At 69.7% G+C, this 114493-nt stretch carries 97 protein-coding genes and 1 riboswitch (1 of these 98 cut by a window edge); of the genes, 77 read left to right on the top strand and 20 right to left on the bottom strand.

Features of this window, described 5'->3' with window-relative positions:
- Positions 1 to 320: 320 nt before the first annotated feature.
- The 3 genes from BUB57_RS13940 to BUB57_RS13950 form a co-directional block, all read right to left on the bottom strand.
- Entirely contained in the window at positions 321 to 2267 is a 1947-nt protein-coding gene (locus tag BUB57_RS13940) for a MacB family efflux pump subunit (protein WP_073068087.1), read from the bottom strand.
- A 2-nt stretch (positions 2268 to 2269) separates the two neighbouring features.
- Positions 2270 to 3469 (bottom strand): efflux RND transporter periplasmic adaptor subunit, encoded by a 1200-nt coding sequence (locus BUB57_RS13945; protein ID WP_073068089.1) that lies wholly within the window; start codon positions 3467 to 3469, stop codon positions 2270 to 2272.
- Between the two features lie 82 nt (positions 3470 to 3551).
- Positions 3552 to 4745, bottom strand: coding sequence for an NnrS family protein (locus BUB57_RS13950; RefSeq protein ID WP_234952093.1), 1194 nt, complete (start codon positions 4743 to 4745; stop codon positions 3552 to 3554).
- 298 nt (positions 4746 to 5043) lie between these two features.
- On the opposite strand from BUB57_RS13950, the gene BUB57_RS13955 reads away from it, so the two are divergent.
- From BUB57_RS13955 to BUB57_RS14020, 14 genes are all read left to right on the top strand, one after another.
- Complete coding sequence (locus BUB57_RS13955; protein WP_073068090.1) at positions 5044 to 7212, top strand: TonB-dependent receptor family protein; 2169 nt, start codon at positions 5044 to 5046, stop codon at positions 7210 to 7212.
- A gap of 48 nt (positions 7213 to 7260) precedes the next feature.
- Complete coding sequence (locus BUB57_RS13960; protein WP_073068092.1) at positions 7261 to 7893, top strand: hypothetical protein; 633 nt, start codon at positions 7261 to 7263, stop codon at positions 7891 to 7893.
- Between the two features lie 95 nt (positions 7894 to 7988).
- On the top strand, positions 7989 to 8984 hold the full coding sequence (locus tag BUB57_RS13965) for an ABC transporter substrate-binding protein (protein ID WP_073068093.1): 996 nt from the start codon (positions 7989 to 7991) through the stop codon (positions 8982 to 8984).
- A gap of 5 nt (positions 8985 to 8989) precedes the next feature.
- On the top strand, positions 8990 to 9799 hold the full coding sequence (locus BUB57_RS13970) for an ABC transporter permease (protein WP_073068095.1): 810 nt from the start codon (positions 8990 to 8992) through the stop codon (positions 9797 to 9799).
- Positions 9796 to 10545, top strand: coding sequence for an ABC transporter ATP-binding protein (locus BUB57_RS13975; protein WP_073068097.1), 750 nt, complete (start codon positions 9796 to 9798; stop codon positions 10543 to 10545). The genes BUB57_RS13970 and BUB57_RS13975 overlap by 4 nt, the downstream gene beginning before the upstream one ends.
- Positions 10542 to 11729, top strand: coding sequence for an NnrS family protein (locus BUB57_RS13980; RefSeq protein ID WP_073068099.1), 1188 nt, complete (start codon positions 10542 to 10544; stop codon positions 11727 to 11729). The genes BUB57_RS13975 and BUB57_RS13980 overlap by 4 nt, the downstream gene beginning before the upstream one ends.
- Before the next feature lie 86 nt (positions 11730 to 11815).
- Positions 11816 to 12019: riboswitch (cobalamin riboswitch) on the top strand.
- Between the two features lie 132 nt (positions 12020 to 12151).
- The gene (locus tag BUB57_RS13985; protein WP_073068101.1) at positions 12152 to 14071 is read left to right on the top strand and encodes a TonB-dependent receptor; all 1920 of its coding nucleotides are present in this window, start codon (positions 12152 to 12154) and stop codon (positions 14069 to 14071) included.
- Positions 14065 to 14904: an ABC transporter substrate-binding protein gene (locus BUB57_RS13990; protein ID WP_073068103.1), complete on the top strand. Its 840-nt coding sequence runs from the start codon at positions 14065 to 14067 to the stop codon at positions 14902 to 14904. The genes BUB57_RS13985 and BUB57_RS13990 overlap by 7 nt, the downstream gene beginning before the upstream one ends.
- A complete protein-coding gene (locus BUB57_RS13995; RefSeq protein WP_073068105.1) occupies positions 14901 to 15890 on the top strand; it encodes a FecCD family ABC transporter permease in 990 nt (329 codons plus the stop codon). Before BUB57_RS13990 ends, BUB57_RS13995 begins: the two co-directional genes overlap by 4 nt.
- Positions 15887 to 16642 carry an ABC transporter ATP-binding protein gene (locus BUB57_RS14000; RefSeq protein ID WP_073068107.1) on the top strand — a complete coding sequence of 252 codons (756 nt, stop codon included), beginning with the start codon at positions 15887 to 15889 and terminating at the stop codon, positions 16640 to 16642. Before BUB57_RS13995 ends, BUB57_RS14000 begins: the two co-directional genes overlap by 4 nt.
- The gene (locus tag BUB57_RS14005; protein WP_073068109.1) at positions 16639 to 17643 is read left to right on the top strand and encodes a DUF6925 family protein; all 1005 of its coding nucleotides are present in this window, start codon (positions 16639 to 16641) and stop codon (positions 17641 to 17643) included. Before BUB57_RS14000 ends, BUB57_RS14005 begins: the two co-directional genes overlap by 4 nt.
- Before the next feature lie 236 nt (positions 17644 to 17879).
- Positions 17880 to 18644 (top strand): ImuA family protein, encoded by a 765-nt coding sequence (locus tag BUB57_RS14010; protein WP_073068111.1) that lies wholly within the window; start codon positions 17880 to 17882, stop codon positions 18642 to 18644.
- Positions 18559 to 20082 (top strand): Y-family DNA polymerase, encoded by a 1524-nt coding sequence (locus BUB57_RS14015; protein WP_073068113.1) that lies wholly within the window; start codon positions 18559 to 18561, stop codon positions 20080 to 20082. The genes BUB57_RS14010 and BUB57_RS14015 overlap by 86 nt, the downstream gene beginning before the upstream one ends.
- Positions 20083 to 20143: 61 nt before the next feature.
- On the top strand, positions 20144 to 23392 hold the full coding sequence (locus BUB57_RS14020; protein ID WP_073068114.1) for an error-prone DNA polymerase: 3249 nt from the start codon (positions 20144 to 20146) through the stop codon (positions 23390 to 23392).
- A gap of 54 nt (positions 23393 to 23446) precedes the next feature.
- Here the strand turns inward: BUB57_RS14020 and BUB57_RS14025 are convergent, their stop codons facing one another.
- Positions 23447 to 23929: an Lrp/AsnC family transcriptional regulator gene (locus BUB57_RS14025; protein WP_143159741.1), complete on the bottom strand. Its 483-nt coding sequence runs from the start codon at positions 23927 to 23929 to the stop codon at positions 23447 to 23449.
- A 161-nt stretch (positions 23930 to 24090) separates the two neighbouring features.
- On the opposite strand from BUB57_RS14025, the gene BUB57_RS14030 reads away from it, so the two are divergent.
- The gene (locus tag BUB57_RS14030) at positions 24091 to 26397 is read left to right on the top strand and encodes a hypothetical protein (protein ID WP_084732177.1); all 2307 of its coding nucleotides are present in this window, start codon (positions 24091 to 24093) and stop codon (positions 26395 to 26397) included.
- 63 nt (positions 26398 to 26460) lie between these two features.
- Here the strand turns inward: BUB57_RS14030 and BUB57_RS16805 are convergent, their stop codons facing one another.
- The gene (locus tag BUB57_RS16805; RefSeq protein ID WP_073068118.1) at positions 26461 to 26862 is read right to left on the bottom strand and encodes a nuclear transport factor 2 family protein; all 402 of its coding nucleotides are present in this window, start codon (positions 26860 to 26862) and stop codon (positions 26461 to 26463) included.
- Positions 26863 to 27028: 166 nt separating this feature from the next.
- Between BUB57_RS16805 and BUB57_RS14040 the strand changes: the two genes are divergently transcribed.
- From BUB57_RS14040 to BUB57_RS14105, 14 genes are all read left to right on the top strand, one after another.
- A complete protein-coding gene (locus BUB57_RS14040) occupies positions 27029 to 27706 on the top strand; it encodes an isochorismatase family protein (protein WP_073068120.1) in 678 nt (225 codons plus the stop codon).
- 1 nt (position 27707) lies between these two features.
- Positions 27708 to 28640: a polysaccharide deacetylase family protein gene (locus BUB57_RS14045; protein WP_200796460.1), complete on the top strand. Its 933-nt coding sequence runs from the start codon at positions 27708 to 27710 to the stop codon at positions 28638 to 28640.
- Positions 28640 to 29563, top strand: coding sequence for a polysaccharide deacetylase family protein (locus tag BUB57_RS14050; protein WP_073068122.1), 924 nt, complete (start codon positions 28640 to 28642; stop codon positions 29561 to 29563). The genes BUB57_RS14045 and BUB57_RS14050 overlap by 1 nt, the downstream gene beginning before the upstream one ends.
- A 76-nt stretch (positions 29564 to 29639) precedes the next feature.
- A complete protein-coding gene (gene leuC, locus BUB57_RS14055; RefSeq protein ID WP_073068124.1) occupies positions 29640 to 31067 on the top strand; it encodes a 3-isopropylmalate dehydratase large subunit in 1428 nt (475 codons plus the stop codon).
- The gene (gene leuD / locus BUB57_RS14060; protein ID WP_073068126.1) at positions 31064 to 31678 is read left to right on the top strand and encodes a 3-isopropylmalate dehydratase small subunit; all 615 of its coding nucleotides are present in this window, start codon (positions 31064 to 31066) and stop codon (positions 31676 to 31678) included. Before leuC ends, leuD begins: the two co-directional genes overlap by 4 nt.
- A 57-nt stretch (positions 31679 to 31735) precedes the next feature.
- A complete protein-coding gene (locus BUB57_RS14065) occupies positions 31736 to 32959 on the top strand; it encodes an ABC transporter substrate-binding protein (RefSeq protein ID WP_073068128.1) in 1224 nt (407 codons plus the stop codon).
- Positions 32960 to 33035: 76 nt separating this feature from the next.
- On the top strand, positions 33036 to 33905 hold the full coding sequence (locus BUB57_RS14070; protein ID WP_073068130.1) for a branched-chain amino acid ABC transporter permease: 870 nt from the start codon (positions 33036 to 33038) through the stop codon (positions 33903 to 33905).
- Positions 33902 to 34885 (top strand): branched-chain amino acid ABC transporter permease, encoded by a 984-nt coding sequence (locus BUB57_RS14075; RefSeq protein WP_073068132.1) that lies wholly within the window; start codon positions 33902 to 33904, stop codon positions 34883 to 34885. Before BUB57_RS14070 ends, BUB57_RS14075 begins: the two co-directional genes overlap by 4 nt.
- Complete coding sequence (locus BUB57_RS14080; protein WP_073068134.1) at positions 34878 to 35618, top strand: ABC transporter ATP-binding protein; 741 nt, start codon at positions 34878 to 34880, stop codon at positions 35616 to 35618. The genes BUB57_RS14075 and BUB57_RS14080 overlap by 8 nt, the downstream gene beginning before the upstream one ends.
- Positions 35611 to 36312 (top strand): ABC transporter ATP-binding protein, encoded by a 702-nt coding sequence (locus tag BUB57_RS14085; RefSeq protein WP_073068136.1) that lies wholly within the window; start codon positions 35611 to 35613, stop codon positions 36310 to 36312. Before BUB57_RS14080 ends, BUB57_RS14085 begins: the two co-directional genes overlap by 8 nt.
- A 48-nt stretch (positions 36313 to 36360) precedes the next feature.
- A complete protein-coding gene (locus tag BUB57_RS14090) occupies positions 36361 to 37254 on the top strand; it encodes an isocitrate lyase/PEP mutase family protein (protein ID WP_200796461.1) in 894 nt (297 codons plus the stop codon).
- Between the two features lie 21 nt (positions 37255 to 37275).
- Complete coding sequence (locus BUB57_RS14095) at positions 37276 to 38709, top strand: FAD-dependent oxidoreductase (protein WP_327082971.1); 1434 nt, start codon at positions 37276 to 37278, stop codon at positions 38707 to 38709.
- 30 nt (positions 38710 to 38739) lie between these two features.
- The gene (locus BUB57_RS14100; protein ID WP_073068142.1) at positions 38740 to 39513 is read left to right on the top strand and encodes an aspartate/glutamate racemase family protein; all 774 of its coding nucleotides are present in this window, start codon (positions 38740 to 38742) and stop codon (positions 39511 to 39513) included.
- Positions 39510 to 40286, top strand: coding sequence for an aspartate/glutamate racemase family protein (locus tag BUB57_RS14105; RefSeq protein WP_073068144.1), 777 nt, complete (start codon positions 39510 to 39512; stop codon positions 40284 to 40286). Before BUB57_RS14100 ends, BUB57_RS14105 begins: the two co-directional genes overlap by 4 nt.
- 19 nt (positions 40287 to 40305) lie before the next feature.
- On the opposite strand, the gene BUB57_RS14110 is transcribed toward BUB57_RS14105, so the two are convergent.
- The 3 genes from BUB57_RS14110 to BUB57_RS14120 all read right to left on the bottom strand — a co-directional run bounded on the left by BUB57_RS14110 (position 40306) and on the right by BUB57_RS14120 (position 43275).
- Positions 40306 to 41085 (bottom strand): GntR family transcriptional regulator, encoded by a 780-nt coding sequence (locus BUB57_RS14110; RefSeq protein WP_073068146.1) that lies wholly within the window; start codon positions 41083 to 41085, stop codon positions 40306 to 40308.
- A 266-nt stretch (positions 41086 to 41351) separates the two neighbouring features.
- Positions 41352 to 42170: a helix-turn-helix domain-containing protein gene (locus BUB57_RS14115; protein WP_073068148.1), complete on the bottom strand. Its 819-nt coding sequence runs from the start codon at positions 42168 to 42170 to the stop codon at positions 41352 to 41354.
- A gap of 121 nt (positions 42171 to 42291) precedes the next feature.
- Positions 42292 to 43275: an aminotransferase class IV gene (locus tag BUB57_RS14120; RefSeq protein WP_084732168.1), complete on the bottom strand. Its 984-nt coding sequence runs from the start codon at positions 43273 to 43275 to the stop codon at positions 42292 to 42294.
- A gap of 306 nt (positions 43276 to 43581) precedes the next feature.
- Between BUB57_RS14120 and hisD the strand changes: the two genes are divergently transcribed.
- From hisD to BUB57_RS14150, 6 genes are all read left to right on the top strand, one after another.
- Complete coding sequence (gene hisD / locus BUB57_RS14125) at positions 43582 to 44892, top strand: histidinol dehydrogenase (RefSeq protein ID WP_073068150.1); 1311 nt, start codon at positions 43582 to 43584, stop codon at positions 44890 to 44892.
- A gap of 271 nt (positions 44893 to 45163) precedes the next feature.
- Positions 45164 to 46648 (top strand): M81 family metallopeptidase, encoded by a 1485-nt coding sequence (locus BUB57_RS14130; RefSeq protein ID WP_073068152.1) that lies wholly within the window; start codon positions 45164 to 45166, stop codon positions 46646 to 46648.
- A 48-nt stretch (positions 46649 to 46696) separates the two neighbouring features.
- The gene (locus BUB57_RS14135; protein ID WP_073068154.1) at positions 46697 to 48277 is read left to right on the top strand and encodes an ABC transporter substrate-binding protein; all 1581 of its coding nucleotides are present in this window, start codon (positions 46697 to 46699) and stop codon (positions 48275 to 48277) included.
- A 73-nt stretch (positions 48278 to 48350) separates the two neighbouring features.
- The gene (locus BUB57_RS14140) at positions 48351 to 49292 is read left to right on the top strand and encodes an ABC transporter permease (RefSeq protein WP_073068156.1); all 942 of its coding nucleotides are present in this window, start codon (positions 48351 to 48353) and stop codon (positions 49290 to 49292) included.
- Between the two features lie 12 nt (positions 49293 to 49304).
- Positions 49305 to 50183, top strand: coding sequence for an ABC transporter permease (locus BUB57_RS14145; RefSeq protein WP_234952094.1), 879 nt, complete (start codon positions 49305 to 49307; stop codon positions 50181 to 50183).
- A 39-nt stretch (positions 50184 to 50222) separates the two neighbouring features.
- Positions 50223 to 52058 (top strand): ABC transporter ATP-binding protein, encoded by a 1836-nt coding sequence (locus BUB57_RS14150; protein ID WP_073068160.1) that lies wholly within the window; start codon positions 50223 to 50225, stop codon positions 52056 to 52058.
- Between the two features lie 16 nt (positions 52059 to 52074).
- Here BUB57_RS14150 and BUB57_RS14155 read toward each other — a convergent pair whose 3' ends face one another.
- Entirely contained in the window at positions 52075 to 52701 is a 627-nt protein-coding gene (locus BUB57_RS14155; protein ID WP_073068162.1) for an FMN-binding negative transcriptional regulator, read from the bottom strand.
- Positions 52702 to 52848: 147 nt separating this feature from the next.
- On the opposite strand from BUB57_RS14155, the gene BUB57_RS14160 reads away from it, so the two are divergent.
- Positions 52849 to 53292: a GNAT family N-acetyltransferase gene (locus BUB57_RS14160; RefSeq protein ID WP_073068164.1), complete on the top strand. Its 444-nt coding sequence runs from the start codon at positions 52849 to 52851 to the stop codon at positions 53290 to 53292.
- A 35-nt stretch (positions 53293 to 53327) separates the two neighbouring features.
- Here BUB57_RS14160 and BUB57_RS17325 read toward each other — a convergent pair whose 3' ends face one another.
- Positions 53328 to 53984, bottom strand: a complete 657-nt coding sequence (locus tag BUB57_RS17325) for a nuclear transport factor 2 family protein (RefSeq protein WP_073068166.1) — start codon at positions 53982 to 53984, stop codon at positions 53328 to 53330.
- Positions 53985 to 54156: 172 nt separating this feature from the next.
- Positions 54157 to 54852 carry a GntR family transcriptional regulator gene (locus BUB57_RS14170; RefSeq protein ID WP_073068168.1) on the bottom strand — a complete coding sequence of 232 codons (696 nt, stop codon included), beginning with the start codon at positions 54850 to 54852 and terminating at the stop codon, positions 54157 to 54159.
- A 137-nt stretch (positions 54853 to 54989) separates the two neighbouring features.
- Between BUB57_RS14170 and BUB57_RS14175 the strand changes: the two genes are divergently transcribed.
- The 3 genes from BUB57_RS14175 to ggt are packed head-to-tail and all read left to right on the top strand — an operon-like array spanning position 54990 to position 59028.
- On the top strand, positions 54990 to 56036 hold the full coding sequence (locus BUB57_RS14175; protein WP_073068169.1) for a phosphotransferase: 1047 nt from the start codon (positions 54990 to 54992) through the stop codon (positions 56034 to 56036).
- On the top strand, positions 56033 to 57346 hold the full coding sequence (locus BUB57_RS14180) for an aspartate aminotransferase family protein (RefSeq protein ID WP_073068171.1): 1314 nt from the start codon (positions 56033 to 56035) through the stop codon (positions 57344 to 57346). The genes BUB57_RS14175 and BUB57_RS14180 overlap by 4 nt, the downstream gene beginning before the upstream one ends.
- A complete protein-coding gene (ggt, locus tag BUB57_RS14185) occupies positions 57343 to 59028 on the top strand; it encodes a gamma-glutamyltransferase (protein WP_073068174.1) in 1686 nt (561 codons plus the stop codon). Before BUB57_RS14180 ends, ggt begins: the two co-directional genes overlap by 4 nt.
- Positions 59029 to 59040: 12 nt before the next feature.
- Here the strand turns inward: ggt and BUB57_RS14190 are convergent, their stop codons facing one another.
- Complete coding sequence (locus BUB57_RS14190; RefSeq protein WP_073068175.1) at positions 59041 to 59871, bottom strand: IclR family transcriptional regulator; 831 nt, start codon at positions 59869 to 59871, stop codon at positions 59041 to 59043.
- Between the two features lie 110 nt (positions 59872 to 59981).
- Here BUB57_RS14190 and BUB57_RS14195 point away from each other — a divergent pair, with 110 nt between their 5' ends.
- The 9 genes from BUB57_RS14195 to BUB57_RS14235 all read left to right on the top strand — a co-directional run bounded on the left by BUB57_RS14195 (position 59982) and on the right by BUB57_RS14235 (position 69484).
- Positions 59982 to 61259: an ArgE/DapE family deacylase gene (locus BUB57_RS14195; protein ID WP_327082972.1), complete on the top strand. Its 1278-nt coding sequence runs from the start codon at positions 59982 to 59984 to the stop codon at positions 61257 to 61259.
- Between the two features lie 60 nt (positions 61260 to 61319).
- A complete protein-coding gene (locus BUB57_RS14200) occupies positions 61320 to 62531 on the top strand; it encodes an ABC transporter substrate-binding protein (protein ID WP_073068179.1) in 1212 nt (403 codons plus the stop codon).
- A 104-nt stretch (positions 62532 to 62635) separates the two neighbouring features.
- Entirely contained in the window at positions 62636 to 63382 is a 747-nt protein-coding gene (locus tag BUB57_RS14205; RefSeq protein WP_073068181.1) for an ABC transporter ATP-binding protein, read from the top strand.
- Entirely contained in the window at positions 63372 to 64094 is a 723-nt protein-coding gene (locus BUB57_RS14210; protein ID WP_073068183.1) for an ABC transporter ATP-binding protein, read from the top strand. The genes BUB57_RS14205 and BUB57_RS14210 overlap by 11 nt, the downstream gene beginning before the upstream one ends.
- 15 nt (positions 64095 to 64109) lie before the next feature.
- Positions 64110 to 64979 (top strand): branched-chain amino acid ABC transporter permease, encoded by an 870-nt coding sequence (locus BUB57_RS14215; RefSeq protein ID WP_073068185.1) that lies wholly within the window; start codon positions 64110 to 64112, stop codon positions 64977 to 64979.
- 57 nt (positions 64980 to 65036) lie between these two features.
- Complete coding sequence (locus BUB57_RS14220) at positions 65037 to 66035, top strand: branched-chain amino acid ABC transporter permease (protein ID WP_084732171.1); 999 nt, start codon at positions 65037 to 65039, stop codon at positions 66033 to 66035.
- Positions 66025 to 67317: an ArgE/DapE family deacylase gene (locus BUB57_RS14225; protein ID WP_073068187.1), complete on the top strand. Its 1293-nt coding sequence runs from the start codon at positions 66025 to 66027 to the stop codon at positions 67315 to 67317. The genes BUB57_RS14220 and BUB57_RS14225 overlap by 11 nt, the downstream gene beginning before the upstream one ends.
- Positions 67317 to 68537, top strand: coding sequence for a Zn-dependent hydrolase (locus BUB57_RS14230; protein ID WP_073068189.1), 1221 nt, complete (start codon positions 67317 to 67319; stop codon positions 68535 to 68537). The genes BUB57_RS14225 and BUB57_RS14230 overlap by 1 nt, the downstream gene beginning before the upstream one ends.
- A 20-nt stretch (positions 68538 to 68557) precedes the next feature.
- The gene (locus BUB57_RS14235; RefSeq protein ID WP_073068191.1) at positions 68558 to 69484 is read left to right on the top strand and encodes a DMT family transporter; all 927 of its coding nucleotides are present in this window, start codon (positions 68558 to 68560) and stop codon (positions 69482 to 69484) included.
- Positions 69485 to 69572: 88 nt separating this feature from the next.
- Here BUB57_RS14235 and BUB57_RS14240 read toward each other — a convergent pair whose 3' ends face one another.
- The gene (locus BUB57_RS14240; protein ID WP_073068192.1) at positions 69573 to 70352 is read right to left on the bottom strand and encodes a helix-turn-helix transcriptional regulator; all 780 of its coding nucleotides are present in this window, start codon (positions 70350 to 70352) and stop codon (positions 69573 to 69575) included.
- A 33-nt stretch (positions 70353 to 70385) separates the two neighbouring features.
- Between BUB57_RS14240 and BUB57_RS14245 the strand changes: the two genes are divergently transcribed.
- From BUB57_RS14245 to BUB57_RS14285, 9 genes are all read left to right on the top strand, one after another.
- Entirely contained in the window at positions 70386 to 72593 is a 2208-nt protein-coding gene (locus BUB57_RS14245) for a 3-hydroxyacyl-CoA dehydrogenase NAD-binding domain-containing protein (protein WP_159435578.1), read from the top strand.
- A complete protein-coding gene (locus BUB57_RS14250; RefSeq protein WP_073068196.1) occupies positions 72590 to 73777 on the top strand; it encodes an acetyl-CoA C-acyltransferase in 1188 nt (395 codons plus the stop codon). The genes BUB57_RS14245 and BUB57_RS14250 overlap by 4 nt, the downstream gene beginning before the upstream one ends.
- A gap of 87 nt (positions 73778 to 73864) precedes the next feature.
- A complete protein-coding gene (locus tag BUB57_RS14255; RefSeq protein ID WP_073068198.1) occupies positions 73865 to 75484 on the top strand; it encodes a class I adenylate-forming enzyme family protein in 1620 nt (539 codons plus the stop codon).
- Positions 75481 to 76695 carry an ABC transporter substrate-binding protein gene (locus BUB57_RS14260; RefSeq protein ID WP_234952095.1) on the top strand — a complete coding sequence of 405 codons (1215 nt, stop codon included), beginning with the start codon at positions 75481 to 75483 and terminating at the stop codon, positions 76693 to 76695. Before BUB57_RS14255 ends, BUB57_RS14260 begins: the two co-directional genes overlap by 4 nt.
- 74 nt (positions 76696 to 76769) lie before the next feature.
- Positions 76770 to 78542 carry an acyl-CoA dehydrogenase family protein gene (locus BUB57_RS14265; RefSeq protein ID WP_073068200.1) on the top strand — a complete coding sequence of 591 codons (1773 nt, stop codon included), beginning with the start codon at positions 76770 to 76772 and terminating at the stop codon, positions 78540 to 78542.
- A gap of 473 nt (positions 78543 to 79015) precedes the next feature.
- Positions 79016 to 79792, top strand: a complete 777-nt coding sequence (locus BUB57_RS14270) for an ABC transporter ATP-binding protein (protein WP_073068202.1) — start codon at positions 79016 to 79018, stop codon at positions 79790 to 79792.
- Entirely contained in the window at positions 79789 to 80490 is a 702-nt protein-coding gene (locus BUB57_RS14275) for an ABC transporter ATP-binding protein (protein ID WP_073068204.1), read from the top strand. The genes BUB57_RS14270 and BUB57_RS14275 overlap by 4 nt, the downstream gene beginning before the upstream one ends.
- A 1-nt stretch (position 80491) precedes the next feature.
- The gene (locus BUB57_RS14280; RefSeq protein WP_073068206.1) at positions 80492 to 81379 is read left to right on the top strand and encodes a branched-chain amino acid ABC transporter permease; all 888 of its coding nucleotides are present in this window, start codon (positions 80492 to 80494) and stop codon (positions 81377 to 81379) included.
- A gap of 1 nt (position 81380) precedes the next feature.
- Positions 81381 to 82388, top strand: a complete 1008-nt coding sequence (locus BUB57_RS14285) for a branched-chain amino acid ABC transporter permease (RefSeq protein WP_084732174.1) — start codon at positions 81381 to 81383, stop codon at positions 82386 to 82388.
- A 142-nt stretch (positions 82389 to 82530) separates the two neighbouring features.
- Here the strand turns inward: BUB57_RS14285 and BUB57_RS14290 are convergent, their stop codons facing one another.
- Entirely contained in the window at positions 82531 to 83418 is an 888-nt protein-coding gene (locus BUB57_RS14290; RefSeq protein ID WP_073068208.1) for a LysR family transcriptional regulator, read from the bottom strand.
- 191 nt (positions 83419 to 83609) lie between these two features.
- Between BUB57_RS14290 and mmsB the strand changes: the two genes are divergently transcribed.
- From mmsB to BUB57_RS14330, 8 genes are all read left to right on the top strand, one after another.
- Positions 83610 to 84506 (top strand): 3-hydroxyisobutyrate dehydrogenase, encoded by an 897-nt coding sequence (gene mmsB / locus BUB57_RS14295; protein ID WP_073068210.1) that lies wholly within the window; start codon positions 83610 to 83612, stop codon positions 84504 to 84506.
- 22 nt (positions 84507 to 84528) lie between these two features.
- Positions 84529 to 86031, top strand: coding sequence for a CoA-acylating methylmalonate-semialdehyde dehydrogenase (locus tag BUB57_RS14300; protein WP_073068212.1), 1503 nt, complete (start codon positions 84529 to 84531; stop codon positions 86029 to 86031).
- 102 nt (positions 86032 to 86133) lie between these two features.
- The gene (locus tag BUB57_RS14305) at positions 86134 to 87336 is read left to right on the top strand and encodes an ABC transporter substrate-binding protein (protein WP_073068214.1); all 1203 of its coding nucleotides are present in this window, start codon (positions 86134 to 86136) and stop codon (positions 87334 to 87336) included.
- Between the two features lie 184 nt (positions 87337 to 87520).
- Complete coding sequence (locus BUB57_RS14310; RefSeq protein ID WP_234952096.1) at positions 87521 to 88510, top strand: 3-hydroxyacyl-CoA dehydrogenase NAD-binding domain-containing protein; 990 nt, start codon at positions 87521 to 87523, stop codon at positions 88508 to 88510.
- Positions 88511 to 88529: 19 nt separating this feature from the next.
- Positions 88530 to 88955, top strand: a complete 426-nt coding sequence (locus BUB57_RS14315) for a 3-keto-5-aminohexanoate cleavage protein (protein WP_268801866.1) — start codon at positions 88530 to 88532, stop codon at positions 88953 to 88955.
- A 35-nt stretch (positions 88956 to 88990) separates the two neighbouring features.
- The gene (locus BUB57_RS14320; protein WP_073068220.1) at positions 88991 to 90199 is read left to right on the top strand and encodes an ABC transporter substrate-binding protein; all 1209 of its coding nucleotides are present in this window, start codon (positions 88991 to 88993) and stop codon (positions 90197 to 90199) included.
- A gap of 64 nt (positions 90200 to 90263) precedes the next feature.
- Complete coding sequence (locus tag BUB57_RS14325; protein ID WP_073068278.1) at positions 90264 to 91040, top strand: SDR family oxidoreductase; 777 nt, start codon at positions 90264 to 90266, stop codon at positions 91038 to 91040.
- Between the two features lie 195 nt (positions 91041 to 91235).
- Entirely contained in the window at positions 91236 to 91529 is a 294-nt protein-coding gene (locus BUB57_RS14330; protein ID WP_073068222.1) for a PepSY domain-containing protein, read from the top strand.
- 572 nt (positions 91530 to 92101) lie between these two features.
- On the opposite strand, the gene BUB57_RS14335 is transcribed toward BUB57_RS14330, so the two are convergent.
- On the bottom strand, positions 92102 to 93547 hold the full coding sequence (locus tag BUB57_RS14335) for a sensor histidine kinase (protein ID WP_073068224.1): 1446 nt from the start codon (positions 93545 to 93547) through the stop codon (positions 92102 to 92104).
- Positions 93544 to 94206, bottom strand: a complete 663-nt coding sequence (locus BUB57_RS14340) for a response regulator transcription factor (RefSeq protein WP_073068226.1) — start codon at positions 94204 to 94206, stop codon at positions 93544 to 93546. Before BUB57_RS14340 ends, BUB57_RS14335 begins: the two co-directional genes overlap by 4 nt.
- A 152-nt stretch (positions 94207 to 94358) precedes the next feature.
- On the opposite strand from BUB57_RS14340, the gene BUB57_RS14345 reads away from it, so the two are divergent.
- The 6 genes from BUB57_RS14345 (at position 94359) to ku (BUB57_RS14370) (ending at position 100281) form a co-directional block, all read left to right on the top strand.
- Positions 94359 to 94814 (top strand): PepSY domain-containing protein, encoded by a 456-nt coding sequence (locus BUB57_RS14345; RefSeq protein WP_073068228.1) that lies wholly within the window; start codon positions 94359 to 94361, stop codon positions 94812 to 94814.
- Between the two features lie 414 nt (positions 94815 to 95228).
- On the top strand, positions 95229 to 95690 hold the full coding sequence (locus BUB57_RS14350) for a DUF2271 domain-containing protein (protein WP_073068230.1): 462 nt from the start codon (positions 95229 to 95231) through the stop codon (positions 95688 to 95690).
- Between the two features lie 14 nt (positions 95691 to 95704).
- Positions 95705 to 97912, top strand: coding sequence for a PepSY domain-containing protein (locus BUB57_RS14355; protein ID WP_073068232.1), 2208 nt, complete (start codon positions 95705 to 95707; stop codon positions 97910 to 97912).
- The gene (locus BUB57_RS14360) at positions 97893 to 98846 is read left to right on the top strand and encodes an FAD:protein FMN transferase (RefSeq protein WP_073068234.1); all 954 of its coding nucleotides are present in this window, start codon (positions 97893 to 97895) and stop codon (positions 98844 to 98846) included. The genes BUB57_RS14355 and BUB57_RS14360 overlap by 20 nt, the downstream gene beginning before the upstream one ends.
- Before the next feature lie 95 nt (positions 98847 to 98941).
- Positions 98942 to 99418, top strand: coding sequence for a competence protein ComJ (gene comJ / locus BUB57_RS14365; RefSeq protein ID WP_073068237.1), 477 nt, complete (start codon positions 98942 to 98944; stop codon positions 99416 to 99418).
- A gap of 68 nt (positions 99419 to 99486) precedes the next feature.
- Positions 99487 to 100281, top strand: a complete 795-nt coding sequence (gene ku, locus BUB57_RS14370; protein WP_073068240.1) for a non-homologous end joining protein Ku — start codon at positions 99487 to 99489, stop codon at positions 100279 to 100281.
- A gap of 522 nt (positions 100282 to 100803) precedes the next feature.
- Here ku (BUB57_RS14370) and ligD read toward each other — a convergent pair.
- The 3 genes from ligD to BUB57_RS14385 form a co-directional block, all read right to left on the bottom strand.
- Complete coding sequence (gene ligD, locus BUB57_RS14375; protein WP_073068242.1) at positions 100804 to 103317, bottom strand: DNA ligase D; 2514 nt, start codon at positions 103315 to 103317, stop codon at positions 100804 to 100806.
- Positions 103318 to 103320: 3 nt separating this feature from the next.
- Positions 103321 to 104148, bottom strand: coding sequence for a non-homologous end joining protein Ku (ku, locus tag BUB57_RS14380; RefSeq protein WP_073068244.1), 828 nt, complete (start codon positions 104146 to 104148; stop codon positions 103321 to 103323).
- A 202-nt stretch (positions 104149 to 104350) separates the two neighbouring features.
- A complete protein-coding gene (locus BUB57_RS14385; RefSeq protein ID WP_073068280.1) occupies positions 104351 to 105949 on the bottom strand; it encodes an ABC transporter substrate-binding protein in 1599 nt (532 codons plus the stop codon).
- An 800-nt stretch (positions 105950 to 106749) separates the two neighbouring features.
- Between BUB57_RS14385 and BUB57_RS16935 the strand changes: the two genes are divergently transcribed.
- Genes BUB57_RS16935 through BUB57_RS14405 form a run of 4 tightly spaced genes read left to right on the top strand, consistent with a single transcriptional unit; the run spans position 106750 to position 110550 of the window.
- Entirely contained in the window at positions 106750 to 107757 is a 1008-nt protein-coding gene (locus tag BUB57_RS16935; protein ID WP_073068246.1) for an ABC transporter permease, read from the top strand.
- Positions 107754 to 108614: an ABC transporter permease gene (locus BUB57_RS16940; protein WP_073068248.1), complete on the top strand. Its 861-nt coding sequence runs from the start codon at positions 107754 to 107756 to the stop codon at positions 108612 to 108614. The genes BUB57_RS16935 and BUB57_RS16940 overlap by 4 nt, the downstream gene beginning before the upstream one ends.
- Positions 108611 to 109579, top strand: a complete 969-nt coding sequence (locus BUB57_RS14400; RefSeq protein WP_073068250.1) for an ABC transporter ATP-binding protein — start codon at positions 108611 to 108613, stop codon at positions 109577 to 109579. The genes BUB57_RS16940 and BUB57_RS14400 overlap by 4 nt, the downstream gene beginning before the upstream one ends.
- The gene (locus BUB57_RS14405; protein WP_073068252.1) at positions 109576 to 110550 is read left to right on the top strand and encodes an oligopeptide/dipeptide ABC transporter ATP-binding protein; all 975 of its coding nucleotides are present in this window, start codon (positions 109576 to 109578) and stop codon (positions 110548 to 110550) included. The genes BUB57_RS14400 and BUB57_RS14405 overlap by 4 nt, the downstream gene beginning before the upstream one ends.
- Here the strand turns inward: BUB57_RS14405 and mprF are convergent.
- The gene (gene mprF / locus BUB57_RS14410; protein WP_073068254.1) at positions 110547 to 113162 is read right to left on the bottom strand and encodes a bifunctional lysylphosphatidylglycerol flippase/synthetase MprF; all 2616 of its coding nucleotides are present in this window, start codon (positions 113160 to 113162) and stop codon (positions 110547 to 110549) included. The two genes, BUB57_RS14405 and mprF, sit on opposite strands and share 4 nt — an antisense overlap.
- Before the next feature lie 326 nt (positions 113163 to 113488).
- On the opposite strand from mprF, the gene BUB57_RS14415 reads away from it, so the two are divergent.
- Both BUB57_RS14415 and BUB57_RS14420 read left to right on the top strand, forming a co-directional pair.
- Entirely contained in the window at positions 113489 to 114466 is a 978-nt protein-coding gene (locus BUB57_RS14415; protein WP_084732181.1) for a DMT family transporter, read from the top strand.
- On the top strand, positions 114466 to 114493 hold the beginning of the coding sequence (locus BUB57_RS14420; RefSeq protein WP_073068255.1) for a glycosyltransferase. 821 nt of this gene lie beyond the right edge of the window; the window shows 28 of its 849 coding nt (coding positions 1-28); its start codon is at positions 114466 to 114468; the stop codon falls past the right edge of the window. Before BUB57_RS14415 ends, BUB57_RS14420 begins: the two co-directional genes overlap by 1 nt.

The following is a 114493-nucleotide window of genomic DNA, read 5'->3' on the forward strand; positions in this document are numbered from 1 at the left end:
CGTCAGATCGAAACGCGCCATCCTGAACCCTCCATAGGTTCAGTGAATCACGCCTGCTATCACAACGGAATCCCGTTTATGAGTTCACAGCCTAGACCGTCCAGACCGGCACCGGGGCGGCGACGCCCCGGGTTCTGCCCCGTCGGTGCGCAGAACGGCTTCTCGGCCGAAAACCGGGAGGCGCGCGAGATCATCCCCAGCGGCTACGTGCCGCTAAAGGACCTCGCCGCGATCAACGAGGCGGTGAACGACGGCAAGACCATGGATGCGGCGGTCGCCGAATGGACCGAGGCCCATGCCGATCTGCTGAGCCGCCGGTCTCACTCCCGGCTCAGCGCCTCCACCGGGTCCAGCCGGGCGGCGGCGCGGGCGGGCAGGAAGCCGAAGACGATGCCGATCAGCGTCGAGGACAGGAACGCCAGCACGATGGTGGGCGCGGAATAGACCAGCCGCAGGTTGTCCTGCATCTGCCCCAGCACCGCGCCGCCCCCCAGCGCCAGCATCACCCCCAGCAGCCCGCCCAGCAGGCAGACCAGCACCGCCTCGGTCAGGAACTGCGCCACGATGTCGGACCGGCGGGCGCCGACCGCGATGCGCACCCCGATCTCGCGCGTGCGCTCGGTCACCGACACCAGCATGATGTTCATCACCCCGATGCCGCCGACGATCAGGCTGATCACCGCGATGGACGAGATCAGCACCGTCAGCGTCTGCGTGGTCGAGGTGATGGACGAGCGGATCGTGTCCGAATTGGTCAGGAAGAAATCCTTCTTGCCGTGGCGCTCGGTCAGCAGCGCCTCGATGGCGGCTTCGGCCTCGGCCATGTCGGCGTCGTCGCGGACGCGGACAGAGATGGAATCGACCTGCGACTGCCCGGTGATGCGCATGGCGATGGTGGTATAGGGCAGGAACATCCGCGGCGACTGCGGCCCCGGCGCGGGCGCGCTTTGCGCCGCCACGCCGATCACCTCGACCGGCACGCGGCCGACGGTCAGCACCTGCCCCAGCGCCGAGGCCGCGTCGGGAAAGAACGCCGCCGCCGCATCGGGGTCGAGCACCGCCACCTGTCGGCGCGCCGCCAGCGCCTCGGGGGTGAACAGCTGGCCTTGCTGCAGGGTAAAGCCGCCGACGTCGAAATATTCCGTCCCCACGCCCCGCACCGAGATGCTGGCCGAGGTGCCGCGCCAGGTGACATTGGCCGAGGTCTGGATCTCGGGCGAGGCCGAGGCGGCATAGGGTTCCGCCGACAGCGCCTCGGCGTCGGCCGCGACCAGCGTGTCGATGGCCCGCGCCCGCCGGTCGCCAAAGCCGGAGCCGGGGCGCACGGAAATGGTGTTGGTGCCCAGCGAGGCGATGTTTTCCAGCACCCGTTCCTTGCTGCCGGTCCCCAGCGCCACCACCGACACCACCGAGGCGATGCCGATGATGATCCCCAGCATGGTCAGGAAGCTGCGCAGCCGATGCGCGTTCAGCGCCCGCACCGCCATGCCGAAGGCCTCGGCCAGCCGGCTGCTGCGGGCGGCAAGGCTGTCGGCCTCGGGGCGCCGGCCCTGCGGCGGGGCCGCCGCGGGCGCGGGTGCCGGGGCATTGCACTGGTCGGAAATGATGCGGCCGTCGCGCATCTCGATTACCCGTCCCGCGCGCGAGGCGACCTCGCGGTCGTGGGTGACGATGACGATGGTGTGGCCCTCGGCGTTCAGCTCCTGCAGCAGGTCCAGCAGCTCCGCGCCGGAACGGCTGTCCAGCGCGCCGGTAGGTTCGTCCGCCAGGATCACCTCGCCCCCGTTCATCAGCGCCCGGGCGACCGAGACGCGCTGCTGCTGGCCCCCCGACAGGGCGCGGGGGCGGTGGCCGGTGCGGCTTTCCAGCCCCAGCCGGTCCAGCAGCATCCGCGCGCGGCTGCGGCGGGTGTCGCGCGGCTGGCCGGCATAGATCGCGGGCACCTCGACATTCCCCAGCGCGTCCAGGTCGGGCAGCAGCTGGTAGCGCTGGAAGATGAAGCCGAAATGGCGGCGGCGCAGGCGGGCGCGCGCCTCTTCGTCCATCGCGCCGACGTCCTGCCCGGCGTAGAGATAGCTGCCGCCGCTGGGCCGGTCGAGACAGCCGAGGATGTTCATCAGCGTCGATTTCCCCGACCCCGAGGTGCCGATGATCGCCACCATCTCGCCCGCCTCGATGGTCAGGTCGATGTCGTGCAGCACGGTCAGCATCCCGTCGCCGGCGGGAAATGCGCGAGAGATGCCGCGCAGCTCGATCAGCGCCGCCATGGTCAGAACAGCCCCGGCGGGCCGAAGCGGCCAGCGCCGGGCGTGCGGCCCTGCTGGCCCTGCGTGGTGGCGGCAGCGCGCGCGGCGCGGCCGGTCACCACCAGTTCCCCCTCGGCCAACCCCGAGCGGATCTCGGTCAGGCTGGCCGAAGCGACGCCGGTTTCCACCTCGCGCGTGCTGGTCTCGCCGCTGTGCGGGTCGTGGACCTGCACGGTGGCGCCCCCGTCGCGGCCGCTGCGGACGGCGCCGCTGGGGACGGCAAGCACGTCCTCGGCCTCGTCCAGGATCAGCGTGACCTCGGCGGTCATGCCGATGCGCAGCGTGCCGTCGGGATTTGGCACGTCCAGCGCGGCGCGGTAATAGATGGCGCTGCCGGTGTCGATCTCGTCGCTGTCGGCGATGGCGGCGGGCGCCGGTTCCAGCGCCCGCAGCGTGGCGCGATAGCTGCGGCCGGGCTCGCCCGCCAGCGAAAAGCTGGCCTTCTGCCCCGGGCGGATATGGATGATGTCGGCTTCCGAGATTTCCGCCTTGATCACCATGGTGTCGAGATCGGCGATCTTGACCAGCGTCGGGCTGGACTGGTTGGCGTTGATCGACTGCCCCTCGCGCACCACGATGGCGACGACGGTACCATCCACCGGCGCCAGGATGCGGGTGCGTTCCAGCGCCACCCGCGCCGATTCCACCGCGATCTGCGCCTGCGCGCGCGAGGCCTCGCTGGCCTTCACATTGGCTGCGGCCACCGCCAGCTGCGCCTCGGACGCCTCCAGCTCCTGCGGGGTCAGCAGCCCGCGCTGCGCCAGCTGCCGCTTGCGGTCCAGCGCCAGCTGCGCCTCGGCGTGCGAGGCCTGCTGCGCGGCGATCTGCGCCTCGATCTGGGCCAGCGCGGCCTCGGCCCGCAACAGGTCGTTCTGCTGGTCCTCTGGGTCGATCTGGGCGACCAGCTCGCCCGTGGCCAGCCGCTGGCCCAGTTCCACCGGCAGCGCCCGGATCTGGCCGCTGACCAGCGCGCCGACCGAAACCAGCCGCGACGCCTCGATCACGCCGGTGGCCAGCACCGTGCGCCGCACATCGGCGCGCGCCACCGCCGCGGTCGCCGGCGGCTCTCCCACTGCGGCGGTCGAGCGGGCGCTCCACCACGCCCATGCCCCTGCGACCACTCCAAGCACGACGATGATGCCGAGCCAGCGTCTGAGCGCCATGTTCCTGCCTTCCTGCCTAGTCCTGCGGCGGTTCTAGCGCGCCGAAACCCAACGAAGGATAAACGGAAGCCCCCTGCCGGCTTCAGCCGCGGGTGCCGCTGAACACCGGGCGGCGGACGGGGCCGCAGGCGGTGGGCAGGAATGCGACCAGGAACGCCGCCCAGCCCCCCAGCCACGCCAGCGCCGCCGCCCCGTTCAGCACTGCCGCCGCGCCGGGCCACGGCCCCGCCGCCAGCCGCAGCCACACCGCCAGCCACAGCAGCAGCGCCGCCGCGGCCAGCAGGCGGCCGGCGACCAGCGTGCCGCCTGCGCGACGGGCGGCGGCGCGGGCGGCGACCGCGAGGATCATGCCGCCCATCGCCCCCATGGTCAGGGCGTGCAGCATGTCGACCTCGGCCAGCCGCAGGGGCAGCAGCCGCGCCAGCCCGGTCAGCACCAGCCCGGCGGGCAGCCAGGCGAACCCCGCGTGCAGCATCAGCAGCAACGGGTTGGCGCGGATCTTCCAGCCGCGCCACCCGGCCAGCCGCCACCCCTGCACCAGCCCTGCCGCGACCAGCGCCGCCCCCGCCGCCACCCCCGCCTCGGCCAGCATCAGCCCGGCGGCGGCCGCGATCAGCGCGGGACCAAGCCGGTCGGCGATGGGCGTGGACCGGCAGCGGGCGGCGGCCCCGGTCTGGCGCAGCCAGTTGTCGGTAAAGGCGGGGATTATGCGGCCGCCGATCACCGCGATCAGCAGCGCGAACAGCATCACCCCGGCGCGGACCAGCAGCGCCGGGTCGGGCCGGGCCCAGCCCTCCAGCGCGGCAAGGATCAGCAGCGCGTCCCCGGCCCCCAGCAGCGCGATCACCGCCGCAAGGCCCAGCCGCTGCCACGCCCCCGCCCGCAGGATGCCGATGGCCAGCACCGCCGACAGCAGCCCGAAGAACCCGGCGCCGGGCAGAAGCGCAAGCGCGGGCGGCACGGAATCGGGCGCGGCCATCGCAAGCCGTTGCAGCAGCCAGCAGCCGACCAGCAGCTTCAGCACCCGCCCCGAGGGGGCCGGCCGCCCGGTCCAGCTGGCCAGAGCCGTCAGCAGATAGCCCGCCGCCGCCGCGCCGCCCATGCCGGCCAGCATCTCATGCGCGTGCCACATTGCGGCGGTGCCAAGGACGGGTGGCGCCAGCCCCAGCGCCGCGCCCCATTGCCACCACAGGATCGCCACCGCCGCCCATGCCGCCGCCGCCAGCAGGAACGGCCGGTGCGGCATCAGCCAGAGATCGGCGAACGGGCGGGGCAAGGGACGCTCCTGACCATGGCGGCGGCGCTTGCGCGCTTGCCACGCGGCGCACCGGAACGCCAGTTCCGCCGCCTTGCCGGCCCCGGCCGTATCTCCCGGATCGCGCGCCCTGCGACAATGATGCGCGCTGCGCGGACGACATCTTCCATTTCAAATGTCCGTGCGTCCTGTTAATTTTGCGGTGTGCGCAGGGTCCGCCCCCGCGCGCATCGCCGCAAGCCTTCGCCAGCCGGTTCTCCGACATTCCGCCGTCCGCCGTGGCGGCACTATCCGGAACGGATGCAAAGGATTGCAGCCCATGGCCCACAGCCGCACGACCAGGCGGATCTCCCTGCTCGGGACAGTCGCGTTCATGACGTTTCACGCGGCGGGTGCCCTGGCGCAATCCGCCGCCCCCGGCTCGGTGATCGTGCTTGATCCGGTGGTGATCCAGGGCGACGCCACCGCCGCGCGGTTCCGCGCCACCCCCGGCGGCGTGGCCCTGATCGACCGCAGCGAGACCCCGACGGCCGAGGAAGCCGCCCCCACCCTGTCCGACGCGCTTTCCGGGACCCCCGGCGTAGTGGTGCAGGAGTTCTTCGGCGGCAACGACCAGCCGCGCATCCAGATCCGCGGCTCGGGGCTGCAACAAAACCCGACCGAGCGTGGGCTGCTGGTGCTGCAGGACGGGATGCCGGTGAACCGGGCCGACGGGTCCTATGTGGTGGGGCTTGCGACCCCGGGCCCCGCCGAGGATATCGAGGTCTTCCGCGGCGCCGCCGCTAACCGGCTGGGCGCGAATGTGCTGGGGGGCGCGCTGAACTTCATCTCGGCTTCCGGGGCCACCACGCCGGGCACAAGGCTGTCCTTTGGCGCCGGCAGCTTCGGGCGGGTGGATGTTGCCGGAAGCTACGGGGTCGTGAACGACCAGGGCGACGCGCTGCTGCGGTTCGAGCATTCCGAAAAGGACGGGTATCGCGACTACAACAGCTCGCGCCGCTCGTCGGTCGGGGGCAACGCCACCCTGCAGATGGGCGAGGCGACCACGCGGCTGTTCTTCAGCCACACCGACCTGCGGTTCGACGTGGCGGGGCCGCTGACCTGGGACGCGATCCGCAACGATCCGACCAGCAACCATACCGGGCCGGTCATCGTCGGCGGAATCCCGGTGGGACCGGGGCCGAACGTGCTGCGCGACCTGCCCCGGCGGGCGACCACGCAGACGCTGGCCGGCGCGCGCACCACGCTGGAAGATGGCGACAACATCTACGACCTGGGGTTCAGCCTGTCCCGGACGGATGACAGTTTCCGCTTTCCGATCTCGGCCGGCTATCGCGACACCGACGGCACCGACGCCACCCTGACCGCACGCTATTCCCGCATGGGCGAGGGCGAGCTGCCCCTGTTCGAGACCGGGCTCTACTGGTCGGTGGGCGAGGCCGACCGCGACTATTACCACAACCTGTCCGGCACCCGCGGCCCGGCCTTCGGCCACAACCGCCTGCGCGCGGACACGCTGTCGCTGTTTGCGGGGGCGAACCTGCCGCTGGCCGGGTTCACCCTGTCGCCCTCGGTCGCGTTCAACCATGCCAACCGGGAAAACGACGACCGCTGGGGCGCGGCGACAAGGCCGACATTTGCCTATGGTCCCGGGGGTCCGACGGCGGGGACGGCGCCCGCGGTCTCGACCAGCTATGACCGCAGCTACCACGGCTTCACCCCGGCGCTGGCGCTGTCCTGGCAACCGGCCGAGGATCAGTTCGCCTGGATCTCGATCTCGCGCGGGTTCGAGCCGCCGACCCATGACGACCTGCTGGGCACGGTGGGCGGCAGCCCGAACAGCGGGCCGACCGGAACGATGTTCGCCACCCCCGACCTGAAGGCGCAGACCTCGACCACGCTGGAACTGGGCTGGCGCGGGCGCTGGCAGAATCTGGAATGGGACGCCACCGCCTATCACTCGCGCATCAGGAACGAGCTGCTGTCCCTGCGCGACGAATCCGGCGCCACGCTCGCCTCGGTCAACGCCGACCGGACGCGGCACACCGGGCTGGAGCTGGGGCTGTCGGGCGATCTGGGCGAGCGGCTGCGCGGGCGGCTGGCCTGGACCTGGCAGGATTTCCGGTTCGACGGCGATCCGGTGCGCGGCGACAACCGCATCGCCGGGGCGCCGCGCCATCTCATCACCGCGGCGCTGGACTGGCAGGCGTCCGAGCAGCTGACCGTCGGCGGCACGCTGCACTGGATTCCCGACGAAACCCCGGTCGACAACATGAACACGATGTTCAACGATGCCTATGCGGTGGTCGATCTGGGCGCGGATTACGCGCTGAACGACCGCGCGGTGCTGTTCGCCCGCGTCACCAACCTGTTCGACGAACGCTATGCGGCCTCGACGCTGGTGGTGGACGTGGCGACGGCCGGGCAGGCGGCGTTCATCCCGGGCGAGGGGCGGGCCATCCATGTCGGCACAAGGCTGCGGTTCTGACGGCGGTTCATCGCCCGCGCCCCGCCCGCGGATCAAGGTAAGGACAACATGAGCTTTCCCGCATTCTTCGACGACGCCCCGGAAATCCGGATGCGCGACCCGCTGGCCGCGTTTCTGGGCAGTGCCGAGGACGGGGTGATGACCTATCGCTATGCCGATGCGGTGCGGCTGGCCGGGCATTCCTGCCCGGTGGTTGCGGGGGCCTGGCTGATGGTGGCGGCCGGGCTGGCCCGGCTTTACGGCGACGACCTGCCCGAGCGCGGCGGGATCGAGGTCCACATGCGCGACGGCTCGACCCACGGCACCACCGGGGTCACCGCCTCGGTCGCGACGCTGGTCACCGGCGCGGCGGCGGAATCGGGCTTCGGCGGCATCGGCCCTGCGCGGCTGTTCGCGCGGCGGCGGCTGCTGCGCTTCGGCGCGCCTATCGACGCCGTCATGGCGCTGCGGCGGCGCGATACCGGCGCGGGGGTGGTGCTGGACATCGACGGCACCCGCATTCCCCACGACCCCGAGATCGGCGAGCTGATGCCGCAGGCGGTGGACGGCACCGCCGACGCCGCGGCGCTGGCCCGGTTTGCCGCGCTGTGGCAGCGCCGGATCGCGCGGATGCTGGCGGCGGCGGGCGACCCGGCGCTGGTCCATGTCGCGGACTGGCGCTGCGACAACGCCCCCCTTTGAAGCGCCGCCCTCCTGCCCATAGATCATCTGGATCAATGCCAGCCTTCGCCAGCACCATCCCCCCAAGACCCGATGCCTGTCCCAAGGAGGCCCGCATGTCCCCGACCGCTTTCCGCCCCTCACGCCGCTCGGTCCTTGCCGGGGCGGCCGCGGTGGCGACGGCTTTCGCCACCCCCTCGATCCTGCGCGCGGCGCCGCTGGCGCGGATGGCGCTTTACGGCCCGCCGGCCGCGCCCAGCATCGTGCTGGCCCATGCCATCGCCGCCGGAATGCTGGCCGAGCTTGCGCCCGAGGTGACGCTGTCCACCTGGCGCACCCCGGACGAGCTGCGCGCGGGGCTGACCTCGGGGACCATCGACCTGTCGGTGATGCCGGTGCAGGTCGCCGCCAATCTTTACAACCGCGGCATGGGCGTCGGGCTGGTCAACAGCATGACCGACGGGCTCTTGCATGTGGTGGCCAAGGACGGCTCGGTCACCGATCTGGCCGGGTTGCAGGGCAAGCGGCTGGCCGTGCCGTTTGTCAACGATACCCCGGATTTCGTGCTGCGGGCGCTGCTCGAGGCGCGGGGGCTGTCGGACGCCGTGCAGCAGGTTCCGGTCGGCAGCCCGATCGAGGCCGCGCAGATGCTGCTGGCCGGCCAGATCGACGCGGCGCTGCTGTCCGAGCCGGCCTCGACCGTCGCCATCATGCGCGGCATCCCCTCCGGGCGGCATCTGGCGCGGGTGATCGACCTGCAAGAGGAATGGGGCCGGCAGACCGGCGGCGCCCCGGTGCTGCCGCAGGCCGGGCTGGCCGCGACGCAGGCGTTCCTGGACCGCGGCCGCGAGCTGCTGCCGCAGTTGCAGGAAGTGCTTGAGCGCGCCACCGCCGCCGTGCTGGCCGATCCGGGGCGCGCCGCCTCGGACGCGACCGCGGCGCTTGAGATGCCGGCGCCGGTGCTGGCGCTGTCGATCCCGCATTCGCGGCTGGTCGCCCGCCCGGCCAGTCAGGCCCGCCCTGCCATTGAATCGATGCTGTCGCTGATGGCCAAGGGCGATCCCGCGATCATCGGCGGCCAGCTGCCCGACGACGGGTTCTATCTGCTGTGAGGCCGGTGTCCTCTGCCCTGGACCGCCTGTCGCGGTTCGGCCGCTTCCTGTGGTCGGGCTGGGCCGGGCTGGCCGGGCTCGCCCTGATCGCGGCGCTGTGGCAGGCGGGGCACGAGGCTTACGGCGATTTCATCCTGCCCGCGCCGCTGGACACGCTGATCGCGGGGTGGCGGTTGCTGCATGACGGCTCGGCCGTCGAACTGCTGGCCCTGACCACCCGCCGCGCGCTGGCCGGGTTCGCGCTATGCGCGGTGATCGGCACCGCGGCCGGGGTCGCGGCGGGCTATTCCCCGGCGACGCTGCGGCTGTCGCGGCCGGTGCTGACGGTGCTGATGGGGGTGCCGCCGATCGCCTGGATCGTGCTGGCGATGATCTGGTTCGGTGCCTCGGACCGGACGGTGGCAATGACGATCCTGGTCTCGACCACTCCCGTCGTCTTCATCGGCGCGGTCGAGGGGGTGACCACGCGCGACCGCGGGATCGAGGACATGGCTCGGGTCTTCGGCGCCGGGCCGATCCGCCGCTTTACCCATGTCGCGGCGCGGCAGATCTCGACCCAGCTGTTTCCGGCGCTGATCCTGGCGCTGGGATCGTCCTTCAAGGTCGCGATCATGGCGGAACTGCTGGCCAACGCCGGCGGCATCGGCGGCGCCTTGGCGCGGGCGCGGGCGATGCTGGACATCGCCGAGGCGATGGCCTGGGTTGGGCTGGCCGTCGCGGCGCTGATCGTGGTGGAATACGTGCTGATCCGGCCGCTGCGGTCGGAACTGGAACGCTGGCGCGACGCCGCCGCGCCCTGGGGCGTCAAGCGATGACCGTGCTGGAACTGCAGCGCATCGGCCATTCCTTCTTCGGCCGCAAGGTGCTGGACGCCATCTCGCTGAGCGTGGGCGCGGGCGAGATCGTGGCGCTGGTCGGGCCCTCGGGCTCGGGAAAATCCACCATCGCCCATATCGCCGCCGGCGTGGTCGATGCGCGCGAGGGCCGGGTGGTCCGGCGCTATCACCGGCACACGATGGTGTTCCAGGACCCGCGGCTGATGCCCTGGGCGACGGCGCGCGACAATATCGGCTTTCCGCTGCGCCTGGCTGGGGTCAGGCGGGGCGGCCGCGACGGGGCGATCCGCGCGGCGGCGCTGCGCGCCGGGCTGCTGCCCGAGGATCTGGACAAATACCCCTCGGAGCTGTCGGGGGGGATGCGCCAGCGCACCGCCATCGCCCGCGCGCTGGTGACGGACCCCGACTTCATCTATTTCGACGAGCCCTTCACCGCGCTGGACGTGGCGCTGAAGCGGCGGATGCAGGATCTAGTGATAAAGGCCGCCGCCAGCGCCCATTTCGCCGCCCTGTTCATCACCCACGACCTGTCCGAGGCGATCCGCATCAGCCACCGCATCCTGGTGCTGGACGCGAACGGGCGCGGCATCGCCGGCGCGCGCATCCTGCCCGGCGCCCCCGGCAGCCGCGACGATGCCGCCGTCTTTGCCCTGCGCCAGCGGTTCCTGACCGAGGACCCGCTGTTCGCCCGTATCCACGACATCGACGAGCGGCTGCGACCATGACCACACCGCTGCACCGCGTCCTTTCGGACGAGGGCTTCCGCATCTTCTTCCCGCTCGCCGCGCTTTATGCGGCGCTGTGGCCGCTGGCCTGGGTGGCGCTGTGGGGGTTCGACCTGCCCTTTGCGCGCGAGATCCCGCCCGGGGTCTGGCACGCGAACGAGATGGTGTTCGGCGCCTGGGGCGCGGCGCTGCTGGGTTTCCTGACCACGGCCGCGCCGGAATGGACCGACACCCCGCGGCTGCGGGGCGGGGCGCTGTGGGTGCTGGCGGCGCTGTGGGGGGCGGCGCGGGTCGCGGGGCTGGTCGGCGCCGACGCGCTGGTCCTGCCCGCGATGCTGGCCGACATGGGCTGGCTGGTGCTGCTGATCGCCTATCTTTTGCAGCTGACGATCCGCCAGCGCAGCACCCGCGTCGTGGTCTTTGCCGGCTGGCTGTTCACGCTGGCCGTGGGCTGCATGATGGCGCGGCTGGCGATGCTGGCGGGCGACGGCGTGGCCGCGGCCGGGTGGCTGCGGCTGGCCGGGCTGACCTTCCTTGGCCTGCTGAGCCTGGCGCTGTCGCGCATCACCGTCCCGATCACCAATATCGTGCTGGACCCGTCCGAGCGCAGCTCTCCGTTCCGGCCGCATCCGGGGCGGCGCAATCTTGCGGCCGGGCTGGTCGCGCTGGCGCTGGCCGCAGAGATCGCCGGCCTGTCACCCGCGGTCGCCGGCTTCCTGTGGATCGCCGCCGGCGCCGGCTTCATGGACCGCATGGCCGAGGGCTTCGTCGGCCCCGAGGCGCTGCGGGCCGAGATTCTGGTGCTGATGGGGGCGGCGGGCTTTGCCGGGCTGGGGCTTCTGGGACTGGGCGCCGCCGGGCTGGGCGCCCCTTGGGCCGCGGCCGGGCCGCTGCATCTGGCGCTGATGGGCGGGCTGGGGCTTGGGGTGCTGGCGGTGCTGGCAATCGCGGGGCGGTTCCATACCGGGCAGGGGCTGGGCCTCAACCTGGCCACGCGGGCAGGGTTCGCGCTGGCCGCCGCGGCGGTGCTGCTGCGGGCGCTGCCGGACATGGGGCTGGCCCCCTGGCCCCCCGGCCCGCTGCACCTGCTGGCCGCGATCCTGTGGGCGGCGGGTTTCCTGCTGTGGCTGGCCGACTACTGGCCCGCGATCCGGCGGCTGGAGCCGCCCGCCCCGCCGGGCTGAAACCCCGCGGAACGGCCGGGGCATGGGCGCGAGCAAGCCGCGCCCATCGGCCCGCGCAATCGTCTTGACTTTGCCGAACGGTTTGCCATGACAGGGGCAGCTTTGGTTCCGGCGGCTTGCCGCTGGATTAAAAGGGAACTGCGGTGCGCCTGAGGGCAAAGCCGCGGCTGCCCCCGCAACTGTAAGCGGCGAGCGACGGCCGACCATGTCACTGGGACCCAATGTCCCGGGAAGACCGGCCCGAGCCCTGACCCGCGAGCCAGGAGACCTGCCCAAGCGATCACCCATTTCCTGCGCGGGGCGCGCATGGAAAGCGGCCTCCCGCAGCGGTGACACCCAACCGGTCTGCGGGGAAGGTGCGCCTTTTTCCCGCCGGCCAATCTGTAATCCGCAGGCGCCGCCTGCGTTGGAAAGGCAATGTCATGATCCGCCCCCAGATCCCAGGGATCGCTTTTTGTGCGGCGCTTGCGCCGATGGCCGTCCTCGCGCAGGACGCGGGACTGCCCGATATGCTGACCCTCGACCCCATCGTGATTTCCGGCGGGCTGACGCCGCTCGCGGCGGAAAATTACGCCCGCTCCTACACCGTGCTGACCGCCGATGACATGGCCGCCGCCGGCGTGACCTCGGTGCAGGATGCCCTGCGGCGGGTGCCGGGGGTGGCGGTGACCTCGACCGGCGACAGCTATACCCAGGTCCGCATCCGGGGCAGCGAGTTTAGCCACGTGCTGGTGCTGATCGACGGGGTCGAGGCGAACTCGCCCAGCGGCGGCTCGTATCTGTTCACCGGCATGGACCTTGCGGAGATCGACCGGATCGAGGTGCTGCGCGGCCCGCAATCGACGATCTACGGCTCGAACGCTGCCGCGGGGGTGATCTCGATCACCACCACCCAGGCGGGCAAGCCGGGCCTGTCCTACGGCGGCGCGGCCGAGGTCGGGGGGCTGGGCACGCGCGCGGCCTCGACCTACATCCGCCAGCGCGGCGAGCGCGGGGCGCTGAGCCTTTCGCTGTCCGCCCGCAATATCGACGGCGACGACGATTCCCGCAGCGGCGGCGACAAGGATTTCAACGACATCACCACCGCGGCGCTGGGCGGGTCCTACGCGCTGACCGACGAGGTGACCGCCGGCTTCACCCTGCGCCGCAGCTGGCAGGAATACGGCTATGACACCACCACCTCGCCAGTGGATGATCCGCGCGACTATCAGCTGGACGCGCCGCTGACTGCGAAGCGGGACGAAACCTATGGCGCGCTCTGGCTCGAGGCCGCGGCGCTGGACGGCAGGCTGCACAGCCGGCTGGCGTTGTCCGGGATGAACCAGACGCTGGATCATTTCGATGCGGGCGTGGCCACATCCGACGACCGCTCGACCCGCCGCAGCCTGCGCTATACCGGCAGCTTGGCGCTGGATGGCCGCGACGCAGGCAGCGCCGACCAGAAGCTGATCGCTGCAGCCGAAACCGAGCGCGAGACCTATCGTTCCAGCTACAACCCCGGCGGCACCTATGAGCGCGACACCCATGCGCTGGCGCTGGAATATCAGGGCCGCTTTGCCGATGGCGTCTCGGTGCAGGCCGGGGTGCGGCGCGAGTTCAACGACGTGTTCCGCGATGCGACCAGCTGGAACCTATCCGCCGCGTGGCAGGTGCCGGGGCAGGATCTGCGGCTGCGGGCGGCGGTCGGCCGCGCCCATGTCAACCCGACCATGTTCCAGCAATACGGCTATGTCCCCGGCGCTTACGAGGGCAACCCCGATCTGAAGCCCGCGCGCAGCCTGAACTATGAACTCGGCGCCGATCTGGGGTTTGCGGGCGGGCGCGGGCTGGCCTCCTTTGCGGTCTTTCAAAGCAAGATCGACGACATGATCACCGGCACCGCCGACAGCGCGGTCAACGCGCCCGGCACCAGCACCCGCAAGGGGTTCGAGCTGGGCGTGAGCCTGCAGGCGACCGACAGCCTGTCGCTGGGGGCCGACTATACCTATGTCGACGCGGCCCAGGCCAGCGGCCTGCCGATCGTGCGGGCGCCGCGCCACCAGCTGGGCCTGCGCGCCAGCCAGGGTTTCGCCGCAGGGCGCGGGCTGGCGTCGGTGGATATCCGCCATGTCAGCGGCACCTATGACATGGAGTGGTTCGCCTGGGACTACACCACCCCCAGCCCGGCCAACAGCAAGCTGCCCGGCTTCACCACCGTCAACCTGGCCGCGCATTACGACCTGACCGACGAGATCCGGCTGCAGGGCCGCATCGTGAACCTGTTCGACAAGGAATATTCCGAGGCCTGGGGCTATTACGGCCAGGGCCGCACCGCCTATGTCGGGGTCGAGGCGAAATGGTAGGGCGGCTGTTCAGGGCCGGGTGCATCGCGCTTGGCCTGTGGCTCGGGGGTGCGGCCCATGCCGCGCCGCCGCAGCGGGTGGTGTCGATGAACCTGTGCACCGACCAGCTGGCGATGCTGCTGGCGGCGCCGGGGCAGCTGGTCTCGGTCAGCTATCTGGCGCAGGACCCGCAGGCCTCGACCATGGTGGAACAGGCGCGCGCCTACCCCGCCAATCACGGGCTGGCCGAGGAGATCTATCGCCTGCGGCCCGATCTGGTGCTGGCCGGGGCCTATACCACCCGCGCCACCGTGGCGATGCTGCAGCGGCTGGGGGTTCCGGTGGCGATCTTCCCGCCCGAGGCCGATTTCGACGGCATCCGCGGCAATCTGCGCCGGATGGGCGAATTGCTGGGGCGCGAGGCCGAGGCCGAGGCCCAGATCGCCGCTTTCGACCACGGGCTTGCGGCGCTGATGGATACGCCCGTCCAGCGCCCGACCGCGGCGCTTTACTATGCCAACAGCTACACCTCGGGCCGTGACAGCCTGGCCGGGCGCATCGTCGAGGCGGCGGGGCTGCACAATATCGCCGCCGATGCCGGGCTGTCGGGCGGCGGCGTGCTGGCGCTGGAACAGCTGGTGCTGGCCAACCCCGACCTGCTGATCCGGGGGCGGCGCTACGCCGGCCGCTCGCGCGCGGAAGAGGTGCTGGACCACCCCGCCGTCGCGGCGCTGGCGGAACGTGCCGGCCAGACCGGCATCGCCGATCAGGACTGGGTGTGCGGCACCCCCCGGGTGCTGGGCGCCATCGCAAGGCTGCGCGACGCCCGGCTGGGGCTGGAGCAGGGGTCATGAGCCAGCGCCTGCTGCTGGGCGCGCTGTCGGCGCTGGTGCTGGCGCTGTTTGCGGGATCGGTCCTGATCGGCCCCGCCGGGCTTGGCCCGCGCGACGAGGTTCCGGCCCTGTTCGGGCGCGGGGACGACCTGATCGCCATGGTCATGCAGGAAATCCGGCTGCCGCGGGCGATCCTGGGGGTGCTGCTGGGCGCCAGCCTGGGGCTGGCGGGGGCGGCGATCCAAGGGTTCCTGCGCAACCCGCTGGCCGAGCCGGGGCTTATCGGCACCTCGGCCTCGGCTGCGCTGGGGGCAGTGCTGGCGATCCAGACCGGGCTGGCCGCGGCGATGCCGCTGGGGCTGCCGCTGGCGGCGCTGGCGGGGGCGCTGGTGTCGGTGCTGCTGATCCTGCTGCTGGCCGGGTCGCGCGGCGGGGCGCTGCCGCTGATCCTGGCAGGCATCGCGATTTCCGCGCTGGCGGGGGCGGCGACCTCGCTGGTGCTGAACCTGTCGCCCAACCCGTTCGCGGCCAATGAGATCATCTTCTGGATGATGGGGTCGCTGGCCGACCGCTCGATGCTGCATGTCTGGATGACGCTGCCGTTCTTTGCGCTGGGCGCGGGGCTGCTGCTGGCCTGCGGCCGCGGGCTGGATGCGCTGACGCTGGGCGAGGATACCGCCGCCTCGATGGGCCTGCGCATGGGGCGGCTGCGGCTGGCGCTGGTGATCGGGGTGGCGGCGCTGGTCGGCTCGGCCACGGCGGTGGCGGGCGCGGTGGGGTTCGTCGGGCTGGTGGTGCCGCATCTGCTGCGCCGCGCGGTCGGGGCCAGCCCCTCGCGGCTGCTGCCGGCCTCGGCGCTGGGGGGCGCGGCGGTGGTGCTGGCGGCCGACATCGCGGTGCGGATGCTGGCGCCGGGGCGCGATCTCAAGCTGGGGGTGCTGACGGCGCTGGTCGGCGCGCCCTTCTTCCTGCACCTGATCTGGCGCACGCGGGGGGACGGGGCATGAGCCTGCTGACCCTGCAAAAGCTGACCGTCGCCCGCCACGGCCGCGCGGTGCTGAACGGCATCGACCTGACCGTGACGGGGGGCGAGTTCATCGGCCTGCTGGGCCCCAACGGCGCCGGCAAGACCACGCTGCTGCGCGCGGCGCTGGGGCTGCTTGCGCATGGCGGGCATTCCTCGCTGGCGGCATTGCCGGCCGGGGAACGCGCCCGCCGCGCCGCCTTCATGGCGCAGGGGCGCGACATCGCCTGGCCGCTGCCGGTCGAGCGTCTGGTGGCGCTGGGCCGCACGCCGCACGGCCGCAGCCCCGCCGATGCCCCCGCGGTTGAGCGCGCCATCGCCGCGCTTGGGCTGGAACCCCTGCGCCACCGTCCCGCGACCGAGCTGTCGGGGGGCGAGCAGGCCCGCGCCCTGATCGCCCGGATGCTGGCGCAGGAAACGCCGCTGCTGGTCGCGGACGAACCCGTCGCGGGGCTGGACCCGGCCGCGCAGATCAAGGTGATGCAGGTCTTTGCGGGCATCGCGGGGCAGGGCAGGGCGGTGCTGGCGTCCCTGCATGACCTCGGCATGGCCGCGCGCCATTGCACGCGGCTGATCCTGATGGACGGCGGCCGCATCGCCGCCGACGGCCCGCCCGAACAGGTGCTGCACGCGGGCAACCTTGCCCGCGTCTTCGGCATCACCGCCTGGTTCGCTGCCACCCCGCAGGGGCCGGTGTTCCAGCCGCTCGACATTCTGACCAAGGAACTGCCATGACCCTGCCTTCCGTCCCCGAGACCCTGTTCGCCGCGTTTTCCGACCCCGAGGCCGGCTGGTCGATGGGCTCTTTCGGCGCCAACGCCGAGTTCCACCACGTCGCCGGCGACCCCGCGCCGCATCTGCCGGGCAACGGCGTGGTGACTGCGCGCGGCGCCGTGCGGCTGGACCACCCCGACCGCATCCGCCCCGTCGCGTGGGAGGCGCTGAGCCCGCGCCCCGACCGTTGGCAGCAGGGCGTCGCCCTGTGCCTGCCGGCAGAGGACGCCGCGATGTCGCGGCGCGCCGTCCTGACCGAGATCGGCCCCGACAGCGGCGCCATCCGTCCCGAGGACCGCGCGGCGATCCTGTTCGACATGGGGCTGGACCAGCCGCAGGTGGATTTCTGCATCCGCACCGCCGACCCGGCGCTGCTGGCGGTCCTGCGCGCGGATCTGGGCCGTTCGGTGATGGACCCGGAGAACCCGGCGATGGCCGCGATCCTTGGGGCGCATCCGCATCGCGTGGCGCTGAGCCGGATCGGGCGGATCGAGGTCTATCAGCCGATCGGCGGCCCGGACACCGGCGGCGCCTCTCCCATCGGGCCGCATACCCATGTGCTGCCGAAGCTGCTGCGCGCCCGGCGCAGCCACTCGGCGAACATGCCGATCCCCGAGGGGCTGGTGCCGGTCGCGGGTTTCCACCCGGCCAGCGCGATCATGGACCCGCTGGGGCGGGACCGCGATTTTGACCGGGGCATCTTCGACGCGTTCCAGCGCCTGCTGGTGGCTTGGGGCGACGCCGAAAACGTCTCGGTCAAGCGGCAGGTCTGGCAGGCGCTGGCGCAGGGGCTGCGCCCGTCGCAGCTGCGCGAACCCGACGCCCGCGCCGCCCGCGTCGCCTTTCGCGTGGCCCTGCGGCAGGCCGGACGGCGGGACGGGGAAAGCGAGCAGCTGCTGGCTTGGCGCGCGGCCTTCGACCGCGAACTGGCGCCGGCGGACGACGACGCGCCGGGGCATTAACCGGGCCGGGCAGGCCCCGCGCTCACATTCCGGCGACTGCCGCGGGGATGGGACAAGGCCGGGACCGGCCCGGCAAGGGCCTGCGCCCTGATCTTCCAGCGGAAACCGGGCAACACCCCGTCCCCCGCGCTTCCCCGGTGGCGGGGCGGGGCAGATTGACTCCTGCCCCTTGCAGGAACAAACAAGGAACATGGCGGCAGAATCGCTCAGGGCAGGGCCGGGAGGCGCCATTTCGCATGTCCAGCCGTGCAGACAGCCCGGCCCTCGCGGGGCTTCGCGCGCGCATCGCGCAGCTCGAGGGCGGCGGTGCGGGGGCGCGCGGGGCGCTGCCCTTCGGCATCCCCCGGCTGGACCGCCGCCTGCCGGGGGGCGGGCTGGCGCTGGGCTGCCTGCACGAGATCGCGGGGGGCGGCGCGGGCGCCGACGACGGGGCGGCGGCCACCTGCTTCGCGGCCGGAATCGCGGCGCGGACCCGGGGCCGGGTGCTGTGGTGCGTGGCCCGGCCCGATCTGTTCGCGCCCGGGCTGGAACAGGCGGGCCTGCCGCCGGACCGGCTGATCCATGTCAAGGCCGGCGACCACCGCGCGGTGCTGGCCTGCATGGAAGAGGCGCTGCGCCACGGCGCCCTGGGCGCGGTGGTGGCCGAGACCCCGCGGCTGCCGATGGCGGTCTCGCGCCGGCTGCATCTGGCGGCGAAGGAGGGCGGCACGCTGGGCCTTGCCCTGCGCCGCTGGCGGCAGGGGGCGGAGGGGGCGCAGGATTTCGGGCAGCCCACGGCGGCGATGACGCGCTGGCGGGTGTCGGCGCTGCCCTCGGCGCCGCTGCCGGTGCCCGGGGTCGGGCGGGCGCGCTGGCGGGTCGAGCTGCTGCGCGTGCGCGCCGGCGAAGGCTTCGAGATGGAACTGGAGGCATGTGATGGCACGGGTCATCTCGGTCTTCCTGCCGATGTGGCCGACGGATCGGCTGCGGCGGAAGACTGGCGACGGGGCGCCGCCGGCTGAAACGCCGCTGGTGCTGGCGGGGCGCGACCGCAGCCGCCGCGTGGTGACGGCCGCGAATGCGGCGGCGCAGGCGCTGGGCCTGCATCCGGGGATCGAGATCGGCCGGGCGCAGGCGCTGGTCCCCGGGCTGCGGGTCGAACCCGCCGACCCCGGCGCGGATGCGGCCAGCCTGGAGCGGCTTGCGCTGTGGATGCTGCAGCGGATCGCGCCCATCGTGGCTGTCGATCCGCCGGACGGCATCGTCATCGACGCGACCGGGGCCGCGCATCTGCACGGGGGCGAGCCCGCGCTGGCCCAGGCGCTGGTCGCGCGGCTGCGCCTGTCGGGGGTGACCGCCCGCGTCGCCATCGCCGACAGCTGGGGCGCCGCCCATGCGCTGGCCCGCCACGTGGCCGACCCGGTGCTGGTCGCGGCGCCGGGGACGGCGGCGGCGCGGGTGGCGGGCCTGCCGCTCGAGGCGCTGCGGCTGCCGCCCGCGGTCCCGGCGGCGCTGCGCGACCTGGGCTTTGCCCGGATCGGTGATCTGGCCTCCCAGCCGCGTGCGCCGCTGACCCGCCGCTTTGGGCCCCAGCTCTGCCGCCGGCTGGACCAGGCGCTGGCCCGCGCGCCCGAGCCGATCGAGCCGCTGCGCCCGCCCGAGATGGTCGAGGCCCGGCGCAGCTTTGCCGAACCCATAGCCGCTGCGGAAACCATCGCCCGCCACATCACCCTGCTGGTCCAGTCGTTGTGCGCCACGCTGGGGGAACGGGGGCTGGGCGCGCGCCGGCTGGACCTGCTGTGCCACCGCATCGACAACCGCATCCTGTGCACTCGCGTCGGGCTGGCGCGGCCGCTGCGCGATCCCGCGCGGCTGGCGCGGCTGCTCTGCGACCGGATCGAGACCATCGACCCCGGACTGGGGATCGAGACCATGGCCCTGGCCGCCACGCTGGCCGAGCCGCTGGCGCCGCAACAGGCGGCCAGCGATCTGGCGGGGGTGGCCGAGCCGGACCTGTCGGGGTTGATCGACACGCTGGCGAACCGGGTCGGCGCGGGGGCGATCTACCGCTTGGCGCCGGTCGCCAGCGACGTGCCGGAACGCTCGGTCCGCCGCATCCCGGCGCTGGCCGCGGATACCGGCGCCGGCTGGCCCGGCCACTGGCCGCGCCCCGCCCGGCTGCTGCCCCGGCCCGAGCCGATCGAGACCATGGCGCTTTTGCCCGACCACCCGCCGCGCTGGATCTCGTGGCGCGGGGTGCGCCACAGCGTGCGCCGCGCCGACGGCCCCGAGCGGGTGTTCGGCGAATGGTGGAAGCGCGACGCCGAGCTGGCCGCGGTGCGCGACTATTTCCGCATCGAGGACGACAGCGGCGCGCGGTTCTGGATCTTCCGCGCCGGTGACGGCGAGGACGCGGCCACCGGCTCGCACCGCTGGTTCATGCACGGGGTGTTCGGATGAGCCGGGGCCCCGGACAGGTTCGCGGGGACGGTGGGTGTGAACACGCACCCGGAGGGCGCCCATGACCCCGCGCTATGCCGAATTGCAGGTGACCTCGCATTTCTCGTTCCTGCGCGGGGCCTCGTCGGCGGCCGAGCTGTTCGCCACCGCCGCCGCCATGGGGCTAAAGGCGCTGGCGGTGGTCGACCGCAACAGCCTGGCCGGGATCGTGCGCGCGCATGAGGCGGCGAAGGACACGGGCGTGCGGCTGGTGGTGGGCTGCCGGCTGGACCTGACCTGCGGCATGTCGGTGCTGGTCTATCCGACCGACCGACCGGCCTATTCGCGGCTGTGCCGGCTGCTGACGCTGGGCAAGTCGCGGGCGGGCAAGGGGGCCTGCCATCTGGAATGGCCGGATCTGGCCGCCAGTGCCGAGGGGCTGCTGGCGGTGCTGGTCCCCGATCTGGCCGACGACGCCTGCGCCCTGTGGCTGCGCCGCCTGCGCGAGGTGTTCGGCGACCGCGCCTATCTGGCGCTGACCCTGCGGCGGCGCCCCAACGACCAGCTGCGGCTGTGGCAGCTGTCGCAGCTGGCGCAGCGCGCCGGCGTGGCCACGGTCGCCACCAACGACGTGCTGTTCCACGAACCCGGGCGGCGGCGGTTGCAGGACGTGGTGACCGCGATCCGGCTGGGCACCACCATCGACGAGCTGGGGCTGCGCCGCGAACGCCACGCCGACCGCCATCTCAAGCCCCCGGCCGAGATGCATCGCCTGCTTTCCCGCTGGCCCGAGGCGCTGGCCCGCACGCTGGAAATCGCCGACCGTTGCCGGTTCAGCCTTGACGAGCTGCGCTATCAATACCCCGAGGAACGCGACGATCCGGCGCTGACCCCGCAGGAAATGCTGGAGCTTCTGGCCTGGAGGGGCGCGGCCGGGCGCTATCCCGCCGGCATCCCCGACAAGGTGGCGGTTACGCTGCGCCATGAGCTGGCGCTGATCGGCAAGCTGAAATACGCGCCGTATTTCCTGACGGTGAACAACATCGTCCGCCATGCCCGCGCGCAAGGCATCCTCTGCCAGGGCCGCGGCTCGGCGGCGAACAGCGCGGTCTGCTATGTGCTGGGCATCACCTCGATCGACCCGGACCACTCGGACCTGCTGTTCGAGCGCTTCGTCTCCGAGGAACGCCGCGAGCCCCCCGACATCGACGTGGATTTCGAGCATGAGCGGCGCGAAGAGGTGATCCAGTGGGTCTTTGAAAACTACGGCCGCGACCGGGCCGCGCTGACCGCGACGGTGATCCGCTACCGCTCGAAAGGGGCGCTGCGCGATGTCGGCAAGGCGATGGGCCTGCCCGAGGATCTGATCGGGCTGCTGTCTCGCCAGCTGGGGCGCTGGAACGACGGCATCGGCGCGCGCGAGCTGGCCGAGCTGAACCTGGACCCCGGCGACCGCCGGCTGCGGCTGGCGCTGGAGCTGGCCGCCCAGCTGCGCGGCGCGCCCCGGCATCTGTCGCAGCATCCCGGCGGGTTCGTGCTGACCCATGACCGGCTGGACGATCTGGTGCCGATCGAGCCCGCGGCGATGGCGGGCCGCCAGATCATCGAATGGGACAAGGACGACATCGCCGCCCTGCATTTCATGAAGGTGGACGTGCTGGCGCTGGGGATGCTCAGCTGCCTGAAACGGGGGCTGAAGCTGCTGGCCGACCACAAGGGGTTGCGCCTCGATCTGGCGACGATCCCGCAGGACGACGGGCCGACCTACGACATGATCTGCAAGGCCGACACGCTGGGCACCTTCCAGATCGAAAGCCGGGCGCAGATGTCGATGCTGCCGCGGCTGAAGCCCCGCGAATATTACGATCTGGTGATCCAGGTGGCCATCGTCCGCCCCGGCCCGATCCAGGGCGACATGGTGCATCCCTATCTGCGTCGCCGGAACAAGCAGGAAGCTGTCGATTACCCCACGCCGGAACTGGAAAACGTGCTGGGCAAGACCTATGGCGTGCCGCTGTTCCAGGAACAGGCGATGCGCGTCGCCATCGAATGCGCCGGCTTCACCCCGGGCGAGGCCGACCTGCTGCGCAAGTCCATGGCCACCTTCAAATCCGCGGGCGGGATCTCGCATTTCCGCGACAAGCTGGTCGCCGGGATGGTCGCCCGCGGCTATCAGGCGGATTTCGCGGAACGCATCTTCCGGCAGCTGGAAGGTTTCGGCTCTTACGGGTTTCCCGAAAGCCATGCCGCCAGCTTCGCGCTGCTGGCCTATGCCTCGGCCTGGCTGAAATGCCGCCACCCCGAGGTGTTCTGCGCGGCGCTGCTGAACAGCCAGCCGATGGGGTTCTACGGGCCCGCGCAGATCGTCCGCGATGCCCGCGAGCACGGGGTCGGGATCCGGCCGGTCTGCGTCAATGCCAGCGACTGGGACTGCACGCTGGAACCGGCGGGGACTGGTTTTGCCGTGCGGCTGGGGCTGCGCATGACCAAGGGGCTGTCCGAGCCCCATGGCAGGGCCGTCGCCACTGCGCGGAAGGCGCCCTTCGCCTCGGTCGAGGATCTGTGGCGCCGGGCAGGCGTGCCCGTCACGGCCCTGACCGCCCTGGCCGAGGCCGACGCCTTTCGCCCCGCCCTCGGCTTCGCCCGGCGCGAGGCGCTGTGGGCGATCCGCGGGTTGCGCGACGAGGAACTGCCGCTGTTCGCCGCCGCCGCGCGGCGCGAGGGCGCGATGGTGGCCGAGGTGGTGGAACCGGCGGTGGCGCTGCGCCCGATGCCCGCGGGGCGCGAGGTGGTCAAGGACTACGGCCACACCGGCCTGACCCTGCGCCGCCACCCGGTCGCCTTCCTGCGGGCCGAGCTGGCGCGGCGCCGCATCGTCACCTGCGCCGAGGCCATGGGCGCGGACAACCGCCGCCGGGTCGAGGCGGCCGGGATCATCCTGGTCCGCCAGCGCCCCGGCTCGGCCAAGGGCGTGATGTTCATCACCTTGGAGGACGAGACCGGCATCGCCAATGTGGTGGTCTGGCCCAAGCTGTTCGAGCGATACCGCCGGGTGATCCTGTCCGCAGGCATGATCGCGGTCAGCGGCCGCATCCAGAGCGCGGACGGGGTGGTGCACCTGGTCGCCCAGCGCATCGCCGATCTTTCCCCCGAGCTTGCCAGCGTCGGCGAACGCGGAGCCTTGCCCGAGGAGAGGGGCGGGACGGAAAAGCACGGCTGGGCAGGCGGGGAAAACCGGCAAGACGGCGCGGGCCAGACAGAAAGGCCGCACGAGTCAGCCCCCCGTCGCCCCGGAGACTCGATCCGCGTCCCGACCCGGGATTTCCGCTGACACACCCTAGCCGCCGCCCCCGAGGGAAGAGGTGCCGCGATGCTGCCTCCACCCTCAAGGTTGGCGGCTGATGCCGGCCTTGACCCGTCGCAGCGGGATCGAGCTTTCGATGCTGGATACTGCCGGAAAGCGCGTCAGCCGGCCGGTCAGGAACGCCTCGAACCCTGCCAGCCCGTCGGTGACCACGCGCAGCAGATAGTCGCGGTTGCCGGTCATCAGCCAGCAGTCGACCACCTCGGGGCAGTCGCGGATCGCGGCCTCGAACTCGGCCAGCGCCTGGTCGACCTGCCGGTCCAGCTTCACCGAGACGAATACCGATACCGGATAGCCCAGCGCGGTCTCGTCGATCATCGCGGCATAGCCGCTGATGATCCCCGCCGCCTCGAGGTTGCGCATCCGCCGCGCCACCGGGGTCGGGGACAGGCCGATGCGGTCGCTGAGTTCCTGCACGGGGATGCGGGCCTCGTGGCGCAGGATTCGCAGGATACGGATGTCGAACTCATCCAGGGCAGGAGTTTCGGGCAGGTTTTTCTTCATTCTTGCAGGATTTCGCTAAAATACGGCGCCATGATGGCAGAGATAGCACGGAAACCCCGCAGGTCCTGCCCTATCCTGACCCCGGCGCGAAAAGGAGGCGAAGCGTGACCCACCCGCATCTCAAGACCATCGAAAGCCGGCTGCTGTGGCTGTCGCACTGGATGATCCACAACGCCAACCACCTGCGCGACAAGAGCGACGGCATCAAGATCGGCGGGCATCAGGCGTCCTCGGCCTCGATGGTCTCGATCCTGACGGCGCTGTATTTCTCGGCCCTGCGGCCGCAGGACCGGGTCGCGGTCAAGCCCCATGCCGGGCCGGTGTTCCACGCCATGCAATATCTGATGGGCAATCTGGACCTGGAGAAGATGCAGAACTTCCGCGGCCTTGGCGGGGTGCAGAGCTATCCGAGCCGAACCAAGGACGTGGACGACGTGGATTTCTCGACCGGCTCGGTGGGGCTGGGGGTGGCGATCACCTCGTTCGCCTCGATCGTGCAGGATTACATCGCCGGGAAAACCTGGGGCGCGGGGCTGGAGCGCGGCCGCATGATCGCGCTGATGGGCGACGCCGAGGTGGACGAGGGCAATGTCCACGAATGCCTGCAAGAGGGCTGGAAGCACGAGCTGCGCAATGTCTGGTGGGTGATCGACTACAACCGCCAGTCGCTGGACGGGGTGGTGCGCGAGGGGCTGTGGTCGCGGATCGAGCGGCTGTTCGAGGCTTTCGGCTGGGACGTGGTGCGGGTAAAATACGGCGTGCTGCAACGCGCCGCCTTTGCCGAGCCGGGGGGCGAGCGGCTGCGGCAGTGGATCGACAACTGCCCCAACCAGCTTTATTCGGCGCTGACCTTTTCCGGCGGTGCGGTCTGGCGGCAGCGGCTGATGGACGATCTGGGCGATCAGGGCGAGGTGACGGCGCTGATCGAGCGGCGCAGCGACGCCGAATTGGCGGCGCTGATGGAAAACCTGGGCGGCAACTGCGTCGAGACCATGGCCGAAAGCTTTGCCGCCATCGACCACGACCGGCCGGTCTGCTTTCTGGCCTATACGGTCAAGGGCTGGGGCACCCCCATCGCCGGGCACAAGGACAACCACGGCGGGCTGATGACCAGGGGGCAGATGGCCGAATGGCAGCGCCACATGGGCGTCCCCGAGGGGCAGGAGTGGGAGAAGATGGCCGGCGTCGCCGACCCCGAGGCGCTGCGCGGCTTTCTGCGGCAGGTGCCGTTCTTTGCCCGCGGCCCCCGCCGCTATCGCGACGATCCCGTCCCGGTGCCGGCGCTGGCGGTGGCGGCCGAGCGCGCAACCTCGACCCAGGCGGCCTTCGGGCGCATCCTCGACGACCTTGCCCGCGGGCAGTCGGCCTTAGCGGAACGCATCGTCACCATGTCGCCCGACGTGACCGGCACCACCGGGCTGGGCCCCTGGGTGAACCGCCGCAAGCTGTGGGCGCGCGAGGCGCGGGGCGACGTGTTCCGGGCGCAGAACATCCCCTCGACCGCGAAATGGGACTTTGCTCCCGAGGGCCAGCATATCGAGCTGGGCATCGCCGAGATGAACCTGTTCCTGCAGCTCGCCGCCGCCGGGCTGTCGCATTCGCTGTTCGGCAAGCGGCTGCTGCCGGTGGGCACGGTCTATGACCCCTTTGTCTGCCGCGGGCTCGATGCGTTGAACTATGCCTGCTATCAGGACGCGCGCTTCCTGATCGCGGGCACGCCCTCGGGGGTGACGCTGGCGCCCGAGGGCGGCGCGCATCAGTCGATCTCGACCCCGCTGATCGGGATGGCTCAGGACGGGCTGGCCGCGTTCGAGCCCGCCTTTGCCGAGGAACTGGTGATCATCATGGAATGGGCCTTCGACTACATGCAGCGCGACGGCGAGGCGGTGGTCGATCCCCGCACCTGGCTGCGCGATGCCAAGGGCGGCGCGGTCTATCTGCGCCTGACCACCCGCCCCATCGACCAGGCCACGCTGCCGCGCGAGGGGCTGGCGCAGGGGGTGATCGACGGCGGCTACTGGCTGCGCCCGCCGGGGCCGAACTGCGAGATCGTCGTCGCCTATCAGGGCGCCGTCGCCCCCGAGGCGATCGCCGCCGCCGGGCTGATCGCCGAGGCGCGGCGCGACGTGGGCGTGCTGGCGGTGACCTCGGCCGACCGGCTGCACGCCGGCTGGACGGCGGCGCAGCGCGCCCGCTGGCACGGAGAGCCCGGCGCCCGCGCGCAGGTCGAGCGGCTGCTGGCGCCGCTGCCCCGGCATTGCCGGCTGGTCACGGTCATCGACGGCTATCCGGCCACGCTGTCCTGGCTGGGCTCGGTCGCGGGGCACCAGACCATCCCGCTGGGGGTCGAGCATTTCGGCCAGACCGGCACCATCGGCGAGCTTTACCGCCATTTCGGCATCGACACCGGCACGATCGTGCGCGCGGTGTCGGGGCTGACCGCCGGGCGGCAGCTGGCCGCGCCGTAGGGGGCAGTCCGGGCGGGCCTTCGATGCCCGCACGACGCAGAGCGCGCCGCCCGGCGCGGCGGATCACCCCTGTCCGGCCAGCGCCCTGAGCTTGTATTCGCCCATGTCGTTCCAGACCTGCTGGCGCCAGATCCTGCCGTCGCGCAGGTCGAACAGGTCGACGAAGCGGATGCCCTCGAACCGGCTGCCGTCCAGCCATTCGCCGTGCAGCGTGCCGGCGATCAGCACGCTTTCCTGCCCCTCTGCGCCCCAGCTGTCGCAGCGGTCGAAATGCTTGCCGACGAAACGATAGCGGCCGGCCGCGCCGGAGACCATCTGCTCGATCCCGGAAAACCTTGCGCCGCCGGGAAAGACCATCTCCAGCCCGTCGGCGGCGACGAAGCTGCGGGCGCGGTCCAGGTCGCGGCGCTCCATGGCGCCCAGGAAAGCCTCGCAGATGGCGATGGCGGTGGTTGGTTCGGTCATCGGGTCCTCCTCCCCTGCTGGCGTGCACCGCCTTGTCAGCGTGTCGCACCAAAAGCACTTTACAAACGACATAAAGGAATAACAATATAAGCAGCAGGTGCGATACGCCGCAGCCACAACCCGGAGGAGGGGGGCGGCGGCCGGCACCCGACAGAGGAGGTCCCCGATGGAAACGTCATCGCTGACGGCGCGCCAGCTGTACGAACACGCCAAGGCCAACCCCACTCGGCGCCGCTTCGGCTTCGGCCGGCGGCCGATGCTGATCAACATCGACCTGCAGCTGGCCTATACCGGCGTCGGCGAGTTCGCGACGGCCTATGAAACCGACCCGCAGCAGCTGGATTACGTCAACCAGCTGGCGGCGCTGGCCCGTGCCAAGGGGCTGCCGATCACCTGGACCTATGTCGCCTACATGCAGTCGGGCGAGGATTGCGGGGTCTGGGGCACCCGCACCGACACCCCGGATTCGCTGCAGAACATCAAGGTCGGCTCGCGCCGCGCGGAACTGGACCCGCGGCTGCAGGTCGATCACGTCAAGGACATCGTGGTCAACAAGCGCATGGCCTCGGCCTTTCACGAAACCAACCTGCAATCGCTGATGGTCTGGCATCAATGCGATACGGTGGTGCTGACCGGCGGTTCCACCTCGGGCTGCGTGCGGGCGACGGTGGTCGATGCGATCTCGCGCGGCTACCGGGTGATCGTCCCCGAGGAATGCGTGGCCGACAAGCACGAAAGCCCGCATTTTGCCAATCTCTACGACATTGCGGTGAAATACGGCGACGTGATCCCGGTGGCCGAGGTCATCGCCTGGTACGACGCCCATCAGCCCGAGGCGCGCTGAGATGGCCGCGCAGATGCAATCCGACCTGGGGCTTTACGACTATCTGCCCTGGCCGGGGCGACCCAAGATCACCTGGCCCGGCGGCAAGAAGCTGGCGGTGTGGATCGCCCCGAACATCGAGTTCTACGAATACGACCCGCCCGACAACCCGACCCGCACCCCTTGGGGCCGCCCGAACCCCGATGTGCTGCAATATTCGCACCGCGACTACGGCAACCGCGCCGGCTGGCAGCGGATGATGGCGGCGATGGACCGGGCGGGGTTCCGCGGCTCGGTCTCGCTCAACGTGGCTTTGTGCGACCACCACCCGGAGATCATCCGCGCCTGCGCCGACCGCGGGTGGGAGTTCTTTTCCCACGGCATCTACAACACCCGCTATGTCTACAACATGACCATCGAGCAGGAGCGCGAGATCATCCGCGACGCCTTCGACACGGTCAGGACGCATACCGGGCAGGAGCTGGCGGGCTGGCTGTCCCCGGCGCTGTCCAACAACCTGTGGACCATGGACATCCTGGCCGAGGCCGGCATTCAGTACACCTGCGACATGTTCCACGACGACCAGCCGATGCCGGTCAAGGTGGCGTCGGGGCGGCTGATCTCGATGCCCTACTCGCTCGAGATGAACGACGTCATCGTCTATAACAGCCAGAAGGTGACGCCCCGCCATTATGGCGAGATCATCAGGCGCCAGTTCGACCAGCTGTACCGGGAATCGGACGAAAGCGGCATGGTGATGTGCATCCCGCTGCACCCCTATCTGGTCGGCCAGCCGCATCGGATCGATGCCTTTGCCGAGGCCATCGAATATATCGCCGGCCATGAGGGCGTATGGCAGGCTACCGGGCGCGAGATCGCCGCCGCCTATCACGCCAGCGGTGCCTATGACGCGATGACCGCCGCCGCGGCCGCACATGCGCAGGGGGAACGCTGATGCCGCTGCCGGATTCCTATCTGGATTATTCCGCCCGCCGCTACGGCATGGACCACGACCGCTACGACTGGTCCGACATGTTCGCGCGCAAGCCGATCCGCTGGCCGGGTGGCGCGCGCATCGCGCTGTCCATCGTCACCCATGTGCAGCATTTCCCGCTGGACATGCCGGCCAAGCCCTTCAAGGCCCCCGGGGCGCTGTCGATGCCCTATCCGGATTTCCGCTATTTCACCAATCGCGACTATGGCAACCGGCTGGGCGTGTTCCGGGTGCTGCGGCTGCTGTCCGACATGGGGCTGCGCGGCAGTTTCGCGATCAACGGCTGCATTGCCGCGCGCTATCCGGCTGTGGTGCGGGCGGTGGTCGATGGCGGGCACGAGGTGGTGGCCCACGGGCTGGACATGGGCAAGGTGCATCACTCGGGCCTGACCGAGGCCGACGAGGGCGCGATCATCGCCGAGGCGCTGCGGCTGCTGCGCGACGGCTCGGGGCAGGCGGTCGAGGGCTGGCTGTCGCCCGGGCGCGCGCAGGGGTTCAGGACCCCCGAGCTGCTGGCCCGCAACGGCGTGCGCTGGTGCCTCGACTGGGCCAACGACGACCTGCCCTATCGGATGCGCACCGCGGAAGGGCCGCTGCTGGCGATGCCGCTGGCCTATGAGACCGACGACCGGGTGGTGGCCAACGAATATTTCCACTCGGAACCGGAATGGGTGCAGCAGGTCAAGGACCGCTTCGACGTGCTGTATCGCGAAAGCGCCGAATACGGCGGCCGGGTGATGAGCCTGCCGCTGCACAGCTGGGTCTCGGGGATGCCCTATCGGGTGGAATATCTGCGCGAGGCGCTGGGCTACATGCTGGCCCATGACGGCGTGTGGACCGCCCCGGCGGGCGAGATCGCCGCGGCCTTTGCCGGTCAGGAATGACCGGCCCCGGTCCGCGCGCCAGATCCCGCGCGGGCCATCGCCGCCACAGGCGGCGCCAGACACAGGAACGACCCCGATGACCGACCCCCGGGCCCCCGCGCCGCGGACATTGTTCGAAAAGATCTGGGAGGCGCATGAGATCCTGCGCCATCCCTCGGGGCAGTCGCTGCTTTATATCGACCGCGACCTGATCCACGAGGGCAGCTTTCACGCCTTTGCCGACCTGCGGCGGCGGGGGCTGCATCCGCGCCGGCCGCTGCAGATCTTCGGCATCGCCGACCATTACGTGCCCACGCTGGGGCGCAGCGCCGAGGATGCGGCCAGCCCGGCCATCGCCCGGATGATCCGCACCTTCGACGACAACATGGGCTGGGGCGGGCTGCGGCATTTCGGGCTGGGCAGCCGCGACCAGGGCATCGTCCATGTCGTCGCCCCCGAACAGGGGATCACCCTGCCGGGGCTGACCATCGTCTGTTCCGACAGCCACACCTCGACCCAGGGGGCGCTGGGGGCGCTGGCCTTCGGCATCGGCCAGTCGGAAAACGCGCATGTGCTGGCCACCCAGACCCTGTGGCAGGCGCGGCCGCGGACCATGCGGGTCAATGTCGAGGGGGTGCTGGGCACCGGCGTCACCGCCAAGGACGTGATGCTGGCGCTGATCGCGCGGATCGGGGCAGGCGGCGCGGGGGGGCACGCCATCGAGTTCGCCGGCCGCGCGGTGCGCGACATGTCGATCGAGGCGCGGCTGACCCTGTGCAACATGTCGATCGAGGCGGCGGCGCGGCTGGGAATGGTCGCCCCGGACGAGACCACATTCCGCTATGTCGCCGGCCGCCACTACGGCCCCAGCGCCAAGGAATGGGACATGGCGCTGGCGCAGTGGCAGGCGCTGCCCAGCGACCCCGGCGCCGTCTTCGACCGCGAGGTGACGCTGGAGGCGGCCGCGATCGCGCCGATGGTGACCTGGGGCACCAGCCCCGACGACGCCGTGCCGATCACCGGCCGGGTCCCCGATCCCGCGCAGTTCGCCGGCACCGAAAAACGTAACGCCGCGGCGCGGGCGCTGGACTACATGGCGCTGGTGCCGGGCACGCCGCTGGAAGGGCTGGCGATCGACCGCGTGTTCATCGGCTCGTGCACCAACAGCCGCATCGAGGACCTGCGCGAGGTCGCCGCCATCGTGGCCGGGCGCAAGGCGGCGGTGCCGACCATCGTCGTGCCCGGCTCGACCCGCGTGCGCGAACAGGCCGAGGCCGAGGGGCTGGCCCGCATCTTCCGCGAGGCGGGGTTCGAGTGGCGCCATTCCGGCTGCTCGATGTGCGCGGCGATGAACGGCGATCTGGTGGCGCCGGGCGAACGCTGCGCCTCGACCTCGAACCGCAATTTCGTCGGGCGGCAGGGGCCGGGGGCGCGCACGCATCTGCTCAGCCCCGCGATGGCGGCGGCGGCGGCGGTCACCGGGCGGCTGACCGACGTGCGGCGGCTGGCGGAGGGCGCGGCATGAAGGCGTTCACCCGCGAAACCTCGACCGTGGTCTTTGTCCCCGGCATGAACTGCGACACCGACCAGATCATCCCGGCCCGGTTCATCAAGGCCGACCGCGCCGAGGGCTATGACAAGTTTCTGTTCCACGACATCCGCCGCGATGCCGCGGGCGCGCTCGACCCGGATTTTCCGCTGAACCGCCCCGGCGCCGACAAGGCGCGCATCCTGCTGGTCGAGGATAATTTCGGCTGCGGCTCGTCGCGCGAGGGGGCGGTCTATGCGCTGGTCGATGCCGGGATCCGCGCCCTGATCGCGCCGGTTTTCGGGGACATCTTCTTCAACAACGCGCTCAAGAACGGGCTGGTGCCGGTGCGGCTGCCCCGGCCGCTGTGCGAGGCGCTGGCCGCGCATCTGGCCGACCACCCGCGGGCCGAGGTCACGGTCGATCTGGCGGCGGGGCAGGTGGTGCTGCCGGGCGCGCTGGGCAGCCACCCGCTGGTGCTGGACGCGTTTGCGCGCGACTGCATCCTGCGCGGCCTTGACGAGATCGAGCTGACGCTGACCCACATGGACGAGATCCGCGCCTTTGAGGCGGCGCGGATTGCCGCGAACCCGTGGCTGGGGCGCTGAGGCCGATGCGAACGAACCGGCCCCCAGACGGCTGACAACACCAGGGAGGAAACGACAATGACCCACCACATCAACCGCCGCGGCCTGCTGAAGGCATCCGGGGCCATGGCGCTGCTGAGCGGGCTTGCCAGCCCGGCGATCCTGCGCGCCCAGACCCCCGCCATCAAGGTCGGGGTGCTTGAGCCGCTGACCGGCAACCTGGCCTATAACGGCAACCAATGCGCCGCCGGGGCCCGTTTTGCCGCCGAGGCGATCAACGCCGCCGGCGGCATCAAGAGCATGGGCGGCGCGCCCATCGAGCTGGTGATCGTCGACGCCGAAAGCCGCCCCGAGGTCGCGGCCGCCGCCGTGGACACGCTGGCCGAGGCCGGGGTCTGCGCCTTTACCGGGGCCAGCGCCTCGGCGCTGGGGCTGGCCTCGTCGCAGGCGGCGGCGAAATACGACCTGGCGCAGGTGTTCTCGGTCGGCACTGCCGAGGCGATCGTCGAGCGCGGCCTGCCCAACGTCTTCCGCTTTACCCCCGGCGTGACCAAGATCACCGCGGTGGCGCTGGAAAACCTCGGCCTGCTGAACGAGGCCGCCGGCAAGCCGGTCAAGACCGCTGCCATCGTCCACGAGGACGGCCCCTTCGGCTCGCAGCTGGCCGGCATCGTCGAGACCGAGCTGCCCAAGCTGGGCATCGAGATCGTCGAGAAGATCGCCCACCCGACACCGCACCGCGATTTCAACAACATCGCCCTGCGGGTCAAGGCGTCCAAGGCCGACATCCTGATCCCGACCAACTACATCAACGAATACACGCTGATGACCCGGGCCCTGCAGCAGCAGCGGGTCGAGCTGATGGCGATCTACTCGATCCTGGGCGGGGCGGCGTCGAACATCAAGTTCGTGCGTGAAAACAACGATATCGCCCAGTATGTCATCGACTGCAACCACTGGTACGACCCCAACAAGGAGGCCTCCAAGGCGCTGGCGGCGTCGGCCGCCGGCGCGGGCATCGACATGACCTATGACGTGATGGTTGCCTATGCAACGATCCAGGTCATCGCCGATGCGCTGGAACGCAGCGGCTCGGCCGACCGCAAGGCGATGATCGAGGCGCTGGCGGCCTCGGACTATGACGGCTCGATCATGCCCTATGGGCCCACCAAGTTCGTCAACGGCGACAATGTGAACTCGCGCCCGGTCAACCTGCAGGTGCGCGGCGACAAGATCGAGGTGATCTTCCCCAAGGAATACGCCACCATCGAGCCGGTCTTCCCGCGCCCCGCCCAAGGCTGAACCCCGCCGCCCCCGCCGGGCGCGTCCGGCGGGGGTAACCGACCCCGAAAGCCCGACCCCCGAAAGCTCGTGACCCATGTCCAGCCTGATCCTGCCTGCCGTGCTGAACGGACTGACGATGGGGGCGGTCTATGCGCTGATCGCGCTTGGCCTGACCCTGATCTACGGCGTGCTGCACATCATCAACTTTGCCCACGGCAGCCTGCTGATGCTGGGGCTGTATGCGGCCTATTTCCTGTTCCACTTCTGGGGCATCGACCCCTATCTGGCCATCGTCATCGTGGTGCCGGCGTTCTTTGCGCTGGGCTATGTCCTGCAGCGCGGCATCATCGCCCCGATGAGCGCGGGCTCGGAACAGAACGTGCTGCTGGTGACGCTGGCGCTGTCGCTGGTGATCGACAACCTGGCGCTGTATTTCTGGACCTCGAACACCCGCACCGCCGACATCGCCTATGCCTATGATACCGTCGAGGTGCTGGGCGCCTATCTGACGCTGGGCCGGGTGATCGCGTTTTTCGCGGCGCTGCTGGTGGCGGGGCTGATGTGGCTGTTCATGACCCGCACCCGCACCGGGGCGGCGATCCGCGCCGTCGCGATCGAGAAGCGCGGGGCCGAGATCGTCGGCATCGACGTCGGCCACACCTATGCGCTGTGCTTCGGCATCGGCACGGCCTGCGTGGCGCTGGCCGCCTGCCTGCTGCTGCCGACCTTCTACGTCACGCCGCAGGTCGGCTACACCTTCGTGCTGGTCGCCTTCACCACCGTGGTGATGGGCGGCATGGGCAGCCTGCCGGGGGCGCTGGTCGCCGGGCTGCTGCTGGGGGTGATCGAGGCGCTGGGCGGGCTGTTCCTGGGCGAGAGCCTGGGCCAGCTGGGCATCTTCGTGGCCTTCATCCTGACGCTGCTGTTCCGCCCCGCCGGGCTTCTGGGCCGGAGGCCGACATGATGCGCTTTGCCTCGCTTGGCCAGGCGGCGCTGGTCGCGCTGGTCGTCGTCTATCTGCTGGCGGTCTATCTGCTGCCCTCGCAGGTGTGGATGGGGTTCACCATCAACGCGCTGGCCATGTCCATCGTGGCGCTGTCGTGGAACATCACCGGCGGCTTCGGCGGCATGGCGTCCTTTGGCCATGCGGCGATGTACGGCACCGGAGCCTATGCCTCGGCGGTGCTGCAGGTGCAGTTCGGGGTTAACGCCTGGGTGGCCTTTGCCGCGGGGATCGCGGCGGGGGCGCTGATGGGCGCGTTCATCGGGGCGCTGGCGTTCCGCTATGGGGTCAAGGGCTCGTATTTCGCGCTGGTCACCCTGGCCTTTGCCGAGGTGCTGCGCATCTGCGCCTCGGCCTTCGAGATCACCGGCGCGGGCCGCGGGTTGCAACTGACGCTGCAACCCGGGGTCGCGACGCTGCAGTTCAACAACGACCGGGTGCTGACCTATACGCTGCTGCTGGGCATCGTCGCGCTGGTGATGGCGCTGACCGCCTGGCTGAAATATTCGCGCTTCGGCGCCTATCTGGTCGCCGTGCGCGAGAACGAGGACGCCGCCCGCGCCCTGGGCATCGACACCTATCGGGTCAAGGTGACCGCGATGGCGATCTCGGGGGCGTTCGGGGGGCTGGCGGGGGCGGTCTATCTGCAGCTGTGGCTGTTTATCGACAGCTCTGTGGTCTACGGGGTCAGCATCTCGGTCACCGCGCTGATCGGGCCCATCATCGGCGGCGCGGGCACGGTCTGGGGGCCGCTGGTCGGCACGCTGGGCCTGCATCTGCTGGGCGAGGGCGCCAAGACGGCGCTGCACGGCGCGCCGGGGCTGAACTTCGTGCTGTATGCGCTGGTGCTGATCGCGGCGCTGCGTTTCCTGCCGCAGGGGCTGATGGGGCTGGCCGCGCGGATCGGGGTTCTGGGCCGAAAGGGGGGCGACGATGCTTGAGGTGCGCAACCTGACCAAGCGGTTCGGCGGGCTGCTGGCGCTGTCGGATGCCTCGCTGGACGTGCCCGAGGGGGCGATCGTCGGGCTGCTGGGGCCGAACGGCGCCGGCAAGACCACCTGCTTTACCATCATCGCCGGCTTTACCCGCGCCGATTCCGGCAGCGTGCGGCTGGACGGGCAGGACATCACCGGCCTGCCCCCGCATCGCATCTGCGGGCTGGGGATGGTGCGGACCTTCCAGATCGTGCAGCCCTTTGCCGGGCTGACGGTTCAGGAGAACATCGCCGTTGGCGCCTATCTGCGCCATGAAAGCCGGCGCGAGGCGCTGGCCGAGGCGCGGCGGATCGGGCAGCGGCTGGGGATGGGGGCGCTGCTCGACCGCCCCGCCGCCTCGCTGACCATCGCCGGGCGCAAGCGGCTGGAAATCGCCCGGGCGCTCGCGACCGGGGCCAGGCTGCTGCTGCTGGACGAGGTGATGGCCGGGCTGATCCCCACCGAGGTCACCGAGATCGTCGGCATTATCCGCCAGATCCGCGACGAGGGGCACACCTTCCTGATGATCGAACACGTCATGCAGGCGGTGATGAGCCTGGCCGAAACCGCCTATGTGCTGAACTACGGCAAGATGATCGCGCAGGGCACGCCCCAGCAGCTGGTGCGGGACCCCGCGGTGGTCGAGGCCTATCTGGGCCACGGCGCCGCCGCCCGCCTGCAGGAGGCCGCCCATGCTTGAGATCAGCGGAATCCACGCCGGGTACGGGCAGATGGCGGTGCTGCGCGGCATCGACATGCGGATCGGCGAGGGGGAAATCGTCGCGCTGCTGGGGTCGAACGGGGTCGGCAAGACCACGCTGAACAACGTGATCTGCGGCTTCATCCCGCCCACCGCCGGCGAGGTGCGCTTTGCCGGGCAACGCCTGACCGGGCGGCGCCCGCGCGAGATCGTGGCGATGGGCATCGCCCAGGTCCCCGAGGGGCGGCGGGTGTTTCCCAACCTCACCGTGGCGGAAAACCTGGAGCTTGGCGCCTTTCGCCGGGCGGGGGCGCACAAGCGGCAGAACTTCGACCGCATCTGCGCCATCTTCCCGCGGCTGGCCGAACGGCTGCGCCAGCTTGCCGGCACGCTGTCGGGGGGCGAACAGCAGATGCTGGCCATCGGCCGCGGCCTGATGTCCGAGCCGAAGCTGCTGATCCTGGACGAGCCCTCGCTGGGGCTGTCGCCGCTGCTGGTCGAAGAGATGTTCGCCCTGGTCACGCGGATCAATGCCGAAGGCGTCGCGGTGCTGCTGGTCGAACAGAACGTCATGCAGTCGCTGGGCGTCGCCGGGCGGGCCTATGTGCTGGAACAGGGGCAGCTGGTCATGCAGGGGACGGCCGCCGAGATGCTGGCCGATCCGAAATTGCGGCAGGCCTATCTGGGCCTGTGAAGCTGGCGGCCGGCACCCGCCGGTCGCGCGGAAATGGAGAAGGAAGTCATGTCGCTGACACGTACGCGCCGCCTGCGCCTGGCCTTGGCGGGGGACCGCGCCGTCATGGCCCCCGGGGTGGTCGATGCCATGTATGCAAGGCTGGTCGCCGAGGCCGGGTTCGAGGCCATGTACATGACCGGGGCGGGGACCTCGGCCACCCGGCTGGGCTATCCCGATGTCGGGCTGCTGACCATGACCGAGATGGTGGACAACGCCACCCGCATCGCCGATGCCGCCGACCTGCCGCTGATCGCGGATGCCGACAACGGCTTTGGCGGGCCGCTGAACGTGCGCCGCGCCATCCAGCTTTACGAACGCGGCGGCGTCGCGGCCGTGCATCTGGAGGATCAGGTCCTGCCCAAGCGCTGCGGCCATCTGGCCGGCAAGCAGCTGATCCCGGCCGAGGACATGGTGGCCAAGGTCAAGGCCGCGGTCGATGCCCGCGTCGATCCCGATTTCGTGGTCATCGCCCGCACCGATGCGCTGGCGGTCCACGGGCGCGAGGCCGCGCTGGACCGCGCTGCGATGTATCGCGAGGCCGGCGCCGACGTGATCTTCGTCGAAAGCCCGCTGCCCGACGACCTGCCCCATATCGCGCCGCGGTTTCCGGGGGTGCCGCTGCTTTACAACATGGCGACCTCGGGCAAGACGCCGTTCCTGACCCGGGCCGAGATCGAGGCGCTGGGCTTCAAGCTCATCATCTATCCGAACTGGCTGCTGCTGTCGGCGCTCGAGGCGGCGCGGCGCACGCTCGAGGTGCTCAGGGCCGAGGAAACCATCGCCTCGGTCGCGCCGGGGGTGATGAGCTTCAAGCAGTTCTTCGACACCGCCCGCATGGCCGAGATCCAGGAGCTCGAGGCCCGCTACGGCACGTCGCCCGAGCATCGCACCGAGTACTAAGACACCCCGGGGCGCAGTCCCGTGCGCCCCCTTTGCCAAGGTGAAAGGTCCGATATGGCTGTTCTTTCCGCCGAACGCGTGGAGTTCGATGCCGAAATGCCGATCGTGGTGGTCGGCGCGGGCGCCTGCGGCCTCGTCGCCGCGCTGGCCGCGCATGATGCCGGGGCCGAGGTGATGATCCTTGAACGCGACGAGAACCCGCAGGGCTCGACCTCGCTTTCGGCCGGGCTGATCCCGGCGGCGGGCAGCCGCCTGCAGGTGCAAGCCGGAATCGACGACAGCCCCGAGGTTTTCGCCGGCGACATCATCGCCAAGACCCACGACCGCACGCCCCGGGACATGGCGCTGGTCGCCGCCCGCGCCTCGGGTCCGATGATCGACTGGCTGACCGAAACCCACGGCATCGAGTTCGAGCTGGTGACCGGCTTCCTTTATCCCGGCCATTCGCGGATGCGGATGCACGGGCCGAAAAGCCGCACCGGCGCCGACCTGGAACAGGCGCTGCTGTCGGCGGTGTCGGCCGCGGGGATCGACCTGATCACCGGCGCCTCGGTCGAGGACCTGTATGCCGACGCGGATGGACGGGTGAGGGGGCTGCGGTTCCGCCGCCCCGATGGCGCGCTGGAAACGCTGGGCTGCAAGGCGCTGGTGCTGGCCTGCTGCGGGTTCGCGGGCGACGCGGACATGGTTCGCCGCCATATCCCCGAGATCGCCGATGCCGAATGCTGCGGGCATATGTCGAACACCGGCGATGCGGTGAAATGGGGCCTTCGCCTTGGCGCTTCCGTGGCCGACATGGGCGCCTATCAGGGCCATGGCTCGGTCGCCCATCCCCATTCGCTGCCGCTGACCTGGGCGGTGGTGACGCAGGGCGGCATCCTTGTGAACACCGACGGCCGCCGCTTTTCCAACGAGATGCGCGGCTATTCGGAACATGGGGCCGAGGTGGCCGCCCAGCCCGGCCATGTCGCCTGGGACATCTATGACGCGCGCTGCGAGACGGCGGCGCTGGAGTTCCACGACTACCGCGAGATCCGCAAGCTGGGCGCGGTCAGGACTGCCGATACGCTGGAGGAGCTGGCCGCCGCGACCGGCCTGCCGCTGGCCGCGCTGAAGGCCGAGTTCGACGCGATCGCCGCGGCGGCCGCCAGCGGCACGCCCGACCGCTTCGGCCGCCGCTTCAGCGACAGCGACATGCTGAAGGCGCCATATCGGGCGGTAAAGGTGAACGGGGCGCTGTTCCACACCCAGGGCGGGCTGGTCATCGACCATCAGGCGCGGGTGCTGCGCGAGGACGGCACCCCCCTGCCCAACCTGATGGCCGGCGGCGGCGCCGCCCGCGGGCTCTCGGGCGATTCGAACTATGGCTATCTTTCGGGCAACGGGCTGCTGTCGGCGACGGCCTTCGGCCGGCTGGCCGGGATCAGCGCCGCGCGCATCGCAGCTGCCGGTTAGCCGGCGCGTGACTTCGAGGAGGAGGAGAGGATGAAGAAGGCCCTGGTGATCGTTCCCTTCCCCATGGGCGACGACGATCTGGCGCGCCGGCAGGCGCAGCTGGGCGCGGTCGACCTGGGGCCGGGGATCGCGTTCCATTATCGCGCCGTGCGGGTCGGCCCCAAGAACTATTCCAGCCAGCACGACATGGCGCTGGCGGATTTCTCGATCCTCGACGCCGGGCTTGACGCGCAGGCCGAGGGTTATGACGCGGTCTGCATCGACACCATGTCCGACAGCGGCATGGCGATGCTGCGCTCGATGCTGGACATCCCGGTGATCGGGCCGGGGCGCCACGCCATGCTGGTGGCGCAGATGCTGGGCGACAGTTTCTCGATCCTGATGATGTGGGACCGCTGGCGGATGCTCTATACCCGCACGCTGGCCGAGCTGGGGATGGCGCATAAATGCGCCTCGCTGCGCAGCCTTGGCGTCACCCCCGACAACAAGGCGCTGCTGTCGGGGAAAGAGGACGAGGTGTTCCCCCTGCTGCTGGCTGCCGCCCGCCGCTGCATCGACGAGGACGGCGCGCAGGTGCTGATCCTCGGCTCGACCACCATGCACGAGGCCCATGCCTGGCTGGCCGCGCGCGTCGACGTGCCGGTGATCAATCCCGGCCCGCTCAGCTACAAGCTGGCCGCGGTCGCGCTGGATCTGGGGCTAAGCCATTCCCGGACCACATGGCCCGCGCCGCTGGCCCCCAAGCACGACATGATCCGCGCCATCGGCGCCGCCGGCGCGGCCTATCTGGAGGGCGCGCAATGACCCGTATCCTTGTCATCGTGCCCTTTGCGCTGGATGCGGCGGGGCTGGCCAACCGTCAGGCGCAGTCGGCGCATGTGCCGCTGCCCGAGGGCTGGCAATTGACCTATCGCCCGGTGGCCTGCGGCCCGTCGTCCTTCATGTCGCCGCATGACTGGGGACTGATGGAGCTGGCGATCTTCGAGGCCGGCAGCAATGCGCAGGCCGAGGGGTTCGATGCGGTCTGCATCGACACCATGTCGGACGGCGGCATGGCGGCGCTGCGTTCCGTGCTGGACATCCCGGTGATCGGCGCGGGCAAGGCGTCGATGCTGTACGCGCTGACGCTGGGCGCGCGGTTTTCGGTGCTGGCGCAATGGGACCCGGCGCTGCCGCGCTATCGCAAGGTGATCCGCGAATACGGGTTCGAGGGGCAATGCGCCTCGGTGCGCAGCCTTGGCCAGCCGCCGGATTTCGCCAATCTGCTGACCGGGAAGGAAGACGAGGTGTTCCCCCGGATGCGCGGCGTCGCCCTGCGCTGCATCGAGGAGGACGGCGCCGACGTGATCTGCCTGGGCTCGACCACCATGCACCAGGCGGCGGAATATCTGGCGGCGGAACTGCCGGTGCCGGTCGTCAACCCCGGGCCGCTCAGCTACAAGCTGATCGAGACCTTTCTGGCGCTTGGCCTGAGCCACGGCCGCGCCGCCTATCCCGCCCCGGTCGAGCCGCGGCTGGACCTGCTGCACCGGATGATGCGGGGGGGTGCAGAGGCCGAGACCGGTACAGGGGGCTGAGGCGCGGCCCGTCGCCCTCTTATTCCGGCTGGGTGCCGTGCAGCAGGAAATCCTTGCCCGGCTCGCGCTTCAGCGAGACGCGGTATTCGTAGCGGTCGGCGCAATAGAGGATCTCGGCGGCGTAGAACGGCCCCAGCCGCGCGTCGACGAAGACCCGGATCAGCCGCATCAGCGGCGAGCCGATGGGGATCGCCAGATGCTGCGCGGCGTATTCGTCGGCCAGCGTCGCGGTCAGCACCTGCTCGACCTGCTCGACGCTGGCGCCGGCGCGCTGCACCAGGTCGATCATGTTGGTGCGGGCCAGATCCTCCTGCCCGATCTGGGCGCCGATTTCCGGCAGCAGATAGGCCATCGACAGCGAATAGGGCCGCCCGTCCAGATCGCGCACCCGGACCGAGCGCACCACCTCGGCATCGGGGGCGATCTCCATCAGCCGGGCGATGCGCGGCGGCGCCTCGCCCCGGTCCAGGCTGATCACCCGCAGCCGGGTGCTTTCCCCCACCGCGTTCAGATAGCTGAACAGCCCGTTGACGTTCGACACCACCGTGCGGTTGAGCTGCGTGCGCTGGGCGCGGTCGGTGACGAAGGTCCCGCGCCCGCGCATCCGCGTCACCAGCCCCTCGGCCGCCAGGATCTCCATCGCCTTGCGGATGGTGATGCGGCTGACCGCAAAGCTTTCGGCCAGCTCGGCCTCGCTGGGGACGGGGATGTTCTCGGGGTAATAGCCGTTGACGATGCGCTCGCGCATCACCGCGTAAACACGATGGTAAAGCGGCGTCGGCGAAACCACCTCGCTCATCGGGCTACCTTTCATGGCTGTGCGGCCGGCTGCCGGCCTGGGTTCCGCTGCGCGCGTCGAACCGCTGCCGGTCTTTCTGTCCGGCAGACAATCTCGCGGCAAACGGCGGAATCGTCAATGATCCTTCGTCATATCCTCATGCCTTTTGCCGGGAAGCCGCCATCCGCTGCGCCCATTCCTTCAGGATGGCGGTGGCGCGCTGAGCGCCCGCCCTGCCATTCCCTGCCGCCGCCACGGGCCGGCGGCAGGACGCTTTCCGCGCCGCTTTACAAAAGGATCATGTCGCGCTTGCGGTTGAGGAAATCCAGCGCCTCGAACGGGATGCTGGGGTCGTCGGCGGCAAGCACGGTCGTGCGGCGCAGATGTTCGCGGCGCAGCAGCCCCGGCGAGCGGTAGTGCAGCGCCACCCTTGTGGCGAAGGGCTGGCGCAGCATGGTGGCGGCGATGCCGGTCATCAGCCCGAACAGGAACTTGCTGGACGAACGCGTCTGCGGGGCAAGGATCGACAGGGTGATCTCGTTGCGCTGGACGCTTTCGAAATCCAGCGCGTGCAGGCGGTCGGACAGCGGGATCGTCGCCCCGTGGTACTTGAAGATGTATTCCGCCTTGTCCGGGCGGTCGTGGCCGGGAAAGCGCTCGATGCAGTAATGCAGCAGCAGCGGCCCTTTGCGATAGACGCAGAAGGCCGAGCGCAGGATCCTGCCGGGGTAGATGCTAGAATAGTGATAGCGGTCGTAGCAGCCGACGAAACGGTCGGCGGCGCCGGCCTCGCCGTCCAGCAGCGCCTCGAACAGCAGCTTGCTTTTCGGGGTGCGCGCCAGCTGGTCGATCAGGGTGAAATACCGCCCGTCCAGCAGGGTGACGAAATCGGCGTGCGGCATGTCCAGCGCGGTGGGGGCGACGCCGAAATACCGGGCGATCTTCTGCAGGTTCGAGCTAGAGGGGCGGTGCAGGCCCGACAGATACTTGTTGAACTGCTGCCGGTTGATGCCGGTGCCGCGGCAGACCTCGGACACGGAACGCTTGTGATCGCAAAGGGAGCGCAGGTTCCGGGCAAGCTCGTTGTTGTCGGCGTGATTCGGCATCCTGACCCCGCATCCCGCAGGTTCCCGCGCGGGAAGTGCGTCATGTTGCGAAATGTTCTAGCCGAGTCCCGATGGCGCTTCAACGGCTATCGGGGGGCGGTCTTGCCTGCGTTCCCTTCGTTCAGCGGGGCAGCCAGTCCGGCGGGGTGGCGGCGGCATAGTCGATGGGGTCGCCAGCGGCGCCGCTGTCGCGCATCTGCCAATAGGCGGCGTGCAGTTGCGCGGTCATGTGGCCGGGCCGGCCGTTTGCCACCGCCCGCCCGTCGATCGAGGTGACCGGCACCACCCCGCCGGCGGTGGTGGTCAGGAACACTTCGGTCGCGCGGCCCAGCATCTCGGGGGACAGCGCGCCCTCGGTCACCGGAATGCCGCGGTCGCAGCAGATCTCCAGCACGGTGCGGCGGGTCATCCCGTCCAGCATGTTCCGCGCCGGGGTGGTCAGCACCCCGTCCACCACCGCAAAGATGTTGAAGCCCGGCCCCTCGGCGACATTGCCGTCGCCGTCGCACAGCACCACGGTTTCGCAGCCGGCGTCATAGGCATCGAGCAGCCCCATTTCGAAATCCAGCCAGTGGTAATGCTTAACCATCGGGTCCACCGAGGCGGGGGGCACCCGCAGCCGGGGCGAGACATGCAGGCTCATCCCCTGGTCCTGCAACTCGGGCGGCTTCAGCCACATGTAGGGCATGCAGAACGCCTGAAACCGGCTTTCGCACAGCCGCAGGTCGCGGCTGCCGACTGGGGGGCGGCCGCGGGTGTTGATGATCTGCACATAGGCGTGGCGGAAGCCGCAGACCCGGACCAGCGCGTGGATGATGTCGCGGATTTCCGCATCGTCGTGGCGCACCTGCATCCGCAGCCGCTCGGCCGAGCGGCGAAAGCGGGCGATGTGGTCATGAATTCGGAAAACCCTTCCGTTCCACGCCGAGACGGTTTCCTGGAACGCGTCCGAGCGCAGGAAGCCCCAGTCGAGCAGGGGAATCCGCGCCTCTTCGATCGGGACGATCCGGCCGTCGACGAAGGCGGCGCCCGTGTCGAAGCCCGGCAGGGCGGCGGGCGTGTCCGCGGCGGGCTCCGGCGCCGGCCAAAGAAGATGCCTGGTCATGTCCTCTCCTCCTCCTCCTGCTTCCGGGGCGAAAGCTTCGATGCAGGTTGTCGGGGCAGGGGCGGCGGCGCAATTGCGCAAGCGTCCCGATTCTGACGCAACCTGGCGCAGTCTGCGGGCGGGGCGGCCGGCGCCCGCTGCCGCGTCAGTTTGCGTCAGAAACCGCAGGGTTGCGAAATTGTGCGGCGTCCTTGGGTCCGGCAGCATCCCTGCACCGACAAGCCCCGTGGTTCGACTGCAAGGATTGGCGGCGGGAAGGCATGGCGCCGCCGCCATTAGCCCGGGCGCCAGCAAGGAAGGTTTCGATTGAGCAAGCATCTTAAAACCGCGCGGGTCGCGCAGGGCACCGGGACCCCGCCCGCGGTGACCGAGGCGGTCGAGCGGCTTTTGGCGCAGGTCGCCGAGGGCGGCGACAAGGCGGTGCGGGAACTGAGCATCCGCTTTGACGGGCTGGACCGCGACAGCTATCGCCTGACCGACGCCGAGATCGCCGGCTGCGTCGCCAGCCTGACCCGCCAGGAGCGCGCCGATCTGGAGTTCGCGCAGGAGCAGATCCGCAATTTCGCGCAGGCGCAGCGTGACACCATGCTGGACCTGGAAATCGAGACGCTGCCCGGGGTGGTGCTGGGCCATCGCCACATCCCCGTCGCCAATGTCGGCTGCTATGTGCCGGGGGGGCAATACCCGCTGCTGGCCTCGGCCCATATGACGGTGCTGACCGCCAAGGTTGCGGGCTGCGGGCGGGTCATCACCTGCGCGCCGCCCTTCAGGGGGCAGCTGGCCTCCAAGATCGTGGCCGCGCAGCATCTGGCGGGCGCGGACGAGATCTATTGCCTGGGCGGGGTGCAGGCCATCGCCGCCATGGGGCTGGGGACCGAGACCATCACCGCGGTGGACATGCTGGCCGGCCCCGGCAACGCCTATGTGGCCGAGGCCAAGCGGCTGCTGTTCGGTCGCGTCGGCATCGACCTTTTCGCCGGGCCGACGGAGACGCTGGTCATCGCCGACGATTCGGTGGACGCGGAAATCGTCGCCACCGATCTGCTGGGGCAGGCGGAACACGGGCCGAACTCTCCCGCCGTGCTGGTCACCAATTCGGAAAAGCTCGCGCGCGAGACGCTGGCGGAAATCGCGCGGCTGCTGGCGATCCTGCCCACCGCCGGGATCGCCGGGAAGGCGTGGGAGGACTGCGGCGAGATCATCCTGTGCGACAGCCTGGACGAAATGGTGGCCGAGGCCGACCGCATCGCCTCGGAACATGTGCAGGTGATGACCTCGGACCCGGATTATTTCCTTGAGCACCTGACCAACTATGGCGCGCTGTTCCTGGGTGCGCGCACCAACGTGGCTTTTGGCGACAAGGTGATCGGCACCAACCACACCCTGCCCACGCTGCGGGCCGCGCGCTATACCGGCGGGCTGTGGGTGGGCAAGTTCCTCAAGACCTGCACCTATCAGCGCATCCTGACCGACGAGGCCGCGGCAAGCATCGGCGCCATCGGCTCGCGCCTGTGCCATATGGAGGGGTTCGTCGGCCATGCCGAGCAGGCGAATATCCGCGTGCGCCGCTATGGCGGGCGCAACGTCGCCTATGGCGCCGCGGTCCCGGCCGGGTGAGCGGGCGCGGGGGCTGCGTCAGTTTGCGTCATAAAAATGTCGACTGCGAAATTGTTGCGCTATGGGCCCCCCGGCAATCTGATTGGTGGAACGGCCGCGCAGGCGGCTGCCGCCAGGCCAAGGGCAGGCGCCCGGCTTGCCGCAAGAGAACCGAAACTGCCCCTGCCGGGGCGTGTTTCAGCAGGTTACGACGGTCTTCCCGACAGGGGCGCGGATGCGGCGCCACGGCTGCGGGGCAGGCGGCACGGATATCATGGACAGGCGGGGTGGAATGAAGGTCGCGGTCATCAGCTTTGAATACGAAGGCAACACGTTTTCCCTGACCCGGGCCGGGCGCGGCGAGTTCGAGCGGCGGCTGCTGGCCTTTGACGGTGACGTGCTGACCCGCACCGCCGGCCGCGCGCTGGCGGTGACCGCGGGCTGCGAGGTGCTGGCCGCGGCGGGGATCGGCATCCTGCCCATCGTCGCGGCGCACGGCGGCTCGGGCGGGGCGGTCGAGGACGGGTTCTTTGACGAAATCCTTGCCCATGTCGAACGCCGCCTGCGCGAGGCCGGGCCGCTGGACGGGGTGTTCCTGGCGCTGCACGGCGCCATGGTCTGCGAAAGCCACGACGACCCCGAGGGCGAGCTGCTGGAGCTGGTGCGCGGCATCGTCGGCCCCGATGCCCCGATCGCGTCCAGCCTGGACCTGCACGCCAATGTCACCCCGCGCATGGTGGGCAACGCCGACATCCTTGTCGGCTACGAGACCTATCCGCATGACGATGTGTATGCGACCGGCGAACGCGCGGCGCGGCTGCTGGTCCGGGCCCTGCGGCGGGAAATCTCGCCCCGGCTGGCGATCCGCCGCATCAACGGCTTCGTGCCGGTGATCGGCGGGGCCACGGCCGAGGGCCCGATGGCCGAGGTCCGGGCGATGGCGCGGGAGATGGAGCGGGCAGGCGAGGCGCTGTGCGTCAGCTATTTCCCGGTGCAGCCCTGGCTCGACATCCCCGATATCGGGATCTGCGGGCTGGCGGTGACCGACGGCGACCCGGGCGCGGCCGAACTTGCGGCGACCCGGATCGTCACCGCGATGTGGAACCGCCGCCGCGATTTCTACCTGCCCCACCACACCGCGCGCGAGGCGGTGCAGGACGCCGCCGCGCTGCCCGGCCCGGTCCTGCTGTCGGATTCGCCCGATTGCGTCGGCGGCGGCTCGTCGGGCGACCTGACGCAGGTGCTGGCCGCGCTGGCCGAGCTGGCGCCGGATCTGGATTCGGCCGTGCTGATCGTGGACCCGGCCGCGGTGGCGGCGGCCGGCGCCGCGGGTGTCGGCGCCCGGCTGACCCTGGATATCGGCGCCGGCAAGGACCGCCGCTTCGGCGGGCCGGTGCGGCTGGAGGTGCAGGTCGAGCATCTGGGCGACGGGCGGTTCAGCTATGACGGCGGGCCGATGGCGGGGCCTTCGGGCAATATGGGGCCCTGCGCGGTGCTGCGGCACAAGGGCATCCGCATCCTTGCCGCCACTCATCCCACCTATGATTACGGCGATGAACAGTTCCGCTCGGTCGGGATCGACTGGCGCCAGCTGCATATCGCGGTGTTCAAGAACCCGATGAACTTCCGCAACCTGCTGCGCCCGGACACGACCTGGATCGGGGTCAGCGGCGCCGGGCCGACCGCGCCGCGGCTCGAGGATCTGGAATGGCACCGCAAGCCGCGCCCGTTCTGGCCGCTGGACGATTTCGAGACCACCCCCTTTCTGGACTCCTGAACCGACGGGACCGCAAGGGCAACGGCAATCACAACAGGGAAAAAGACCATGCTGAACAGACGAGATTTCCTTTGGGCCGCTGCGGCCCTGACCGGCACTGCCATCGTGGCCCGCCCAGGGTGGAGCCAGACCGAAACCCGCGTCCTGCGCTTTGTCCCGCAGGCGAACCTGTCGATCCTGGACCCGGTGTTCACCACCGCCGCGGTGTCGGTGACCCACGGCTATCTGGTGTTCGACACGCTTTACGGGGTGGACAACGACCTGCAGCCGCAGCCGCAGATGGCCGAGGGCGCGGTGGTGTCCGACGACGGGCTGGAATGGCTGATCACCCTGCGCGACGGGCTGACCTGGCATGACGGCAGCCCGGTCACCGCCGAAGATTGCGCCGCCTCGCTTGACCGGTGGAGCCAGCGCGACACCTTCGGCCAGTCGCTGCGCGCCGCGACCGAGGCGTTCGAGGCCGCCGACGAACGCACGATCCGCATCCGCCTGTCCCGGCCCTTCCCGCATCTGCTGGCCGCGATCGGCAAGCCGCATTCCTCGCCGGCGATGATGATGCCGCTGCGGCTGGCGCAGACGCCCCCGACCGAGGCGGTGACCGAGATGGTCGGCTCGGGGCCCTATCGCTTCGTGGCCGAGGAATATGTCTCGGGCAGCCGCGTCGTCTATGAAAAGTTCGAGGGCTACGTCCCCCGCCAGGAACCCGCGGCATGGAGCGCGGGCGGCAAGGTGGCGCATTTCGACCGTATCGAGTGGCACATCATTCCCGATGCGGCCAGCGCCACCGCAGCCTTGCAGAACGGCGAGGTGGACTGGCTGGAAATCGTCATGCCCGACCTTCGGCCGCTGCTGGATGCCGCCCCCGGCGTCACCATCCAGAAGCAGGACCCGACCGGCTTTGCCGCCTATATCCGCTTCAACTCGCATGTGCCGCCGTTCGACAACGTCAAGCTGCGCCAGGCGGTGCTGGCGGCGGTGGACCAGTCGGCCTACATGGCCTCGATCACCGGCGGCGATCCCGAAAGCTGGCAGGAATGCCGCAGCATGTTCCCGGTGACCATGCCCGGGGTTCTGGACGACGATTTCGGCATGATGCCGGGCGATCTGGACCACGCGCGCAAGCTGGTCGAGGAATCGGGCTATGCCGGGGAAAAGGTGGTGATCCTGCACCCGACCGACATGGTGAACCTGGCCCCGCACGGGCTGCTGACCGCCGACCTGCTGAAAAAGCTTGGCCTGAACGTCGAGCTGCAGGCCATGGACTGGGGCACCGTCACCCAGCGCCGCCAGTCCAAGGAGCCGGTAGAGAACGGCGGGTGGAGCATCTTCCACACCAACTGGCCCTCGGCCTCGATTTCGAACCCGGCGACCAACGCCAATATCCGCGGGCAGGGCGCCGAGGGCTGGTTCGGCTGGTACGACGACCCCGAGCTCGAGGCTGCGGTCACCGAGTGGCTGTCGGCCTCGGACCCGGCCGAGGGGCAGAAGGTCTTCGAGACGGTGCAGAAACTGGCCATGCAGGGCGCGCCGGTGATCCCGCTGGGGGTGTTCTACGTCAACAGCGGCCTTGACGCCTCGCTCAGCGGGGTGGTGCCGGGGTCGGCCTCGTTCTTCTGGAACGTGAGCTGAGCGCCCACCCTGTCCCGCATCCCCGCGCGCGGCCGCAAGGCGCGGCGCGCGGGGGCTTCGCCCGGAGCCTTCGATGATCAAGTATATCCTGCAACGGCTGCTGGCGACCGTCCCCGTGGTGGTCATCGTGGCGCTGATCGTGTTCAGCCTGCTGTTCCTGACCCCGGGCGACCCGGCGGCGGTGATGGCCGGCGACCAGGCCACGCCCGAACAGATCGCCCAGATCCGGGAATCGCTGGGGCTCGACCAGCCGTTCCTGCCGCGGCTGCTGTCGTGGTTCGGCGCGGTGTTGCAGGGGGACCTGGGCACCTCGATCTTTACCGGCCAGCCGGTGACCAAGATGATCCTCGAGCGGATCGGGCCGACGTTTTCGTTGATGCTGGTGACGCTGGTGTTCGCGGTCATCGTCGCGGTGCCCGTGGGCGTGATCGCCGCCTATCGGCACAATACCCTGCTGGACAACGCCATCATGGCGGCCGCGGTGCTGGGGTTTTCGGTCCCGGTCTTCGTGCTGGGCTATCTGCTGGCCTGGCTGCTGGCCAGCAATGCGCAGCTGCTGCCGGTGCAGGGCTACCGGCCGCTGTCGGACGGGGTGGGACCGTGGCTGCGGCATCTGGTGCTGCCGGTGCTGACCGTCAGCGGCGTCTATATCGCGCTGATCGCGCGCATCACCCGCACCACCATGCTCGAGGTGCTGAGCCAGGACTATATCCGCACCGCCCGCGCCAAGGGCGCCAGCGAGCGCGCGGTGCTGTTCGTGCACGCGCTGCGCAATGCCTCGGTGCAGGTCGTGACCGTGGTGGGGCTGGGCGTCGCGCTGCTGATCGGCGGCGCGGTGGTGACCGAGACGGTGTTTTCCATTCCCGGGCTGGGGCGGCTGACGGTGGATGCGATCCTGCAGCGGGACTATCCCGTCATCCAGGGGATCATCCTGCTGTTCAGCTTCGTCTATGTGCTCGTCAACCTGCTGGTCGACCTCAGCTATGTGCTGTTCGACCCCCGGATCCGGTACTGACCGATGACCCCCATGCAAAAGACCGGACCCGACGCGGCGCTGTCCGCCGCCCCCGCAAGCAAGCGCCTGCGCCCCGGCCGTTTCCTGCGGCGCTGGCCGGCGCTGTCGCTGGGGCTGGTGCTGCTGGCGCTGGCCTGCGTCATGGCGGTGTTCGCGCCGCTGCTGGCGACGCATGACCCGCAGGCGCTGGACGCCACCCAGCGGCTGAAGCCGCCCTCGGCCGAGGCGTGGTTCGGCACCGACATGATGGGGCGCGACGTCTATTCCCGGGTGATCTACGGGGCGCGGGTGTCGCTGGTCGTCGGCTTCGGCGTGGCGGTGCTGGCCACCGCCGCGGGGATGGCGATCGGGCTGGTCGCCGGGTTCTCGCGGCTGCTCGACAGCATCATCATGCGGATCATGGACGGGCTGATGGCGATTCCGTCGATCCTGCTGGCCATCGCCTTCATGGCGATGCTGGGCAGCTCGGTAGTGAACGTGATCGTGGCGGTGACGATTTCCGAGATCCCCCGGGTGGCGCGGCTGGTCCGCTCGACCGTGCTGTCGCTGCGCGAACAGACCTATGTCGAGGCCGCGATCACCTCGGGCGCCTCGACCCTGCGGATCATCTGGCGCCACATCCTGCCCAACGCGATGCCGCCGGTGCTGGTGCAGGCCACCTATATCTGCGCCTCGGCCATGGTGATCGAGGCGATCCTGTCCTTCATCGGCGCCGGCACCCCGCCCGACATCCCGTCATGGGGCAACATCATGACCGAGGGCCGGGCGCTGTGGCAGGTCAAGCCGCATATCGTCGCCTTTCCGGCAGTGGTGCTGTCGCTGACGGTGCTGGCCGTCAACCTGGTGGGGGACGGGCTGCGCGACATGCTCGACCCCCGCCGCAAGAGCTGAAGCGGGCCGGCCGGCGCCCCCACCGACAGGATAATCCCGATGACCTCACCGATCCTTTCCGTCCAGAACCTCCACACCTCGTTCCGCACCGACGACGGCTGGACCGAGGTGCTGCGCGACATCTCGTTCGACATCTCGGCGCGCGAGACGCTGGCCGTGGTCGGGGAATCGGGGTCGGGCAAAAGCGTGACCGCGCTGTCGGTGATGGGGCTGCACCCGCGGCAGTCGGTGCGCCACAGCGGAAGGATCGAGTTCCTGGGCCGGAACCTGCTGGAGCTGCCCGAGGACCGGATGCGCGCCATCCGCGGCAACGAGATCGCGATGATCTTTCAGGAACCGATGACCAGCCTGAACCCGGTGCTTCCCATCGGCGCGCAGCTGGTCGAGGCGATCCGCCTGCACCGCGACATCAGCCGCGACGATGCCCGGCGCGAGGCGGTGCAGCTGCTGGAAAAGGTGCGCATCCCCGCCGCCGCCTCGCGGCTGTCGGACTATCCGCACAATTATTCGGGGGGGATGCGGCAGCGGGTGATGATCGCCATGGCGCTGGCCTGCCAGCCCCGGCTGCTGATCGCGGACGAGCCGACCACCGCGCTGGACGTGACCATCCAGGCCCAGATCATCGACCTGATCAAGACGCTGCAGGACGAAGAGGGCATGGGGGTGATGTTCATCACCCACGACATGGGCGTGGTCGCCGAGGTGGCGGACCGCACGCTGGTCATGCTGCGCGGCGATGTCGTCGAATGCGACCGGACCACGCGGGTGTTCCGCCAGCCGGGCAGCAACTACACCCGCTCGCTTCTGGCGGCGGTGCCGCGGCTGGGGTCGATGGCGGGCCGCCCGCGCCCGGCGTATTTCCCCACCATCGACCCGGAAACCGGGCAGGCCGGTCCCGATGCGCAGACCGCCCCGCCGCCCGCGGCGCCGCGGCCGGTGCTCGAGGTGCAGAACCTCTCGACCCGGTTCGACGTGCGCAAGGGGATGCTGGGCCGGCTGGTGGGGCGGGTCCATGCGGTGGAAAACGTCTCGTTCAGCCTGAATGCGGGGGAAACCCTGTCGATCGTCGGCGAATCGGGCTGCGGGAAATCGACCACCGGACGCTCGATCCTGGGGCTGGCCGCGCCCACCCGGGGGCGGATCCTGCTGGACGGGGCCGAGCTGACCGGCACCTCGCGCGCCGAAATGAAGCGGCAGCGGCAGAACCTGCAGATGATCTTCCAGGACCCGTTCGCCAGCCTCAACCCGCGCATCCGCATCGGCGAATCGATCGCCGAGCCGATGATCGTGAACGGGATCGCCGGCAGGGCCGAGGCGCGCGACCGCGTCGCCGCGCTGCTGGCCGAGGTCGGGCTGTCCCCCGACATGATGAACCGGTTCCCGCACGAGTTTTCCGGCGGCCAGCGCCAGCGCATCTGCATCGCCCGCGCGCTGTCGGTGCAGCCCAAGGTGATCGTCGCGGACGAGGCGGTGTCGGCGCTGGATGTCTCGGTCAAGGCGCAGGTGGTGAACTTGATGCTGCGCCTGCAGGAGCGGCTGGGGCTGGCCTATCTGTTCATCAGCCACGACATGGCGGTGGTCGAGCGGGTCAGCCACCGCGTCGCGGTGATGTTCCTGGGCGAGATCGTCGAGATCGGCCCCCGCGCGGCCATCTTTGCCAACCCGCAGCACCCCTATACAAGGCGCCTGCTGGCCGCGGTGCCCATCCCCGACCCCGAGCGCCGGGGCAGCAAGCGCCGCCTGCCGGAACTGGAAATCCGCAGCCCGCTGCGCCCGCCCGGCCACATCCCGCCCCCGCGGAGCTATCGCGAATGCGCCCCCGGCCATCTGGTGATGGAGCCGAGCGAGGACTGGGCCCTGCTGGGGGCTGCGTAACGGGCTTGCGTCCCCCTCAGCCCTCGGGCAGCCGCGGTTCCATGATCGCGGCCAGGGCGGCGTGGCCATCGGCGGCCAGCGCCTTGACCACCGCGCGCTGGTCGCGGGGCTCGCGGTTCTGGCTCAGCTTGGACTTGGCCAGCGTGCGTTGCGGTTCGATGCGGAAGGCGACGATCGTGTCCAGCATCTGCTGCATGTAGTCGGCGGGGGCGTCGGCCATCCGCCAGGCGCGGTCCCCGTTCAGCCGCCGCTCGTGCAGGCGGGTCAGCAGCCCGACCGCGGCGCGTTTCGACCGCAGGTCGTGCTGAAAGCGGATGGGGCCGTGGACATGCACCGCCTGATAGTTCCAGGTCGGCACATGGCGCTGATGCTCGGGCTTGCTGGGGTAGTAGTTGGGCGAGACATAGGCGTCCTCGCCGCGGAAGATCGCCAGCACCTCCTGCCCGTCGCGGATCAGCCGGTGCATGTCGTTGGCCAGCGCCACATGGCCCAGCAGCGTGCCGTCGGGGCCCGCCAGCAGCGGCAGGTGGTTGGCCAGCAGCCCCGATTCGGTCTGGGCGACGACACAGGCCAGCGGCGCCGCGTCGAGCACGCGCGCGATCTCGTCCGGGCTGATTTCCTGGAAATGCGGGGGGATGTACATCGGCCTGCCAGTGTGTGCGCCCGTGATCATGCCGCCGCGCGGCGCCTTGGGCAAGGGCGCATCCTCTTTCCACCGCTTCGCCCCTTTCCACCGCCGCGCCGCCCCGCTAGCGTCGTCCCGACCGGCAGACACCCCGACGGAGCCCCCATGTCCGACATCGAAATCCGCCCGCTTCGCCCCGAGGATGCCGCGGAATGGCGCCGCCTGTGGACCGGCTATCTGGAGTTCTACCAGACCGCCGTCCCCGAAGAGGTCTATGCCACCACGTTTTCCCGACTGCTGGGCGATGATCCGCAGGATTTCAACGGGTTCCTGGCGCTGGTCGGGGGGCGGCCGATGGGGCTGGTGCATTTCCTGTTCCACCGCCACTGCTGGAAGATCGAGAATGTCTGCTACCTGCAGGATCTCTACGTCGATCCGCAGGCGCGCGGCACCGGGCTGGGCCGCAAGCTGATCGAGGCGGTCTATGCCGCGGCCGACGCCAACGGCACCCCCGCGGTCTACTGGCTGACGCAGGATTTCAACACTACCGGCCGCCAGCTGTATGACCGCATCGCGCAGGTGACGCCCTTCATCCGCTACGTGCGCTAGCGCGCCCCGGCCCAGAGCACCGGGCCGGAGCAGGGTCAGCCCGCCTTGCGGTAGCTGTCCTTGCAGGCGATCCGGTCGCCGTCAAAGGTGAACAGGTCGCAGCCCGCGACCTCGACCGCGTTGCCGGCCGCGTCCCGACCCCGGAAGCGCCACGAGGACAGGCCGGTTTCCCCCGCCACCGCGTGCTGCACCCCGGTCCAGGCGGCCTCGGGCCAGGCGGCGAACAGCGCGGCGCAGGCGGCGCGCACGGCCGCGGCGCCCTCATGCAACTCGCCCGTGGCGGTGCGGTAGCTGCAATCCTCGGCCATGCAGCCCATCACCCCGTCCAGGTCGCGGGCGTTGAAACCGGCGGCCAGCCGCTCCAGCGTCGCCAGCTGCGCCCGGGTCAGCGCGGCTTCCGGCGCCTGGTCCACGACCTCGATTTCCAGGAACGACAGCGGCGCGTCGCCGGCGTTGGTGACGTTGTGCTCGACCCCCTCGCTGCGGGAATAGGGGACGCCGCGGGCCAGCTGCGCTTGGGTCTGCGCGCCGCCGGGGATGTCCAGCCCCAGCGTCCCGTCGGTCAGCGGCACCACCACGTAATCATGCCCGTGCCGGTGCCAGCCGGTTTCCGCACCGGGGGCAAAGCGCCACTCGGTCACCCGAAAGCGGGCGTCGTCGATATGCACGACGGGTTCAGCCTGGGGTCTCACGTCTTCCTCCTCTTGGTTCGCAAGGGCGATGGTCGCCCACGGCCGCGGTTGACTTCAAGATCTGATATCTGTGATATGATATCACAAAGGCCGGGGGAAGAATGGGCCGGAGGGGGACGACGGGATGCGAAATCGCGCTGGTTGCGATGGGGAAGAGGGGCGGCGGCCGGGCCTAGAGCTGCGTGCGCGGCGCGGCTTGCCCGCCGCCCTGCGCCAGTTCGCGGATGCGCGGCAGCATGGCGTCGGCCGCCACGGTGATGTCGCGCACCATCTCGGCGCGCACGCCCGCGGCGTCGCGCTCGACCAGCCGGGACAGGATCGCGTGGTGGGCATCGTTGGCGATGCCGCCGAAATCGGACCCGGCGAACAGCTCGTTCATGTAGACGCCGACCTCGCCCCACAGGTTCTCGATGATCCGCAGCAGCCGGGGCGAGCGGGCGGTGCGGTAGATGGCGAAATGGAACCGCTGGTTCAGCGCCACATAGTCGCCATGCCGGTTTTCGGCCAGCGCCGCGTCGATCGCGCCGACCAGCTGCGTCAGCTCGGCCACCAGCGCCGGGGTGGCAAAACCGGTCGCCAGCTCGGCCGCCAAACCTTCCAGCTCGCAGCGGATGCGGTAAAGCTCGCTGAACTTGGCCGGGTCCCAGTCCGGCACCGCGATCGAGCGGTTGGGCAGCATCTCGAGCAGGCCTTCGCCGACCAGCCGCTGCAGCGCCTCGCGCACCGGGGTGGTCGAGATGCCATAGGTTTCCGCCAGCGTGCGCAGCACCAGCATCTGCCGCGGCGCGAACCGGCCCGAGATCAGCTCTTGCTTGATCGCGGCATAGGCCTGATCGCTCAGCGCCCTGTATTCCAGACGTCCGGTCATCGCGCTTTCGTCCTGCCTGTTGCTGCGCGGTGGAAGGACACCGGCAAATTGCGCCGAAAATGCCCAAGAACCCGCGTGCTGACAAGCCATTGCCCCGGGACCCCGCGGAACCGCGCCCTGCCGAAAGCCCCTTGCCCGTGACCGCCGACAGCCAGACCCTCAGCTCCGCCCCGCCGCGCATCGGCCCTGACGAGGCAAGCGCGCTGGCGCTGCGCCACTATGGCCTGCGGGTCGAGACGGTGAAGCCGCTGGCGTCGGAGCGCGACCAGAACCTGCTGCTGACCGTTGCGGACGGGGGGCGCTGGGTGATGAAGCTGGCCAACCCCGACGAAAACCCGCTGCTGAGCGATTTCCAGGCGGCGGCGATCTGCCATCTTCAGGCGGCGGACCCCGGGCTGCCGGTGCCCCGGCTGCGGCGCAGCCTGAACGGGGCCCGGCTGGTGCAGGTGCGGCTGGCGGACGGCCGGGACAGCGCGCTGCGGCTGCTGGGCTGGGTCGAGGGGCTGCCGCTGGTCGACGCCCCGCGCTCGACCGCGCAGCGCCGGGCGCTGGCCCGCGTCCACGCGCGGCTTTGCGCGGGTTTTGCCGGTTTCACCCATCCCGGGCAGGACCAGTATCTGCAATGGGACAGCAGCAAGCTGCACCGGATGCGGCATCTGCTGCCCCATGTCGCGGGGGACGAGATGCGCTGGCTGGTGGCGGCGGTGCTTGAGGATTTCACCCGCATCGCGCTGCCGGCGCTGCCGGAGCTGCGGCGGCAGGTGATCTACAACGACCTCAATTTCCACAACGTGCTGGTGGATGCGGGCGACCCCGACCGCATCGCCGGGATCATCGACTTTGGCGATATCGTCACCGCGCCGCTGGTCAACGACCTGGCGGTGGCTGCGTCCTATCAGTTCGGGCCCGACGGCAACCGCGCCGAGGCGGGCGAGTTCATCGCCGCCTGGGTGCGCGAACTGCCGCTGACCGCGGCGGAAACCGCGCTGCTGCCGCTGCTGATCGAGGCGCGGCTGGCGCTGACCCTGCTGATCACCGGCTACCGCGCCAGCCGCTACCCCGAGAACGCGCCCTATATCCTGCGCAACAACGCCCCCGCGCGCGCCGCGCTGGCCGAGATGCGCAGCTGCAGCCCGGCGCAGAACGCCGGATGGATCGCCAGCCTGGCAAAGGAGGCCGCATGACGCAGCAGACAGAGGCGATGGCCAACGCCTTCGTGCCCGGCAAGGTGGCGCTGCCGCCCGAGACCGAGCGCCTGATCGCCCGGCGCGAGCTTCTGCTGGGTCCGGCCTACCGGCTGATGTATGACGAGCCGCTGCATTTCGTGCGCGGCGAAGGGGCGTGGCTGATCGATGCCGCCGGGCGGCGCTATCTGGACGCCTACAACAACGTCACCTCGCTGGGCCATTGCCACCCGGCGGTGGTCGCCGCCATCGCGCAGCAGGCCGCGACGCTGACCACCAACACCCGCTATCTGCAAGAAGGTATCCTCGATCTGGCCGAGCGGCTGCTGGCGACGCTGCCCCCGGCGCTGGACCGGATGATGCTGACCTGCACCGGCAGCGAGGCCAACGACCTGGCGCTGCGCATCGCGAAAGCGGCGACCGGCGGCAGCGGCGTCATCGTGACCGAGACCGCCTATCACGGCATCACCGACGCGGTGGCGCAGTTCTCGCCTTCGCTGGGGGCGGCGGTGGATCTGGGGATGCAGGTCGAGCTGGTCCCCGCCCCGGGCGATCCGGGGGCCGAGGGCGATGCCGGTTTCGGCGTGGCGGTTCAGGCGGCGGTCGCGCGGCTGCGCCGCCGCGGCATCCGCCCGGCGATGCTGATCGTGGACACGATGTTCACCTCGGACGGGGTACGGCCGGGGCCTGCGGGGTTCCTGGCCCCGGCGGCAGCGGCGATCCGGCAGGCCGGGGGGCTGTTCGTCGCTGACGAGGTGCAGCCCGGCTTTGCCCGCACCGGCGAGGGGTTCTGGGGGTTCCAGCGCCACGGGGTGGTGCCGGACATCGTGACCATGGGCAAGCCGATGGGCAACGGCCACCCGGTCGCCGGGCTGGCGATCGGCGCGGCGCTGGTCGAGGAATTCGGCCGCAATACGCGGTATTTCAACACCTTCGGCGGCAATTCGGTGTCCTGCGCCGCGGCGCTGGCGGTGCTGCAGGTGATCGCGGACGAGGGTTTGCAGGACAATGCCCTGCGCATGGGCGCGCGGCTGATGGCGGGGCTGGCCGGGCTGTCGGACCGCCATGCGCTGCTGTCGCCGCCGCGCGGGGCCGGGCTGATGATCGGGGCCGAGATCCGCCGCGACGGCCACCCCGACCGGGCGGCCACGGCCGCCATCGTCAACGGGCTGCGGCGCGAAGGGGTGCTGATCAGCTCGTGCGGCAAGGACCACAACGTGCTGAAGATCCGCCCGCCGCTGATCGTGGGCCCGGCCGAGGTCGATCATTTCGTCGAGACGCTGGACCGGGTTCTGGAGGGGGTGCAATGACGCAGTGGCGCGCGCGGGCGGTGGCCCGGTTCGAGGTGGAAAAGCACCCGGCGCGGTCGCGCGACGGCATGGTGGTGTCGAACCACCCGCTGGCCAGCGCCGCCGGGGCCGAGATGCTGGCCGCCGGCGGCAATGCCGTCGATGCCGCTATCGCCACCCTGTTCACGCTGAGCGTGGTCGAGCCGATGATGGTCGGCATCTTCGGCGGCGGCATGGCGCAGATCTGCATGGCGGACGGGCGCCATCTGGTGCTGGACGGGCAGAGCCAGGCGCCCGCGGCGGCGCGCCCCGACATGTTCCGCCCCACCGGGCTGGGGTATGAGGTCGAGGGCCGCGCCAACACCCATGGCGCCACCGCGGTCGCCACCCCCGGCACGCTGCGCGGCTGGTGCGACGCGCTGGCGCGGTTCGGGACCATGGCGCTGGCCGACGTGATGGAGCCCGCGATCCGCCACGCAAGCCGCGGCTTTGTCGTTACCCCCTATCTGGCCGCCTGCGCGGGCGAGGCCTGCCCCGACCTTGGCCGCGACCCCGAGGCGCGGCGGCTGCTGACCAACGACGGCGCACCGCTGCGCGCCGGGCAGCGGCTGGTGATGGCGGATTACGCGCAGACGCTGGCGCAGATCGCCGCCGAGGGCCCCGAGGCGCTTTACGCGGGCGAGCTGGGCGCCCGCATCGTCGCGCAGCTGCAGGCGGCGGGCTCGGTGATGACGCGCGAGGATCTGGCGCAGGTCGCCAGCATCGCGCGCGAGCCGGTGTCGGGCGAGTTCCGCGGCCACCGCATCTTCGGCCCGCCGCCGCCCTCGGCCGGGGGCGTGCATGTGATCCAGATGCTGAACATCCTGTCGGGCTATGACCTGGCCGGCATGGGGTTCGGCTCGGCACCCGCAGCGCACCTGACCGCCGAGGCGCTGCGCATCGCCTTTGCCGACCGCGCCGCCGCCACCGCCGACCCGGCCTTCGTGCAGGTGCCGGTGGAGCGGCTGATCTCGGGTGATTATGCCGCCGACCGCCGCGGCCGCATCGACCCGGACCGGACGCAGGACTGGCAGCCCGGCGTCGCCCCCGGCGGGGCCCCGGCCGAGGCACACACCACCCATGTCACCACCGCCGACCGCGACGGCAATATCGTGAGCACCACCCAGACCATCAACGCGCTGTTCGGGGCGCGGATGGTGATCCCCGGCACCGGCATCATTCCCAACAACTACATGGCGCTGTTCGACCCGGTTCCCGGCCGCGCCAATTCCATCGCGCCGGGCAAGCGGGTCACCACCTCGATGGCGCCGGCCATCGTGACGCGGGACGGCCGCCCGCGCTTTGCGCTGGGACTGCCGGGCGGGCTGCGCATCTTCGGCTCGGTCATGCAGGGGCTGCTGAACCTGCTGGAATACCGCATGACCCTGCAAGAGGCGGTCGAGGCGCCGCGGCTGTGGACCCAGGGCGCCGAGCTCGAGCTGGAAGAGGGCTTCCCCGCCGCGGTCGAGGACGCGCTGCGCGGCAAGGGCTGGCAGGTGCTGCGCCTGCCGCATGTCGGCGGCGGCATGTGCGCCATCGCCTTTGACGACGACGGGATGGAGGGCGCGGCCTGCTGGCGCGCCGACGGCATGGCCATCGGGCTGGGCGGCGGGCTGGCGCGGGCCGGCACCCGCTTCTGGCCCGACAGCCCGGCGGGGCGCTGAGCGATGCGCGCCCTAGCCCGCCGGATGCAGCGGCACGCCCGGATTTGGCCCCAGCCGCACCCCGATCGCCACCGCGGCCTCGCGCAGCACGGCCAGCAGTTCCTGCTGGCGGTCCTCGGCGGCGAACTCGGACGCGCTCGAGGTGACCGAGATCGCGCCGATAAAGCCGCCGCTGCGGTCGGTCACCGGCACGGCCAGCCCCGCCATGCCGACGTAATAGTCGTTCACCGCCAGCTCGTGTCCCTGCGCGCGGATGCGCGCGGCGGCGCGCAGCAGCTCGGCCGGGTCGGTCTGGGTCGCGCCGGTGAAGCGCGGCTGCGGGCGGGCCAGCCAGGCGGTGCCGGCGGCGTCGTCCAGATGGGCCAGCACCACCCGCGGCCCCGAGGCGACGTTCATCGGCAGCACCGTACCGGGGGTGGACCAGAACACGTCGCGGAACTCGCCCCCCGCCCGCACCCGGTCGATGCAGATCGCGCCGTCGGGATCGGCGATCCAGAAAAAGCTGGTCATGCCGCTGCGCTCGGTCAGCCATTGCAGGAAGGGGGCGGCGGTCTCGCGCAGGGTGCGCGGCCCCAGCACGGCGGGCTGCAGCTTCATCACCCCGATGTCCAGCCCCCAGCTGCGTTCCGATTCGTCGCGCCGCACCAGCCCCTCGGCCGCCAGCGCCAGCAGCAGCCGGCGGGTGGTGTTTTTGTCCAGATTGGCGGCCCGCGCGACCTCGGTCAGCGACAGCATCGGCTGCGCCATCGAAAAGCTGCGCAGGATCGCCGCAATACGTTCCACGGCCCGCATTTCCTGCGGGGGACGGGGGGCGGCTTCCAGCGGGCGGTCGGCGTTGTTCATGGTAATGTATCATCTGTTGATACTGCTAACTCGCCTATTGACTTGGAAAGGTCAATTCGATCTTTCTGGGTCCGGGAGAAAACTGAAACGACCAAGGGGGAGGGTCGATTTTGAACGCAGAACTGCGTGATGCGATCATGCGTGCCGTTGACGAGGGTTTCGACGAGCAGATCGCCTATACCCGGAAGCTGGTGTCCTACCCCTCGCAGCGGGGCGAGGAGTTCGCGATCCAGGATTTCATGTATCGCGACCTGGCCGCGCGCGGCTTCAAGATGGACCGCTTCGACATGGATGAGGCGCAGCTGACCGCGCATGAGGGCGGGGCGCCGTTTTCCAGCGACCATTCCCGCGCGCCGATCGTGGTGGGCATCCACCATCCGAAACAGGAAACCGGCCGCTCGCTGATCCTGCAGCACCATCTGGACGTGGTGCCGGTCGGCCCCGAGGACATGTGGGAACAGGCGCCCTATGGCGGCGCGGTGGTGGGCGACCGCATGTATGGCCGCGGCGCCGGTGACATGAAGGCCGGGGCGGGCGCCAACGTCTTTGCGCTCGAGGCGCTCAGGCGGATCGGGCTGCAACCGGCCGCCACCGTCTATCTGCAATCGGTGGTCGAGGAAGAATCCACCGGCAACGGCGCCATGCAGACCTTTCTGCGCGGCTATACCGCGGATGCGGTGCTGATCCCCGAACCCGAGGACAACAAGCTGGTGCGCACCTGCGGCGGCGTGCTGTGGTTCGAGGTCGAGGTGCGCGGTATCCCGGTCCATGTCCGCGAGATGGGCGAGGGCGCCAACGCCATCGACGCCGCCATCCGCGTGATCGGCGCCCTGCGCGAGATCGAGGCGAAATGGAACGCCGAGAAGCACCAGCACCCCGGATATGAGACCGAGCCGAAGCCGATCAACATGAACATCGGCATCATCGAGGGCGGCGACTGGGGGTCCTCGGTCCCGGCGTGGTGCCGGTTCCAGGTGCGGGTGTCGATCTACCCGGGCCAGAAGGCGCAGGACAAGCTGCGCGAGATCACCGACCACGTGGCGCAATTCGCCCGCGGCGACCGCTTCCTGGCGCAGAACCCGCCCCGGGTGACCCAGAACGGCTTCAACGCCGAGGGCTATTACCTGGAACCGGGGTCCGAGGCCGAGGCGGCGCTGGCGCGGGCGCATGAGAACGCCTTTGGCGCGCCCCTCGAGACGCTGACCACGCCGGCCTATCTCGATGCGCGGGTCTATGCGCTTTACAACCGCGTGCCGACCCTGTGCTACGGGCCGGTTTCGCGCAACATCCACGGGTTCGACGAATATGTCAGCCTGGAATCCCTGCGCAGCGTCACCAAGGCCATGGCGCTGTTCATCGCCGACTGGTGCGGCACCGAACCTGTCTGAAACCGTCCTTCACCAACCCGTCCGGCGCCAGACCGGACGGCCATAACCACAGGGAAGACCATGAAACAGACCAGAACCATCCTTGCCGCCCTGCTGGGGGCCACGCTGCTGGCCACGCCTTCGCTGGCCGATGAGATCAAGATCGGCGTCGTCGGACCGCTGACCGGCCCGGCCGCGACCTCGGGGATCGCCATGCGCGAGGCCTATCAGTTCGTCGCCGATCAGGTGAACGCCGAGGGCGGCGTCGAGATGAACGGCGAAAAGCACACGCTGAACCTGATCTTCGAGGACAGCGCCTCGCGTCCCGAAATGGGTGTCTCTGCCGCGCAGAAGCTGCTGACCCGCGACAACGTGGACCTGCTGATCGGGGACACCTTCGCGTCGTCGGTGACCATCGCGCTGATGGATGTCGCCGCCTCCTACGGCAAGTTCGTGATGAGCGGGCAGCCGGTGTCCTCGGAAATCGCCCGCAAGGTCGAAAGCAACCCCGAGCAATTCGCCAATTTCTGGAAATCCAGCTGGAACTCGGACGCCTATGCGCAGGCGGTGTTCGAGGCGGTCGAGGGGCTGACCGAGGCAGGCAAGTTCTCGCCCGGTGACAAGAAGATCGCCTTCGTGTTCGAGGACACCGACTACGGCAAGTCCAACACCGAATACGCGCTGCCGCTGTTCAAGGACGCCGGCTGGACCGAGACCGGGCACGAGGCGGTGCCGCTGGGCCATTCCGATTTCTACCCGCAGCTGTCCAAGCTGCGCGGCAATGCGCCCGACGTGCTGGTGTCGATCTTCACCTCGGTCAACTCGGGGATCGCGCTGACCAAGCAGATCAAGGAAACCGGGCTCGAGACCCTGCATGTGGCGATCTATTACCCGCTGCGCCCCGAGTTCCACGAAGGCGTCGGCGCCGATTCCGAAAACATGCTGTGGACGCCGATGCTGTTCGACCCGGTGAACAACGAAAAGCACAAGGCGCTGTACGAGCTGCTGGGCGCCAAGGGCATCACCGGCAACGGCGACCACGCGCAGGGCTACTGCCAGTTCGCCATGCTGGTGGACAACATGAAGCGCGCGGGCACCGTCGAGCCGGCGAAGCTGTCGGAGGCCTTCGCCACCACCGATTTCGACTGCTACACCGGGCGTTTCGTCTACGACACCGCCAACCACACCCCCAAGATCGGCGCCGAGTTCCTGCCGGTCGCGGTGGCGCAGGTGCAGGACGGCGTCAGCAAGGCGGTCTGGCCGGAAACCTCGGCCACGGCCGAGTTCAAGTGAGCGTCTGACCGAAATCCCTGCCGGGCGCCTTTCGTGCCCGGCGGGGGCTCTGCCGCGGCTGCGCGGGCCGGTCCCCCTCCTCAACGACAACCGGAGTCGGATACATGACGAATGTGGCGAGCGCGCCGCTTTTGCAGGTGGACGCGATCACGATGCGCTTCGGCGGGATCGTGGCCATCGACAACCTGTCCCTTGACGTGAAGCAGGGCCAGATCCTGGCCCTGATGGGGCCGAACGGCGCGGGCAAGACGACCACGTTTCATGTCATCGCCGGGGTCCACAAGCCCACGTCGGGGCGGATCCTGTTCCAAGGCCAGGACATCACCGCCATGCGCCCCGACGGGCGCTGCCGGGCGGGGGTGGCGCGGACCTTCCAGATCACCCAGCCGTTCGAGCAGCTGTCGGTGACCGAAAACATCATGGTGGGGGCGCGGCCCTTCCACCACTCGATGGCCGAGCTGCGCAAGGCGTCCGAGGCCTTCGCCGACCAGGTGGGGCTGGGCGACAGGCTGGATACGCCGGCCAAGGGTCTGTCCACCGGCCAGCGCAAGCGGCTGGAGCTGGCCCGCGCCATGGCGACCCGCCCCAAGCTGCTGCTGATGGATGAGGTGACCGGCGGCGTCGACATGAAGTCGATCCCCGGGCTGATCGAGCTGGTGAAGTCGCTACGCCAGGGCGGGCTGACCATCGTGCTGATCGAACACAACATGAAGGTCATCAACGACCTGGCCGACGAGGCGATTTTCATGAACCGCGGCGCCCGCATGGTGTCGGGCACCCCCTATCAGGTGGCGACCGACCCGGCGGTGGTCGAACTCTACCTCGGAGAGGCGAAAGCCGATGACCACTGATCCGCTCATGCTCGACGTGCAGGACGTCAGCGTCGTGTATGGCAGCTACCAGGTGCTGTGGGACGTCTCGATGCAGGCCCATGCCGGGCAGGTGGTGGCGGTGCTGGGGCCGAACGGCTCGGGCAAGTCCACCATCCTCAAGGCGATCATGGGGCTGACCCCGGTGCGGTCCGGCCGGGTGATCTTCAACGGCGAGGACATCACCAACCGCCCCGCGCACGAGATGATCGAGCGCGGCATGTCCATGGTGCTGGAACGCCGCCGCCTGTTCACCGGCATGACCGTCTATGAAAACGTCATGCTGGGCGCCTATCACAAAAGCGTCCAGAAACACGCGAAAGAGCGGCTGGAGTGGGTGGAAAGCCTGTTCCCGATCATCGCCGAGCGCCGCGACCAGATCGCCGGCAAGATGTCGGGGGGCGAACAGCAGATGGTCGCCATCGCCCGGGCGCTGATGTCGCGCCCCAGGCTGCTGCTGATGGACGAGCCCTATCTGGGCCTGACCCCGCGCATCGTGGGCCAGATCGCCGACATCATCCGCAAGGTGAATGCCGAGGGCATCGCCGTGGTCTTCAACGAACAGAACGTCAAGCTGTCCTTCGGCATCTCGAACTATGGCTATCTGCTGGAAAGCGGCCGGGTGATGCTGAACGGCACGGGGGACGAAATGATGAACTCGGACGTGATCCGCCGTGTCTATCTGGGCGAGTAAGGGAAAGCGCACGACATGAACCTTGCCATCTTCCTTGAACAGATCCTCAACGGGCTGATTTCCGGCTCGATGTATGCGCTGATCGGATCGGGCATCGCCCTGGTCTACGGCACCATGCGGGTCCTGAACCTTGCCCATGGCGAATTCTACATGCTGGGCGGGTATTTCACCTATTACCTGATCGTGCAGATCGGGCTTGCCCCTATCGTGGCGATCCCGCTGGCGGTGGCCATCGCCTTCTGCCTGGGGATGCTGATCCAGAAGCTGACCATCGAATACCTGATCGTGCGCGAGAACTGGGCCTTTACCACCATCGCCGCGACGCTGGGGCTGTCGATCATCCTGCAGAACGCCGCGCTGCTGATGTTCGGTGAACAGTTCAACACCGTGCCCTATTACGTCTCGGGGGTGCTGGCGATCGGCGACATCCGCCTGCCGTGGCAGCGGGTGCTGATCTTCCTGGTGGCGCTGGCCACCATCGGGGGCATGACCTGGCTGCTGAAATACACCCGGCTGGGCTGGTCGATCCGGGCCACCTCGCAGGACCGCGATGCGGCCCAGGTGGTCGGCATCCCGGTGCGCCGGGTCTACATGATCTGCTTTGGCCTGGCTGCCGCGCTGGGGGCGCTGGCCGCGGCGATGCTGGCGCCGATCAACGCCATCAACCCCTGGGCCGGGATGCCGATCCTGCTGAAGGGTTTCGTCGTGGTGATCCTGGGCGGGCTCGGCTCGTTCCCCGGCGCCATCATCGGCGGGCTGTTCCTTGGCGTGGTCGAGGCGGTGGGCGTGCAGCTCACCTCGTCCGAGTGGCGCGACGTGATCTCGTTCACGCTGATGATCGCCGTGATCTGGTGGCGCCCCTGGGGCGTGTTCGGGACGAAATGACATGCGCATGACCGCCGCCCGCCCCACCCCCGCAACCAATTTCGCCGGAGCCCGCTGATGTTCAGGCCGTTCACCCCGCAGGCGCTGCTTGGCATGACCGCCGCGCTGGCCGCGATGCTGCTGCTGCCGCTGCTCAGCACCGATCCCTATCTGATGCACGTCATGGTGCTGGTGATGATCTTCGGGATCTTCGCCTCGGCCTGGAACCTCGTCACCGGCTTTGCGGGGCTCAAGACCTTCGGGCACCATGCGTTCTTCGGGCTGGGCGCCTATGGCTCGGCGCTGATGTCGATCCACCTGGGGCTGTCGCCCTGGCTGACGCTGTGGCTGGGCGGGCTGCTGGCCGGCGCCGCCGGGCTGCTGATCGGCACCCCGATCCTGCGCATCCGCTCGATGCCGCATGTCGCCATCGTGACGCTGGGCTTTGCCGAGATCGTGCGCATCTGCATCGCCAACCTGTCCGGCCTGACCCGGGGCGAGATGGGGCTGTGGGGCATCCCGCAGTTCCAGGGCTTTACCCTGCCGATCGTCGGCAAGGTCAGCTTCACCCCCGCGGACAAGGTGTCCTTCTATTACCTGGCGCTGGCGCTGACCGTGCTGACGCTGTTCGTCATCGTGCGGCTGATGCGGTCCAAGACCGGGCTGGCGATGCTGGCCATGCGCGACGGCGAGGATGCCGCCGAAAGCCTGGGCGTGAACCTGACCCGGCTCAAGTTGATGGTGTTCGGGCTGTCGGCGTTCATCGTCGGCATCGCCGGGGGGTTCTATGCGCATTACCTGTCGATCCTGACCCCGCAATCGGCGGTGGGGGTCGACCTGATGATCTCGATCATCGCCATGGTGCTGGTGGGGGGGCTTGGCACCTTCTCGGGGCCGCTGGCCGGGGCGCTGGTGCTGACCGTACTGATCGAGGCGCTGCGCGATCTCGAGAACTACCGCCTGCTGGGCTATGGCCTGCTGATCGTGCTGATCGTGATGTTCCTGCCGCGCGGTATCGTCACCCTGCGGGAACGCCTGACCTTCCGCCAACAGGAGCAAGCCGACCATGGCCGTTGACGCAACCACCCGCCAGCGCGTCCTTGACGCCGTGGATGCGGGGTTCGACGCGCAGCTGGACTTTACCGCCGGGATGGTCCGCTTCGATTCCACCCGCGGGAATGAGGCCGCGATGCAGGAGTTCATGGCCGCCGCCCTGCGCGAGCGCGGCTATGACGTGGACCACTGGAAGATCGAGGTCGACGACATCCGCGACATGCGCGGTTTCGCCCCGGTCGAGTTCGTCGATTACGCGCAGGCGTATAACGTCGTCGGCACGCTGACGCCCCGGCAGGCGAGCGGCCGCTCGCTGATCATCAACGGGCATATCGACGTGGTGCCGCCCTGCGACGCGGCGCGCTGGACCACGCCCCCGTTCGAGCCCCGCATCGAGGGCGGGCGCATGTACGGGCGCGGCGCCGGCGACATGAAATCCGGGCTGGCCGCCGGGATCTATGCCATCGAGGCGCTGAAGGCCGCCGGCTTCCGCCCCGCCGCCCCGGTCTATCTGCAATCGGTGGTCGAGGAAGAATGCACCGGCAACGGCGCGCTGGCCTGTATCCAGCGCGGCTACAAGGCCGACGGCGCGCTGGTGCCCGAACCCTTCGGCCCCTCGATCATGCGGGCCGAGGTCGGGCTGATGTGGCTGTGCCTCGACATCCAGGGCGATCCGCAGCACGCCTCGGCCGCGTTCCAGAACGTCGGCGCCAATGCGCTGGAAAAGGCGATCCACATCTGGCCGTTCCTAAAGCGGCTGGAAACCGAATGGAACGCCCGCAAGGCCGACCACCCGGTCTATCGCGACCATCCGCACCCGATCCGGGTCAATCTGGGCAAGCTGTCGGGCGGCGACTGGGTGTCCTCGGTCCCGGCCACGGCAAGGATGGAGGTGCGGCTGGGCGTGCTCGAGGGCGAGGATCTGGCGCAGATCCGGCAGGAAATCCTGGACCGCGTGGCCGAGGCCTGCGCCGCCGACCCCTATCTGCGCGACCACCCGCCCAAGGCGACCTTCCACGGTTTCATGGCCGACGGCTATGTGCTGGAGCCCGGCAGCGAGATCGAGGCCGCGATGGGCCGCGCGCACGAGGCGGTGTTCGGCAGCCCGGTCACCAGCACCATCAGCTCGGCCGTGACGGATGCGCGGTATTTCGGGCTGTATCAGGACACGCCCTCGATCGTCTACGGCGCGGTCTGCGGCCAGCCGCACGGCATCGACGAATATGTCGAGCTGGACAGCCTGAAACAGGCGACCCGCGCCTATGCGCTGTTCATCGCCGACTGGTGCGGGCTCGAGCCGCTGTGATGGGCGTGCTCAGAATCGACGGCGGGCGGCTGTGGCAAAGCCTGATGCAGATGGCCGAGATCGGCCCCGGCGTGGCGGGCGGCAACAACCGTCTGGCCTTTTCGCCCGAGGATGACGCCGCGCGCGGCCTGTTCCGCCGCTGGTGCGAGGCCGAGGGGCTGGCGCTGTCCGCCGACCGCTTCGGCAACCAGTTCGCCACCCGCGCAGGGACCGAGGAGCTGCCGCCGCTGCTGATCGGCAGCCATCTGGACACCCAGCCGACCGGCGGGCGCTTCGACGGGGTGCTGGGGGTTCTGGCCGGGCTCGAGGTGATGCGCTGCCTGAACGCGGGCGGGGTCCGCACAAGCCGTCCGGTGACGCTGGTCAACTGGACCAACGAGGAAGGCGCGATCATCCGCCCGATGATGGGATCCGAGGTGTTCACCGGCGCGCTGCCGCTGGATCAGGCGCGGGCGATGGTCGATCACCGCGGCCGCCGGCTGGGCGACATGCTGGACGCGCTGGAAAACGGCGCCGGCCCCGGCGGCCCGGGCTTCCCCGTCCACGCCTATCTCGAGCTGCATATCGAGCAGGGCCCGATCCTGGAACAGGCGGGCGAGGTGATCGGCGTGGTCACTGCCGGCATCGGCTTTCGCCGCTGGCTGTTGCGGTTTTCCGGGCAGGACGCCCATGCCGGCCCGACCCCGATGGAGGCGCGCAAGGACGCCATGGTCGCCGCCGCCCATGCGGTGCTGATCGCCGACCGCGCCGCCCGCGCGCTGCCCGGCGGCCGCGGCACCTGCGGGCGCATCGCCAGCCCCAACGGCTCGCAGGTGACGGTGGCCTCGCAGGTCGAGCTGACGCTGGACCTACGCCACGAGGATCTGGCGCAGCTCGACGCGCTTTCAGCGCGGGTGCTGGGGGAAATCGAGGCGCAGTGCCGCGCGCTGGGCGTCGGGTTTGCCAGCGAAAACACCGCCGATTCCCCGCCGGTGCCCTTTGACCCCGCAGTCATCGCGGCGATCGAGGCGGCGCGTATCAGGAACGGCTATCCCGGCCGGCGGATGGTGTCGGGGGCCGGGCATGACACCTGCAACATGGCCCGGGTGCTGCCGGCGGGGATGATCTTCGTGCCCTCGGCCAACGGCATCAGCCACAACGAGGCCGAATATACCAGCCCCGAGGACTGCGCCGCCGGGGCGCAGGTGCTGCTCGACAGCGTGCTGACGCTGGCCGGCTGACGGGGGAGGGCGCGGGGGACATGCCGAGGCGCGGGCTCGAGCCGCTGGCGATCCTGCTGGTCGCATTGTGCTGGGGGCTGAACTGGCCCGCGGTGCGCACGGCGCTGAACGAGATCCCGCCCTGGACGCTGCGCGCGATCGGGATGGGCTCGGGTGCGCTGTTCCTGTTCGCGCTGGCCCGGCTGACCGGCAAGCGCTGCCGGCTGGCGCGCGGCGAGTGGCTGCCGGTGCTGGGCTCGGGGTTCCTGTCGATCACCGCCTTCAACCTGCTGCTGTCCTTTGCGCAACTGGCCGCGCCCACCTCGCGTGCGGTGATCGTCACCTTCACCATGCCGATCTGGACGATCATCTTTGCCCGGCCGGTGCTGGGTGAGCGGCTGGACCGCCGCCGCTGGACCGGGCTGGCTGCGGGCAGCCTGGGGCTGACCTGCCTAGGCTGGCCGCTGGTGCAGAGCGGCAGCTTTGGCTACGGGCTGGTGCTGGCGCTGCTGGCGGGGATGAGCTGGGCCCTGGGCACCGTGGTTATCAAGCGCTTCCCGGTCGCCGCGCCGCCGATCACCATGACCCTGTGGCAGCTGGTCGCCGGCGCGCTGGTCGCCGCCGCCGGCGCCGCGCTGTTCGAGCCGCAGCTGCTGCGCGCGGGGCTGGACCCCGCCGGCTGGCACGCCAGCACCTGGGTGGGGCTGGGCTATCACATCGTGTTCTCGCAGGCGCTAGCTTTCCTGCTGTGGTACTGGCTGCTGGCCCGGATGCCCGCCGGCACCGTCGCCCTGGCGCTGCTGCTGGTCCCGGCGATCGGGGTAGTCTCGTCGGTGCTGCTGCTGGCCGAGCGCCCGACCCTGGCCGACATGCTGGGCCTGGTCCTGATGACCACCGCCGCCGCCGCCGTCATGCTGCCCGCCCGGCAACCCGCCCCCCGGCAACCCCGCGCGGGCGCGGCGGGGTAGGGGGGACGCGGCAAGGCGGGCATATTCAGCCTGCAAACTTCCGAAAGACGCGGCAATAACTCGACCGAGCCCCGTTCGCGGGTTCCGATCAGACTGCATCCATCAGGAAGAAGATCGAAGGCTCCATGTGGGTTTTCATCTGGCGCGGCGGCAGACCGTAGGTGTGGCGGATCGAATGGCTGAAATGTGTGGAATCCGGGTAGCCCAGCTCGAGTGCGGTCTGGGTCAATGAGATCCGTTCCTTTACCAGGCGCAGATAGGACCGTGCCCGGCGCCACATGCGATAGTTGCGAAACTGGACGCCAGTCGTTTCGCGGAACAGCCGGCGAAAGCGCGAAGCGGTCAGCGAAATCTGGCGGCCGCAATAATCTGCGCCGATAAGCCCGTCCGTCTCGCGGTCCAGAAGTTCGGTGATCTGGCTGATTCTCTGATCCAGAGGGCGCTTTTCAAGCTCTCCCTCAAAGATCAGCCGGTCGAAGGACAGTCCCCGCAGGGTCTTCTCCATGGTCGCGGGGTTGCGTCCGGCATCGTGGATGAAGTCGAGAAGGTTCCCGAAGACCTCGGTCCCCGTGGCCGGGTGATTCAACTCTGACCGCAGCGCATTCAGGCTGGTGTCGGTGACGCTCTCCGGTTCGACCAGGATGGTGCAGACATGCTGGCGGCCGGAAACGATGCGATGCCGGGCATATGGCTCTACCGCGACGATCCTGCCGGTCTGCGTGCCTGCATCACGGTGCACGGTGACGTCGTGCTCCAATCCCAGATAGATCACCAGGGCACCGATCACCCGCTCATCAAGCCGCGAACCGAGCTGGCAGACGTGGCAGACCCGATCCTTTCCGAGCACGATCAGCGGCTTGACCGACATGCTTTCCCCTCCCTCCCACAGAAGCTGCGAGGCATGGTCGTCGGCCGGCTTTCGGAAAGTCAAGAGGGCCGAAAAATTGACGAACGTGGCCTCTCGACGCAAGTTTCCGCCCTTGCTGCCTGCATAGAGTGCCAAGCGAGAGGAGCACTCATGACTGCGACACGATACGTCCGCGAAGGCACGCTGGCCGTGCTGGAAATCGACAATCCCCCGGTCAACGCCCTGTCTGGCCTGGTAATTTCAGGCCTGATCGAAGGGTTCGACAAGTTCGAGAGAGATGAAGATGCAGCCGCGCTGGTGCTGCGGTGCCGCGGCCGTACATTCGTTGCGGGGGGTGACATCGCGATGTTCGATGATCCCGCGTTCTCGCCTGCCCCTTTCAACGATCTGCTGAACCGTATCTCGGCAAGTCCGCGACGCGTGGTGGCGGAATTGTTCGGGACTGTGCTTGGCGGCGGGTTGGAACTCGCGCTTGCCTGTCACTTTCGGATTGCCTGCGAGAACACCCGCTTTGCCCTGCCCGAGATCAGGCTGGGACTCATTCCCGGCTCGCACGGTACGCAGCGGTTGCCCCGACTGGTGGGGCTTGCAGAGGCGGGAAGAATGATCTCGACCGGCGAGATGATCGACACCGGGAGAGCACTGGAAATCGGGTTGATCGACCTGATTGCTGATAGCGCGGACGCGGTGGCGATCGCCACGCTTTCCCCCCGGCCAGTTGCGGCCCAGGCAGAGGGTGCCCCCGAAGTCTTGCGAAACCTGGCCGATGCGGCACAGCTGCGCATACATGAGCCGGCCTATCAGGCAATTGCGGAAACGCTTGCTGCCGCGGCCCAGCTGCCTTTCGAGAAAGCCGCGGAAGTCGAGGCTGACTGGTTCCGCCGCCTGCTTCCATCGGCTCCGGCCCGCGCGCAGCGATATCTTTTCTTTGCAGAGCGGCGGTCCGCCGAGGTTCCGGGTCTGTCGCGCGGAGCGGCGACACGTGCGGTCGAGCGGGTCGGTGTTCTTGGGGCGGGAATGATGGGCGTGGGCATCGCCCTCAGCTTTGCGCTTGCCGGGCTTCCCGTTACGCTGAGCGAGGTCGAGCAGTCGCGGATCGACGCTGCGCTTGAGCGGATCGAGGGGACCCTGGCGGGAATGGTGCGGCGGGGGCGCCTGAGCGAGCATGCTGCACAAGCCTGCCGCAACCGCATTTCCGGGGCCGTGGGGATCAAGGCTCTTTCGCAGGCCGACCTGGTGATCGAGGCGGTCTTCGAGGATATGGCGATCAAGCTCGATGTGGCGCGAGAGCTGGGCCGGACCTGCAAGCCGGGGGCGATCATCGCCACCAATACTTCGACGCTGGACGTGGATGTGATCGCCGCGGCCACCGGGCGGCCGCAAGATGTGGTGGGCACACATTTCTTTTCACCCGCGCATGTCATGCGCCTGCTCGAGGTGGTGCGGGGCCGCGAAACGGCTGCCGATGTGCTGTCGACCGTCCTTGGGATCGCGCGCCGGATCGGCAAGACCGTGGCCGTCAGCGGGGTCTGCTACGGCTTCATCGGCAACCGCATGGCCGAAGTCTACATGCGCGAAAGCGAGGCGATGCAGCTTGAAGGCGCCTCGCCCGAGCGGATCGACGGCGTGATCGAGGACCCTGCGTGGTTGGGAATGGCGATGGGACCCAGCCGCATGCTGGACATGGCCGGGGTGGACGTGGGCGCGCGGACGGTGATCGAATGGATCGCCTCGGGCGAAGGGCCGCAAGAGCCTGCCTATCGGGCGCTATGCCGGCGGATGTTCGAGACCGGCAGCCACGGGCAGAAGGCCGGGTATGGCTATTATCGCTATGAAGGGCGCAAGGCGCTGAGCAATCCCGCTCATGCGGCGCTTGCGGCAGAGCTGGCCGAATTGCACGGGGTCGTCCACCGGAACGACCTGACCGAGCGGGAAATCTTCGAGCGCCTGCTTTATCCGATGGTCAACGAGGCAGCGCATATCCTTGCAGAAGGGATTGCGGCGCGTGGCTCTGACATCGACGTAGTCTGGACTGCGGGCTACGGCTTTCCACGCTGGCGCGGCGGGCCGCTGTTCATGGCCGACGAGATCGGCCTGCCAGAGATCGTCGCGCGGCTGGACCACTATGCCGCGCGGGACGGCGATCCTCATGGATACTGGCAGGTGTCGCCGCTGCTGCGCAGCCTTGCCGCCCAAGGCGGGCGCATCAGCAGCTGGACCGGAAAAGGAGAGCGGGAATGAGAGAAGCCGTCATTGTCAGCGTGGCCCGGACCGGCATCGGAAAAGCCCATCGCGGCGCGCTGAACAACACGAAATCGCCCCGGCTTGCAGGCCATGTGCTGTCGCATGCCGTGCAGCGTGCAGGATTGGAGGGGCCCGAAATCGAGGACGTGGTTCTGGGAACGGTGCTAGCGGCCGGGACTGCGGGAATGAATCTGGGCCGCAATGCGGTTTTTGCAGCGGGCCTGCCGGTCCAAGTTTCGGCGATGACCATGGATCGGCAATGCGCCTCGGGTCTGATGGCGGTGGCGACGGCGGCCAAGCAGATCACCGGCGACGGGATGCAGATCGTTGCAGCCGGAGGCCAGGAAAACATCTCGGCCGTGCAAAGCCGGTATTTCGAATGGATTGCGGCCGAAGCCGACCCCGCAGTCACCGAAAAAGTGCCTGCCGCCTACATGCCGATGCTCAAGACCGCCGAGATCGTCGCCGAACGCTATGGCATCACGCGTGAGGCGCAAGACCAGTATGCGCTTGAATCGCAACGGCGCACTGCCCAGGCACAGGCGCAAGGGCGGTTTGACGATGAGATCGTGCCGTTTTCCACCACCATGATCGTGACAGACAGGACGACGGGGACCAGTTCGGAAAAAGCGGTGACGCTGACCCAGGACGAAGGCAACCGCCCCGAAACCACGCTTGAGACGCTATCGGCCTTGAAACCTGTCATGGATGGCGGGACGGTCACGGCGGGGAATGCCTCGCAATTGTCGGACGGGGCTGCGGCCCTGGTGCTGATGGAGGCAGGGCAGGCGGCTTTGCGGGGGCTGACGCCGCTGGGGCTTTATCGCGGCATAGCGGTTGCGGGCTGCGACCCGGACGAGATGGGCATCGGCCCGGTTTTTGCCGTCCCCAAGCTGCTGCGGCAACATGGGCTGGGCGTCGATGATATCGGGCTTTGGGAACTTAACGAGGCCTTCGCCTGTCAGGCGATCTACTGCCGCGACCGGCTGGGCATCGACCCCGAACGCTACAACGTGAATGGCGGCGGGATTTCCGTCGGCCATCCCTACGGGATGACGGGTGCCCGGCTGGTCGGCCATGCCCTGATCGAGGGGCGCCGGCGTGGCGTGAAATATGTCGTTGTCACCATGTGCGTGGGCGGCGGCATGGGTGCGGCGGGGCTGTTCGAGACATGCCTGTAAGGTTTGCCGAGCCGCGCTGCCGCTAGTTCGCGCTGCCACAGCAATATTAAAACTCATCCGCTTGCACCGGGGAGGGGAGGTCACTTCGTGCTGGACCCAGCAGTCATATGCCACGAGCTTCATTTCTCTGATCGCGTCCTGAAGTGCTTTGCCGACCGGCCCGTATCGGTCGCCGATAAGCTGGCGCAGGTTTTTGTTGCCAGGGCGCAGGCCTGCGCCATCGTCGACGGCTATCGGCGCCTGACCTATGCCGAGCTTGACCGCCACATCCATGCTGCGGCGGGGCTGTTATGGTCCAAGGGGTTGAGGGCTGGCGATCGGCTGGTGATCGTGGTTCCGAACCGGGCAGAGTTCGTGATCGCCTTTCTGGCTGCCCAGCGGATTGGGGCAATTCCGGTTCCGGTGAGTATCCGGGAGGCGGCGCCCGAAATCGGTTTCATCGTGGACGACTGCGCCGCAAGCGGCCTGGTCTATGATCCGACATACGAGACTGCGGCGCAGGCCGCGCACGAACTCGCCGGGGCGGCATGGCCGCTGCCGATTGACGGCTTGTGGCAGGGCGGTCCCGACGTCCCCTTTGATCAGCCGGCCTGCCGCGATCAGGATGCGGCAATCTGCATTCTTTATACCTCGGGCACCACCGGCAAACCCAAGGGGGCGCTGCTCAGCGATCTCGGGGTGCTGCATTCCATGCTGCATTACGAGCTTCATCTGGGCATTTCGCCCTCGGACAGCTCGCTGCTGGTCGTGCCGGCCACTCATATCACCGGGCTGATCGGGCTGGTGATGGCGACGCTTGGTGCCGGGGCAAAGCTGGTCATGGTGGAGCGGTTCAGCACTTCGGACTTTGTGCGCACGGCTGCTGCCGAAGGCATGAGCTTCACCATCATGGTGCCGGCCATGTACAATCTGATCCTGCTTCGAGAGGATCTTTCCCAGCATGACCTGTCCCGCTGGCGGGTGGGTGCCTACGGCGGCTCTGTCATGCCCGTGGAAACCATTGCCGCGCTTTCCTGCCTTTTGCCGGGGCTGAATCTCGTCAATGCGTATGGTGCGACCGAGACGACATCGCCCACCAGCTTTGTCCCGCTTGGCACCAAGGATCCCGCGCATTTCGACACCATCGGCCAGCCCGTCGCCTGTGCCGAGGTTCTTGTCATGGATGAAAACGGCTGCGAGTGTCCCGCAGGGACGCATGGCGAGCTGTGGATTCGCGGCCCGATGGTCATTCCCGGATACTGGAACCGTCCCGAAGCCAATGCGCTCGACTTTGTTTGTGGATTCTGGCGGTCCGGCGACATCGGAGAGATGACCGCGGACGGCTATCTGCGCATTCACGATCGCAAGAAGGATCTCGTCAATCGCGGCGGCTACAAGATCTTCAGTGCCGAGGTCGAGAATGTCCTGCTGATGCACGAGCACGTGGTCGAGGCGGCGGTCATCGGCCGCCCGGACCCAGTGCTGGGCGAGCGCGTGCACGCCTTTGTTTCGCTGGATGACAGCACGGTAACGGAACGGGTTCTGAAGCAGCTCTGCGCCCAGGAACTTGCCGATTACAAGGTTCCCGAAAGCTTCACCCTGCTGGCGACGCCGCTGCCCAGGAATGCCAACGGCAAGGTCCTGAAGGGCGAATTGCGACAAATGCTGACCGCGGGACCGGAGGAGGATGACCGGGCCCAAAGTGGAAAACGAGGAGGAAAAGCATGAATAAGCACAAAATGACCAGCTCGCTGGCGGTAATGGCGGCGCTGGCTTCGTGGGGCGCGGCTCCGGCATTTGCGCAGGATGACAAGATCGTCATCGGGGTGCTGGGCGATCACAGCTCTGCTTATGCGGATGTCAGCGGGCCGAATCTGGTCGAGGCCGTGAAAATGGCCGTCGAAGAGGCGGGGGGTGAGGTTGCGGGACGTCCCGTCGAGGTGATCTGGGCCGACAGCCAGCTCAAGCCTGATGTGGCGGCGACGATTGCGCGCCAATGGATCGAAAGGGATGGCGTTGACGTGATTGTCGACCTGCCTTCAACCGCCATCGCCCTTGCCGCGGGTGACGTGGCGCAGCAGCACGACAAGGTGGCGTTGCTGACGTCGCCGGCCGGATCGAACCTGACCAACCAGGATTGCCGTTCGAACTCGATCCACTGGACGTACGATACTTACGCGATCGCAAATTCGATCGGCCGGGCTTTGGCCGAAAGCGGCAAGAAGAACTGGTTCTTCATCTCGGCGGATTATTCTTTCGGTGCCCAGCTTGAGGGGGATGCAACCGCCGCCATCGAGGCGGCGGGGGGAAAAGTTGTCGGGTCGGCGCGGGTGCCGCTGAACACGGTCGATTTCTCGTCGTTCCTGCTGCAGGCGCAGGCATCCGGGGCCGATATCGTCGCGCTGGCGAATGCCGGGAACGATACGGTCAATGCCATCAAGCAGGCCAATGAATTCGGCTTGGCACAGACTGGCCAGCAGGTTGCGGCCATGGTGCTGCTGGATAACGACATCAACTCGGTTGGGCTCGATCTGGCGCAAGGGACGCTCTATTCGACGGCCTTCGCATGGATGCTCAACGACAAGAGCCGTGCCTTTGCCGAAGCATTCCGGGAACGCACTGGCATCAATCCCAACATGAACATGGCGGGCAGCTATTCGGCAGTGAAGCATTACCTTGCCGCGGTCGAGGCCGTGGGCACGGATGAGGCCGGGCCCGTGCTTGCGGCGATGCGCGAGATGCCTGTGGATGATGCCTTTGCCCCCAATGGAAAGGTGCGCGCGGACGGGCGGATGGTGCATGACATGTACCTGATGCGCGTCAAGGCACCGGGCGATTCCGAGGGCCCATGGGACATTGCGACGCTGGAGGAAACCATCCCCGGTGACACGGCATTCCGCAGCCTTGCGGACAGCCAATGTCCTCTGGTGACCGACTAAGCCAGCCGCAATGGGCGCTGCCCTGTCACGGGGCAGCGGCTCTGCCTGCAATTCTTCAAGGAAAGATTTCGGCGATGACCAAGGCATTGCGCCGCGAGATCGATTTCATGCTTTACGACTGGCTTGGTGTCGAGCGCCTGTCGGAATTGCCGGATTTCGAGGGCCAGGACCGCAGCGATTGGGACGCTTTCCTCGATCTCTCCGGAGAGATCGCCTGGAATGAATTGCTGCCCTGCTACAAGGCCGCCGACCGCGAAGAGCCATGGCTCGACGATGGGCAGGTCCGGGTCCAGCCGCAGCTTGCCCAGGCGCTGCGGGTTTATCTTGACGCGGGGCTGCATCAGGCCACTGCCCGGCCGGACGTGGGTGGAATGGGGCTGCCCTTCACGATCGCAACGGCGGCCACGGCCGAGGTGATGGCGGCGAACGTGGCCGGTTCGGGCTTCATCATGCTTTCAGTCGCGAATACCAGGTTGCTGACCGATCACGGTACGCCGGCGCAGATCGCCGCTTTTGCCCGGCCGCAACTGGAAGGGAATGCACTGGGAACCATGTGCCTTTCCGAGCCCGATACCGGGTCATCCTTGGGCGACGTGACCACCCGCGCCTATCCAGAGGATGATGACGAGCTGGGCCCACGCTACCGGCTGTCCGGGCGCAAGATGTGGATTTCCGGGGGGGATCAGGATGTCACCGGCAATGTAATCCATCTGGTCCTTGCCAAGGTCGTGCAGCCGGACGGCAGCGTGATCCCGGGCGCCAAGGGCACCACGCTGTTCATCGTGCCCAAGCTTCTGCCCGGGGGCGAACGGAACGATCTTTTCGTGGCCGGGCTGAACCACAAGATGGGCTACCGCGGCACGCCCAATTGCCTGCTGAACTTTGGCGAGAATGGCGGGGCAACCGCCTGGCGACTTGGGGCTGAAGGGGACGGGCTGCGCATCATGTTCGACATGATGAATGAAGCTCGCGTCAATGTGGGGCTTAGCGGCGCGGCCATGGCGTATCGCGGTTTCGATCTGGCCCGGCAATATGCCCAAGAGCGGGTGCAGGGGCGCTCGGTGCTGGACCGGGCAGCGGAACGGCCGGTCCCGATCATTCGCCACCCGGACGTGCGACGGATGTTGCTGGTGCAAAAGGCCATCGCAGAAGGGGCGCTGGCGCTTTGCCTGAAAGGGGCGTTTCTCAAGGATGCCGTCAGCCACGCGCCGGAGGAAGCCGAGCGGCGCCGGATGCATGACCTGCTGTCGCTGCTGACCCCTGTCATCAAAAGCTGGCCTTCGGAACAGGGGCTGGTTGCATTGCATCATGCGATCCAGGTCCATGGCGGTTATGGCTATACCCGCGATTTCGACGTCGAGCAGCTTTACCGTGACAGCCGGCTCAACCCCATCCACGAGGGCACGACCGGCATACAGGCCATTGATCTGCTGGGCCGGAAAATCCTGTCCGAAAAGGGGGAAAGCCTGACGGCCTTGCTGGAGTTGATCCGGCACGAGACCCGGACGGGGCAGGGGATGGAGGGTGAGGCCGCGACACTATTGGAGCTCTGCGACTGGTTCGAGGAAGTTGCGGCCTTTCTGCTGAGGGGTGGGTCCAAGGGACTTGCCCTGGCCAATGCCACTGGATTCCTGGAGGGAGTCGGCCACTTTGTTGTCGCATGGATATGGCTTGCACTTGCCCGTGCGGCAGATGCACACCCCGATCCGGAGTTTGCGGAGGAGAAACGCTGGACCTGCCGGTACTTCTACGCTGCCGAGGTGCCTCGGATCAGGTCCATGATGGCGCTTCTGGTTTCGGCCCCGCGTCTGGTGGCAGAGCTTCCCGATCATGTGGTTTCACCTTGAAAGGAGCCCTGCCATTACGGTGAGCGTGGCGCGGGCTGGCGGGCGGGAACGGCCGCGGGCATCGGGGAGCCCTTCCCCCGACTCTTGCGCATTTTTGCACAGGAAGCCTGCGCGCCATAGCATCTACACCCCGCCGCTCTTGTGTGGTATCGCGCCTGTCACGTTGCTGCGTGGAGGCGGGCGGCGCGTCGGCGGATGCGCTCCCGCGTGCCCGAGGAAGCGGCCCCGGCACGGGGCGGGAGGATGATGGACATCACCGTGGCTGCCAGGACGGTCATGGCCTTGCGGCGGCCCCGGGGGACCGGGCAGCCGCGGCCGCGCCGGCTGGCACGCGCCCGGTATCGGCATCAGGACAGAGGAGACGCGGGTGGATCGAGGACAGGACAGAAGCCGGCGGATCACAGCCCGCCCCTTGTCCCGGGCGGCTGCCGGCGTCGTCATCGCAGAATGGGATGTAGGAATGCGGATCAAAGATGACTAGAGCTGCCGAAACAGCGCCCGAGCCGCAGGTGGTGCTGAGCGCCCGCGGCCTCGGCAAGGATTTTTCGGGCTTCACCGCGGTCAACAACGTGAATCTCGACATCCACCACGCCCGCATCCATGCGCTGATCGGGCCGAACGGGGCGGGCAAGACCACGGTCTTCAACCTGCTGACCAAGTTCCTGCCGCCGACCCGCGGCCGGATCACCCTGCTGGGCACCGACATCACCGCGATGAAACCCGACGCGGTGGCGCGGATGGGGCTGGTGCGCTCGTTCCAGATCTCGGCGGTGTTCCCGCATCTGACGGTGCTGGAAAACCTGCGCGTCGCGCTGCAACGCCCGGCCGGGCTGGCCACGCAGTTCTGGCGGCCGCTGTCGTCGCTGCGGCGGCTGGACGGGCGCGCGGACGAGCTGATCGAGGGGCTGGGGCTGACGCCCTGGCGCGACATCCGCGCCGCCGATCTCAGCTATGGCCGCAAGCGGGTGCTGGAAATCGCCACCACGCTGGCGCTGGACCCCAAGGTGCTGCTGCTGGACGAGCCGATGGCCGGCATGGGCCACGAGGACGTGCACACCGTGGCCGAGATCATCCGCGATGTCGCCCGCGACCGGGCGGTGCTAATGGTGGAACACAACCTGTCGGTGGTGGCCGACATCTGCCACCGCGTGACCGTGCTGCAGCGGGGCGAGATCCTGGCCGAGGGCGATTACGCCACCGTTGCCGCCGACCCGCGGGTGCGGACGGCCTATATGGGGAGCGAGGCATGAGCGCGCTTCTGAACGTTTCGGACCTGAACGCCTGGTATGGCGAAAGCCATATCCTGCACGGCGTGAACATGCATGTGACCGAGGGCGAGACCGTCTGCATCCTGGGCCGCAACGGCATGGGCAAGACCACCACCCTGCGCTCGATCATGGGGCTGGTGCGCAAGCGCACCGGAGCGATCACCTTTGCCGGGCAGGATGTGATGGCGATGCCCCTGCACCGCACCGCGCGGGCGGGGCTGGGCTTCGTGCCCGAAGAACGCGGCATCTTCGCTTCGCTCTCGGTGGACGAGAACCTGATGCTGCCGCCGGTGGTGGCGCCGGGCGGCATGACGCTGGACGAGATCTTCCAGCTGTTCCCCAACCTGCTGGAACGGCGCAACAGCCCGGGCACCAAGCTGTCGGGCGGCGAGCAGCAGATGCTGGCGATGGCGCGCATCCTGCGCACCGGCGCGCGCTGCCTGCTGCTGGACGAGCCGACCGAGGGGCTGGCCCCGGTCATCATCGACGCCATCGGCGCGGTGCTGCGCGAGCTCAAGTCGCGCGGGATGACGGTGGTGCTGGTGGAACAGAACTTCCGCTTTGCGTCCAAGGTCGCCGATAGGTTCTACGTCATGGACCACGGCGTGATGACGCATGAATTCCCGGTGGGCGAGCTGGATGCCCGCATGGGCATGCTGCAAGAAACTTTGGGGGTCTGAGATGACGATGATCTTCGGAATCCCGCTGCAGGCATTCCTGGGCCAGCTGCTGGTCGGGTTGATCAACGGCTCGTTCTACGCGCTTCTGTCGCTGGGGCTGGCGGTGATCTTCGGCCTGCTGCGGGTCATCAACTTCGCCCACGGGGCGCAGTACATGCTGGGCGCCTTCGTCGCCTTCCTGGCGCTGAAATTCCTGGGCGTCCCCTATTGGGGGGCGCTGGTGGTGGCGCCGCTGGTTGTGGGCGCCGTGGGTGCGCTGATCGAGCGGACGCTGCTGTCGCGGCTCTACGACCTCGACCATCTCTACGGGATGCTGTTCACCTTTGGCCTTGCGCTGGCGATCGAGGGCAGCTTCCGCTGGTATTTCGGCGCCTCGGGGCAGCCCTATGCGACGCCCAAGGCGCTGACCGGGGTGTTCAACCTGGGCTTCATGGTGCTGCCGATCTATCGGGCCTGGGTGATCGTGGCTTCGCTGGTCGTCTGCCTGGCGGTCTGGGCGCTGATCGAAAAGACCCGGCTGGGCGCCACCCTGCGCGCGGCCACCGAAAACCCGTCGCTGGTGCAGAGCTTCGGCATCAACGTGCCGATGCTGCTGACGCTGACCTATGCGCTTGGCGCGGGGCTGGCGGCGCTGGCCGGCGTGCTCGCGGCGCCGATCTACCAGGTGTCGCCGCTGATGGGTTCGAACATCATCATCGTGGTGTTCGCGGTGGTCGTGGTCGGCGGCATGGGCTCGATCATGGGCGCCATCGTCACCGGCTATCTGCTGGGCATCGCCGAGGGGCTGACCAAGGTGTTCTACCCCGAGGCATCCAACATCGTGATCTTCGTCATCATGGCGATCGTGCTGATCCTGCGCCCCGCAGGTCTGTTCGGGAAGGAGGGCTGAGATGGCCAGAACCTCGGAACTGCCGCCGGCCACCGAGCCCGCGCCGAGCGCGGCCCCGGTGATGAGCCGCACCCTGCAGCTGGCGCTGCTGCTGGGGGCGGCGGTGCTGCTGATCGCGGCGCCCTTCGTGATGTACCCGGTCTTTATCATGAAGATCCTGTGCTTTGCGCTGTTCGCCGCGGCCTTCAACCTGCTGCTGGGCTATACGGGGCTGCTGTCCTTCGGCCATGCCGCCTTCTTCGGGGGCGCGGCCTATTTCACCGCCCATGCGGCCAAGGTCTGGGGCTGGTCCCCGGAACTGGCGCTGCTGGTGGGCGTGGCCGGCGGCGCGGCGCTGGGGCTGCTGATGGGCGCCATCGCCATCCGCCGCCAGGGCATTTATTTCGCCATGGTCACGCTGGCGCTGTCGCAGATGTTCTTCTTTGCCTGCCTGCAGATGCCCTTCACCCATGGCGAGGACGGCATCCAGTCGGTGCCGCGCGGGCGGCTGTTCGGCGTGCTCGATCTCAACGACATGACCACCATGTATTTCTTTGTGCTGGCGGTGTTCGTGATCGGGCTGCTGATCATCTGGCGCTTCGTGAACTCGCCCTTCGGAATGATCCTCAAGGCGATCCGGGAAAACGAGGCGCGGGCGACCTCGCTGGGCTATGCGACCGCGCAGTACAAGCTGGGCGCCTTCGTGATGTCGGCGACGCTGGCCGGGCTGGCCGGCGGGCTGAAAGCGCTGGTCATGCAGTTCGCCACCCTGACCGACGTGGCCTGGCAGATGTCGGGCGAGGTGGTGCTGATGACCCTGATCGGCGGCATCGGCACCATGGTCGGGCCACTGGTCGGCGCGGGCATCGTGGTGGGGCTGCAGAACCAGCTGGCGACCTCGGCATTTCCGGTCACCATCATCACCGGGCTGGTGTTCATGGTCTGCGTCATGCTGTTCCGCCGCGGCCTGATCGGCGAATTCGCCCATTCCCGCTTTGGCCGCGCGCTGGGGCTGCGCCCGCCGGGCTGAGCCTGCGGCCGCACCATCGACCGACAGCCGCCGCGGGGAAATCCGCGGCGGTTTCGCTTTCGGCGCGGCCGCAGCGTGGGCCAGCCCACGCGCGCCCGGAATATTTGGGGCAAGATGAAAGAGCGCACGCGGCGGCGGGCGCTTATTTGCGGATCAGCACCGGGCGCTGTTCACGCATCAGGGCCACGATCGCCTCGGACACCGCACGGATCCGGCTGAGCTTGCGCAGCGTCGTGGGCACGATGATCCAGAAGCTGCGGAAGAACCCGATCTCGTGCAGCACCTGCACCAGCTTGTCGTCCTCGCCCACCAGGAAATCGGGCAGCACCGCAATGCCGGCGCCGGATTTCACCATCTCGGCCTGCGCGGCGATGCTGGTGCTGCGCAGCGACACCGCGCCATGCACCCCGAACTGCGGCACCATCGGCAGGTCGCGCGCCGGGCTGTGCTCGCCCACATAGCTGATCATGCGGTGCGATTCGAGGTCCTCGAGCCGGGTGACCGGCCCCGCCTTGGCCAGGTAGCCGGGCGAGGCGTAGAAATGCAGCGAATAATCGGTCAGCCGCATGATCGTGTAGGGGCCGCGTTCGGGGCGGTCGATGGTGATCACGATGTCGGCTTCGTTCTTGGCCAGCAGGATCGGCCGCGGCTGCACGATCAGGTCGATGTGCAGCGCCGGATAGCGGTCGCTGAGCGCGGCCAGCAGCGGCGCGATCACCCTGGACCCGAACGCCTCGGTGCAGCCGATGCGGACCGTGCCCGACAGGGTGGCGGGGCTTTCGGGCAGCTGCTCGCCGATGCGCATGAACGCCGCCTCGACCCGCTGCGCCTCGGTCCACAGCGTCTGGCCGCGGGCGGTCAGCGCATAGCCCTGCGAACTGCGGCTGAACACCGGCTCTCCGATGCGCTGTTCCAGCCGCTGCAACCGGCGCGAGATGGTGGTGTGGGTCACCCCCAGCCGGTGGGCGGCGCCGCTGAGGGTGCCGGCGCGCACCAGCTCGACGAAGTAACGCAGGTCGTCCCAGTCCATCGCGCGCCCCCTCGTGTGCATTTGCGCACAGCCTACCTGCACGTTTCCCGTCTACCACGGGGCGGGCGGGATGTTAACTTGGGCGAAACGACACAGGAGGCCGCGAGAGTCGCGGCCGGGACGGCCCGAAGGATGGAGGGGCCCCCGGCAATCCGCGCCGCGGCCGTCGGATCACCTGCCAGGGAGAGCGCATGGCCGTCGTCGGGTTTATCGGTCTGGGGACCATGGGGGCGCCGATGGCGCGCAACCTGCTGAAGGCGGGGCACGCGCTGCGCGTCTTCGACGTCAGCGCCGAGGCCCGCGCGGCGCTGACCGAGGCCGGGGCGGTCGCCGCCGACACCGCGCTTGCGGCCGCCGAGGGCGCCGATTTCGTCATCACCATGCTGCCCAACGACGCCATCGTCTCGGCCGTGCATCTGGGTCCCGAGGGGCTGATCGAGATGCTGGCGGCGCGGCCGCTGCTGATCGACTGCTCGACCATCAGCCCCGACACCAGCCGCGCGCTGTCCCGTGCAGCCGCGGCCAAGGGTTTCGCGATGATCGACGCGCCGGTGTCGGGCGGCCCCGGTGGCGCGACTGACGCCACGCTGTCCTTCATGGTCGGCGGCAGCGAGGCCGATTTCGCCCGCGCCGAGCCGATCCTGCAGGCGATGGGGCGGATGATCGTCCATGCCGGCGACAGCGGCGCCGGGCAGGTGGCCAAGCTGTGCAACAACATGACCGCCGCGGTGGTGATGGCGGCGACGGCCGAGGCGCTGGCGCTGGGCATCTCGCAGGGGCTCGACCCGGCGAAACTGTCCGGGATCATGGCCAACAGCTCGGCCGCCAGCTTCGTGCTGGACCGCTGGAACCCCTGGCCGGGGGTGATGCCCGAGGCCCCGGCAAGCCGCGGCTATACCGGCGGCTTCCAGCTGGGGCTGATGCTCAAGGACCTGAACCTCGCTATCGCCAATGCCCGCGACGCCGGCGCCTCGGTGCCCTTCGGCGCGCTGGCCCAAAGCCTGTACATGCTGCAGAACCGCCGCAGCCCCGACGCGGGCCGGGCGGATTTTTCCAGCATCCAGACGATTTTCACCCGGCCCTGCTGAGAGCCGCAACGGAGGAGACACCATGGAAAGCGCCATGCAATATATCGGCGGAGCCTTCGAGCCCGGCTTCGGCCAGCGCACCGGCCCCGTCTACAACCCCGCCACCGGCGACGTGGCCTATCAGCTGCATTACGCCGACCGCGCCACGCTGGACCGCCTGTGCGAGATCGCCGGCCCGGCCGGGCGCGAATGGGGCAACCAGTCCCACGCCCGCCGCATCCAGGTCATCTTCAAGATGCGCGAGCTGGTGATCCGCGACACCGAGATCCTGGCCGAGCTGATCGGCCGCGAGAACGGCAAGACCCTGGACGACGCCAAGGGCGAGATCGGCCGCGGGCTGGAGGCGCTGGAGTTCGCCGCCGCCGAGCCGCATGTCACCAAGGGCGAGTTCACCCGCAACGTCGGCGGCAACATCGACATGTTCTCGTTCCGCCAGCCGGTCGGGATCGTCGCCTGCATCTCGCCCTTCAACTTCCCGGTGATGGTGCCGCTGGCGATGACCGCGATGGCGGTCGCCACCGGCAACGCGGTGATCCTGAAGCCCTCGGAACGGGTGCCGGGCGCAGCCGCGCATCTGAGCAAGCTCTGGGCCGAGGCCGGCCTGCCCGCCGGCGTGTGGAACGTGGTGAACGGCGATGCCGAGATCGTGGATGCGATCCTGGAACACCCGGCGATCGCGGCGATCAGCTTTGTCGGCTCGACCCGGGTCGGCGAATACGTCTATCAGAAAGGCACCTCGCACAACAAGCGCGTGGCCTCGTTCACCGGCGGCAAGAACCACATGATCGTGCTGCCGGACGCCGATCTAGACCAGGCGGCCTCGGCCTTTGTCAGCGCCGGTTTTGGCGCGGCCGGGCAGCGCTGCATGGCGATTTCGGTCTGCGTGGTGGTGGGCGAGGAAACCGCCGACAAGCTGCGCGAGCGCATCGTCGCCCAGACCGCCAAGCTGCGGGTCGGCCCCTATGACATGAAGGGCGCGGATTACGGCCCGGTGGTCACCGCCGCCGCGCAGAAGACCGTCAACGACGCGATCGAGCGCGCCGTGACCGAGGGCGGCGAGCTGGTCGTCGACGGCCGCGACCTGCAGGTCGAAGGCCACGAGGCCGGGTTCTTCTGCGGCCCGTCGCTGGTCGACCGCGTGACCATGGACATGCAGCTGTGGCAGGAAGAGATCTTCGGCCCGGTCCGCGCCATCATGCGCGCGCAGGACCTGGACGAGGCGATCGCCATCGTCAACGCCCATGAATACGGCAACGGCGCCGCGATCTTCACCCGCAGCGGCTACGCGTCGCAGCGCTTTGCCAACGAAGTCGAGGCAGGGATGCTGGGGGTCAACGTTCCGATCCCGATCCCGGTCGGCTATCACAACTTCGGCGGCCTGCGCCGCTCGAAGTTCGGCGAGGCACATATGTTCGGTCCCGATGCGGCGCGGTTCTATACCAAGATGAAGACGGTCTCGCATCGCTGGCCGGAACCGGAATCGGTGGACGAAGGTCTGTCGATGTCCTTCCCCAGCAACAGCTGATCCGATATTGCCGGCGCCGCCGTTACGGCCGATGCGGCGCCGGCAGTTCCGCCCCAAGCCGGGGCAGGGGTTTTTCCGGCCACCAACGGGAGGTATTTGTAAATGAAGACGACGGTGAGTTTCGCAGCGGTGCTGCTGGCGACGACTGCCCTGGCCCAGGCCGAGATTTCGGATGGCGTCGTGCGCATCGGGGTGCTGACCGACATGTCCGGCCCCTATTCCGACTTCAGCGGCCCCACCTCGGTCGAGGCGGCGCGGCTGGCGGTCGAGGAGTTCAACGGCGGCACCAACGGCCTCAAGGTCGAGATCATCGCCACCGACCACCAGAACAAGGCCGACATCGCGGCCTCGACCGCGCGGCAGTGGTTCGACACCCAGGGCGTCGACGCGATCGCCGACATGACCAACTCGGCCGCCGCCATCGCGGTGACCACCATGGCCAAGGACCTGGGCAAGGTCACGCTGATGACCGGCCCGGCGACTACCGAGCTGACCAACGCCGCCTGTTCCCCCACCGGCTTCCACTGGGGCTGGGACACCTATTCGCAGTCCGTGGGCACCGCCTCGGCGCTGGTCGGGCAGGGGCTGAAGGACTGGTTCCTGATCACCGCCGACTATGCCTTTGGGCACCAGATGGCGGCCAGCCTGTCCGATACCGTCAAGGCCAACGGCGGCAACATCATCGGCGATGTGCGCCACCCGCTGAACACCATGGATTTCTCGTCCTTCCTGCTGCAGGCGCAGGCCTCGGGCGCGCAGGTGGTGGGGCTGGCGAACGGCGGCACCGACACGGTGAACGCGGTCAAGGGCGCGGCCGAGTTCGGCATCGCCCAGGCAGGCCAGACCATCGCCGCGCTGAACATCGTGATCAGCGACGTGCACGCCATGGGGCTGGAAACCGCGCAGGGGCTGACCGGCACCACCTCGTTCTATCATGACCGCGACGACGCCAGCCGCGAATTCGCGCAGCGCTTCATGGAGCGGACCGGCCGGATGCCGGGGATGATCCAGGCGGGGACCTATTCCTCAGTGCTGCACTACCTGCGGGCGGTGGATGCGCTGAACAGCGACGTGGGCACCGATGTCGCCGCCAAGATGCGCGAGACCCCGGTCCACGACGCCTTCGCGCCGAACGGCCGCATCCGCGAGGATGGCCGCATGGTCACCGACATGTATCTGTTCCAGGTCAAGACCCCGGCGGAATCCTCGGGCGAGTGGGATTACTTCAAGATCCTGGCCACCATCCCCGCGGAAGAGACCGCGACCCCGCTGGAGCAGTCGACCTGCTATCTGGTCAACGGCTAAGCCGCCGGGGCGAGCTCGCCCCTTCGGATGACAGGCAGGCCGGCCGGGCGTTTCGCGTGGCCGGCCTGTGCATTTCCGGCCGGTGGCGATTGTCCGCAGCCTCCGGCGGCGGCATGGTTGCCAAGCCGCGGTCGAACGGCGACAAGTTCCGCAAACAGGCTGCGGGTGGGGAGAGGCGATCAGCATGACCGTGGATACTGAACCGATGCCGCTGGCGGGAATGCGGGTGGCGGTGATCGGCGCCGGGACGATCGGGGCCAGCTGGGCGGCGCTGTTCCTGTCGCGCGGGATGCAGGTCGCGGTCAGCGACCCCGACCCCGCCGCGCAGGCGCAGGTCCGCGCCTATATCGAGGGCGCCTGGCCCGCGCTGGACCGGCTGGGCCTGTCCCCCGCCGCCGACCCCGGCAACTGGAGCTTTCACGCCGACCCGCGCGAAGCCGCGGCCGGTGCGGCGCTGGTTCAGGAAAACGGCCCCGAGCGGGCGGACGTCAAGCGTGAGATCTTTGCGGCGCTGGAAGAGGTGATCGCCGACGACACCATCGTCGCCTCCAGCACCTCGGGGCTGATCATGTCCGACCTGCAGCAGGGGTTGCGCCTGCCCGGTCGCTTTGCCATCGGCCACCCCTTCAACCCGCCGCATCTAATCCCGCTGGTCGAGGTGGTGGGCGGCAAGGCCACCGACGAGGCGGTGATCGCGCGGCTGATGGCGTTCTATGCGGCGCTGGGCAAGCGCCCGATCCGGCTGCACCGCGAGGTGCCGGGCCATCTGGCCAACCGGCTGCAGGCCGCGCTGTGGCGCGAGGCGGTGCACGCCGTCGCCAGCGGGCTGGCCAGCGTCAGCGACGTGGACACCGCGATCGCGCAGGGGCCGGGGCTGCGCTGGGCGATCTTCGGGCCGAACATGATCTTCGACCTGGCCGGCGGCGCCGGCGGCATGGCGCATTTCCTGGACCATATCGGCCCGGCGATGGAGGGTTGGTGGGCCGATCTCGGCGCCCCCGTGCTGACGCCCGAGGTCCGCGCCCAGCTGATCGCCGGCGCGCAGGATGCGCGGCAGGGACGCTCGGGCGCCGAGCTGGCGCAGGAACGCGACCGGCTGCTGCTGGCGCTGATCGAGAACTTCCGCGATCGCGAGGCCGCCCCACTGCCGGACGCATCGGCCGAGCCCCGATGAAGCGGACGACGACGGCCCTCTGCGCGGTCATCGGGTCGGTCCACGGGCTCAAGATCTCGCGGCGTCTGACGGTCCGCCTGCATTCGGATGCCACGGCATGAGCCATCTTTACACTCTGCCGCGTTTCGCGGATCGTGGCTGCGTCAAGCTGCCCTTTCTTGCCCGGAACATCTTCGGGATCAGGGGCGGGATGGGGATGGATCCGGAAAAACCGATGCACATGAACGCCCCGGCGGACCGGCTGTCCGGCGCCGATGATCATCCGCCGGCGCCGGCGGCAGGGCGCCGCCGGACGCGCCTCGTGCCGGCCGGCAGCGGCAGTGTCCGCGCCGCGCCGCCGGCCCGAACCCGCCGCAGCCTTGAGGAGTTGGGGCTGCAGCGCGCGACCGCCCCCCGGACGCGCGCGATATTGCAGACCACGGCCGGCGACGACGCCGCATTCTGACGAACAGGTCATACACCACGGGAGGATAACTGACCATGAAGACCAGCTTTGCAGCTGCTGCCGCCTGCGCCGTCGCGCTGGCCGCGACCACGGCGGGCGCCGAGATTTCGGACGGCAAGGTGAAGATCGCCGTTCTCAACGACATGAGCGGCGCCTATGCCGACGCCACCGGCATGGGCAGCGTCGAGGCCGTGCGCATGGCCATCGAGGAGTTCGGCGGCCAGGTGGCCGGGATGCCGATCGAACTGGTCTATGCCGACCACCAGAACAAGCCCGACGTCGGCGCCTCGATCGCCAACCGCTGGATCGACACCGAACAGGTGGACGTGATCGTGGACGTGCCGACCTCGTCGGTGGCGCTGGCGGTGCAGGAAATCACCCGCGAAAAGAACCGCGCCTTCCTGATCTCGGGCGCCGGGGCCGAGCAGCTGACCGGCGAGGCCTGTTCCCCCACCACCGCGCACTGGGCCTATGACACCTACGGGCAGGCGCAGGGCATGGGGAAATACGGCGTCGAGACCCTGGGCGACAGCTGGTATTTCCTGACCGTGGACTATGCCTTCGGCCACGCGCTGGAAGCCTCGGTCACCCGGGTGCTTCAGGAAAGCGGCGCCACCGTCGTCGGCGCGGTCCGGCACCCGCTGGGGGTTTCGGACTTTTCGTCCTTTGTACTGCAGGCGCAGTCCTCGGGCGCCAAGGTGATCGCGCTGGCCAATGCGGGCGCCGACACCATCAACTCGATCAAGCAGGCGCAGGAGTTCGGGGTGACGCAGGGCGGGCAGACGCTGGCCAGCCTGCTGATGTTCCCGACCGACGTGCATTCGCTGGGGCTCGAGGCCGCGCAGGGCATGGCGCTGGTCGAGGGCTTCTATGCCGACCGCGACGAGCAGAGCCGCGCCTTTGCCGACGCCTTCATCCAGCGGCACGGCACGCTGCCCAGCATGATCCAGGCCGGCAGCTACTCGGCCGCGCGGCATTACCTGCAGGCGATCCAGGACCTGGGCTCGGACGAGGCCACGGCGGTTCTCGACCAGATGCGCAAGACGCCGGTCAACGACGCCTTTGCCCTGAACGGCACGCTGCGCGCCGACGGGCGCATGGTCCACGACATGTATCTGATGCAGGTGAAATCCCCCGCGGAATCCAGCGGCGAGTGGGATTACTACAAGGTCCTGACCACGCTGCCGGGCGATGACATCTATCGCCCGCTGGACCAAGGCGGCTGCCCGCTGGTCCAGAACTGATCCGCTGCCGCGTGGCGCGCGCTTGCGCCACGCGGTTCTTCCACGGCTTTCAGGGGGGATGACGATGGAGCTGGGCATCACGGGGCTGCGGGTGCTGGTGACGGCGGGCGCGGGCGGGATCGGGCTCGAGATCGCGCGGGCGTTCCGGGCCGAGAGCGCGCGGGTGCATGTCTGCGATGTCGACCGTGACGCACTGTCCCGGCTGGCGGACAGCGACCCCGGGATCTCGCAATCCCATGCGGACGTGGCCGACCGCGGCAGCGTTGCGCAGCTGTTCGCGGATGCGACCGCGGCGCTGGGCGGACTGGACGTGCTGGTCAACAACGCCGGGATTTCCGGCCCCACCGCCCCGGTGCAAGAGGTCGATCCCGACGACTGGGACCGCACGCTTGCGGTCAACATCACCGGGCAGTTCAACTGCGTGCGGCTGGCGGTGCCGCATCTGCTGGAAAGCGCGAATCCCTCGATCATCAACCTGTCCTCGGCCGCGGGGCGCTTCGGCTTTCCGCTGCGCTCGCCCTATTCCGCGTCGAAATGGGCGGTGGTCGGGTTCACCAAGACGCTGGCGATCGAGCTGGGGCCCCAGGGCATCCGGGTGAACGCGATCCTGCCCGGCGTGGTCGAGGGCGAGCGCGTGCGCCGCATCATCGCCAGCAAGGCCGAAGCCCGCGGCATCGGCGCCGACGAGATGCGGGCCGAGTTCCTGGGCAACATCTCGATGCGCACCGCGGTCACCCCCCAGCAGATCGCCGACCAGATCGTCTTTCTGTGCTCGCCGCGCGGGCGGACCATCTCGGGGCAGGCGATCGCCATCGACGGGGATGCGCAGTCGCTGGCCTGACCCGCTGCCACTCGCCTGACAGGCCTATGCATGGCGAGCCTGCGCCGCACGGCCGAGCCCCCGCCGGGCAAGCGCCCTGAAAAGACGGGGTTTCCTGACGCCGGGCTGAAGCGATTTCCGCATCGCCGTCAGCGGGGCGCAAGTTTCGGGCGCCAATATTCGTCTCATGGATAACCGGGATCAAGGAGATGCCCCATGAAGACGACGCTCGCCACCCTCGCCCTGATCGCTGCGCTGCCGGCCACCGCCGCGCTTGCTGACACGGAATGCAACGTCCCGCCGGAACAGCGGCAGTCGTTTGTGGCGCTGGCCGAGCTGGCCGATGATTTCGGCTGGTCGATCCACAAGATGGAGATCGACGACGGCTGCTACGAGCTGCGGGTGACCGACCAGGGCGGCAACGTGCTCAAGGTCACGCTGGACCCCGAGACGCTCGACGTGGTCGAAGGCAAGGTCAAGCGGTTCAGCACCGACGCCCCGCGCCAGTAACCCGCCCGCGCACTGCGGGCCTCGCCCCGCCCACCGGCGGCGGCGAAGCCCCTTCCAGCGCCCCTTCCCGCCGCAGCGGGAGGGGGCGTTTCGTTTTCGGCTTCGGGTTCACGCGGTGCCGGTTCCAGTCCCCTGGCCGGTTATCCGGGTTCCGGTCCGCGGTTTGCCGGTCCTGAGTCGCCCCGGCCTCGCGGTCCCTTGGCTCGGGTCCTCGATGCCTGGTCCTCTATTCCCCGACGCTTGGCCCCGGTCCCTCGATGCTTGGCCCTCGGTTCCTTCGACCCCGGTTCACGGTGCCGGGTCCAGCGCAGGCAAGGGCCGGGGTCCCGGCTCCAAACTGGGTCATGAGGTCTGATGGTGCCCGGCCTCCGATTTCGATCCCTCTCGGCTCCGCAATCTCTGTTGGCCCCATGTTCCCCCGATGCTTGACCTTCGGGTCCTTCCGCCTCGGGCTCACGGTGCCGGGTTCCATCGCAGGCGACAGCCGGGGTCCCGGCTTCCAGACCCGGGCACGCGGTCGGGTTGGTGATCGGCGTCTCGGTCCCTCTCCGGCTTCCGCGAACTCCCCCGGCTCACGTGCTGCGGACTGTGGGGGCAGGGGGTGCGAGGGCGGCGGAAAATATCGCCTCGAACCCGTCCGTGCGGCCGCTGGCGGGAGAGCGCAGTTCCAGCGTGCCGCCGCTGCCGCTGGCGATGGCGTGCGCGATGGCCAGCCCCAGCCCGCTGCCATTGGCGCTGGTCGTGCCGCGCTCGAAGGGGCGCAGCAGGCGCAACAGCTGCTCGGGCGGCACGGCGGGGCCGGCGTTGCTGACGCGCAGCACGCCGGCCGGGGACAGCGCGACCTGCACCGGCTCGGGCGAGGTGCCGCCTGAGCCCGCGTCGGTGCCCGCGCCCTGGCCGTGGCGCTGTGCGTTCTCGATCAGGTTGCGCACCAGGATGGCGAAGGCGTCGGGGTCGATCGGCGCCATGACCGGGGTGTCGGGCAGGATCAGCGCCACGGGATGCGCGGGGTCGCGGCCCATTTCGGTCGCCAGCAGCCGCAGCACCGGCACCAGATCCGCCGGCGCCTCGGCCTGCAGGCGGCCGCCCTCGGCCCGGGCCAGCTGCATCAGCTTTTCCGACAGCCGCGCCAGCCGCTGCAGCGCGGCCTCGACCTGGCGGGCGCGGGCGCGGGTGGGCTCGTCCGGGGCCTCGATCACCAGCCGCTGCACCTGCGCCAGCGCGGCGGCGACCGGGGTGCGCAGCTCATGGGCCGAGTTGGCGGTAAAGCTGCGCTCGGCCTCGAGCGCGTTGCGCAGCCGGGCCAGCAGGCGGTTGACGGCGCGGGCGTTGGGGCGGAACTCGGACGGCAGCCCGGCGTCGGAAATCGGCGACAGGTCGGTGCCGCTGCGCGCCTCGATCCCGGTGCGGAACCGCTGGACCGGCGCCATGGCGGTGCGCACCGCCAGCCACACCCCGATCAGGCTGAACGGCACGATCAGCAGCAGCGGCAGCGCCAGCCGCAGCAGCAGCTCGCGCTCGGTCTGGCGGCGGTGGGCCAGCGGCTCGGCCACAGAGATGGTGATCGTGCCCTGCAGGGCGGCGTCGGAATAGATGCGGTGGGTGGCGGTCTCGGCAAAGCCCATGCCGGCATAGGGCGGAAACACCGCCAGATCGGCCTGGTGCGAGCGGATGAGCACCCGCCCCGAGGCGTCGCGCACCAGATAGGTGAAATATTCGTCATGGGCGCGCAGGGTGGCGACGCTTTGCGTGCGGGCATCGCCGGGGTCGTCGGCATCGTCGCCGGGCTCCCACTCTTCCTCCTCAAGTTCGTCGTCGTCCTCATCGCGGCCGATGATTTCCACCACCGCCAGCGGCAGCAGCCGCTGCCCGGTTTCTTCCAGCGCGCTGTCGAAGACCTGGCCCATCTCGCGGCGCAGCTGCTGGCCGGCCGCCACCAGCGCCAGCCCCCACAGCACCACCGCGCCCAGCGTCAGCCACAGCGCCAGCCGCCCCTGCAGGCTGGCCGGCGCCCTCACCGACCGTCCCCCAGCCGGTAGCCCAGCCCGCGCATGGTTTCGATCACCCGCGCGCCCAGCTTCTTGCGCAGGCGGCTGACGTGGACCTCGATGGTGTTGCTTTCGACCTCGGCGCCAAAGGCATAGAGCCGGTCCTCGAGCTGGCCCTTGGACAGCACTTGCCCGGGATGTTGCAGCAGCGCCTCGAACAGCGCCCATTCCCGCGCGGTCAGGTCGATGCGCTTGCCCGCGCGCCAGATGCCGCGGGTGGCCAGGTCGATCTGCAGCTCGCCCAGCTCCACCAGCGGGTTGGGGTTGCCGCAATAGCGGCGGGCGACGGCGGCCAGCCGCGCCGACAGCTCGGCCAGGTCGAAGGGCTTGGTCAGATAGTCGTCGGCGCCCGCGTTCAGCCCCTCGATCCGGTCCGAGATCTGGTCGAGCGCGGTCAGGATGATGACCGGGGTCACGTCGCCCCGCGCCCGCATCCCGCGCAGGAACCCGATGCCGCGCCCGTCCGGCAGCATCAGGTCGAGCAGCACCAGATCATAGGGCACCGCCGCCAGATGTTCGCCCGCCTCGTCCAGCCGGGTCACCCAGTCGGTGGAATGTCCGTCGGCGCTGATGTGGTCGCGCACCGCGGCGCCCAGGATGGTGTCGTCCTCGACCAGCAGAATCCGCATGTCGTCGCCCTTGTCGCAGCCAGGCCCCGCTGGGCCTGCTGTCCGCGGCGCCGCTGACGGGATGCTGACGTTGGTGTGACCCTCCTGTCAGCCTGCTGTCAGGATCGGGTGCCATCTTTGCGGACAGATGAGCTACCGCAAGGGGAAACACAATGAAGAAGCGGATTCTGATGATGGCCGTGGTCGCCGGGCTGGTCGGCGTGGGCGGGGCGGCCTTCGCCGATGACGACGACTGCCAGGTCCCGATGGACCGCTGGCAGCCGCGCGCCGCGGTCGAGCAGATGGCCCGGACTCAGGGCTGGCAGGTCGACCGCATCAAGATCGACGACGGCTGCTACGAGATCCGGGGCGTGAATGCCCAGGGCGCGCGGTTCAAGGCCAAGCTCGACCCGCAGACGCTGGAGGTGGTCGAGTGGAAGCGCAAGGACCGGCGCGACGTCGACCGTGATGACGACGACGATGTTCGCCGCCGCGACCGGCACCGGGATCACCGGCGCGACGCCGGGCGCGACGGGCAGCCGCTGCTGCCCGAGACGCGCGCCCCGGCCAATCCGCCCGCGGGCGGGGTCTTCGGCACCGGCGCGCCGCCTGCGGCGACGGTGCGCTAGGGCTGCGGTCCCGGCAATTGCCGGCCGGCGGATCGTGCCGGCGGCAAGGCAGGGTCCGGGCACGATCCGGGGGGCGGCATGGCCGCGAAGCTGGCGCGGTCCAGACCACCCCGGGGCCGGCATTGCAGGGACACGCAGACCGGCCGGAGCCCCAGGCTCCGGCCGGTTTCGCATGGAAGAGGGGACGCGGGTGAGCGTCGATGCCCCCGGACGGAGGCCATCGGGGCTGTGCCCCGAATCCTTTCCGGCGGCGGGTCCTGCCTCGCCTGTCCGCCCGGTCCCCGCAGGCCGGGCGGTTCTTCCTTTCCTGACGGCTTCCTGAAGCGGAAAGCGCGGCGCCGTCAGGAACGGCTCAGCCGGGGGCGTCAGCATTGCAGCCCTAGGCAATGGCCGATCAAGGAAAGGCACAGGACCATGAAACCGCTTCTGGCGACATTGGCATTGACCACGGCGCTGGTGCTGCCCGGGCTGGCGCTGGCGCGCCCGGTCACGCTGACCACCACCCTGAACAACTATGGCGGCGACGGTGCGTATCTGGCGCTTTACGTCACCGATGCGCAGGGCGCCTATGCGGGCAGCCTGTGGATGGCGGGGGCGAAGTCGAAATACTACGACCACCTGTCGGGCTGGTATCGCGCCACCGGAGGCGATACGGCGCAGGTCGCCGGCATCACCGGCGCCAGCGTCGGCGCGGGGCGCACGCTGGAAATCACCCTCGACCTGGCCGATGCGCTGTTCGACGCGGGCTATGTCCTGCACATCGACGCCGCGGTCGAGGACATGCGCGACAGCCCCGGCGAAATCGCGGTGCCGATCACCTCGACCGGGGGCAGCGCGGCGGGCACGCGCTATATCGCCAGCTTTTCGTACCGCTAGGACAGGATCTCGCCATGACCCGCGCACTCCATCGCTGGCCGGGGCTGGTCGCCGCGCTGCTGGTGACGCTGCTGGCGCTTTCCGGTGCGGCGCTGTCGCTGTTCCCGGCGGCCGAGCGCCTTGCCGCCCCGCAGGCCGAAGCCGGCCTGACCGTGGCCGAGCTTTCCGGCCGCATCGCCGCCAGCCACCCGGGGCTGGAACAGATCCGCCGCGCGCCCTCGGGGCGCATCACCGCCTGGTGGTTCGCCGACGGCCAGCCGCAATCGGCGGTGATCGACCCGGCGACCGGGCTGGATGCCGGCTCGGCCGACCCGAACCCGCTGCAGCGCTGGCTGACCGGACTGCACCGCTCGCTGTTTCTGGGCGATGCCGGGCGGATGGCGGCGGCAGCGGGGGCGGCGGCGATGCTGCTGCTGTCGGGCTCGGGCATCCTGTTGGTGGCGCGGCGCGTCGGCGGCTGGCGGCACTGGTTCGCGCGGCTGCGCGGCCCGCTGTCCGGGCGGCTGCATGTCGAGATCGCCCGCGTCGCGGTGGTGGGGCTGGTGCTGTCCTCGGCCACGGCGCTGTGGATGAGCGCCTCGACCTTCGAGCTGCTGCCGGATGGCGCCTCGGCCCCGGTGTTCCCGGCCGAGGTCAGCGGCGCCACCGGGATGCAGCTTGCCGCCATCCCCGCCCTGCAGGCGCTGCCGGTGGCCGAGCTTGGCAGCCTGTCGCTAGCCGATCCGGCGGATGCGACCGATGCGCATCTGCTCAAGACCAGCGCGGGCAGCGGCTATCTGGACCAGGGGAATGGCGAGATGCTGTCCTGGGTGGCGCTGTCGCCCTGGCAGCGCCTGTCGGGCATCGTGAAGATGCTGCACACCGGGCGCGGCGCGGCGGTGCTGGGGCTGCTGCTGGGGCTGATGGCGCTGGGGGTGCCGGTGATGGCGGCGACGGGCGGCGTGCTGTGGCTGGCCGCCCGCCGCGCCCGCCCGCGCATCCGCGGCAACGCCCCGGCCGCGCGCGCCGACACCGTGCTGCTGGTCGGCAGCGAGGGCGGCACCACTTGGGGCTTTGCCGCCACGCTGCACGCGGCGCTGACCGCGGCGGGCCACAGCGTCCATGTGGCGCCGATGGCGGGTTTCGACCCGGCGCGCCACCCGCAGGCGGCGCGGTTCATCGCGCTGGCCGCGACCTATGGCGACGGCGCCGCGCCTTCCTCGGCCAAGGGGTTCCTGGACCGGCTGGCGCAGCTGGAGCGGGCGCCGGAGGCGCCGCTGGCGGTGCTGGGCTTCGGCGACCGCGGCTTTCCGGCCTATTGCGCCTATGCCGAGGCGGTGGCCGAGGCTGCCCGCGCCAAGGGCTGGCCGCAGCTGCTGCCGCTGGCCACGGTGGACCGGCAGTCGCCGCAGGACTTCGCCCGCTGGGGCTGCGACCTTGGCCAGGCACTGGGGCGGCCGCTCGAGCTGGTCCACCAGCCGGTGGTGCCGCGCACCGAGACCCTGCGGCTGCTGTCGCGCCGCGACTACGGGGCCGAGGTGCAGGCGCCGACGGTGATCCTGCGCTTTGCCCGCCCGCGCCCGACGCCGTGGCAACGGCTGACCGGGCAGGGGCTGGCACGCTATCGCGCCGGCGACCTGCTGGGGATCCTGCCCGAGGGCTCGGCCGTGCCGCGGCTTTATTCGCTGGCCTCGGGCGCGGGCGACGGGTTCGTCGAGATCGTGGTGCGCAAGCAGCCCGGCGGGCTGTGCTCGGGGCAGCTGTGCGATCTGGCGCCGGGCGACAGCGTGGCGGCGTTCCTGCGCCCGAACCCGGGCTTTCGCGCCCCCCGCGGCCGCTCTCCGCTGATCCTGATCGGTGCGGGCACCGGCATCGGGCCGCTGGCCGGCTTCATCCGCGGCAACCGCCGCCGCCGCCCGGTGCATCTGTTCTTCGGGATGCGCAAGGAGGACAGCGATTTCCTGTATCGCGAGGATCTGGCGTACTGGCAGGAACAGGGGCGGCTGGCGCGGCTGTCCAGCGCGCAGTCGCGCGGCCCGCAGCCGCATTATGTCCAGGACGCGCTGCGCCGCGACGCGGCCGAGGTCGCGGCCCTGATCCGGCAGGGTGCGCAGGTGATGGTGTGCGGCGGCCGCGACATGGCTGCGGGCGTGCGGGCCGCGCTGGCCGAGATCCTTGCCCCCGCCGGGCTGACCCCGGCGCTGCTGAAAGCCGAGGGACGCTATGCGGAAGACGTGTTCTGACCCCTGCCGCCACGCGCTGAACGGCCCCACCATGGGCACGCGCTGGTCAGCGCTGTTCTTCGCCCCGCCCGGGTTCGACCCGGCCCCGGTCGCCGCGGCGCTGCAACGCGCGGTCGATGAGGTCGATGCGCAGATGTCGCTGTGGCGGGCGGACAGCGACCTGCTGCGCCTGAACGCCGCCCCGCCCGGCGACTGGGTGGCGCTGCCGGCGCAGCTGATGGCGGTGCTGGCGCTGGCGCTGCGGATCGGGCGCGCCTCGGACGGGGCCTTCGACATCGGCGTCGGCGATGCGGTCGCCGCCTGGGGCTTTGGCCCCGCCCCGGCGGACCCCGAGCGGATCGCCCGCGCGCTGCACGTTCCCCGCCCGCCCGCGCATGAGCTGCTGGAGCTTGACCCCGCCCGCGGCCGCGCCCGCAAGCGCGCGCCGGTGGTGCTGGACCTCAACGGCATCGCCAAGGGGCACGGCGTCGACCGGCTGGTCGCGACCCTGCGCGCCCACGGCATCGATGCCGCGCTGGCCGGCATCGACGGCGAGCTGCGCGCCATGGGCCTGCGGCCCGACGGCAGCGCCTGGCCGATCGCGGTCGAGGACCCCGATCCCGCCCGCCGCGCCGCCCGCGCGGTGCTTGCGCTGCAGGACGCGGCGGTGGCGACCTCGGGCGATTATCGCCACCGGGTGCGGGTGGGCGGGCGCGAGCTGTCGCACACCATGGACCCGCGCCGCGGCGGGCCGCTGCCGGACCCGCCCGCCTCGGTCACGGTGGTGGCGCCGAACTGCGCCAGCGCCGACGCCTGGGCCAGCGCGCTGATGGTGCTGGGGGCAGAGCGCGGCGGCGCCCTGGCGCGGCGGCTGGGGCTGGACGCGCTGTTCCTGCTGCGCGATGGCGGCGCGATCCGGGCGCAGCCGGTCGGGCGGCTGTTCGGCGCGGGCTGACGGGGCAGGTGGAAAAGGGCTTGCGGGATGGCCCCGCCGGCGGAATCCTGATGGCGGCCGCCCCGCCCGGCGCCGCTTCACCAGGGAGCCCCGAGATGCTGGCAGATTTCCCGCTGATCATCGACCACGCCCAGCTGGTGGTGCAGGCCGGCGACCATCCCGCCCCCGGACTGCTGTGGACCCGGGATCACGTCGCGCAGGGCTTTGCCTGGTCGGAACGGCTGGTGTCCTTCGGCGTCCCCGACCACGACGGCGAAGCCCGCATCCAGGTCGAGCTGAGCCCCGCCGCGGCGCTGGATCCGCAGGCGCTCTGGGCGGTGCAGGTGCCGTTCCGGGTGACCGGGCCGCTGCGGATCGGCACGATCTTCGACACCACCCCGGTCGCGGTCCCCAATGGCAGCTATATCGTCACCTATCAGGGACTTCCCGGCCCGCCCGGCGCCTATCTGCTGCGGCTGAGCTTTACCCCCGAGGACGCCCCCGGCTTCCGCATCCTGAAGCGGGGCGGGGACATCACCGCCGAGCAGGTGCTGCGCCGCGACGCCGAACCTGCCTCGCCGGTCGGACAGTAACGGCTGCCGGGAACGACTCCTCCCCCCGCCGGGTTGGGGTGCTGTCCGCAACAAACCGATCTGCACCCATGGCGCCGCGCTCGTTCTGGAGAGGTTATCTCAAGCTGTCGCTGGTCACCTGCCCGGTGACCATGGCGCCCGCGACCAGCGAATCCGGCAAGGTCCGCTTTCACACCCTGAACGCCCGCACCGGTAACCGCGTGGTCAGCCGCTATGTCGATGCCGTGACCGCCCGCCCGGTCCCCGACGAGGATCAGGCCCGCGGCTATCCCCGCGGCGAGGACGAGTTCGTGCTGCTCGAGGATGACGAGCTGGACAGCATCGCGCTGGAAAGCACCCGCACCATCGACATCGAGATGTTCGTGCCCGCCGATTCCATCGGCTGGATCTGGTACGACACCCCGCATTACCTGGCCCCCGCCGACCGCATCGGGGAAGAGGCGTTCTCGGTCATCCGCGAGGCGATGGCGGACACCGGCATGGTGGGGATCGCGCGGCTGGTGCTGTACCGGCGCGAACGCGCGGTGATGCTCGAGCCGCGGGGCCGGGGGATTGTGGTCTGGACCCTGCGCTATGGCGATGAACTGCGCGATCCCCGCGACTATTTCGACGGAATCGCGCCGGAAAAACCCGCCGCCGCGGCGATGGCGCTGATGAAGCAGCTGATCCGCGAACACACGCGCGACTGGGACCCCGGGATGGCCACCGATCCGGTGCAGGAGCGGCTGCTGGAGATCATTGCCGCCAAGAAAAAGCGCCAGAAGCGCCCGGCCAGGGCGAGGGCGGCGGCCGAGCCCCCCGACAACGTGGTCAACATCATGGACGCCCTGAAACGCAGCCTCGCGGCAGAGCGGAAGAAATAGCTCGATCCTTGCCCGGACCGAGGCCGACGCGGCCCCGCATTTCCCGCACCTCCGATATGTCTGTGCGCAGCCATCTCCGGCGCGCGGCAGCATACCGGGACGGCTCCGGGGCGATGCTGAGCGGATCGAGCGGTTGCGCGTGAAACGAAGGGGGGTGTGAGGGCGGGTTGGCCTCGAACCAACATCGATCAGCCTATTTGTCGGCTCATCCTCATTACCAGTCCGCACACGACCCCACAGGATCAACATCGCCATGGTCGAAAGCGAAATCAGGCATGGCCGGACCAGCGCGCGCCTAGCAGAGGCGGCACTCTCGCCCAAGCCAGCCGCCCGCCCCCTCCCAGCAGCAACTGGCCGCAACCGGATAATCCCGCTCGATCCCGCAGGATGGCAGGCGCTGCGGGTCAACCCTGCGGAACAATTGCGCGCATGATCCTTCTTCCTTGCAAAAATATCCCGGGGGTCCGGGGGCAGCGCCCTCGGTTCACCGCCACGACGCTGCCGTCCAAAAACCGTCCGGCCTCACTTCCCCGGCTTCAACGGTGCCGCCGCCGCCAGATATCCCTCCCACGGGTCGCGGCGCAGGGCCGCCAGCCTTGTGGGCAGGTTGTCCAGGGTGAAGTGATCCGGGCCGATCTCGGGCGACAGCTCGTCCCATTCCAGCGGGGTCGAGACCGCGGCGCCGGGGCGGGCGCGGGGGCAATAGGCGGCGACCGCGGTGGCGCCGCGCTGGTTGCGCAGATAGTCGATCAGGATCTTGCCCTTGCGCTTGGCCTTGCTGATCGTGGCGACGTAGTGGTCGGGCGCGTCCGCCGCCATCGCCTCGGCCATCGCCTTGGTGAAGGCCTTGACCTCGGGCCAGGCCGCATGGGGTTTCAGGGGCGAGACCACATGCAGCCCCTTGCCGCCCGAGGTCTTGACGAAGGCCGCCAGCCCCGCCGACTGCAGACGCTGGCGCAGTTCCAGCGCGCCGTCGATCACCCGCTGCCAGGGAACGCCCTCGCCAGGGTCGAGGTCCATGGTGATCATGTCCGGCCGTTCCCAATCCTCCAGCGTCGCGCCCCAGGGGTGGATTTCCAGCGCCGCCGACTGGACCAGGCCGATCAGCCCGTCCAGATCCTCGATGGCGATCAGCGGGTCGCCGGGGTCCTTGGGGTCCTCGACCAGGCGAATATTGCGGTTCAGCCCCTTCCAGGCGTGTTTCTGGAAGAACTTCTGGCCGTCGATCCCGTCGGGGCAGCGCAGCAGCGCCAGCGGCCGGTTGACCACAAAGGGCGCGACGCGGCGCCAGACCTGGGTGTAATAATCCGCCAGTCCCTCCTTGGTGATGCCCTGCTCGGGCCAGTACACCCGGTCGGGATGGGTCAGGGTCACATTCGGGCGCGGGGTTTTCGGGGCCGGTTCCGCCGGGGTCTCGCGCACGATCTCGGCGGCGGGCTTGTCCTCGCGCAGCCCGCGAAAGGCGGCGTGGCGCAGATGGCCGTCGGCGGTCCAGGCGCGGAATTCGACCTCGGCCACCAGCTCGGGGCGCACGAAACGCACCTGCCGCGCCTGCTCGGCGCTCAGGCGCCCGGCAAAGGGGCTGGCGTCGGCGCGGATGCGTTCCAGCCGCTGGAACAGCTCTTCGGCCACGGCGGTGGAAAACCCGGTGCCGACGCGGCCGACATGCACCAGCCGATCACCCTCGAACACGCCCAGCACCAGCGAGCCGACCGCCTGCCGTGCGGTGGACGAGGGCACATAGCCGCCGATCACGAACTCCTGCCGGGCCGAGCATTTCGACTTGATCCAGGACTTGCCGCGGCCGGGGCGATAGGGGGCGTCGCGCAGCTTGGATACGATGCCTTCCAGGCTCAGCCGGCAGGCGTGGCGCAGCACCATGGCGCCGCTTTCCTCGAAATGGCTGCTGTAGCGCAGCCGGCCCCTGGCCTCGGCTAGAATCGGCTCCAGCAGCGCCTTGCGTTCGACCAGCGGCAGGTCGCGCAGGGAATACCCGTCCAGATGCAGCAGGTCGAAGCCGTAGAAGGTGAAACGATCGCTGCGCCCCTCGCTCAGATCCGCCTGCAGCGCCGAGAAATCCGAGGCGCCGCTGCCCGCCTCGACCACCATCTCGCCGTCGATCAGCGCGGTGCCGAGGGGCAGGTCGCGCAACTCGGCGACCACCTGCTTGCCGAAGCGGTCGGTCCAGTCCAGCCTGCTGCGGGTCAGCAGCTTCACCCGCCCGGCCTCGATCCGCGCCTGCAGGCGGTAGCCGTCGAACTTGATTTCGTGCAGCCAGCGCTTGCCGGTCGGGGCCGAGGGCGCCAGCGTGGCCAGCATCGGCGCGATGAAATCCGGCAGATGCTCCTTTTCCGTGCCCTTGATCGCGCCGGGATCGGGGGGCGGGGCTTCGGTTTCCTCCTCGGGCTCGGGTTTGCGGGCGCGGGACTTGCGCTTGGGGATCGGCCCGGTTTTCGAGGACCAGCCGGGGTCCTCGCCGGCCACCTCGGCGATCTCGCGGCCGGTCTTCACCGATTCCGGGCGCTCGGTCAGGATGTCGGGATCGTCCGGGCTGCGGGCGAATTCGTCGTCGCCCTTGATCAGCAGCCAGTTCTCGCGCCGCTCTCCGGGCTTGCCCTGCATGCGGATCAGATGCCAGCGCCCGTGCAGCTTTTCGCCGGCAAGCTCGAACTCCATATGCCCCTTGGCGTAGCCGCGGGCCGCGTCGCCGATGGGGGTCCAGTTGCCGCGGTCCCAGACGATCACCGTGCCGCCGCCATATTCGCCCTTGGGGATGGTGCCCTCGAAATCGCCATAGGCGAGCGGGTGGTCCTCGACATGCACGGCCAGCCGCTTTTCGCCGGGGACCAGGCTGGGGCCGCGGGTCACCGCCCAGCTTTTCAGCACCCCGTCCATTTCCAGCCGGAAATCGTAATGCAGCCGGCGCGCGGCGTGTTTCTGGATGACGAAGCTGTTGCCGCCCTTCTTGCCGCGCCGCCCCCTGGGTTCCGGCGTGGCGGTGAAGTCGCGCTTTTCGCGATAGGTTTCCAGCGCCATGGCTCAGCCCGCCTTGCGCTTGGACGGCGCCTTGGTCTTTCCGCGCGGGGGCTTGTCGCCCAGCCGCGCGCTTTCGCGCAGCGCCTGCATCAGGTCCACCACCTTTTCGCGCCGCGGCGCCGGGCGCGGTGCGATCTCGCGGCCCTCGATCTTGGCGCGGACCAGTTCTTCCAGCGCCGATTCGTAGCGGTCGTCGAAGGCGGCGGGGTCGAACTTGCCGATCTTGGTCTCGATGATATGGCGGGCAAGGTCGAGCATCTCGCCCCCGATCTCCAGCGCCGGGATGTCCCGGAACGCCGCCTCGGCCGAGCGGACCTCGTAATCGAAGTTCAGCGTGGTGGCGACCAACCCCGGCCCATGGGCGCGGATCAGCACCGTGCGCATCCGGCGAAACAGCACCGTGCGGGCGATGGCCGCCACCCCCGCCGCCGCCATGCCGTCGCGGATCAGGGCGAACGCCTCTTGCCCGCTGCGGTCCGAGGGAGCGAGGTAATAGGGCTTGTCGAAATACACGTCGTCGATTTCGCCGCAGGGCAGGAAGGCCTCCACCGCCAGCATCTTGTCGCTGTCGGGGATGGCGGCGGCGATCTCGTCGGGGTCGAGCACGACATGCTCGCCCTCGGCCAGCGCGTAGCCCTTGACCTGATCCTCGCGCGGGACCGGCTTGCCGGTCTCGGCATCCACGAACTCGCGGTGGACGCGGTGGCCGGTGGCGCGGTTGATGGTGTGAAAGGCGATGCGGTCCGAGGTCGAGGCCGCGGTGTAAAGCGCCACCGGACAGGCGACCTCGCCGATCTTCAGCACGCCCTTCCAGTTCGCCCGCGGTGCCATGCCCGTCTCCTGCCCGATGCCGCCAAGGTTGCCGGGATCAATGGCCGGGCAGCCCCCGCGGTTCCGCCAGGGGGGTGGGGCGGGGGTTACGAGGGGCGGCGGGACGGTGACCGGACTTGTCCGCGCGTTCCTGCCGGGCATCCGGGCGCAGATTGCCGCGTCGGACTGACGTGACCTGCCGGCGCCCAGGCCACGTGCCGTGCTATCCCCGGCGCAGCGGGCGGAAGTCCAGCTGGCGGTGGAAGCTGTAGCTGTAGTTTTCCACCGATTTCAGCATCCCCACGTCCAGCAGCGGGTGCCACAGCAGGATCACCGGCACGTCGCGCTTGGCCAGCTCGATCATGGTCCTGACGTCGGCATTATACGTCGCCTGATCGGTTTCGTAGCGGGTCTTCTCGACCAGCGCGTCCAGTTCCGGGTTGTTGTAGGACCCGAAGTTCCAGCGCGTCTCGCCCGAATAGAACACCCGGAAGAAATAATCGGGGTCGGTCAGATACGAGATCGAGCCCTCGAAGAAGAACGGCACCTTCTTTTCCTGCAGCAGCGTGCCCAGCTGCCCGGCGGGGACTTTCTCGATGCTGACGCGGATGCCGATCCGGCCCAGGCTTTCCTGCAAGAGCAGGGCGATCGGCTCGGCCACGCTGGCCACCGACAGCTCATAGGAAAAGCTGGTGTCGAAGCCGTCGGCCAGCCCGGCCTCGGCCAGCAGCGCGCGGGCGCGGTCAAGGTCGGTCGCATAGCCCAGCGGCTGCGGAAAGCGGGTCGACTCCGCGACATCGGGGGTGCCGCCGAACAGCTTCTCGCCGCGGCCGAACAGCGCCGCCTGGAACATCGCCTCATATGGCAGCGCATGGGCGATGGCCTGGCGCACCCGCACGTCGTCAAAGGGCGCCATCCCGCAGTTCATCCCGATCAGCTGAAAGCTCGAGGTCGGCACGCCCACCACCTTGACCGCATCATTTTCCAGCAGCTGCTGCACGTCCTTGGGCGGCAGGTCCTGGGCGATGTCGGCATCGCCTTTCAGCAGGGCGGCGACGCGGCTTTCGGCGGCCGGCACCGTCTGCCACAGCACCTGTTCGAACCCGGGCTGCGGGCCGGATTTCCAGTCGGGGAAACGCTCGAACAGCATCCGTTCCCCCATCTCGGCGCGGGCGACGCGATAGGCGCCGCCGCCAGCCGGGTTGGCCTGCAGCCACTCCATGGCAAAGGGGTCGTCCTCGGTCGCGTGTTCCAGCGCCAGGCGCGAGTTCACGATGATCGGATAGGGCAGCGCCAGGTTGGGCAGCGCCAGGCGGTCGGGCTGCGGCAACTCGATACGCAGCGTGTGGTCGTCGACCACCACGAACTGGTCGGGCTCGGTCATCGAGCCGGTCGAGAACTGCGCCTTGCCGATCGGGCTGGCCACCACCCGGTCCAGCGACCATTTCACGTCATGGGCCGTGACCGGGGTACCGTCGTGAAACAGCGCGTCGCGGCGCAGCTGAAAGGTGATGGACCGGCGGTCGTCGGAAAACGCGTAGGATTCGGCCAGCTCGGGCTCGATGTCGAAATAGTCGTAGATCGCGGTGCCGTCGCCGTGGTCCTTGTAGGCAAAGCGGACCAGCCGGTCATAGACGTTCCAGGTGATCTGCATGGAATTGCGGTTCACCCCGACCGAGAAGGTATCGAAGGAATTGGCCGCGCCTTCGCTGAGCACCCGCAGGATGGCGTCGCGCGACGGCTGGGCATGGGCCCATTTTGCGGGAAGAACGAGGCTCGCGCCAAGGGCGCCGCCGAGGGCCAGGAAATCACGCCGTTTCATGTGCATCATCCGTATTGGTCTGGTTGCGGCCGCAGCCGGGCCTGCGCGGTGGGCGCAAGAACTATGGCGCTTTCATCCCGGCAGCGGGCAGGCTTGGCAACCCCTTGATGCATCTCTGCGGGTGCCGGAGCTCCGGCACGAGCCTGGCCCGCCGCGGATTCCCGGCTTTGCCGCGGCGCGGCAGGCGCGTTAAAAGACCCCGGCCGGATCGGCGGTGGATGCCAAGGGCTGGGGATGATCGAGGGGACCGAGGGATTGATGTGCACAACCGCCGCCGCTGCCTGGGGTGCGCGGGGTGGGTGGATGCGCATCATCCGGCCATCGGGTTCCCGCCCAACGCTTGCCGTGCCGGCCGAGGGCGGGCAGGGCAGGGGGCTGCGCGAAAGGAGTGGGGTCGCGCGAGCCATGCGCGCGGCCGGGCGGGTGCACGGTGGGCGTGGCCGCTCGGGCTGGCCATCGGTTCTCGTGGCCCGACCCGCCGCGCCCGCTGGCAATGCGCGCCCGCGCCCGCCATCGGGCCTCTGCTCCCGACCCGCTGCGCCCGCTGGCAAGGGGGCGCGGGTTCGGCCTGTGCGTCCGCACCGGATTTCGGCCCTTCCGTCCCGCCCTGCCGCGCCCGCTGGCAAAAAGGGGGAGGCTCCGCACCTGCGCCCGGGCGCGCCATCGGCTCTCCGGTCCCGGGCCGCTGGCGGTGGGGAGGGCAGGAAACTGCCGAACGTGGTGCCTGCCCGCGCTGCCGGGGACACGCGTCCCCGCCCCGCCCCGCCCCCGGCCTCGACGCCGCGCGCCCGGGGGGCGGCATGAGCCGGGTCGGGCTGCGCCTGCTTTCGGCCATTCCGACGCTGTTCGGGGTGGTGGTGGTGACCTTTCTGCTGACCCGGGTGCTGCCCGGCGATCCGGCGGTGTTCTTTGCCTCGAACCCGGCGATGAGCGCGGCCGACATTGCCGCGGTGCGCGAAACCCTGGGGCTGGACCAGCCGCTATACCAACAGTTCCTGATCTATCTGGGCAATCTGGCGCAGGGCGACCTGGGACGCTCGATCGCGACCGGGCAGCCGGTGGCGGCCGAGTTCGCGCGGCGGCTGCCCGCCTCGGCCGAGCTGACCTGCCTGGCGTTCCTGCTGGCGGTTTCGGTGGCGGTGCCGCTGGGGCTGGCGGCGGCGCTGCGGCCGGGGTCGCTGGTCGACCACGCGGTGCGGCTGATCGTGACGCTGGGGGTGTCGATGCCGACCTTCGTCACCGGGCTGCTGATGATCTATGTGTTCTATGTTCTGGCCGGGGTGGTGCCCGAGCCCATCGGCCGGCTGGACCCGTTCCTGTTCGAGCCGGCGCGCGTCACCGGCTTCCTGACCATCGACGCGCTGCTGGCCGGCGACCGCCAAATCCTTGCCGCCGCGCTGCACCAGATGCTGCTGCCAGCGGCGACCATGGCGCTGTTCGCGCTGGCGCCGCTGACGCGGATGACCCGCGCCGCGATGATCGCCACGCTGGGGTCCGAGTTCATCCGCACCGCCCGCGCCGCCGGGCTGTCGCGGGGCCGGATCGTCGTGGTCTATGCGCTGCGCAACGCGCTGCTGCCGGTGGTGACCACCATGGGGATGGTGTTTTCCTACATGCTGGGCGCCAATGTGCTGGTCGAGCGGGTGTTTTCCTGGCCCGGCATCGGGGCTTTCGCGATCGACAGCATCGTCAACCTGGACTACGCGCCGCTGCAGGGGTTCATGCTGATCATGGCGGCGCTGTTCATCGCGGTGAATCTGGTCGTCGACATCGTCTCGGCGATCATCGACCCGAGGGTGGGGCATTGACCCACCCCGTCCACCCTGTGCGGCAAGGCGGGCTGCGCCGCGCGCTGCGGGGCAATCCGCTGAACCTGTTCGCGCTGGCGCTGTTCGCGCTGCTGTGCTTCGCCGCCGCCTTCGGGCCGCTGCTGGTGCCGCATGACCCGCTCGCGACCGACGCAGCGGCGGCGTTGCAGCCGCCCTCGGCCCGCCACTGGTTCGGCACCGACCAGATCGGCCGCGACCTGTTTTCGCGGGTGGTGGTGGCGACGCGGCTGGACCTGCTGATCGCGCTGGGCGCGGTCTCGCTGTCGCTGGTCGCGGGGTCGGCTCTGGGGGCGATCATCGGCTATTGGGGCGGCGTGCTGGACACGGTGGTGTCGCGACTGGTCGATGTGCTGATGGCGTTTCCGCTGTTCGTGCTGGCGATGGCGCTGGTGGCGGCGCTGGGCAATTCGGTCATCAACGTGGTCTATGCCACCGCCATCGTGAACCTGCCCTTCTACATCAGGCTGGCCCGCAGCGAGGTGCGGCCGCGCCGCGCGCTGGGCTATGTCGAGGCCGCGCGGGCGGGCGGCTCGGGCGACTGGCGGATCCTGCTGCGCCACCTGATCCCCAACATCGCGGCGCCGCTGGTGATCCAGGCCTCGGTCAATCTGGGCTGGGCGGTGCTGAACGCGGCGGCGCTGTCGTTCCTGGGGCTGGGGGTGCGGCCGCCGACTCCGGAATGGGGGATCATGGTGGCCGAGGGGGCGCGGTTCATCGCCTCGGGGGAATGGTGGATCGTGACCTTTCCGGGGCTGGCGCTGATGCTGGCGGTGCTGGCCTTCAACCTGCTGGGCGATGCGCTGCGCGACCTGCTGGACCCGAGGCTGCGCAGATGACGCCGCTGCTGTCCATCCGCGCCCTGTCGGTCGAGTTCGACACCAGCCACGGCACCGTCCACGCGCTGGACCGGCTGTCCTTCGACATCGCCCCGGGCGAGATCCTGGGGATCATCGGCGAATCCGGCTCGGGCAAGTCGGTGACGGCCTATGCGGTGATGGGCATCCTCGACCGCGCCGCCCGCATCACCGGCGGCGAGATCCTGTTTCGGGGCGAAAACCTGCTGGCGATGGCGCCGCGGGCGCGGGACGCCTGGCGCGGGCGCGGCGCGGCGATGGTGTTTCAGAACCCGCGCACGGCGCTGAACCCGATCCGCACGGTGGGCGACCAGATCGCCGACGTGGTGGCCCGCCACAGCGGCCTGTCCCGGCGCGCCGTCCGCGCGCGGGTGCAGGAGCTGCTGCGCCATGTCCGCATCCCCGACCCGGAACGGCGGGCGCTTGCCTATCCGTTCCAGCTGTCGGGCGGGCTGTGCCAGCGCGTCGGCATCGCCATGGCGCTGGCCTGCGCGCCGCGGCTGCTGATCGCGGACGAGCCGACCACCGGGCTGGACGTCACCACCCAGGCGGCGATCATGGAGCTGATCCGCGAGCGCGCGCGCGATTCCGGCACCGCGGTGGCGCTGATCACCCACGATCTTGCGCTGGCGGCCGAGACCTGCGACCGGCTGGTGATCATGCACGCGGGCCATGTGGTCGAGGCGGCGCCCACCGCCGCGATCCTGAGCCGCCCGCGTCACCCCTATACGGCGGGGCTGCTGCGCTCGGTCCCGTCGCTGGCGGGCAGCATCGCGCAGTTGCAGGCGGTCCCCGGCAGCCTGCCCGACCTGCGGCGCGCCGACCTGCCGCCCTGCCGCTTTGCCGAGCGCTGCCCCCGCCGCCTGCCGCGCTGCGACGCGCCGGGGCCGCTGGCGCTGGAAGAAATCGCGCCCGGGCATCTTGCCGCCTGCCGGAACCTGCCATGACCGCGCTGCTTCAGGCCCGCAACCTCAGCTGCCATTTCCGGCTGCGGCGGGAAACCCTGTTCGGCCGGCCGCCGCTGCTGCACGCCGTCGATGGGGTGGACCTGACGATCCACGCCGGCGAGGCGCTGGGGCTGGTTGGGGAATCCGGCTGCGGCAAGTCCACCTTAGCGCGGCTGCTGGCGCGGCTGCTGGACCCGACCGGGGGGCAGCTGTTCCTGCACGGGGCCGAGATCAGCCGCGAATCGGTGTCGCGCTTTGCCCGCTCGGACCGGCGGCGCGCGATCCAGATGGTGTTCCAAGACCCGACCGAAAGCCTCAATCCGCTGCTGACGGTGTTCCAGTCGATCGCCGATCCGGGGGGGCGGCTGCTGGGGCCGCTGTCGCGAACCGCCCTGCGCCAGCGGGTCGAGGAGGCGGCGGCGGCCGTGAACCTGCCGCTCGAGTTCTTGGACCGCTATCCCCACCAGCTTTCCGGCGGGCAAAAGGCGCGCGTCGGCATCGCCCGCGCGCTGGTGGTCGAGCCGCAGCTGCTGGTGCTGGACGAGCCGACCTCGGCGCTGGATGTCTCGGTGCAGGCCACGGTGCTGCAACTGCTGGACCGGCTGCGGCGGGACCGCGGCATCGCGCTGCTGTTTGTCAGCCACGATCTGAACGTGGTGCGGCTTTTGTGCCAGCGCATCGCGGTGATGTATCTGGGGGAGATCGTCGAGACGGGGGCGGCGGCCGACATCTACCGCGCGCCCGCCCACCCCTATACGCGGGCGCTGCTGTCGGCGATCCCGTCGCTGCGCCCCCGCGGGGCCGGGCGCATCAGGCTGGACGGAGAGCCGCAGAGCCCGGTCAACCCCTGCGCCACGCGCTGCCGGTTTGCCGGGCGCTGCTTCATGGAGCAGCCGCTGTGCACGCAGGTGGCGCCAGAGCTGCGGGCACTGCCGGGCGGACGGCAAGTGCGCTGCCACTATGCCGGCTAGCCACGCCCGTTCGGCGGCTTTCCGGCGATCAGCCGCGCGGCGTCGGCCAGCGGGCGCAGCGGCGGCAGGCGGCTGGGGGCGGCCAGGTAATGCGGACGCCACTCGGGCGCGAACTTCTCCTTGAACGCCCGCAGCCCGGCGAAGTTGTAGAAGCTGCCGCCGTGGCGATAGATCAGCGCCCCGAAACGGTCCCACAGCCGGCGGCTGCGTTCCGGCTGCAGCCCCGACAGCGGCGCCATCCCGAGCGAGAACCTTGCATAGCCGCGATCCTTCAGCGCCAGCATCAGCGCGGTGAACAGGAACTCCATGGTCTCGGGCGGGGCATCGTGGCGGTGGCGCATCAGGTCGATGGTCGCGGCCTGGCCGTCCCCGGTCGGCAGCAGATTGGCAAAGGCCATGATCCGCCCGTGCTGGCGCACCAGCGCCACCGGCCAGCGGTCCAGCCAGTCGGGATCGAAGCGCCCGACCGAGAACCCCTTTTCCCGCGCATTCCGCGCCGCCAGCCAGTCGTCCGAAATCTCGCGCAGCGCCGCGATCAGCGCCGGATCGTGGGGCGGGGCGGAAAGGTCGAGGCTCAGCCCGTCGCGCAGGCCCCGCGCGTGCGCAGCGCGCAGCCGCTTGCGGCCGGGACCGTCCAGCGAAAACCCGGGCAGCGCGACCTCGGCGGCCTCGCCCATCTTGTGCAGCGTCATCCCCAGCGCCAGCATCAGGGTCACGTCGTCGGGGCCGATCTCGTAGAACACCGGGGCCATGCCGGAATTGCGCGCGGCCTCGGCGAAATCATAGGCGACCTCATTGGCGGCGTCGGGCGGGCCGACCGGGCCGCCATAGGCCAGCCACGACCGCCCCGAGGGCGCGAACATCACGAACGCCCGGCGGTCGCGGGAAAACATCACCGACTTGTCGCCGGTCAGCACCAGCATTGTGTCGGGGTGGCCGCTGGCGGTGGCGATGCGCCCGGCGGCGGCAAGGTCCTCGGCCGAGGGGGGCAGCGGCCGATAGCGCGGCGTGCGCAGCAGCATGACCAGCGCCCCCAGCCCCAGCGTCAGCCCCGCCAGCAGGCTGGCGCGCAGCGCCCTTGGCGCGCGGCTGTCGGTGGCGAACTGCCACCACAGCTCGTTCGCATAGGGGGTGCTTTTATAGGCCAGGAACAGCGCAAAGCCGAAGCCGGTGGCGGCGATGGCCAGCATCGCCAGCCCGCCCGGGGTCAGCACCGCATGGGTCAGCACCGCCTTGCGGTGAAAGGCGCGGCGGAACGGCTGCATGATCAGGATCGCCAGCGCCAGCGTCGCCGCCTGCCGGTAGTCGCTGGGCGGTATCATCGCCACCACGATACCGCCCGCCATCACCGCCAGCGTCAGCCAGAACGCGCCGGCCGAGCGCCGCAACAGCCCCAGCGACAGCACGATCAGTGCCGCGCCCAGCGTGCTGGACAGCAGAACCGAGCCCTCGATGAAGGCCAGCGGGAACAGGGTCTCGGCGGTCTCGGCGGCCTCGGTCAGCGGTGGCAGCAGCGCCGACAGGCTCATCCACAGACCCGAGCCGAAGGTCATCGCCGCCAGCACCAAGGGCGCCAGCGGAGAGACCGCGCGCAGCCCCGGCTCGACCAGCGCCAGCGCCCGGCCCAGGCGCGAGCCGGGCAGGGGGCGGCCGACCAGCCGCCAGCCCTCGAACAGCGCCATGGTGACCAGCGCCAGCGCAAAGGGCACCATGTAATAGATCAGCCGGTAGAGCAGCAGCGCCGCGGCAACTTGTGCGGGGGGCATGGCGGCGGGCATGGCGGCGAGGATGATCGCCTCGAACACGCCGATGCCGCCGGGGACGTGGCTGATCACCCCGGCCATGGTCGCGGCGGCGAAGACCGCGACAAAGGTGAAGAAGCCCGGCGCGCCGTCCGGCAGCAGCAGGTACAGGGTCAGTGCGGAAAACGTCAGGTCGCCCAGGCTGATCGGCACCTGCCCCGCCAGTACCGACAGCCGCGGCGCGCGCAGGGTGAAGCGGCCCAGCGTTACCGCACGCTCGCCCCAGGCGGCCCAGACCAGCGGCACTACGATCGCCGCGATCGCCAATAGCGCCCAGACCCGGATGGTGGCAGGCGCCACGGGAATCATCGCCGTCAGCGCGGTGGGATGCAGCGCCAGCGCCCCCAGCCCGACCAGCGTCGTCATCACCCCGAAGGACACCGAGGTGAAGGTCGAGATCGCCGCGATGTCGTAGCCGTCCAGCCCCAGCCCGGAATAGACCCGCCAGCGCACCGCCCCCCCCGAGATCGGGGTCAGCCCCAGCGTGTTGCCGAAGGCATAGGCCATCAGCCCGCCGCTGAGCACAACCGGCGGCGGCAGCGACTTGCCCCGGTAGCGCAGCGCCGACCAGTCGTAGCCGGCAAGACACAGATACCCCGCCAGCGTCGAGGCCAGCGCCAGCCCGGTCACCGTCCAGGGCGTGGCATGGACCTGGGCCGCGACCTCGTGCAGGTCGACGGGGGCCAGCAGGTGATACAGCGCCAGCAACCCCAGCAGGAACAGCGCGACCGCCGCCAGATAGGGCGCCGCCGCCCGCAGCCGCCATCCCAGAGCCGAGGTGTTTTCGGGAATATTCGCCTCGTGGGACATGAACGCCTGCCGTGATACCGGTGCCGCTGATACCCTGATCGTGGCGCAGGGAAAACCATGATGCGGCGGGACCGCAATGCCGAGCCGCGACGCCAGGGAAAAGCGCCCGGGCCCGGTGGCGGTTCCGGCAGGGGTGCGGTTTTGCCGGCGGGACACGCGGTCGGCGCCCGCGTATGCGGCCCGGCTTGGCGACTGCGCGGCGCGGCTTTGTTGCGGCGAGGGGGCGGCCGGCCGGTCATACGCGGCGGCCTCTCCGGCGAGGCTTCCATATTCCCGCGGCGCGGCGATACTCGGGCGGACAGTCCCTCTCTCCGCCCGGAAGCCTGATGCGCCCCTCATTGATCTCGACCGGCCCCACGCGCGGGCCGCTGCCGGACCCGCAGCCGCGTGCCGGCCACGCCGAAAACCTGCTGGGCGCCGGGCTGATGACCCTGTCGATGCTGGCGATCGTGTCGAACGACAGCGCGATGAAGCTGGCGATCCAGACCCTGCCGCTGTCCCAGGCGATCTTCATCCGCGGGGTGATGGTGACGCTGGTGCTGCTCGTGCTGGTGCGGCGCGACGGCGGGCTTGCCCTGCCCGAGGGGCGCCGCGACCGCGGGCTGCTGGCGTTCCGCACCGTGGCCGAGGTCGCCGCCACGCTGCTGTATCTCAGCGCGCTGCAGTTCATGTCGATCGGGCAGCTGTCGGCGATCAACCAGGCGCAGCCGATCCTGATCATGGTGGCGGCGGCGCTGCTGTTTCGCGAGCGGCTGGGGGTCCGGCGGATGGCGGCGGCGGTGGTCGGGCTGGCGGGGGTGCTGCTGATCCTGCGCCCCGGCACCACCGCGTTCGAGCCGGTGGCGCTGCTGGCCGTGGCCTCGGTGCTGGCGGTGGTGGCGCGCGACCTGGCCAGCCGCGGCTTCAGCCGCGCGGTGCGATCCAGCAGCGTGGCGCTGTGCGCCGCCGTCGGCGTCACCCTGTCGGCGCCGCTGACCGGCGGGCTGGCTGACTGGCGCCTGCCCACCCCGGCCGAACTGGCGGCGCTGTGCGTCGCCGCCGGTTTCCTGACCGTGGCCTATCTGACCGTGGTCTCGGCCATGCGGGTGGGCGAGGTCGGGTTCGTGTCGCCCTTCCGCTACACGCTGCTGGTGTTCGCGTTCCTGCTGGACCTGGCGGTGTTCGGGATCCGGCCCGATGGCTGGACCTGGGCGGGGGCGGCGCTGGTGGTCGGCGCCGGGCTTTACTCGATCATCCGCGAATCGCGGCTGCGTCAGGGGCGGGGGCAGGGGCGGGCGGCGCCGGTGCCGGGGGTACGGCCCTGATGCGGGCGCAGCTGCTGGGGCTGTGCC

The organism is Paracoccus solventivorans (assembly GCF_900142875.1).
In the GTDB taxonomy this organism is placed as follows: domain Bacteria; phylum Pseudomonadota; class Alphaproteobacteria; order Rhodobacterales; family Rhodobacteraceae; genus Paracoccus; species Paracoccus solventivorans.

Excerpts from the sequence above, each read along its gene's own strand:
- BUB57_RS14250 (WP_073068196.1), top strand. The coding sequence starts at position 72,590 with ATGAGAGAAGCCGTCATTGTCAGCGTGGCCCGGACCGGCATCGGAAAA.
- BUB57_RS14385 (WP_073068280.1), bottom strand. The coding sequence starts at position 105,949 with ATGAAACGGCGTGATTTCCTGGCCCTCGGCGGCGCCCTTGGCGCGAGC.
- BUB57_RS14115 (WP_073068148.1), bottom strand. The coding sequence starts at position 42,170 with ATGCCGAATCACGCCGACAACAACGAGCTTGCCCGGAACCTGCGCTCC.
- BUB57_RS14140 (WP_073068156.1), top strand. The coding sequence starts at position 48,351 with ATGATCAAGTATATCCTGCAACGGCTGCTGGCGACCGTCCCCGTGGTG.
- mmsB (WP_073068210.1), top strand. The coding sequence starts at position 83,610 with ATGGCCGTCGTCGGGTTTATCGGTCTGGGGACCATGGGGGCGCCGATG.
- BUB57_RS14110 (WP_073068146.1), bottom strand. The coding sequence starts at position 41,085 with ATGAGCGAGGTGGTTTCGCCGACGCCGCTTTACCATCGTGTTTACGCG.
- BUB57_RS14310 (WP_234952096.1), top strand. The coding sequence starts at position 87,521 with ATGACCGTGGATACTGAACCGATGCCGCTGGCGGGAATGCGGGTGGCG.
- BUB57_RS14080 (WP_073068134.1), top strand. The coding sequence starts at position 34,878 with ATGCTTGAGGTGCGCAACCTGACCAAGCGGTTCGGCGGGCTGCTGGCG.
- BUB57_RS14040 (WP_073068120.1), top strand. The coding sequence starts at position 27,029 with ATGGAAACGTCATCGCTGACGGCGCGCCAGCTGTACGAACACGCCAAG.
- BUB57_RS14085 (WP_073068136.1), top strand. The coding sequence starts at position 35,611 with ATGCTTGAGATCAGCGGAATCCACGCCGGGTACGGGCAGATGGCGGTG.
- BUB57_RS13945 (WP_073068089.1), bottom strand. The coding sequence starts at position 3,469 with ATGGCGCTCAGACGCTGGCTCGGCATCATCGTCGTGCTTGGAGTGGTC.
- BUB57_RS14155 (WP_073068162.1), bottom strand. The coding sequence starts at position 52,701 with ATGTACATCCCCCCGCATTTCCAGGAAATCAGCCCGGACGAGATCGCG.
- BUB57_RS14240 (WP_073068192.1), bottom strand. The coding sequence starts at position 70,352 with ATGTCGGTCAAGCCGCTGATCGTGCTCGGAAAGGATCGGGTCTGCCAC.
- BUB57_RS14340 (WP_073068226.1), bottom strand. The coding sequence starts at position 94,206 with ATGCGGATTCTGCTGGTCGAGGACGACACCATCCTGGGCGCCGCGGTG.
- BUB57_RS13940 (WP_073068087.1), bottom strand. The coding sequence starts at position 2,267 with ATGGCGGCGCTGATCGAGCTGCGCGGCATCTCTCGCGCATTTCCCGCC.
- BUB57_RS14330 (WP_073068222.1), top strand. The coding sequence starts at position 91,236 with ATGAAGACGACGCTCGCCACCCTCGCCCTGATCGCTGCGCTGCCGGCC.
- BUB57_RS13985 (WP_073068101.1), top strand. The coding sequence starts at position 12,152 with ATGATCCGCCCCCAGATCCCAGGGATCGCTTTTTGTGCGGCGCTTGCG.
- BUB57_RS14100 (WP_073068142.1), top strand. The coding sequence starts at position 38,740 with ATGAAGAAGGCCCTGGTGATCGTTCCCTTCCCCATGGGCGACGACGAT.
- BUB57_RS14005 (WP_073068109.1), top strand. The coding sequence starts at position 16,639 with ATGACCCTGCCTTCCGTCCCCGAGACCCTGTTCGCCGCGTTTTCCGAC.
- BUB57_RS14265 (WP_073068200.1), top strand. The coding sequence starts at position 76,770 with ATGACCAAGGCATTGCGCCGCGAGATCGATTTCATGCTTTACGACTGG.
- BUB57_RS14225 (WP_073068187.1), top strand. The coding sequence starts at position 66,025 with ATGGCCGTTGACGCAACCACCCGCCAGCGCGTCCTTGACGCCGTGGAT.
- BUB57_RS14285 (WP_084732174.1), top strand. The coding sequence starts at position 81,381 with ATGGCCAGAACCTCGGAACTGCCGCCGGCCACCGAGCCCGCGCCGAGC.
- ggt (WP_073068174.1), top strand. The coding sequence starts at position 57,343 with ATGACGCAGTGGCGCGCGCGGGCGGTGGCCCGGTTCGAGGTGGAAAAG.
- BUB57_RS14135 (WP_073068154.1), top strand. The coding sequence starts at position 46,697 with ATGCTGAACAGACGAGATTTCCTTTGGGCCGCTGCGGCCCTGACCGGC.
- BUB57_RS14405 (WP_073068252.1), top strand. The coding sequence starts at position 109,576 with ATGACCGCGCTGCTTCAGGCCCGCAACCTCAGCTGCCATTTCCGGCTG.
- BUB57_RS14170 (WP_073068168.1), bottom strand. The coding sequence starts at position 54,852 with ATGACCGGACGTCTGGAATACAGGGCGCTGAGCGATCAGGCCTATGCC.
- BUB57_RS13960 (WP_073068092.1), top strand. The coding sequence starts at position 7,261 with ATGAGCTTTCCCGCATTCTTCGACGACGCCCCGGAAATCCGGATGCGC.
- BUB57_RS14025 (WP_143159741.1), bottom strand. The coding sequence starts at position 23,929 with ATGAAGAAAAACCTGCCCGAAACTCCTGCCCTGGATGAGTTCGACATC.
- leuD (WP_073068126.1), top strand. The coding sequence starts at position 31,064 with ATGAAGGCGTTCACCCGCGAAACCTCGACCGTGGTCTTTGTCCCCGGC.
- BUB57_RS13990 (WP_073068103.1), top strand. The coding sequence starts at position 14,065 with ATGGTAGGGCGGCTGTTCAGGGCCGGGTGCATCGCGCTTGGCCTGTGG.
- BUB57_RS14400 (WP_073068250.1), top strand. The coding sequence starts at position 108,611 with ATGACGCCGCTGCTGTCCATCCGCGCCCTGTCGGTCGAGTTCGACACC.
- BUB57_RS14350 (WP_073068230.1), top strand. The coding sequence starts at position 95,229 with ATGAAACCGCTTCTGGCGACATTGGCATTGACCACGGCGCTGGTGCTG.
- BUB57_RS14260 (WP_234952095.1), top strand. The coding sequence starts at position 75,481 with ATGAATAAGCACAAAATGACCAGCTCGCTGGCGGTAATGGCGGCGCTG.
- ku (WP_073068244.1), bottom strand. The coding sequence starts at position 104,148 with ATGGCACCGCGGGCGAACTGGAAGGGCGTGCTGAAGATCGGCGAGGTC.
- BUB57_RS14290 (WP_073068208.1), bottom strand. The coding sequence starts at position 83,418 with ATGGACTGGGACGACCTGCGTTACTTCGTCGAGCTGGTGCGCGCCGGC.
- BUB57_RS14160 (WP_073068164.1), top strand. The coding sequence starts at position 52,849 with ATGTCCGACATCGAAATCCGCCCGCTTCGCCCCGAGGATGCCGCGGAA.
- BUB57_RS14210 (WP_073068183.1), top strand. The coding sequence starts at position 63,372 with ATGACCACTGATCCGCTCATGCTCGACGTGCAGGACGTCAGCGTCGTG.
- BUB57_RS13980 (WP_073068099.1), top strand. The coding sequence starts at position 10,542 with ATGACCACACCGCTGCACCGCGTCCTTTCGGACGAGGGCTTCCGCATC.
- BUB57_RS14200 (WP_073068179.1), top strand. The coding sequence starts at position 61,320 with ATGAAACAGACCAGAACCATCCTTGCCGCCCTGCTGGGGGCCACGCTG.
- BUB57_RS14360 (WP_073068234.1), top strand. The coding sequence starts at position 97,893 with ATGCGGAAGACGTGTTCTGACCCCTGCCGCCACGCGCTGAACGGCCCC.
- BUB57_RS14300 (WP_073068212.1), top strand. The coding sequence starts at position 84,529 with ATGGAAAGCGCCATGCAATATATCGGCGGAGCCTTCGAGCCCGGCTTC.
- mprF (WP_073068254.1), bottom strand. The coding sequence starts at position 113,162 with ATGTCCCACGAGGCGAATATTCCCGAAAACACCTCGGCTCTGGGATGG.
- BUB57_RS14270 (WP_073068202.1), top strand. The coding sequence starts at position 79,016 with ATGACTAGAGCTGCCGAAACAGCGCCCGAGCCGCAGGTGGTGCTGAGC.
- BUB57_RS14015 (WP_073068113.1), top strand. The coding sequence starts at position 18,559 with ATGGCACGGGTCATCTCGGTCTTCCTGCCGATGTGGCCGACGGATCGG.
- ligD (WP_073068242.1), bottom strand. The coding sequence starts at position 103,317 with ATGGCGCTGGAAACCTATCGCGAAAAGCGCGACTTCACCGCCACGCCG.
- BUB57_RS16805 (WP_073068118.1), bottom strand. The coding sequence starts at position 26,862 with ATGACCGAACCAACCACCGCCATCGCCATCTGCGAGGCTTTCCTGGGC.
- BUB57_RS14220 (WP_084732171.1), top strand. The coding sequence starts at position 65,037 with ATGTTCAGGCCGTTCACCCCGCAGGCGCTGCTTGGCATGACCGCCGCG.
- BUB57_RS14050 (WP_073068122.1), top strand. The coding sequence starts at position 28,640 with ATGCCGCTGCCGGATTCCTATCTGGATTATTCCGCCCGCCGCTACGGC.
- comJ (WP_073068237.1), top strand. The coding sequence starts at position 98,942 with ATGCTGGCAGATTTCCCGCTGATCATCGACCACGCCCAGCTGGTGGTG.
- BUB57_RS14205 (WP_073068181.1), top strand. The coding sequence starts at position 62,636 with ATGACGAATGTGGCGAGCGCGCCGCTTTTGCAGGTGGACGCGATCACG.
- BUB57_RS14180 (WP_073068171.1), top strand. The coding sequence starts at position 56,033 with ATGACGCAGCAGACAGAGGCGATGGCCAACGCCTTCGTGCCCGGCAAG.
- BUB57_RS14120 (WP_084732168.1), bottom strand. The coding sequence starts at position 43,275 with ATGACCAGGCATCTTCTTTGGCCGGCGCCGGAGCCCGCCGCGGACACG.
- BUB57_RS13995 (WP_073068105.1), top strand. The coding sequence starts at position 14,901 with ATGAGCCAGCGCCTGCTGCTGGGCGCGCTGTCGGCGCTGGTGCTGGCG.
- BUB57_RS13955 (WP_073068090.1), top strand. The coding sequence starts at position 5,044 with ATGGCCCACAGCCGCACGACCAGGCGGATCTCCCTGCTCGGGACAGTC.
- BUB57_RS14020 (WP_073068114.1), top strand. The coding sequence starts at position 20,144 with ATGACCCCGCGCTATGCCGAATTGCAGGTGACCTCGCATTTCTCGTTC.
- BUB57_RS14145 (WP_234952094.1), top strand. The coding sequence starts at position 49,305 with ATGCAAAAGACCGGACCCGACGCGGCGCTGTCCGCCGCCCCCGCAAGC.
- BUB57_RS14275 (WP_073068204.1), top strand. The coding sequence starts at position 79,789 with ATGAGCGCGCTTCTGAACGTTTCGGACCTGAACGCCTGGTATGGCGAA.
- BUB57_RS14320 (WP_073068220.1), top strand. The coding sequence starts at position 88,991 with ATGAAGACCAGCTTTGCAGCTGCTGCCGCCTGCGCCGTCGCGCTGGCC.
- BUB57_RS14075 (WP_073068132.1), top strand. The coding sequence starts at position 33,902 with ATGATGCGCTTTGCCTCGCTTGGCCAGGCGGCGCTGGTCGCGCTGGTC.
- ku (WP_073068240.1), top strand. The coding sequence starts at position 99,487 with ATGGCGCCGCGCTCGTTCTGGAGAGGTTATCTCAAGCTGTCGCTGGTC.
- BUB57_RS14045 (WP_200796460.1), top strand. The coding sequence starts at position 27,708 with ATGGCCGCGCAGATGCAATCCGACCTGGGGCTTTACGACTATCTGCCC.
- BUB57_RS13975 (WP_073068097.1), top strand. The coding sequence starts at position 9,796 with ATGACCGTGCTGGAACTGCAGCGCATCGGCCATTCCTTCTTCGGCCGC.
- BUB57_RS14305 (WP_073068214.1), top strand. The coding sequence starts at position 86,134 with ATGAAGACGACGGTGAGTTTCGCAGCGGTGCTGCTGGCGACGACTGCC.
- BUB57_RS14150 (WP_073068160.1), top strand. The coding sequence starts at position 50,223 with ATGACCTCACCGATCCTTTCCGTCCAGAACCTCCACACCTCGTTCCGC.
- leuC (WP_073068124.1), top strand. The coding sequence starts at position 29,640 with ATGACCGACCCCCGGGCCCCCGCGCCGCGGACATTGTTCGAAAAGATC.
- BUB57_RS14010 (WP_073068111.1), top strand. The coding sequence starts at position 17,880 with ATGTCCAGCCGTGCAGACAGCCCGGCCCTCGCGGGGCTTCGCGCGCGC.
- BUB57_RS14325 (WP_073068278.1), top strand. The coding sequence starts at position 90,264 with ATGGAGCTGGGCATCACGGGGCTGCGGGTGCTGGTGACGGCGGGCGCG.
- BUB57_RS14235 (WP_073068191.1), top strand. The coding sequence starts at position 68,558 with ATGCCGAGGCGCGGGCTCGAGCCGCTGGCGATCCTGCTGGTCGCATTG.
- BUB57_RS14230 (WP_073068189.1), top strand. The coding sequence starts at position 67,317 with ATGGGCGTGCTCAGAATCGACGGCGGGCGGCTGTGGCAAAGCCTGATG.
- BUB57_RS14090 (WP_200796461.1), top strand. The coding sequence starts at position 36,361 with ATGTCGCTGACACGTACGCGCCGCCTGCGCCTGGCCTTGGCGGGGGAC.
- BUB57_RS14000 (WP_073068107.1), top strand. The coding sequence starts at position 15,887 with ATGAGCCTGCTGACCCTGCAAAAGCTGACCGTCGCCCGCCACGGCCGC.
- BUB57_RS14355 (WP_073068232.1), top strand. The coding sequence starts at position 95,705 with ATGACCCGCGCACTCCATCGCTGGCCGGGGCTGGTCGCCGCGCTGCTG.
- BUB57_RS14105 (WP_073068144.1), top strand. The coding sequence starts at position 39,510 with ATGACCCGTATCCTTGTCATCGTGCCCTTTGCGCTGGATGCGGCGGGG.
- BUB57_RS14415 (WP_084732181.1), top strand. The coding sequence starts at position 113,489 with ATGCGCCCCTCATTGATCTCGACCGGCCCCACGCGCGGGCCGCTGCCG.
- BUB57_RS14245 (WP_159435578.1), top strand. The coding sequence starts at position 70,386 with ATGGTCGTCGGCCGGCTTTCGGAAAGTCAAGAGGGCCGAAAAATTGAC.
- BUB57_RS14065 (WP_073068128.1), top strand. The coding sequence starts at position 31,736 with ATGACCCACCACATCAACCGCCGCGGCCTGCTGAAGGCATCCGGGGCC.
- BUB57_RS14345 (WP_073068228.1), top strand. The coding sequence starts at position 94,359 with ATGAAGAAGCGGATTCTGATGATGGCCGTGGTCGCCGGGCTGGTCGGC.
- BUB57_RS13965 (WP_073068093.1), top strand. The coding sequence starts at position 7,989 with ATGTCCCCGACCGCTTTCCGCCCCTCACGCCGCTCGGTCCTTGCCGGG.
- BUB57_RS14130 (WP_073068152.1), top strand. The coding sequence starts at position 45,164 with ATGAAGGTCGCGGTCATCAGCTTTGAATACGAAGGCAACACGTTTTCC.
- BUB57_RS14190 (WP_073068175.1), bottom strand. The coding sequence starts at position 59,871 with ATGAACAACGCCGACCGCCCGCTGGAAGCCGCCCCCCGTCCCCCGCAG.
- BUB57_RS14215 (WP_073068185.1), top strand. The coding sequence starts at position 64,110 with ATGAACCTTGCCATCTTCCTTGAACAGATCCTCAACGGGCTGATTTCC.
- BUB57_RS14030 (WP_084732177.1), top strand. The coding sequence starts at position 24,091 with ATGATCCACAACGCCAACCACCTGCGCGACAAGAGCGACGGCATCAAG.
- BUB57_RS14280 (WP_073068206.1), top strand. The coding sequence starts at position 80,492 with ATGACGATGATCTTCGGAATCCCGCTGCAGGCATTCCTGGGCCAGCTG.
- BUB57_RS16935 (WP_073068246.1), top strand. The coding sequence starts at position 106,750 with ATGAGCCGGGTCGGGCTGCGCCTGCTTTCGGCCATTCCGACGCTGTTC.
- BUB57_RS14070 (WP_073068130.1), top strand. The coding sequence starts at position 33,036 with ATGTCCAGCCTGATCCTGCCTGCCGTGCTGAACGGACTGACGATGGGG.